Source organism: Spirosoma migulaei, assembly GCF_054776855.1.
Map to the genome: position 1 here is coordinate 216871 of NZ_BAAHBG010000033.1, position 109254 is coordinate 326124.

General features: G+C 47.1%; 87 protein-coding genes and 1 pseudogene. 34 read left to right on the forward strand and 54 right to left on the reverse strand.

Annotated features, from left to right (window positions below; translation table 11 throughout):
* Positions 1-203 (reverse strand): hypothetical protein (locus ACYVGO_RS30685; protein ID WP_460972576.1); only part of this gene is annotated, 203 nt, incomplete at its 3' end.
* Between the two features lie 99 nt (positions 204-302).
* Between ACYVGO_RS30685 and ACYVGO_RS30690 the strand changes: the two genes are divergently transcribed.
* A complete protein-coding gene (locus tag ACYVGO_RS30690; RefSeq protein ID WP_142774671.1) occupies positions 303-1100 on the forward strand; it encodes an alpha/beta fold hydrolase in 798 nt (265 codons plus the stop codon).
* Positions 1101-1128: 28 nt separating this feature from the next.
* Here ACYVGO_RS30690 and ACYVGO_RS30695 read toward each other — a convergent pair whose 3' ends face one another.
* From ACYVGO_RS30695 to ACYVGO_RS30710, 4 genes are all read right to left on the reverse strand, one after another.
* Positions 1129-1668, reverse strand: a complete 540-nt coding sequence (locus ACYVGO_RS30695; RefSeq protein ID WP_460972577.1) for a hypothetical protein — start codon at positions 1666-1668, stop codon at positions 1129-1131.
* Between the two features lie 76 nt (positions 1669-1744).
* A complete protein-coding gene (locus tag ACYVGO_RS30700; RefSeq protein ID WP_460972578.1) occupies positions 1745-2515 on the reverse strand; it encodes a thiol-disulfide oxidoreductase DCC family protein in 771 nt (256 codons plus the stop codon).
* 55 nt (positions 2516-2570) lie between these two features.
* Positions 2571-3071, reverse strand: coding sequence for a GbsR/MarR family transcriptional regulator (locus ACYVGO_RS30705; RefSeq protein WP_460972579.1), 501 nt, complete (start codon positions 3069-3071; stop codon positions 2571-2573).
* A gap of 249 nt (positions 3072-3320) precedes the next feature.
* Positions 3321-4010, reverse strand: coding sequence for a peptidoglycan DD-metalloendopeptidase family protein (locus tag ACYVGO_RS30710; RefSeq protein ID WP_460972580.1), 690 nt, complete (start codon positions 4008-4010; stop codon positions 3321-3323).
* A gap of 114 nt (positions 4011-4124) precedes the next feature.
* On the opposite strand from ACYVGO_RS30710, the gene ACYVGO_RS30715 reads away from it, so the two are divergent.
* Together ACYVGO_RS30715 and ACYVGO_RS30720 are read left to right on the forward strand one after the other, a co-directional pair.
* Positions 4125-5093: a Kelch repeat-containing protein gene (locus tag ACYVGO_RS30715; protein WP_460972581.1), complete on the forward strand. Its 969-nt coding sequence runs from the start codon at positions 4125-4127 to the stop codon at positions 5091-5093.
* A 102-nt stretch (positions 5094-5195) separates the two neighbouring features.
* Positions 5196-6695 (forward strand): peptide MFS transporter, encoded by a 1500-nt coding sequence (locus ACYVGO_RS30720; protein WP_142774665.1) that lies wholly within the window; start codon positions 5196-5198, stop codon positions 6693-6695.
* Between the two features lie 10 nt (positions 6696-6705).
* On the opposite strand, the gene ACYVGO_RS30725 is transcribed toward ACYVGO_RS30720, so the two are convergent.
* Complete coding sequence (locus ACYVGO_RS30725) at positions 6706-6969, reverse strand: hypothetical protein (RefSeq protein ID WP_460972582.1); 264 nt, start codon at positions 6967-6969, stop codon at positions 6706-6708.
* Positions 6970-7293: 324 nt separating this feature from the next.
* Positions 7294-7779, reverse strand: coding sequence for a response regulator (locus ACYVGO_RS30730; RefSeq protein ID WP_460972583.1), 486 nt, complete (start codon positions 7777-7779; stop codon positions 7294-7296).
* A 780-nt stretch (positions 7780-8559) separates the two neighbouring features.
* Between ACYVGO_RS30730 and ACYVGO_RS30735 the strand changes: the two genes are divergently transcribed.
* Complete coding sequence (locus ACYVGO_RS30735; RefSeq protein ID WP_460972584.1) at positions 8560-8859, forward strand: hypothetical protein; 300 nt, start codon at positions 8560-8562, stop codon at positions 8857-8859.
* A gap of 541 nt (positions 8860-9400) precedes the next feature.
* A complete protein-coding gene (locus tag ACYVGO_RS30740) occupies positions 9401-9676 on the forward strand; it encodes a DUF6965 family protein (protein WP_460972585.1) in 276 nt (91 codons plus the stop codon).
* Positions 9677-10331: 655 nt separating this feature from the next.
* On the opposite strand, the gene ACYVGO_RS30745 is transcribed toward ACYVGO_RS30740, so the two are convergent.
* Positions 10332-11264 (reverse strand): YihY/virulence factor BrkB family protein, encoded by a 933-nt coding sequence (locus tag ACYVGO_RS30745; protein WP_246859233.1) that lies wholly within the window; start codon positions 11262-11264, stop codon positions 10332-10334.
* A 107-nt stretch (positions 11265-11371) separates the two neighbouring features.
* Complete coding sequence (locus ACYVGO_RS30750) at positions 11372-11605, reverse strand: hypothetical protein (protein WP_460972587.1); 234 nt, start codon at positions 11603-11605, stop codon at positions 11372-11374.
* A gap of 320 nt (positions 11606-11925) precedes the next feature.
* Here ACYVGO_RS30750 and ACYVGO_RS30755 point away from each other — a divergent pair, with 320 nt between their 5' ends.
* Together ACYVGO_RS30755 and ACYVGO_RS30760 are read left to right on the forward strand one after the other, a co-directional pair.
* On the forward strand, positions 11926-12474 hold the full coding sequence (locus tag ACYVGO_RS30755) for an RNA polymerase sigma factor (RefSeq protein WP_142774658.1): 549 nt from the start codon (positions 11926-11928) through the stop codon (positions 12472-12474).
* Positions 12475-13009: 535 nt separating this feature from the next.
* Positions 13010-13369 carry a hypothetical protein gene (locus ACYVGO_RS30760; RefSeq protein ID WP_460972588.1) on the forward strand — a complete coding sequence of 120 codons (360 nt, stop codon included), beginning with the start codon at positions 13010-13012 and terminating at the stop codon, positions 13367-13369.
* 135 nt (positions 13370-13504) lie between these two features.
* Here the strand turns inward: ACYVGO_RS30760 and ACYVGO_RS30765 are convergent, their stop codons facing one another.
* The 26 genes from ACYVGO_RS30765 to ACYVGO_RS30890 form a co-directional block, all read right to left on the reverse strand.
* A complete protein-coding gene (locus ACYVGO_RS30765) occupies positions 13505-14293 on the reverse strand; it encodes a glucosamine-6-phosphate deaminase (RefSeq protein ID WP_460972589.1) in 789 nt (262 codons plus the stop codon).
* Positions 14294-14400: 107 nt separating this feature from the next.
* Entirely contained in the window at positions 14401-15588 is a 1188-nt protein-coding gene (gene nagA / locus ACYVGO_RS30770) for an N-acetylglucosamine-6-phosphate deacetylase (RefSeq protein WP_460972816.1), read from the reverse strand.
* Positions 15589-15590: 2 nt separating this feature from the next.
* Positions 15591-16913, reverse strand: a complete 1323-nt coding sequence (locus tag ACYVGO_RS30775) for a sugar MFS transporter (protein ID WP_460972590.1) — start codon at positions 16911-16913, stop codon at positions 15591-15593.
* Between the two features lie 145 nt (positions 16914-17058).
* On the reverse strand, positions 17059-18423 hold the full coding sequence (locus tag ACYVGO_RS30780) for a Gfo/Idh/MocA family protein (RefSeq protein WP_460972591.1): 1365 nt from the start codon (positions 18421-18423) through the stop codon (positions 17059-17061).
* 127 nt (positions 18424-18550) lie between these two features.
* Positions 18551-18922, reverse strand: coding sequence for a high-potential iron-sulfur protein (locus ACYVGO_RS30785; protein ID WP_460972592.1), 372 nt, complete (start codon positions 18920-18922; stop codon positions 18551-18553).
* 191 nt (positions 18923-19113) lie between these two features.
* The gene (locus ACYVGO_RS30790) at positions 19114-21180 is read right to left on the reverse strand and encodes a PVC-type heme-binding CxxCH protein (RefSeq protein WP_460972593.1); all 2067 of its coding nucleotides are present in this window, start codon (positions 21178-21180) and stop codon (positions 19114-19116) included.
* Positions 21181-21358: 178 nt separating this feature from the next.
* Positions 21359-22663, reverse strand: a complete 1305-nt coding sequence (locus tag ACYVGO_RS30795) for a Kelch repeat-containing protein (protein WP_460972594.1) — start codon at positions 22661-22663, stop codon at positions 21359-21361.
* Positions 22664-22851: 188 nt separating this feature from the next.
* Complete coding sequence (locus ACYVGO_RS30800; RefSeq protein WP_460972595.1) at positions 22852-24213, reverse strand: neutral/alkaline non-lysosomal ceramidase N-terminal domain-containing protein; 1362 nt, start codon at positions 24211-24213, stop codon at positions 22852-22854.
* Entirely contained in the window at positions 24210-25625 is a 1416-nt protein-coding gene (locus ACYVGO_RS30805; protein ID WP_460972596.1) for a DegT/DnrJ/EryC1/StrS family aminotransferase, read from the reverse strand. Before ACYVGO_RS30805 ends, ACYVGO_RS30800 begins: the two co-directional genes overlap by 4 nt.
* Positions 25626-25643: 18 nt before the next feature.
* Complete coding sequence (locus ACYVGO_RS30810; protein WP_460972597.1) at positions 25644-26645, reverse strand: Gfo/Idh/MocA family protein; 1002 nt, start codon at positions 26643-26645, stop codon at positions 25644-25646.
* 190 nt (positions 26646-26835) lie between these two features.
* Positions 26836-28257 (reverse strand): Gfo/Idh/MocA family protein, encoded by a 1422-nt coding sequence (locus tag ACYVGO_RS30815; RefSeq protein WP_460972599.1) that lies wholly within the window; start codon positions 28255-28257, stop codon positions 26836-26838.
* Between the two features lie 83 nt (positions 28258-28340).
* On the reverse strand, positions 28341-29417 hold the full coding sequence (locus ACYVGO_RS30820) for a hypothetical protein (RefSeq protein ID WP_460972600.1): 1077 nt from the start codon (positions 29415-29417) through the stop codon (positions 28341-28343).
* A gap of 268 nt (positions 29418-29685) precedes the next feature.
* A complete protein-coding gene (locus ACYVGO_RS30825) occupies positions 29686-31752 on the reverse strand; it encodes a beta-N-acetylhexosaminidase (RefSeq protein ID WP_460972601.1) in 2067 nt (688 codons plus the stop codon).
* 273 nt (positions 31753-32025) lie between these two features.
* Positions 32026-32769, reverse strand: a complete 744-nt coding sequence (locus ACYVGO_RS30830; protein ID WP_460972602.1) for an SDR family NAD(P)-dependent oxidoreductase — start codon at positions 32767-32769, stop codon at positions 32026-32028.
* Positions 32770-32808: 39 nt separating this feature from the next.
* A complete protein-coding gene (locus tag ACYVGO_RS30835; protein WP_142774643.1) occupies positions 32809-33762 on the reverse strand; it encodes a dihydrodipicolinate synthase family protein in 954 nt (317 codons plus the stop codon).
* Positions 33759-34700, reverse strand: a complete 942-nt coding sequence (locus ACYVGO_RS30840) for a DMT family transporter (RefSeq protein WP_460972603.1) — start codon at positions 34698-34700, stop codon at positions 33759-33761. Before ACYVGO_RS30840 ends, ACYVGO_RS30835 begins: the two co-directional genes overlap by 4 nt.
* Positions 34697-35830, reverse strand: a complete 1134-nt coding sequence (locus ACYVGO_RS30845) for a mandelate racemase/muconate lactonizing enzyme family protein (protein ID WP_460972604.1) — start codon at positions 35828-35830, stop codon at positions 34697-34699. Before ACYVGO_RS30845 ends, ACYVGO_RS30840 begins: the two co-directional genes overlap by 4 nt.
* Positions 35827-36789 carry a 3-hydroxyacyl-CoA dehydrogenase family protein gene (locus ACYVGO_RS30850; protein ID WP_460972605.1) on the reverse strand — a complete coding sequence of 321 codons (963 nt, stop codon included), beginning with the start codon at positions 36787-36789 and terminating at the stop codon, positions 35827-35829. The genes ACYVGO_RS30845 and ACYVGO_RS30850 overlap by 4 nt, the downstream gene beginning before the upstream one ends.
* 11 nt (positions 36790-36800) lie before the next feature.
* Complete coding sequence (locus ACYVGO_RS30855) at positions 36801-37193, reverse strand: RidA family protein (protein ID WP_460972606.1); 393 nt, start codon at positions 37191-37193, stop codon at positions 36801-36803.
* Complete coding sequence (locus ACYVGO_RS30860; RefSeq protein ID WP_460972607.1) at positions 37190-37987, reverse strand: creatininase family protein; 798 nt, start codon at positions 37985-37987, stop codon at positions 37190-37192. The genes ACYVGO_RS30855 and ACYVGO_RS30860 overlap by 4 nt, the downstream gene beginning before the upstream one ends.
* A gap of 255 nt (positions 37988-38242) precedes the next feature.
* On the reverse strand, positions 38243-40033 hold the full coding sequence (locus tag ACYVGO_RS30865) for a RagB/SusD family nutrient uptake outer membrane protein (protein ID WP_460972608.1): 1791 nt from the start codon (positions 40031-40033) through the stop codon (positions 38243-38245).
* A 119-nt stretch (positions 40034-40152) separates the two neighbouring features.
* Positions 40153-43314 carry a SusC/RagA family TonB-linked outer membrane protein gene (locus tag ACYVGO_RS30870; protein ID WP_460972609.1) on the reverse strand — a complete coding sequence of 1054 codons (3162 nt, stop codon included), beginning with the start codon at positions 43312-43314 and terminating at the stop codon, positions 40153-40155.
* Positions 43315-43986: 672 nt separating this feature from the next.
* On the reverse strand, positions 43987-44625 hold the full coding sequence (locus ACYVGO_RS30875; protein ID WP_142774636.1) for a GntR family transcriptional regulator: 639 nt from the start codon (positions 44623-44625) through the stop codon (positions 43987-43989).
* 604 nt (positions 44626-45229) lie between these two features.
* Positions 45230-47710 (reverse strand): hypothetical protein, encoded by a 2481-nt coding sequence (locus tag ACYVGO_RS30880; RefSeq protein WP_460972611.1) that lies wholly within the window; start codon positions 47708-47710, stop codon positions 45230-45232.
* A gap of 132 nt (positions 47711-47842) precedes the next feature.
* Positions 47843-49327, reverse strand: a complete 1485-nt coding sequence (locus ACYVGO_RS30885) for a RagB/SusD family nutrient uptake outer membrane protein (RefSeq protein WP_460972612.1) — start codon at positions 49325-49327, stop codon at positions 47843-47845.
* Positions 49328-49463: 136 nt separating this feature from the next.
* Positions 49464-52526, reverse strand: a complete 3063-nt coding sequence (locus ACYVGO_RS30890) for a SusC/RagA family TonB-linked outer membrane protein (RefSeq protein ID WP_460972613.1) — start codon at positions 52524-52526, stop codon at positions 49464-49466.
* A gap of 173 nt (positions 52527-52699) precedes the next feature.
* On the opposite strand from ACYVGO_RS30890, the gene ACYVGO_RS30895 reads away from it, so the two are divergent.
* Positions 52700-54037 (forward strand): hypothetical protein, encoded by a 1338-nt coding sequence (locus ACYVGO_RS30895; protein WP_460972614.1) that lies wholly within the window; start codon positions 52700-52702, stop codon positions 54035-54037.
* A 77-nt stretch (positions 54038-54114) separates the two neighbouring features.
* Here the strand turns inward: ACYVGO_RS30895 and ACYVGO_RS30900 are convergent, their stop codons facing one another.
* The 4 genes from ACYVGO_RS30900 to ACYVGO_RS30915 all read right to left on the reverse strand — a co-directional run bounded on the left by ACYVGO_RS30900 (position 54115) and on the right by ACYVGO_RS30915 (position 56113).
* Positions 54115-54486, reverse strand: coding sequence for a hypothetical protein (locus tag ACYVGO_RS30900; RefSeq protein ID WP_168207866.1), 372 nt, complete (start codon positions 54484-54486; stop codon positions 54115-54117).
* 314 nt (positions 54487-54800) lie between these two features.
* Positions 54801-55169, reverse strand: a complete 369-nt coding sequence (locus ACYVGO_RS30905) for a hypothetical protein (protein WP_460972615.1) — start codon at positions 55167-55169, stop codon at positions 54801-54803.
* Positions 55170-55213: 44 nt separating this feature from the next.
* Complete coding sequence (locus ACYVGO_RS30910) at positions 55214-55471, reverse strand: hypothetical protein (RefSeq protein ID WP_142774631.1); 258 nt, start codon at positions 55469-55471, stop codon at positions 55214-55216.
* A gap of 222 nt (positions 55472-55693) precedes the next feature.
* On the reverse strand, positions 55694-56113 hold the full coding sequence (locus tag ACYVGO_RS30915; RefSeq protein WP_142774630.1) for a response regulator: 420 nt from the start codon (positions 56111-56113) through the stop codon (positions 55694-55696).
* 902 nt (positions 56114-57015) lie between these two features.
* Between ACYVGO_RS30915 and ACYVGO_RS30920 the strand changes: the two genes are divergently transcribed.
* Positions 57016-57393: a hypothetical protein gene (locus ACYVGO_RS30920; protein ID WP_142774629.1), complete on the forward strand. Its 378-nt coding sequence runs from the start codon at positions 57016-57018 to the stop codon at positions 57391-57393.
* A gap of 174 nt (positions 57394-57567) precedes the next feature.
* On the opposite strand, the gene ACYVGO_RS30925 is transcribed toward ACYVGO_RS30920, so the two are convergent.
* Entirely contained in the window at positions 57568-60030 is a 2463-nt protein-coding gene (locus ACYVGO_RS30925) for a TonB-dependent receptor (RefSeq protein WP_460972617.1), read from the reverse strand.
* 47 nt (positions 60031-60077) lie between these two features.
* Positions 60078-60614, reverse strand: coding sequence for a hypothetical protein (locus ACYVGO_RS30930; RefSeq protein WP_460972618.1), 537 nt, complete (start codon positions 60612-60614; stop codon positions 60078-60080).
* 409 nt (positions 60615-61023) lie between these two features.
* Between ACYVGO_RS30930 and ACYVGO_RS30935 the strand changes: the two genes are divergently transcribed.
* On the forward strand, positions 61024-62685 hold the full coding sequence (locus tag ACYVGO_RS30935) for a 7TM diverse intracellular signaling domain-containing protein (protein ID WP_460972619.1): 1662 nt from the start codon (positions 61024-61026) through the stop codon (positions 62683-62685).
* A gap of 54 nt (positions 62686-62739) precedes the next feature.
* On the opposite strand, the gene ACYVGO_RS30940 is transcribed toward ACYVGO_RS30935, so the two are convergent.
* Both ACYVGO_RS30940 and ACYVGO_RS30945 read right to left on the reverse strand, forming a co-directional pair.
* Positions 62740-63675 (reverse strand): alpha/beta hydrolase, encoded by a 936-nt coding sequence (locus ACYVGO_RS30940; RefSeq protein ID WP_460972620.1) that lies wholly within the window; start codon positions 63673-63675, stop codon positions 62740-62742.
* A 1-nt stretch (position 63676) separates the two neighbouring features.
* A complete protein-coding gene (locus ACYVGO_RS30945; RefSeq protein ID WP_460972621.1) occupies positions 63677-64261 on the reverse strand; it encodes a hypothetical protein in 585 nt (194 codons plus the stop codon).
* Positions 64262-64539: 278 nt separating this feature from the next.
* On the opposite strand from ACYVGO_RS30945, the gene ACYVGO_RS30950 reads away from it, so the two are divergent.
* Positions 64540-65550, forward strand: coding sequence for an SDR family oxidoreductase (locus tag ACYVGO_RS30950; protein ID WP_142774624.1), 1011 nt, complete (start codon positions 64540-64542; stop codon positions 65548-65550).
* A gap of 156 nt (positions 65551-65706) precedes the next feature.
* Here ACYVGO_RS30950 and ACYVGO_RS30955 read toward each other — a convergent pair whose 3' ends face one another.
* Entirely contained in the window at positions 65707-66804 is a 1098-nt protein-coding gene (locus ACYVGO_RS30955; RefSeq protein ID WP_460972622.1) for a peroxiredoxin family protein, read from the reverse strand.
* Positions 66805-66895: 91 nt separating this feature from the next.
* A complete protein-coding gene (locus ACYVGO_RS30960) occupies positions 66896-67066 on the reverse strand; it encodes a hypothetical protein (RefSeq protein ID WP_460972623.1) in 171 nt (56 codons plus the stop codon).
* A gap of 1186 nt (positions 67067-68252) precedes the next feature.
* Here ACYVGO_RS30960 and ACYVGO_RS30965 point away from each other — a divergent pair.
* Positions 68253-68675, forward strand: coding sequence for a response regulator (locus ACYVGO_RS30965; protein ID WP_460972624.1), 423 nt, complete (start codon positions 68253-68255; stop codon positions 68673-68675).
* 179 nt (positions 68676-68854) lie between these two features.
* The gene (locus ACYVGO_RS30970) at positions 68855-72598 is read left to right on the forward strand and encodes a PAS domain S-box protein (protein ID WP_460972625.1); all 3744 of its coding nucleotides are present in this window, start codon (positions 68855-68857) and stop codon (positions 72596-72598) included.
* Positions 72599-72888: 290 nt separating this feature from the next.
* Here the strand turns inward: ACYVGO_RS30970 and ACYVGO_RS30975 are convergent, their stop codons facing one another.
* Positions 72889-73065 carry a hypothetical protein gene (locus ACYVGO_RS30975; protein ID WP_460972626.1) on the reverse strand — a complete coding sequence of 59 codons (177 nt, stop codon included), beginning with the start codon at positions 73063-73065 and terminating at the stop codon, positions 72889-72891.
* A 712-nt stretch (positions 73066-73777) separates the two neighbouring features.
* On the opposite strand from ACYVGO_RS30975, the gene ACYVGO_RS30980 reads away from it, so the two are divergent.
* The 9 genes and pseudogenes from ACYVGO_RS30980 to ACYVGO_RS31020 all read left to right on the forward strand — a co-directional run bounded on the left by ACYVGO_RS30980 (position 73778) and on the right by ACYVGO_RS31020 (position 89862).
* Positions 73778-77701: a sensor histidine kinase gene (locus ACYVGO_RS30980; RefSeq protein ID WP_460972627.1), complete on the forward strand. Its 3924-nt coding sequence runs from the start codon at positions 73778-73780 to the stop codon at positions 77699-77701.
* Between the two features lie 228 nt (positions 77702-77929).
* A complete protein-coding gene (locus tag ACYVGO_RS30985; protein ID WP_460972628.1) occupies positions 77930-79801 on the forward strand; it encodes a vWA domain-containing protein in 1872 nt (623 codons plus the stop codon).
* A 554-nt stretch (positions 79802-80355) separates the two neighbouring features.
* Positions 80356-81738, forward strand: coding sequence for a metallophosphoesterase family protein (locus tag ACYVGO_RS30990; RefSeq protein ID WP_142774618.1), 1383 nt, complete (start codon positions 80356-80358; stop codon positions 81736-81738).
* A 495-nt stretch (positions 81739-82233) separates the two neighbouring features.
* A complete protein-coding gene (locus tag ACYVGO_RS30995) occupies positions 82234-82881 on the forward strand; it encodes a hypothetical protein (RefSeq protein ID WP_142774617.1) in 648 nt (215 codons plus the stop codon).
* 79 nt (positions 82882-82960) lie between these two features.
* Complete coding sequence (locus tag ACYVGO_RS31000) at positions 82961-83191, forward strand: hypothetical protein (RefSeq protein WP_246859228.1); 231 nt, start codon at positions 82961-82963, stop codon at positions 83189-83191.
* A 60-nt stretch (positions 83192-83251) separates the two neighbouring features.
* Positions 83252-83692 (forward strand): annotated as a pseudogene (locus ACYVGO_RS31005) (DNA/RNA non-specific endonuclease).
* Between the two features lie 604 nt (positions 83693-84296).
* A complete protein-coding gene (locus ACYVGO_RS31010) occupies positions 84297-87593 on the forward strand; it encodes a PAS domain S-box protein (protein WP_460972630.1) in 3297 nt (1098 codons plus the stop codon).
* A gap of 45 nt (positions 87594-87638) precedes the next feature.
* A complete protein-coding gene (locus ACYVGO_RS31015; protein WP_460972631.1) occupies positions 87639-88730 on the forward strand; it encodes a hybrid sensor histidine kinase/response regulator in 1092 nt (363 codons plus the stop codon).
* 805 nt (positions 88731-89535) lie between these two features.
* On the forward strand, positions 89536-89862 hold the full coding sequence (locus ACYVGO_RS31020) for a hypothetical protein (RefSeq protein WP_460972632.1): 327 nt from the start codon (positions 89536-89538) through the stop codon (positions 89860-89862).
* A 638-nt stretch (positions 89863-90500) separates the two neighbouring features.
* Here the strand turns inward: ACYVGO_RS31020 and ACYVGO_RS31025 are convergent.
* Positions 90501-90938: a response regulator gene (locus ACYVGO_RS31025; protein ID WP_142774613.1), complete on the reverse strand. Its 438-nt coding sequence runs from the start codon at positions 90936-90938 to the stop codon at positions 90501-90503.
* 957 nt (positions 90939-91895) lie between these two features.
* Positions 91896-92438 (reverse strand): hypothetical protein, encoded by a 543-nt coding sequence (locus ACYVGO_RS31030; RefSeq protein ID WP_142774612.1) that lies wholly within the window; start codon positions 92436-92438, stop codon positions 91896-91898.
* A 233-nt stretch (positions 92439-92671) separates the two neighbouring features.
* On the opposite strand from ACYVGO_RS31030, the gene ACYVGO_RS31035 reads away from it, so the two are divergent.
* The 6 genes from ACYVGO_RS31035 to ACYVGO_RS31060 all read left to right on the forward strand — a co-directional run bounded on the left by ACYVGO_RS31035 (position 92672) and on the right by ACYVGO_RS31060 (position 96912).
* On the forward strand, positions 92672-92839 hold the full coding sequence (locus ACYVGO_RS31035; RefSeq protein ID WP_142774611.1) for a lmo0937 family membrane protein: 168 nt from the start codon (positions 92672-92674) through the stop codon (positions 92837-92839).
* A gap of 558 nt (positions 92840-93397) precedes the next feature.
* The gene (locus ACYVGO_RS31040) at positions 93398-93670 is read left to right on the forward strand and encodes a hypothetical protein (RefSeq protein WP_460972633.1); all 273 of its coding nucleotides are present in this window, start codon (positions 93398-93400) and stop codon (positions 93668-93670) included.
* A gap of 221 nt (positions 93671-93891) precedes the next feature.
* On the forward strand, positions 93892-94305 hold the full coding sequence (locus ACYVGO_RS31045; protein WP_142774609.1) for a LytTR family DNA-binding domain-containing protein: 414 nt from the start codon (positions 93892-93894) through the stop codon (positions 94303-94305).
* Positions 94302-94652 carry a hypothetical protein gene (locus ACYVGO_RS31050; protein WP_142774608.1) on the forward strand — a complete coding sequence of 117 codons (351 nt, stop codon included), beginning with the start codon at positions 94302-94304 and terminating at the stop codon, positions 94650-94652. The genes ACYVGO_RS31045 and ACYVGO_RS31050 overlap by 4 nt, the downstream gene beginning before the upstream one ends.
* 202 nt (positions 94653-94854) lie before the next feature.
* Positions 94855-96339 carry a capsule assembly Wzi family protein gene (locus tag ACYVGO_RS31055; protein WP_142774607.1) on the forward strand — a complete coding sequence of 495 codons (1485 nt, stop codon included), beginning with the start codon at positions 94855-94857 and terminating at the stop codon, positions 96337-96339.
* 366 nt (positions 96340-96705) lie between these two features.
* Positions 96706-96912 carry a hypothetical protein gene (locus ACYVGO_RS31060; protein WP_142774606.1) on the forward strand — a complete coding sequence of 69 codons (207 nt, stop codon included), beginning with the start codon at positions 96706-96708 and terminating at the stop codon, positions 96910-96912.
* Positions 96913-97489: 577 nt separating this feature from the next.
* Here ACYVGO_RS31060 and ACYVGO_RS31065 read toward each other — a convergent pair.
* On the reverse strand, positions 97490-97885 hold the full coding sequence (locus tag ACYVGO_RS31065; protein ID WP_460972634.1) for a CHRD domain-containing protein: 396 nt from the start codon (positions 97883-97885) through the stop codon (positions 97490-97492).
* A gap of 361 nt (positions 97886-98246) precedes the next feature.
* On the reverse strand, positions 98247-98651 hold the full coding sequence (locus tag ACYVGO_RS31070) for a response regulator (RefSeq protein WP_142774604.1): 405 nt from the start codon (positions 98649-98651) through the stop codon (positions 98247-98249).
* 212 nt (positions 98652-98863) lie between these two features.
* On the opposite strand from ACYVGO_RS31070, the gene ACYVGO_RS31075 reads away from it, so the two are divergent.
* From ACYVGO_RS31075 to ACYVGO_RS31085, 3 genes are all read left to right on the forward strand, one after another.
* Positions 98864-99169: a response regulator gene (locus ACYVGO_RS31075; RefSeq protein WP_460972636.1), complete on the forward strand. Its 306-nt coding sequence runs from the start codon at positions 98864-98866 to the stop codon at positions 99167-99169.
* A 490-nt stretch (positions 99170-99659) separates the two neighbouring features.
* Positions 99660-102506 carry a PAS domain S-box protein gene (locus ACYVGO_RS31080; RefSeq protein WP_460972637.1) on the forward strand — a complete coding sequence of 949 codons (2847 nt, stop codon included), beginning with the start codon at positions 99660-99662 and terminating at the stop codon, positions 102504-102506.
* A 1168-nt stretch (positions 102507-103674) separates the two neighbouring features.
* Positions 103675-104229: an RNA polymerase sigma factor gene (locus ACYVGO_RS31085; protein WP_460972638.1), complete on the forward strand. Its 555-nt coding sequence runs from the start codon at positions 103675-103677 to the stop codon at positions 104227-104229.
* A 115-nt stretch (positions 104230-104344) separates the two neighbouring features.
* Here ACYVGO_RS31085 and ACYVGO_RS31090 read toward each other — a convergent pair whose 3' ends face one another.
* Together ACYVGO_RS31090 and ACYVGO_RS31095 are read right to left on the reverse strand one after the other, a co-directional pair.
* Positions 104345-104866: a hypothetical protein gene (locus tag ACYVGO_RS31090; RefSeq protein WP_460972639.1), complete on the reverse strand. Its 522-nt coding sequence runs from the start codon at positions 104864-104866 to the stop codon at positions 104345-104347.
* A 79-nt stretch (positions 104867-104945) separates the two neighbouring features.
* Positions 104946-105113 carry a lmo0937 family membrane protein gene (locus ACYVGO_RS31095; protein ID WP_460972640.1) on the reverse strand — a complete coding sequence of 56 codons (168 nt, stop codon included), beginning with the start codon at positions 105111-105113 and terminating at the stop codon, positions 104946-104948.
* Between the two features lie 219 nt (positions 105114-105332).
* On the opposite strand from ACYVGO_RS31095, the gene ACYVGO_RS31100 reads away from it, so the two are divergent.
* Entirely contained in the window at positions 105333-105620 is a 288-nt protein-coding gene (locus ACYVGO_RS31100) for a hypothetical protein (RefSeq protein ID WP_460972642.1), read from the forward strand.
* Positions 105621-105632: 12 nt separating this feature from the next.
* On the opposite strand, the gene ACYVGO_RS31105 is transcribed toward ACYVGO_RS31100, so the two are convergent.
* Complete coding sequence (locus ACYVGO_RS31105; protein WP_460972643.1) at positions 105633-105839, reverse strand: hypothetical protein; 207 nt, start codon at positions 105837-105839, stop codon at positions 105633-105635.
* A 250-nt stretch (positions 105840-106089) separates the two neighbouring features.
* Here ACYVGO_RS31105 and ACYVGO_RS31110 point away from each other — a divergent pair, with 250 nt between their 5' ends.
* Complete coding sequence (locus ACYVGO_RS31110) at positions 106090-106272, forward strand: hypothetical protein (protein ID WP_460972644.1); 183 nt, start codon at positions 106090-106092, stop codon at positions 106270-106272.
* 187 nt (positions 106273-106459) lie between these two features.
* Here ACYVGO_RS31110 and ACYVGO_RS31115 read toward each other — a convergent pair whose 3' ends face one another.
* Positions 106460-106948 (reverse strand): low affinity iron permease family protein, encoded by a 489-nt coding sequence (locus ACYVGO_RS31115; RefSeq protein WP_460972645.1) that lies wholly within the window; start codon positions 106946-106948, stop codon positions 106460-106462.
* A gap of 1026 nt (positions 106949-107974) precedes the next feature.
* Here ACYVGO_RS31115 and ACYVGO_RS31120 point away from each other — a divergent pair.
* Positions 107975-108235 carry a hypothetical protein gene (locus tag ACYVGO_RS31120; RefSeq protein WP_460972646.1) on the forward strand — a complete coding sequence of 87 codons (261 nt, stop codon included), beginning with the start codon at positions 107975-107977 and terminating at the stop codon, positions 108233-108235.
* The last annotated feature ends 1019 nt before the right edge of the window (positions 108236-109254 follow it).

Here is a 109254-nt window from a genome sequence, read left to right on the forward strand (position 1 = left end):
TCGTGTTCACCCGTTGGGTCACCATCTTCGTCAAGTGGCTCATCGGCCAGTTCTTCCTCATCAGTAGTTTCTTCGTCTGTATCGTCGCCGTCTTCGATGGCCGCTCCACTCTGATTCTCAAAATTGTCGGGGTCAATACGGCCAATGCGGGAACCAATCAATTCGGCATCGGCGGGGGCTTCATGAGTCAATAGGGTTGTCATAGTCGTTGAGTGATTTGTTTATGAGGGAATAACTCATTAGAATAGCGAAAAGTTAGACTTGTCCAGTTGCCTGGCATCTTTAGATTGCTCACAAACGCTATGAAATCAGTTCTGTTTCTGCTCTGTCTGTCGACGGTTTTTGCTGTTCGCGCTCAATCCACTCGTGACCCGTTGTTTATATCGTTCGATGGGACGAAAATTCATTATGATATTATAGGAGAAGGCAAGCCGGTTGTGTTACTCCATGGCTTTATCTCGACCAGTGAAAGCTGGAAACGGGCACCTGTACGACAGTCGCTTGCCGATGCTGGATTCAAAGTCATAACCCTTGATTTACGCGGCAACGGCCTATCAGATAAGCCGCATGCTGCTGATGCCTACGATAATAATGCCGAGCTGAAAGATGTGATGGCCTTAGTGCAATACCTTGGCATAACCAGTTATGATGTGGTGGGTTATTCGCGGGGAGCCATTCTGGCAGCTAAACTACTGACCATGGACAAACTGGTGCGTCGGGCCGTGATGGGCGGCATTAGTGTCGATTTTTCGGATCCCAACTGGATTCGGCGCAAAAATTTCCACGAAGCCCTAACAAAACCCGGCAGCCATCCTGAGTTGCAACCAGCTGTAGATAATGCTAAAAAGGCTGGAGCCGATACGCTTGTGCTGGCCCGTCTACAGGAGTTTCAGCCTGTGACGAGTCGTGCCGATTTAGGGAAGATTAAGATTCCGGTGCTTGTTGTCAACGGGGATCAGGATAAGGACAATGGTGATCCGCAGACACTGGTAGATGCTATTCCGGGGTCCAGGCTGGTTATCGTACCGGGCAATCATGGTGGTGCCATGCGTACGCCTGAGTTTTCGAAAGCCGTCGTGGAGTTTTTGACGAAACCGTAGCTATAGATGTGTCAGTGTGATCTGGTTACTACTCCTTTAACAGGAAAAAGCCACTGGCACTGTTCGCAATCAAAGCGATTGCCGGATAAATCAGGAATATGGTAACGTTTCCTGGGATATTGACTTTGTTGCCCTGCATACCCGTTACAAACCAGTAGAGTACGACCCAGCCTAGGCCAGATGTTATAGTACACCCAATCCAGTTTAGTAAGAATTCTGGCCGTTCCGGTTTGATTATCAGGGGGATAAACAGTGCGATGACAAGCTGGCCTATATAATAAGCCGTTACTCCCTGTATGATGCCCCCTGACTGAGTGGAGGTAATAAATGGTCCCCATTTCACCCAACAAATAAACGTGATCGGTAAGGTTACGAACCAGAAGCCGGGTCGCGCAACAGCTGGATGAACTTTGAAAATAAGATACTGGGCAACCGTTATCAGAATCGGGAAGAGAAGTACACCACCAATACCAGTCATCCAACTGAACATGTGCGCTAAAACCGGTAGGGCTGTCCACCGAAAATACAGGTTGTTGTACCAGGTATAGGGGTCGAACGTATTTCGCATAGTTATAATCGGCTAGAAAAACGTTGCTTGAATTTGATTTTGCTACTTCCTACCTATGGATGTTTGCAACTCTGCTTTACGCTTGCAGAAGCAGTACGAAAACCAGCGTAGTAAACCAGATACTTAGCCACGGACTTAGGCCAAGCCGGTAGGTTCGAATAAAATGCTGACCAATCATTAGTGCGTAGCCAACCAGACCAAGGATCTGCCATCCTACAAGAGAACTGATGCTGATAATCAGTACTCCCAGGAAAAGGCTCATGCCCAGGTGACCTGTGTAATCCAGTATTGTTTCAGTGGTATTGGCCGATGGCTGTGTAAGTAAGTAGAGCTTAACAGCTGCTAATTGACCCACTGTTACTAGGAATAGAGCTGGTGGCCAGGCAGAGCTGTTTCCGGAAAACCAAAGGCTGGTTGTTAACCCAAAAATGAATAGGATGAAGGCAAGCCGCTGACCTGCATGAAAATCGGGTTGAAGGTCCAATAGTTGCCAGCGACCTGGTGGCGAGGTAATGATGATGCGTCGATTGTAGGAGATAAATGCATATATTTTTTGCAACATGAGTTTTAACCAATTGAATGATAGTAGCTTCTGTAGTTGTTGATTCATCTGGCCAACTGCATAAATCCAGGTATCAACTCCATAGAGGGTTTCCCCACCGTCGAGGTCAATCATGGGTATTTCATGACGTGCCCGTTGCTTATCCAAACGATTAATCACTAATTCAGGCGGCAACTTACTACTACTGACTCGCGTTAGGCAGCCGCTCGTGTCGGCAGCCACCATACCCTTTGTATAGAGTCGACACATTGGGCAGCTTTCGTCATAAACGATTAATTTTTTCATTAGTTTGTACTGTTTAAAATTTCAGAAACTATTGAAAGATAATGGTAAAAAAATATCACCGGAATACGTTTATAAATTGACCTATCAGCCAATTTTCTTCGGCTTTGATCACGGCGTTAAGTGTGCTATCGGCAAAGCTCACTACACTACTTAACCCTTCCATCACTCGTTGAAACTCCTTTGCCTCAGGCGTGTCGGTTGAAATAGCTTTCAGTTCGTTTAATACCTCAACGACCGGCGTAATTTCCCGGCGACGACGTTCTTTGGCTACTTGCCGGGCCACTTTCCAGATGTCTTTCTCGGCTATGAAAAACTCCCGGCGCTCACCTGGTTTCAATTGTTTATAAATCAGGCCCCAATCCATCAGGTCGCGCAGGTTCATGCTGGCGTTGCCACGCGAAATCTGCAGCTGTTCCATCACATCTTCTGTAGCCAACGGTTGAGGGGCAATTAGCAGCAGCGCATGCAGTTGCGCCATCGACCGATTGATACCCCATTGGGTGGCTAGTGTACCCCAGGTATGAATGAATTTATCCTTGGCTTCGTTGAATTCCATGCTCAAAGATAAGTAATTGTTTTTATACTTTCAAAATATTTTAAAAGAAATGGTTGTGCAAGACATTCGTTGGCTACAAAGCTGTTTAGGATTATTTTTCTAACCTGGTTTACCCCTAAATCCCCTGAAGGGGACTTTGCTCGTGTTCAAACAAAGTCCCCTTCAGGGGATTTAGGGGTAAAACTGACTGATAAAATTAAGTACTCATCCATTAAAAAGTAAAGCCTAAACAGCTTTGTAGCCAATGAATTAACCTAGTCCAGCAATGCCTAATAAATCATTTGGGTTGGGGCAAATACGGAGAAATTTTTCACGATCCGCCAGGGAGCATACACCCGGAAAATCCCCTTTTAGTCCGAGCATATCAGTCATGAGTTGAAAATGGAGGTGAGGAGGCCAGTCGCCGTTTTCGGGGTAGGGACCAATCTCTGCAATTTTCTGACCGGCATTAAATTCCATTCCTTCCTGCAACCCATCCAGCGATTGGCGGGTCAGATGCCCATACAGCGAGTAACGCGGCTGGAAAGCCGTTTGACCAAACGACTTTCCAGCCGCGTTGCCCGTATGTTCCAGAATGATTGTGGGGCCGTAGTCGCCGAAGTGAGCGTTGTCCTGAAAACTATGCACACGACCTGCCAGAAGGGCGAAAACGGGCGTTCCGGCTTCGGCCCAGAAGTCGATACCAAGGTGAATTTCACGCGGGCCGTTGTACGGGGAGGTTTCGTCAGATGTATTAAAATGCTTACTCCGCCGGTAAATAACCCGGTGTTCGTTGTAGCCACCCATACCCACCCTGGCACCGGCTGCCCGAAGTTTACCGTATACATATGCACTGAAAAGGGCCGTATCCGTCAGGTCGAGTGTTTCGAGATCAGGGTTGGAAGCTGAGAAGTCAAGAATCAGGTAAGGGTCTTTTTTGAAGTCGAAGGGGAGAAGCATTAGTCGTTCGAAGTAAACCTGGGAAACATTACCTTAAACTAAGTTAAGCATCGCTAATCACCATCTTTTTTATGCAGGAAAACGCGTTTTTGTTTAACTAAATCTCTTAATCCAATGAAAGTCAATTATATAGTCCTAAGCTTAAGCGTGGTTTTAATCTTCCTGCTCCAGCAGTGTACACAGCGTACAATAACGTTATCCCCCCTGTTGGGCGACTGGACGTTGAAGGCTGAATTGGAAGGGCCAGCCCGGGCTGCAGCCGTTTCCTTTACGATCGGGAATATGGCCTACCTTGGCACTGGGCTGGATGTTTCCAATAACGCGCTCAATGATTTTTGGAAATATGATCCTTCCCGAAATACCTGGACGCAGATAGCCAGTTTACCCGGAAAAGGACGTACTGAAGCTGTTGCTTTTGCTGTCGATTCAAAAGGCTATGTTGGGACTGGGGTAGATGCACAGAGCAATTTCTTCCGCGACTTCTACGAATACAACCCAACCGCAAATACCTGGATGCGTGTAGCTGATTTTGGGGGTAGTGCCCGGCGTTCGGCGGTTGCTTTTACTCTATATGATGCGGGGTTTGTTGGGCTAGGTTTCGATGGAAGTGAAAAAGCAGACCTCTGGAGATTTAATCCCTCTACGAATAGCTGGACACAGCGCAAGGATTTCGGAGATGGCACACGCGTTAGTGCGGCTACGTTTGTCATAAATAATCTCGCTTATGTTGGAGCGGGAAGCTCACTAAATAAGACCCATAACGATCTGTGGGTATATGATTCCGATCAAGATAGCTGGGCGCAACGTCGAAGTATTCCGGATGAAGTCTCTAATAGTTCATATAGTGTTGGTTTTGCCGTTAATGGTATTGGCTATCTGATAACCGGCACAACAGGTGCGGGCCTAAACGAGGTTTTAGCTTATAGACCAGAAATAGATTCATGGGTTCAAAAAGGATCTTTTGAAGGTGCAGCCCGGATAAAAGCGGTTGGTTTTGCGCTCGGATCGAAAGGCTATATAAGTACGGGTTCAACTGGTACTACACGGTTCGATGATTTGTGGGCGTTTGATCCGGGCTTCTGATACGTAGCCTTGCCGGATTCAGTTGCCAGCAGTATATTTACATCTATTTTTTTGTTACTTACGAATAGATTCTTCGGCAAACTGAACACTTAACCTAACTAAATGGAAGCCACTATTGAAAAGCCCATAGACAAGACTACTCTTTTCGGGCACCCGGCAGGTCTTTTCGTCCTGTTTTTTACCGAGATGTGGGAACGGTTCAGCTACTACGGCATGAGAGCCATTTTGTTGCTGTTCCTGATCGACAACGTTCGGGGTGGTTTGGGGTTGAATGAAACCGAGGGCGCGGCCATTTATGGAATCTATACGGCATCCGTTTACCTACTCTCACTGCCCGGCGGCTGGATTGCCGATACCATTCTGGGACAGCGTAAGTCCATCTGGTATGGCGGATTAATCATCATGCTCGGCCACATCATTCTGGCCATTCCATCCGGACCGGGGCTATTCTATGCGGGTCTATGCACGGTAGCTATGGGTACGGGGCTTCTCAAGCCGAACATCAGCAGCGTTGTGGGTGAACTATATCCTGAAGGGGGCGCTCGTAAAGATGCCGCTTTTTCTATTTTCTATATGGGGATCAACCTCGGTTCGCTGCTCGGTATTTTTACAGTTGGGTACCTGGGGCAGCGAGTTGGCTGGCATTATGGGTTTGGAGCCGCTGCCGTAGCGATGGCGCTGGGCCTTGTTACATTCCGACTGTTTGGGCAGCGGTTTCTGGGCGAACACGGCAACTACGTAGTACAACCCCCAACCGAGGCCTCATCGACCGGTAACCGCTCACTACTGGCATTCTTAGCGGTTATTATCGTGTTGTTAACGACACTCCAACTGACTGGTGTTTTAGACATGACCACTGCCCAGGGGCTGGCCCGCGCGATGGGTACCATCATTTCGCTGATCGCTGTGGGTTATTTTGTCTATATTCTGTTAGCGGGTGGGCTGGATACTGTCGAGAAAAAGCGGGTGGTCGTCTTGTTTGTTTTCTTTCTGGCCTCTGCCCTGTTCTGGGCGGGTAATGAACAGCAAGGCTCTTCACTGCAAATCTTTGCCGACCGGTATACCGACCTTAACCTATTTGGCTGGCAAATGCCATCGAGCTGGTTTCAGAACCTTAATCCGGCCTTTATCCTGACTTTCTCGCCCGTTCTTGCCATGTTGTGGGTTTTTCTGGCAAACCGGAAGATTAGCTATTCCGTGCCTGCCAAGTTTGCAACCAGCCTCATTTTGCTTGGTCTGGCCTACGTAATAATGGTAATTGCCTCTAAACTGGCGTTAGAAGGAACACGCATATCGCCTTTCTATCTGTCATCTACCTACCTGTTTTTCACACTTGGCGAGTTATTCCTGAGTCCGGTGGGCTTAAGTGCTTTTTCTAAATTGGCGCCGAAACGATACACCAGCCAATTGATGGGTGTATGGTTCGTTGGTACATCACTGGGGAACCTGATTGCCGGGTTATTTGCAGGGGGCTTCGATGAAAAAAATGTGAGCCAGATGCCCAGCATGTTTCAAAGCGTCGCGTATTTCAGCTTAGGTTTTGGTTTTCTGCTATTGCTGTTGGCAAAACCGCTTAGGAAGTGGATGGGCGGGATTCAGTAAGAGTTTACGACTAGTTACTAGCCTGTTTAATAATCAGGGCCGGATTGGCCCGTTCATACTCTTCAATCGAATTCTCGCCCTCATTGGTTAGTTTATAGAACGTAGTTTCGCTACCTTCTTTAGTACTCGCTTGTATCAAACCAATCGTTAATAACCCACTGATATAATATGTAATCATCAGGTAATCAAAATTGGTTTCCTGTTCTAGTTGTCCATAGGTCACCCCTTTATAAGTGGCCTTGAGAATACTGTATTGGGCAAATGTAAGAGTCATGTTGAGGTAAGCGGTCAGTACAGGTATAAGCTTTCGTAGAGCTATAGCGAAATCCATGCCTTTTGTTAACTTCTGTGCATCGAAAAGGGCTTATATGTGAACTAACGAAGATAAGTGGCTAAAGTATTTCGGATCGTGTATTTTTTTAGGCAAAGGGAAAATGATGCCAAAAAAATACGGAAGCAGGCAGAAACTTTAAAAAGACAGTAGAATCATTGACTACAAAAGCCATTTACGAGTCGGGTTAGTGAATGCCCGGCGAGGTGTTATGATGCCTAATTGACTAGATGGACTTGGTCCTACTTGTGAGTGGAAGTATTGGTATTAACTGGCATTACTGTCTGGTAGCGTGACCGTTCGACCCCAGTACTCAAATATTGCCTGAAAATAGGCTGTCCACTCCTGTGGGAAGGTGGGTTTCGTGAAGTATGAAGAAGCTCCTGATTCATATGCCTGGCCAATATCATCCAGGTGATCGGAGCTACTCAAAATAACAATAGGTAACCGTCTAAGGGTTGAGATTGGCGTGAAGGTTTTGATAGCGTTGAGAAATGCGAATCCAGCTTCCCGTGTAGGCAGATATAAATCCAGCAGAATCAATCGTGGTAATGATAATTGCCTGGTTACACAATCCTGAAGATAGTCAGTAGCTTCCTGGGCAGTGGCTACCCGAGTTAGTCTCACTTCCGGTAAAATGGTTTGTAAGCCATGCTGAATTAATAGCCAGTGGTCGGCATTATCTTCAATAACCAATAGACTACCCCCTTGAAAGTTATTTCTAACCAGTTTTGATGTTGAATCAGTATGCATAGTTTTCTTCTGGTCAGTTGAGTAATGAATGGTGATGAAATTTTCCCGTGCTAAGGATGAGGGATTACTTTATGATAAACTAAAAAAACGTAACTGATTAAGAGCAAAAAGTTGCTAATATACTTTTATTGTAAATTTAAAATGCAGCTACAAACACCCAGTTTGTGGTAAACTCAGTGTTTGTAGTTGATCCGATGGAATTAAGCTTATTACTTGGATTGTACTTCTGGTGAAACTCCCAGAATTAAATCAAATGCACGTTTTATCATGATCGTGATTTGGCTCGGGTTTTCATCGCAAAAAAATTCCCCTGCCAGTGTAAAGACCTGACTTCCAGTAACTGACTTGGTAATTCGTACAATGTGATTGACATTGACTACGTATTCCTCTACTCCTCCGTATTGCGACGATCTTTTTAAATTGATAAATGGATTCATTGGCTTTAAGTGATGATTTATAGACTATGCAGATTGGTTCTTTTTGAGATTGATGTTTCGTTATGACAAGTTGTGGAACAAGATGATCACTGCCTAACGAAAGACTGTTGTTGCCGATAATTAACTTAGAGATACCTACCGCAGCAGCCTCAGATTTTTGCACTTAACAGATAAAACAATAACTGCAAGCTACTAAATTCAGGCCATAGCTGACTATAGATTTACTAAATGCAGGGCAACTGTTTGATAAAGGGAGGCTGCTTCCTGGCTTACTCACAGAGTTTTACTGGAAAATTAAAAGATAATTACCACCACAGACCGATCTGGATAGTTATGTATACGTATGGATAGTGAACGAGAAAAAAGCGAACAGCGTATTGAGTTGAATCGTCAGCATCTTAAGGAATGGAATGCCAATTTAGCTCTTGAAATAGAGGTTCGATTTGCCTTGATAAAAAAACATGAACAGGAAAATATTCGCTTATATCTGGAGGAAATTAACTTTCATGAGCGAGCAACGTTAGCTATACGACAAGCACGGGAACTTGATGAACTAAAGCATCAGGATCGGGAAGGGCGGATAGTCACCCAGAAGCGACAGGCTCAGGAGAAAGTAGCCCTGGATCAGAAACTCAGTTACTAATCCAGCCCAAAAGTGTTACCTGCCTTCTGGCAATTGGTTTATATAAAAAAGCCCCATCAGGTATGAAGGGGCTTTTACTAATAGTGGCACTCCCAAATAAAGCGTCATTAGGAAGACAGCCTCGAAAATTATAGTTCAAAATCGCCGACTCCAGGGGAGTCAGCGATTAATGAACTATCCAACTACAAACCAAAGTATAGCTTGGCTTGTAAATTCTCAGGAAAAAAACCTCAATAATTGAGCCAAGGCGCATTAGTTAGGCCATATCAGTTAGCCTTTAGGTATACATCTATTATATAAAAAGGCTACCATTCTCAGAATCAGCATCCTTTCAGGAAAATTTTATTTGGTTGGGGAAAGCTGTTAGAATGGCAAAAGCCTAAATGAAAAATGGCTGAACTATTCATGATTCATAAGTTATCTGCAACGCATTGAGTTACTGCATACAACCAAGTCCTGTAACCATTTTCTTTCGACCTGTGGAAATTTATTTTCACTTGAGCTGTGTGCAACTAAGATGCTGGCTACCTACTTTCGCATTATGAATCTTAGTCATGAACACCAGGAATTAGTTGATTTTTTTTCGGACCGTGAGTTGCCCACCGGCCCCCAGCATATTAACGAATACAGTGTTATGCTCAACTTGGCAGGAGCTGTTGATACACGGCTTCAACAGCTTTATAGTGAGGTTGATGCTACCAGAAAGTCGGCGGCCCTTATGCTTAGCGAAGTGAGAACCTGGTTGCTTAAGCATGCTCAGTCGGATGGCTTAGCGCAAACATATAACCACACTATACGGGTAGAGGAGCATACGTAGCAATACGATTGCCCAGGGAGGTACTTGCTAGAGTAAACAAAGCGAAGTGCCAACATTTCATTGCAACAGAACTTAACGGTTGATCTGTATACGATAGAAACTAACTCCTAGAAGTAAGAAAAGCATACTTTGCTACTACAAAAAGAAAATGGATACTGGCTACTTAGAATAGTAGCTGACAAAGCCATTTAACAGTCAGCCAAAATAAGTAGGCTGATATAGCAAACACTAGTGTCCAGGGGCCTGGTAGTGGGAAGTTTTTCTTGGTGGACATAGAGTTCCCAGAGAAGAATAAACGGTAGCAAAATAAATAAAATTGTAAAAATTGCACTTACCGTTGAGTAAATAGAACTTATCAAGTTCAGGTTCTCTGCCAAACTAGCGTAATTTACAGAACTTACAATCTGAAGTTGACGCTTACTTGTTGAAATTCCTTATAAATATAGTCTCTATAATTTAAATATAGTCACAACGTGCCGAAGTAATTTCATTGCACTGTAAAAATAGAAAGTAATTGTTGTACGTATATGTATGAACGCTTAGGGCAAACTGGTTAAAAATACCACTGTTCTGTACCAGCTGTTAGGCAGATAATATCATAAATGAGCACCCAATGCCCATCTGGTCATCAATAAGTAAATCGTAGAGAACCAACTTATACACCCGGGTTTGATGGGTCCACTTCCGTAATCGTGTAGGCTATGGCCCGGCTGTTAGGCTTGGCTGCCAGATGAATCCATTCACTATACTGACGGGTGAAAGCTGCCCCATAGTAGAAAATTAGTGAGGCATAGAAAACAAACAACAAAAGTAAAATGATCGCTCCCGATCTGCCATATAAAGGACCTACCTGGCTATTAATCAGTAGGTTGTTTAGTATGGCTTCCCCTACTTTAAAAAGAATACTAGTGAACAAGGCACCTGTCCAGACAGCTCGCCAGGAGATTTTAACATCGGGCAAAAACTTAAACAGAATACCAAACCAAATCATGCGGATGAGGATAGAGACCAATATATGCCCAAGATTGGCTATATCCTGATAATGGGTAAGTGAAGAAAGAGACCACTTCGTACTAAGCTGAACTAACAATTGCTCCAAGGCTAACGAGAGGCTGAATAAGAAACCTGAGCCTAGTATAATAGCTAAAGCAACTGACTTGTCGATCAGAATAAGAAGGAGATTACGCCCAGATTTCTTTTTGATATTCCAAAGTTGATTGAGGGAGCTTTTAATAATGGCAAATAAGGTGGTGGATGCTACCAGCACTAATACAGAGCTGAGTACCGTTAATGGGAAACTAGGTTTAGCCAGTTGAAGACGGTGCGAAATCGCTTCCAGTTGATTCGCACTTTTAGGCCCAAACAAGTCAGCTAATTCATCAAATAGCTGGCCACTAATACGCTGGTAATGATCATTAAAGAGCTGACTAAGGACCCTACTGAGTATAATGACAATAGGTGGTAAAGCAAAAAAGGAAAAAAAAGCAGTTGCACCAGCCATCCTAATGGGATCATTAGCCTGCAAATTCGTAAACGCTTGTTTTAAGAGCAGAAAAAAGGGCGCTACTTTCTTCACCGGATAAGCCATTTAAGGTAATCAGGTAACTACCGGTTTAGCCATAGGGTTTTATACTATCTACTTTGACCGGCTATATGTTCTTCACAAAGCTTAATGGGAAGAGTTGAAGAGACAGATTATTCAGGCTGGCCAACGGTTGTCCGCCAGTTGGTGTTGCGTAGCTGATAGAGCTCAAGCTGGAGTCGGGTAACTTGATTCCGACAGTAAGCTAATTGGTCGGTTGGGGCATGGGCATCCTGCAAATGGTCCAGCAGATGGAGCCACTCATTAAGGTGGTGCTCAGTGATAGTGATGAAGTCGGGGGCAGGTATGTGTTGGGGCAGGAGAATGTCCGTCCGTTTCGTTTTCATGTCCGTTGAGCGAGTTTGTTTGTTATTTGTCTATAACGCAAACGGGTGAATTTGTTCACTCAAAACAGGCAACTAATTCGGTAAGTTAATGCGATTGACAGGGAAGTGGAGTTTCTCGAATTGATTTTGGTAAGCTACCTTTTAATGCTATATATATGATAATTTATTATAGTCACTCTAGTTCGTGATTTATTTTGAAAAATATATACCGTCTAATATATTTAATGTATCTTAATTTACTGTATTGAGTCTAAAGTATATTGAAGTTGATGTTTGTTTATGTATATGAAATATTTTTAACTTGTACGTTATAGTTATTTATGCTCGCTTCATTAACTGACGAAGAAATGATTCGTCAATGTCTGCCTACCCAACCTAATCAATGCTTTGAGACTCTCTACAATCGCTATGTAAGCAAGGTTTACCAGCGATGCTTATCAATGACTAAAGACGCTGAGAAGGCGGAAGACTTTACACACGATATTTTCCTAAAAGTATTCGATAAACTAGATGCGTTTCAACAGCGATCAAGTTTTTCGACCTGGCTCTATTCAATTGCTTATAACTACTGTGCTGATCAACTTCGAGTGGCCAAGCGTTTTAATACAACGGGTACGGAAGGCCTGGAACAGCATGTGGATGAGTCGTACGAAGCACAACTGCATGAAGAATCGATTTTGATGGTTAAGCAGGCTATGGAAACACTTTCACTCAAAGAGCGATCGTTGTTACGCTTAAAATATGAAGATGGCATGACTATTGACGAAATAGCCCAACTATATGGTATTAAACCCAGCGCAGTTAAGATGCGACTGAAGCGAAGCCGAGAGAAGGTTCAACATCTATATGCCCGACAAGCGCTGAGTTGAATAAATTAGCTATTTAATTCAGTTTATTTTTTATACTATCCAGTGGATGATCTGTACATGCAATCTATGCCTGTATGTAGGTAAATAGGCCAATAGTCTTGTTTTTGACAGATAGCAAAAGTCCCGCCAGTTAGGACGGGGCTTTTGCTATCTATGGGTTTATGTGAAGAAAGGCCAGGCTGGTCTGGTAACTTATGAATGAATAACTGATATAAAAGTGATAACTTGATTTATATCAGTAGATTTTTCAAGAGTTTATGTTATGATTGCCAGTAAATCTGATAGTTTATGCAATTCACGAAAATATAGTGGGCAATAATCAGGCCAATTAGTATCTTGCCAAAGACTGCCGTTCACTCAATATATAACCAGTGAAGCAACTACCCCGTATAATTTGGGGTCTTACCCTATAGGATAAGGTTTTTTTTACAACGTGTAGGTAAACAAGGTGACTCTGATAGGGTTGCTGCTGTTTTGCCAGATTCAACCTACCATCTATCTTTGTAAGAATGAATGATCATACTAAATCTACATCATGCAATACGTTCTACGCTTTCAACTTTATGACAATCCATCCCGCCAGAGCTTCAGCCAATTGGGCACCGACAAGTTAGTGACAAAATACCCCTTGTTTCGTTATGGATTAGTTTACCGGGTCGACGATGATAATCTAATTGATAATAAACTGCCGGTTTATGTAGTTGCCAATATTACACGAATCAAACATATTCCTGATCCAACCAATCCAGGTATAAATGCTTTGTTGTTTGAAGTCTTTTTAGCCCGGCTTGAGGAGTGGGGGCAATTTGACGAAGCTGATGAGGTAAAACAGGTAAGGGAGAGTTATTGGCCGACCTATAATAGGAAGCTGGTTAGGAAGAGGCCCTTGGTCTGATATAGACAATCAGATGCTTAAGGTGTCTTACTTTTTTCAGCATCGCAGATGTGCTTAGCCTAAAAAGTCCAGCTTCTCTACTAGTCGGGTAGATTCGGTTTTAGTGTACAGTGGCCATAACGTGATGAAAGCGAATTAACCAGTTATCTGTAGCAGCGCCCCACTATCCTGATCAATGAACAATGTTGCGTTGTCGTGTTGCCGTAGTATAGTTGAGGGATAGTCTTCTGAAATAGCATCCGTCAGGGTATGGTGAATCGCTTCTGCTTTGTGAGCGGCTGGCACCATACAAAAAATGGCGGGTGCTTTTACCAGAGCCGGAATAGTGAGCGTGAGAGCGTATTCGGGTACCTGCTCCAGGCTGGCAAAACAGCCGTCATGAACCTGCTGCCAACGACTGGTCAGGTCCAAGGCCACTTTTTTTACGAGCACCGGGTCGTCAAAGCGAGCCACGTGGGGATCGTTGAACGCGATATGGCAATTTTCACCAATGCCCATGCAAACCATATCGGTGGGGTACGCATGAAGTAGCGCTTCGTAGCGTGTACATTCAACGTCAGGGTCATTATTGCCGTCGATGTAATAGACCGTGTTCAGCGGTACCTTATCGAACAGGCCATTTTTCAGGAAGTTGCCAAACCGTTGTGGAGCGTCGTCGGGCAAGCCGATGTATTCATCCATATGAAAGGCATTGACGCGCTCCCAGGCAATGCCAGGTTGGTTGGCCAGGGCATCCAGAAATTCGTTTTGCGAGGGCGCAGCCGCGAATATAATGTTGACAATAGCCTGGTTTGCCTGTAAACTCCGAATGGCAGCAGCGGCCTGTTCGGCAGCATTTTCGCCCAGACTCTGGCGATTGGCAAAGAGTTTAACCTTGAGTTTATCAACGCTGAATTCGCTGATTGGAGAAAAATTGGGGTTCATCGAGCAATCTTGTAAGTTTTATGAGTGGTGTCGGTTTCTCAAAACCGACGCAAGTAGTGGCACTGAGTGTCGGTTTTGAGAAACCGACACCACATTAAGCGCTAGATCTATGTCAAGTCTTCGGTCATGTAAATAATTTTGCCCTGCACCATGGTCATGCCAACCGTAAAATCCTGATCGAAGAGCACGATATCGGCATCTTTACCCTTGGCGAGCGATCCTTTTCGGTGATCGACACCCATGATGCGGGCGGGCGTTGTGCTGGCTATTCGAACCGCTTCCAGTAAGGGGACATCGGCTAGCTGCACCATATTCCGGACAAGGCGATTCATGGTGGCCACGCTGCCCGCAAAGGCGGTTCGGTCGGGTAGTTTAGCAACCCCATCTTCCACAATGACTTTCAACCCGTTTTTCAACGAGCCTAAGGTGCTTTCACCTTCGGGCATGCCAGCCGCTCGCATGGCATCGGTGATCAATGCGGTGCGATCGGCTCCTTTAATTTTGTAAACCAGTTTGAGCAATGGGGGCGGCAAATGGATGCCATCGCCAATGATTTCAACATCCAGATCCAGCAAAAAAGCACTTTCAATCACGCCCGCATACCGAAACGCATTCCGGCGGGTTACTCCCGACATGGCCGAATACAAGTGGGTTACCAGCGAGTAGCCGTTTTCGTAAGCCATAAGCACATCATCATAAAGCGCATCGGTATGGGCAATAGCCGCCAGAATTCCTTTCTGCCGAAGTCGTTGCCCGAACGGAATCGCTCCTTCCAGTTCCGGGGCTGCACTCCAGCGCACAATTGAAGAGGAGTGATTCAGAATTTCTTCGTACTCATCTGGATCGGGGTTTCGGATGTAGCGAGGGTCCTGAGCGCCCCGCTGACTAAGCGCAAAATAAGGCCCTTCCAGATGCATCCCCAGAAACGCAGCTCCCTGCGCGTTGCTCCGGTTTGCCTGTTCGTACACGTCCAGGGTTTGCAGGAGGTCTTCTTTTTCGGCTGTTAGGGTAGTGGGAACCAGCGCCGTAGTGCCGTAGCGAGCATGCAGTTCGGCAATTTTTAGAAAGGCTTCTTCGGTACTATCCATAAAGTCGAAACCTCCGCCACCGTGTACGTGAATGTCGATGAAACCGGGGGCAACAAACTGGCCTTGTGCATCTATTTCAACAGCATCAGGAACATCGACTGGTCCTTCGTGGATACCCATAATCTGACCGTTGTCAATGACTACTGTTCCATTCCTGATCGTTCGGAAGGGCGTCAACACGGTGCCGTTTACTATTTTTTGCCGCATAATCAGAGACTCCATCGTTTTACTTTATGCCCGTATACGGCGTAGTAGACCAGATACAGGTAGCAGGGAAAAAGTACCCAGTAAGCCGTATGAACCGTGTACAGGTCAGCAAAATAGCCGTAAAAAAGCGGCATGATGGCGTTGCCGCACAAGCCCATAATCAGAATAGAAGCCCCGAGTTTGGTAAAGCGGCCCAGTCCATCCAAGGCCAGCGGCCATAAACCGGCCCATACCAGCGAATTAGCCAGGCCCAGCAATACCACAAACCAGATGGATATATCGGCGGTATGTCCCAGAAACGTTACCGTTCCATTGGTGAAAATGATGAGTAAGGTGAAGGCTGTTCCCAGTAACGTACAGATGCGTAAGGCATTCACCTGGCTAATGAATCGGGGAATAGTAATAATGCCGATAATATAACCGCAGATAGTGCAGAACAGCGTATACGACGGGAATGTCTTTGCCTTCAGCAGGTCGATCCCCATTGAATTGGCATAGCCAATAATCGTGTCGATGGCGATGACCTGCGTGCCCACATGCAGGAAAATAGCGAACGCGCCCAGAATCAGATGTGGAAACTGGAGGATGCTGGTCTTCCCGGCATTCGCGGTTGCTACATCCGGTGTTTCGTGCTCTGTGTCGATTTCGGGTAGGGGAGACCGGTACACCAGATAACCCAGCACAAACAGAAACGTACCCAACACTGCATAGGGCGGAATAACGCGCCGAACCAGTTCGTCAAGGGCCGCTCCACGCTGGTCGGCGCTCATGGTACTTAACTGGGCGAACAGATCGGTATCGGTTGGACGCAGAATGACGGCGGCAAAAATCAACGGAGACAAAATTCCCGCGGCTTTGTTGCAGATACCCATCATGCTGATGCGTTGAGCGGCCCGCTCTTTGGGTCCCAGAATGGTGATGTACGGGTTTGTAGCCGTCTGCAAAATGGCCAGGCCAATCCCAATCGTAAATAAGCCCATCAGAAACACCGCGTAGGTTCGGGTCATGGCGGCTGGGATGAAAATAAACGCACCCAGCGCCATCGCCCAGAATCCAAACATCATCCCTTTTTTGAACCCAACTGCTTTCAACAGATAAGAAGCCGGAACGGACATGATGAAATAGGCAATATAGAACGCAAACGCCACCAGATAGGCCTGAAAACTGGTCAACTCGCAGGCGATCTTGAAGTAGGGAATCAGGATGGAGTTTACCCACGAAATGAAACCGAAGATAAAGAACATGAGCCCGATCAGGAAAATCGAAATCGTGGTTTCCCGCTTGTTTAAGCTGTTGACGTCAATAGCTAGTGTGTTTGTTTCCATCCTGTTTTGATTTTTTGAGTGGAGTCGGGTACTTATACCCGACTCGGGAAGGTTTTGAGAAACCTCCTTAAAAAAACGTACATAAAGGTTTCTTAAAACCTTTATGTGTCAGGTATTAGTACCTGACATCACCGGAAATGACTAATTACAGCGTTGGTTCCCAACCTTTTTCGTACTCGCGTTGCCAGAATTTAGCGGCTGCTTTATTATTCAGGATATGCCCGTTGGCTGGGTCAATATCCAGGGCATCGCCGGAACGGAGGGCGATGTTCCCCAACTGGCAAAGCAGCGTGCTCTGGTGCCCACCCACAATGCCCGATGCCAGGGGTGCACCTGTCTTGATCGCTTCTACGAAGTTTTGTAAGTGCGTGGCATCCAGCGCCTGCGACGGGTTCATTTTATTGCGCGGGTCGATGGGCATGTCATTCTTGACCTCTTTAATCAGTTTATTGTCGAGGTCGAAGATTTTGTAGGCATTGCCGCCCCCGTATTGGAGGGAACCCGTTTCGCCATAGAACGTAACGCCCACATCACTGCCTTCAACGGTTCGGCCATTGCAGCTTCGGCCTTCCCAGGTCATGGCTGTATTGTTGGTAAACGTCAGGTTGATGACTTGGGTGTCAGGGGCTTCCCAGTCGTCTTTGTATCGATAGCGACCACCCAGCGACGTCACTTTGTTAGGGTATTCGACATCGAGTCCCCAACGCATCAGGTCGAGCATGTGGGTGCCGTTGTTGAGGGCTTCGCCCGTTCCCCAGTGCCAGAACCAGTGCCAGTTGTAATGGATGACGTTGTCTTTGTAGGCGCGACGGGGAGCGGGCCCCTGCCACAAGTCATAGTTCAGCCAGGTGGGTACGGGGGCTGTTTTGCCGATGCCAATGGTTGCCCGGTTGTTCGTGTACCAGCCTTTGGCGAAATAGGGTCGGCCGATGGCTCCGTTTTTGATATCCTGAATGGCCAGCTTCACATTGGGCCACGAACGCCGTTGGTTGCCCATCTGGATCACATTCTTGTGCTTTGCCGCTACAGCCACCAACAGTTCACCTTCGTGCGGGTTGTGGCTGCATGGTTTTTCGAGATACACATGCTTGCCTGCTTTCGAGGCCAGAATAGCCGCTGGCGCGTGCCAATGGTCGGGGGCGGCAATGACGAGGGCATCCATGTCCTTATCTTCGAGCGCCTTTCTGAAATCGGGCTGATTTTTGGGCTTCGACTTCTGAATGCCTTCTACGGTTGTGATACATTTTTCAGCCGCCCGCGTGTCAACATCGCAGATCGTCATCACGTCACAGTTGGGTTGTAACGCAAAGTTGCTCGACAGGGCCAGTCCACGGCTGTTGACGCCCATGACACCAACCTTTACTTTTTCATTGGCCCCCAAAATTCGCCCGTAACTTTTTGGGCTAAAGCCCGGCAAAATACCCCCAACCGACAAAGCTGCGGTACCGATAATCGTCTTTTTGACAAAATCCCGCCGGGAGTCGGTGTTGCTTTCTGTGTTTTTTGTCATTGATAGAACGCTGATTTTTAGGATCGATATGATTGAAGAATGAGTTTAGAAAGTAAAGACATCAGGCCTTTGATGAATCATAACCGATCTTTATAAGTAGGGTGGTTAGCCGGTTCGGTGCTAGTATTTATTTGCCTTGAGGAGCCCAATACGTACAATAACCCGTTGTGTAAACCGGTCCTTTAAACAGCATACACGAACCACAGGTTTGACCCTCTTTGGGCGGAAGCCACAGATTACAGTTGCCACACTTCGATTCCGGTCGGGGGGATTGATTCACGTAACCCAGCTTTTTTCGTGTTTTCAGGTCGGCTTCACTGACGCCCGAAAAGGCAGTGCAGGGGTCAACGGCCGTCTTTTTCTCCTCATGCTCTGAAGTCGTTTTTGATTGGCACCTACTCAGCACCAGCGATAGCCCTAAAGCCGCCGATCCCGAAAAAATGGATTTACCAATGAATTGCCGTCGGGAATAGTGTTGCTGTTTGTTGTCTGGGTTCATTTGTTTGTTCTAGTTTTTAGTCTCGCATGTTCTCGCTTGGCTTCGCCGAGTGAGGGCTATTCCTTCAAGGGCCTCTGGCCCGTTTTGGACATTATGCCTAATCACACCGGCCAGAGGCCGTTAAAAAAATAGCCCTCACTCGGCGAAGCCAAGCGAGAACGTGCGGAGCCTGTATCTCTTTCTTAATCCCCCTACTTCACGGCAACCGATTTAGCGTCTACCATACGTTTCAACCGGGCGTCAACAGGCACACCGGCGGCTTTTAACCCATTAGTCAAACCCGTTAACGCGATCTGCTGCCAATGCGGTTGATTGTCGAATAAGGTTGCGAATTGAACCGCTTCGTCCTTGCGATTCCGGGAGCCAATCACGAAGGCTAAATCTGTCAGGAGTGTGTCTTTTTCGGGCGTTATTGATTTGAAATAGCCGCTATTGCCCACCAGTTGGCGCACCAATTCCAGCGAGGAACCCGCTTCTGAACTTAAGACGGCTGTTCGAAACCAGCTGTCTTTTCCATACTTTCCCAAAATACCCGCCAACGCAGGAGCGACTTGCTGGGCTGGGAATTGTCCCAGACTTAATCCTGCCTGAAATGCTACCGGAGCCGATGGATCGCTGGCTTTTTCGATAATCTGGGGCAGGGAGGTCGGGAAACGCTCGGCCATCATCAGTCCATAAGCGCGAATATCAGGCTGAGCATCCTGCATCGCCTGGTTTACCAGACTGACATCCAGGGCATCCAGGCCTTCCAGTACAAAAAACGCGTGCAGGCGGGCTCGTGCGTCGGTGTCTTTGGTGAATAGGTCTTTTAACGCTGGAATGACGGATTTATCCTGTTTTTCGAGGAGAAGCCGTTGGGCCTGTAATCGCCACCATTGGTTCGGGTGGGCCAGTAAGGCCACGAGTTCTGCGCTGGTTTTGCTTCTTAGTTTAGGCTGTACTACGGCTGATTTGCTGGTTTTCGCGGCAATCCGATAGATACGTCCCAATTTGCTGCCGTTCATAAAATCCATATCCTCCTTTAAATCTTCCGGGATGGCGGTAGGTGTTTCGATGTGTTGCCGATACATGTCGATCACATACAAGGACCCATCGGGACCGACGGTAAAATTGGCGGGGCGGAACCAGGGGTCGGTTGAGGCCAGAAACTCGTGTTCTTTCTCTCCGTTGCTGCGTTGTGCAGTAAATTTTGGGCTATTGGGCAATCGTTTCAGTACATCGCGGTGGATGAGATTACCCGCGACCTCGCCCGTAAAGATCGATCCATAATAGTCCTTAGGTAAAGCGTCTCCACCGTAAAACGTACCGCCCGATGCGCCGGTGAAATGGTCGTCGGCGTATTCGTGTCGGTCAGTGAGTTTAGCTTCCTCAAATTGCTGATTCCGGCGTTTTGTGCGCTCCTGTCGCCAGTAGGGCGCAGGCGTTTCCTGAAACATAATCGGGTCGTGGTCAGAAATGTTGAGGGTTGGCTCGACGGAGGGCAGGTGTTTGTGCCGATACAGGTAGCGCGCTGCAATGGGGGCCTGCTGAATATGCATACTGTTTTCGGTGAAGAACCGATTGCCCCAATCGTCGATAGCCAGCCCAAACTGCCCCGAACTTGACTCAACTTCAAACAGCCCTCGATCCAGCCGAAACCGGAAGTCGCCCCCTTTTACCGAAACGGGCTTTGCGTTAGGGGTTCGGGTGAATCGGATTTCGCCCTCCCGGCCCGTGTTGGACGCGTAAATCCAGTTATCGACGCTGAACCGGAGATTGGTGATCTGCGCTTCGGAGTTGTCCGCAAAAAAACCAGTAAACAGGATTTCCTTTATATCCGCCCGATGGTCGCCCGTGGTGTCTTTGAGAAACAGTATGTTGGGGGCCGCCGTCACCAGCAAGCCGCCCTGCCAGGGTAAAATACTGGTGGCTTCGGAAAGGTGATCGGCAAAGACCGTTGCCGAATCCATCCGGCCATCGCCATTGGTATCCGTCAGCATTCGGATGGCCCCACCCAGCGAGCCGTCTTCGGGCTTGGATGGGTAATCGGGCATCTCGACCACGAATACGTTACCGTCTTCGTCAAACACCATTTCGACCGGGTCCAGTACCTGTGGTTCAGCGGCAAAGACCGAAACGGCCAGCCTGTCGTCACTTAGCTTAAAACTCTGAAGTGCTTCTTCGGGCGTGAGGGCATCTTTATAATGCGAGCAGGAAGCGCATAACCCTGTAGCCAGAATAAATGCGGTAATCCTAAATCGGTTGTTGATCGAAGTCATGTTGACAGTTTCCTAGGTATTGGACAAGCTTAATCTAAATGATTATCGACACAGATTGTGCCTCTTTTTTCGACAGGATTACAGGATTAACAGGATTAACAGGATTTTACAATTGATAATCATCGTGTTAATCCTGTAATCCTGTCGAAAAACAAACTTGTCCTGTGTCTGTTGATTGCTAAAACACAGCCGGAATTTTGACCAAATCCTGGATTTCGTGGCCGTTGTAGTCAAAACGGGCGAGCGTATACACCGAGCCATCCGCGCCGATCGCAATCGAATTGACGTAGGTAGGACGAGAGCCATCGGCGTAAAAAATAGGCCCGTGATCGGTATAGGTCTGGCTCGGCATATGGAAGGTGATGAGATGAAGGTTTTCGAGCCCTTTAGCCGCTCCCTTCGCAATCTGATCGGCACCTTTTACGCGTTTGCCATCCTGATAAATTGGGCCACCCGTGAGGTAATAAATCGTCTCCTGATCCGGGCCCGGCTGAAAGCCCAGGTACCCATAACTGAACTGATCGAACATTCCACTCTTCCGCGACGGCTCCGAGGTTAACCGCTCCACCAACTCAATCCGTTGCCGACTGGGATCGAATCTGAACAGATACCCCGAATTGCCATGAATGCCATAGGCCACTTCGTCGGGGGCGTACCAGAAAATTTTGCGCCAGTTATAACCCATGCTGCCGGGATGCGTTGGGTCATATTGTCCAAAATAATCGAGTCTCAAGTCGACATCAGCAAGTTTTTGAAGGCTTTCCTGACCGGGACTATAGCTGAAAATATCCCCTTCGGAGGTTGAGAAATAAACCGCCCCATCGCGCGGGTCAACGAACATGGATCGGCATAACACCCGGTAGTCATCGCCCGGAATACCCGCTTCGCCCTTCGCCGAAACAAGCCCGATTGTGTTGAGGGTATTGGCCTTGATGTCGTACTGAATGAAGTAGCCCAGCGGCCAGGTAATGCCGTACAGATACCCGCGCTCTTTGTCGATGGTCATCGTTAAAATGCCTTCGCCTTCGGGTGCCAGGGCCAGATTTTCAAACGTGCCGGTGGTCAGGTTGTAGGAAACGAAATGGCCGCCGGGGTAGAGGTTCTTTCCATCGGGTGCGTTTTGGGGTAATCGCTCCATACCGTCGATCATCTCATACACGCCAATGTGTGTGGCGAAATACAGCTTGCCATTGCTTTCATAAAACCGGACGTGACTTTTGCCCTGCGGAATGGCATTGGCGTTGGTTTCGCCACAGATTTCCGTTAAGTCGGCCAGCCACTCGGTGCTGTCGGTTGCGGGATCATACACGTAGAACTGGCCCCCTTGCTCGTAGGATTCTGAGCAAAGCACGTAGTAGATTTTGCCGTTACTGGCGGCCGTAATGGCATTGTAGGTATCATGCGCCAACGCAAAACCTGAATAATAAGGCGTTGCGATTAGCGACGGGGATTCGAGTACGTCGGTTTCGTTGACTGGGTTCATTGTTAGTTTTTTGTTAGTGGTGTCGAATTCCCGTGGTTCCCGTGGTGTCGGATTCTTAAATCCGACACACAGAGGTTTTGAGAAACCTCGTGTTAGCATGTCAGTAGGTTTTGAGAAACCTAACAGGTCAGGTTTGAGAACCTGACCTCACGTCAGTAGCTGATTTTTCGACAAGGCTTCCATAAATATTACTTCAGCTTCTGCATGCCAATCTGATTGGCCAGCCGGTTTATTTCCTGGTCAATCAGGTTCGGTACGTTTGGTGCCCAGATACTTGGTAGGCAGTAGACCATCTGCGAGGAAGCTCCCTCGTAACCACCTTCCTGTAAAATGGTGGCTGAGGGGATATAACCCATTACATCGTTGGAGTAGCCCATCACGAAACTATCCTGCCCGAAGCGTTTCTTACAGTCGAGGGCGTACTGGATAACAAGTTCGCCACCAAAACTCAGGATGGACTGGTTGCCCAATTGCCAGATCTGCATGGGGTAAGGGTAACTCCTGACAAACGGTTTGCCCTGCTTCGTTTCGGCCAGCATCCGCGTTGCCCAGCGTTTCAGGTATCCTTCGTTTTCCTGGATGGTCTTTGTCAATTCCGCTTCGGAGGGTGGAGCCGAAAGCGGTAGGTCAATTTCTGAATAGACCGTACGAAGCTGCGCGCTCAGGTTGCGCATGGGTTCATCGAGAACCCGGTCAACGGCTGCGGCCAGCTCCCGCCCATACTGCCGGGCGAGGGGTATGGTACGTCGGGGTAGCGGATTCTGATCGCCAGCGGCACCCTGAAAAAACAATGCCGTTACACCGGGATGCGCTTTCTCCAACTCCAGTTGCGCAAAGCCCGCGTAATCGCCCGACCATTGGTACAAATCCAGCACCGTAGGGTGGCAGGCGTACCCAAATACAATGGTTTTGAGCTTACCCCTGGCATCAACAACCTTGATGACCGGAACGGCATAGTCGTTCGGGCCTTTCAGTTCGGTTTGTTCCAGCAGGGCACCTTCTTTGTTGTTTCGCCGATTCACCTGAAAGCGCGTAACCCCGTTTTGGGAAAATAGCGCAACGGGTTCCAGCTTCTGGAACGCCTGACCAACCAGAGTCACGATCTGTGCTTCCAGCCAACGGGAGTACCGGTTAATTTTAGCCTGCTCGGTCGCATCGAGGGGGTAAATGTCCTGTAGCGCGTTATCCAGCACGGGCCCCGAATGGGTATGGGAACTGTTGAGAATGATCTGGGCTTTGGACAGACCAAACTGACTGTTCAGGCGTTCGCGAATACGATCCGACATGGCTTTGGGAAAACCCAGCATATCAGTGGTAACCAGAACGGCCCGCTTGCCCGTTTCATCTTCCAATGCCAGCGCTTTGGCCCATAAATCGTGGATTTTACCGTCGGCAGCGTGGGTGCGGGAGGCATAACCCGCCTGCCATTGCGGTTCTTTGGGCGTGATGACCATGCTGGCAGTCCCCGCTTTCCAGCCCGTAGCCGAGGCAGGAAAATTGATCAAAGCCCCAAGCCATGCCATCCAGACAAGCCCCAATACGTATCTCATTTCTGACTCAGGAGTTTATCGGCGTGGGTGTGAATTTTCTCGATGGCGTTGGCAATTTCATCCATGTCGGCCTGCGTACCCAGCAGCATATTCTGCGTGAACCAGACGGCCTCTTCATTACAAAGCCGGTCGTTTTGCGGGCAGTGGTTCCGCTCAACGTAGCTGTTGAAATTCAGCATCGCCTTGGGATACATCTTCTGAAAATTTTTCGATTGGAACGCGTCGTTGAGGTAGGGCATGTTATTCAGCGTAGCGTATCCTTTCGAGCAGGGAACTCCCTCCGCCGTAAGCGCCTTCATAAACACCTCGCGGGATAAACCTTTGAAGGCTTCTTTTTTGTACCGAAAGGGGAAGAGGTGGAAAGCCGCCCGGGTTACATCGTCGTACAGCTTATAGGGGACAATGCCCGGAATGTTCTTAATCCTGGTTTTCAGATAAGCCGCATTCGTGTTTCGGGTGGTTGTTTCGGCATCGAGCCGCTTTAACTGCGCCAGTCCAATAGCCGCCTGATACTCGGTTAACCGAAGCTTTGTGCCCTGAATGAGCGTGCCAGCCCCAATCACGCCCGACACCATGCCGTAGGGATTTCCGTAGTTATGATACGAGAAACAGCGATCCATAAAGGCATCATCATTGCTCACAATAGCTCCGCCTTCACCAATGGCTAAGTTCTTGGAATTCTGGAAGCTAAAGCATCCGGCATGCCCGAAGGTGCCCACTTTCTGGTGACTGATCTCCGCCAGATGCGCCTGGCAGGCATCCTCGATCACGACTAGATTGTGTTTTTTCGCAATGGCCAGAATCTGGGGCATATTGGCCGGTAAGCCCAGAATATGCACTGGAATAATCGCCTTTGTCCGAGGGGTGATCTTCGCTTCAATCCTGGCCGGGTCGATCTGGAACGTTTCGGGGTCAACATCCACGAATATGGGCATGGCCCCCGTCGCCAAAACGGGGGCTACCGTTCCAATAAATGTATAGGGCGGTACCAGCACTTCATCGCCCCCGCGAATATCCAGTTGCGCCAATGCCGCCATGATAGCGTTGGTTCCATTCACAACCGCTAGTGAGCGTTTTACACCCAGAGCCGCGGCCCATTTGGCTTCAAACTCACTCACCACGTTGCCCCTTGACCAGATGCCACTACGAATCACTTCCAGCAACTGTTTCTCGTCCTGTTCGGGTTTCCAGAGGGGCCAGGTTGGCCATTGGGCGGTTCGAACGGGTTTGCCGCCCAATAAGGCCGGGGGCTCTGCTACCGAAAACGGACTCGGTTTTATATCCGTTTTCGGTACCGTTTCGGGGGTGAGGGCTGGAATATTTGTGAGTGCTGAAGGCGTCAGGAGGGCACCCAGACCCGTTAACGAGTTTCGCTTTAAAAACTCCCTTCTTGAAACATTGGAATGCGACATGATCTTGAGTTTTTGAGGTTATTTCTTCGCTTTAGCCAGGACACTTTCGAGGGTAACGGCAACACCCCCGCGACGTTTGCTTTCATCCGCAGCTTCCATAAAGGCAAAAATCTCGATGGTTTCTTCGGGCGTAACGGGCACCTCTCCTGTCTCGTAATAGGTGATAATGTCCTGCAAAAGCGGTTCATAACCACCGTAGGGGCCTAGTACAAGATTGCCCGTTTGGGTAAACACCGTACCGCCGTAATCGTGCTTGCCCGTGCGGGTACCGCGAACGGTGCCGACGCGCCCATCGGCCCAGGTGCCTACAATGATGTCGGTGCCGTCGGTATGCACGCGAACCACCTGTTTGCAGCCCGTGCCCATAACGGTGTACAGCGTTTCAACCCCATGAATGCCGTACCAGTAAAAATCGGGGTGGGTCTTTTCGAGAACGGCGGGACTAAACGTATCGGCCCCCACGACCTTGCTTTTGTCTACTTTTTCAATGCCTTTGATGTGTCGCAGCGACGAGGCCGAAAACAGGGGAGTATTGTATTTTTTAGAAGCTTCGAAAATGGCGATGGCATCGGCTAACGAAGCCGCAACGGGTTTGTCGATAAACACGCGTTTGCCTGCCTTCAATACCTGCAAGGCCTGTTCCAGATGCAGCCGACCATCGTTGGTTTCCAGCAACACCACGTCAACTTTTTTGAGAAGATCGCTAATGGAGCTGACGATTTCGACGTTCTGCTTTTTTACTTCTTCCGTGTAGGCCGGAACGCGCGAGGTACTGCTCTCGATATCTTTACTGCCCTGTGGATAAGCCGCCACGACTTTATAGCCCAGGAAACTGGCATTGGCATCCGGGCCGTTGAGGGCTTTGACAAAGGCTGTACTGTGCGAGGTATCCAGCCCAATAATACCCACCCGTTTGCCGGTTGCCACCGTTGGTCTGGCCCGGAGCAGCGTAGGGGCCAGCAGCAAAGCCGCGCAGCTTTGAGATGTCTGTTTTAGAAATGTTCGTCGACTGGTAGTCATGGATTTAGGATATTAAAACTTAAGAAGCTGTCTAAAACCCCTAAATCCCCTGAAGGGGACTTTATCTAAGCACGAGCAAAGTCCCCTTCAGGGGATTTAGGGGTTTTCGTGTCTTAATGGTTTGACTTTCAAGTAGTTTATAGAGGCTTTGTGCCTCAATCACCACCGGTTCGACACCACACAAGGAAACCTACACTTTTGCCTGTGTATTTCCACCCTTGGTCATCGAAATGTCGACGGGTTTGTTCTTTTGCCAGGAACCGCCGGTAAAATCGGGGACATCAATCGAATTGGACCGATGGGCTACCGACCAGGCACTTAAGGGCCCAACCGAACTCCACAAGGCCGCGTCATACACATCCTGATCGAGCGGTAGCCCGTTTCGCAGGCAGTCGATGGTACGCCAGTCCATCAGGAAATCCATGCCGCCATGACCGCCCACGTTCTTGGCCACTTCGCCCATTTTCTTCACGATGGGGGGCATGTATTTTTCTTCAAGAGCCTTGATCTCCTTCTCGCTCATCCACTCGTGACCTGTGGAATAGCGGGCGGGTTCGGGGTATTTTAACGCTACCCCTTTGGTGCCGCTAACCAGTTGAATACGTGAATACGGCCGGGGGGACGATACGTCGTACTGCACCATGATCGTCTTCCCCTTTTTGGTTCGGATGGTGGTCGTACTCATGTTGCCGTTGTAGGGCTTTCCGGCGTAGGGTTTGTAGAAATCGTCTTTGGCGGCCAATTCTTTAGCCATGTTACCTAGTACAAAATCATTACTCGACATCGAGACCAGATAATCCATCTGATCGCCCCGGTTGATGTTCAGCACCTGACAGATGGGCCCCAGTCCGTGGGTAGGGTAGAGGTTACCGGTACGTTTGTACATTTCATCCAACTCCCACATCTGGTAGAAGTGCTCTTTTGAGAAGACCAGTTCCTGTAGATTGTGAATATACGCCCCTTCGCAATGGGCTATTTCGCCGAAGAAACCGTGCCGCGCCATGTTCAGCGTTAGCAACTCCGTGAAGTCGTAGCAGCAGTTTTCGGTCATCATGCAGTGCTTTTTGGTGCGCTCCGATGTTTCGACCAGTTGCCAGCACTCTTCGAGGGTTTTAGCCGCTGGGACTTCCACACAAACGTGCTTGCCATGATTCATGGAAAACACCGCAATGGGCGTGTGCAAGGCCCAGGGCGTCACGATGTAAATGAGGTCGAGGTCGGTTCGTTCGCAGAGTTTTTTCCAGGCATCGGGACTACCCGAATAGAGCTGTGGGCGGTGGCCATTGGCTTCTATTTTCTTGAGCGCCAGGTTCACCCGCTCTGGCCGAAGATCGCACAGGGCTTTAATTTCAACACCTTCGATTTTATTCATCCGCTCCACGGCCCCCATGCCCCGGTTCCCGATCCCCACAAATCCAATGCGAACAACATCGAGCTTCGGGGCCGCATACCCACTCATGTTAAAAACCTGCGGAGGGGTTCTATTGGCCTGTTCGCCAATGGCTTCCAGTTCTTCAGGTGTTGTTGCGTAGGCGGCAAAGGGGCTGGCGGCTACCAGGCTCAAACCGCTGAGGCCTGCCGTTTTTAAGAAATTTCTTCGCGTGTTTTCCATAAAACATAATTTATAATGGATAATGTAAAATGGATAATTGGGGATAAACAGACTGCTTGTACTCCATTACTCATTATCCATTATTAATTAAATAATGCCTCACCCAAAAAGGCGGGCGTATATCCCTTATCGGTAGCCCAGTTGACCGCTGTTAGAATGCGATCCCGGAAGTCGGGTTGATAGGCTTCGTAAAAGGGGTAGAAATATTGTTCGTGAACGAGTAAATCGACAAAAGGCGGCAGGCCCGATGGCTGGTTTGCGTAATTGTCCAGGGATGGAATAATGTCGGGTAACTCTGTTTTGTCGATGACGATGCTGCTTCGGATGAAGATGATGTCTTCCTGGTTATCGTGCCAGACAAACCGTTTTTTCATGTGCCGTCGTTGCTCCACGTTGAGGTAGTACGAAACGGGGGGCAACTCATCATCGACGTTGAAATAGCCTAATTGCCCGATGTAGCCCGCGTCGCGCAGGGCCCGCGAGCCTTCAACCGTAGCTTCTCCCCAGTGAAGGGTAGTTACGGGACCCATCACGGCCTCGCCCGCAAATCGTAGAATCTGCTCTTTTACGATGGCGCAATCGTGCTTCACCTGCTCATAGCCGGCCTGTTGGTAGGGTCGGTCGGGGAATTCACCCCAGGCATGGAAACTCAGTCGAAGCCAATCGGCATTCGCCTGCCATTCTACCTTGAAACGGTCGGGAAACTGCGATAGGTTGAAGCCCTCCGTCTGGTAAAAAAGGTTGAGGTGAATTTTGGTGCCGTAGGTGGTATGAACCTGCTTCAAAAAGCCCAGATAGGGATTATCGAACAGCGACTGATAGTTGTCTTTCTGCTGATAAATATCCCGCAGAAACCAGATGTTATCGTCGATCGACAGGCGATAGTGGCCCGCAAAGTTCGGTAGCCAGTACACCTGAATCGACTTGCTTTCAGCGGTGGTGCAGTCGTGAACGGTAATCGTATTGGCATACTGATTCAACCGCACTTTCCCCGAAAAGACACCCTGCTTATAACTCGCTCCGATTCCATTGATGGTTAAATAATGAGACGAGGGCGCGGACACCTGTATATCAATTTCCAAGCCATCAGCTGTTGTCACACCATCACGGGCATGCAGCATATCGCCATCAATAGGGTTTAAGAACTGGATATTGTTCATGGTGGTTGATTAGAACGCAGATTTTTATGATCGTTATGGTTTAGAAGCTGTTTAAACTTTCTGAATTTTGTTAAAACCGAATCGCTTTTTGTCATCCCGACGTCAGGAGGGATCTCAAGCTTACCTATTATGAAACTTGAGATCCCTCCTGACGTCGGGATGACAAAAAATCATCCTAATTCTAGCTAGAAAATGAAAGTTTAAACAGCTTCTTAAAAATGATTTTAGAAAGCATAGTAACTCATAAAAATCAGCGTTCCATTTTTTGTTAAAAGTCGGGGGTAAATAGCAACTCAAAGGATTTCAGGGGTTCAGTCTTCTTCTGAATCTTATAGTCCAGTAGTTTCAGATGCAGCTTTCGCCAGAGCCCAAAGTCTACGTCGAAGCGTCCCAGCATGGTATTTAGTCGATACGGCATATTCTCCGAGAGCCAGGCCTGCGCATAGGCTTGCTTGAGTTCGCCCGTTTCGTCCATGGCATCGACCAGCAGGCTGTGGCAGGGATACGTCAGATCATAGAATACGTAATCATCCTTCTTTTGGGCCATCATCCCATCGTTCCAGCGATCCGTAATGGCTTTGGCCCACAAAAACCGACTGGCCGAATAGTTGATCAGCCGGGCCGATACCAGCATCGACTGAATGAAACTGGTGTCGGCTGGACTTGCCGCCTGAAGCGCACTGATAAGCCGTGCCTGTGCTTCCTCCGTGTGCGTACGAACCTGCTCAAAATCGGCCTTGTGTTCGTTGGTGTTGGCCAGATAATAGGCCGAAAATGGATTCGACCAGCTTTCCACGAGGGTACCACGGGGTAGGCTTTGGGTGTTCTTGCCCAGGCACTTTTCGAGGTACTGACCGGCCGTTGCGATATGGTCGAAAGCGGCCTGCATATCCTGCGCTAGGGCCGGGTAAACGACCGTGCTATAGTGTCCGGTAAACGTGGTCTTATCGGGCACAGTGCCCTGCCAGGCCGCAATACAGCCATAGGCCATAAACAGCCAGGAAGCCCGAACAAAGGGTTCGACAGAATCGGTCCAGACGGAAGTGATAAAGCCGAGCGTGTTGTGCTGAATGCCCGCTTTCAGGCAGAGGTTTATGTTCTCGTAGGTATAATCGGCAGATGGATAAATATGCCCCCAGCCCGAAACGGCGGGTTGAATAAAAAACGGTTTCTTTTCCTTCAGAACTGGATTTAAGTAGTTGTTGATAGCGGTTGTATCGGGCGAATATTCCCAGATAACCGGGATGACATCTTTGGGAAATTTGGCCAGAATATTCGGGTAAAACGCGTTCATATCCGTCCAGGCCAACAGCGTTTTACCGTACTGTTTGAACTCGTTGCTCACGAAACTAAGCTGTTGAATATACAGGGATTCGGGGTCCAGTTTGGCTGGAGCTGCATTGGCTAGCCGCTTTGTTTCCCAGGTTTCGTCGAAGCCGACATGAATGAATAGGCTCTGGAACAGCGTTGTGTATTGCTTGATCCAGTTTTTCAGCAGGGTTTGAACAGCGGGGTTTCGCGGGTCGAGTTCATGGCCGTAATGCCCGATAGCCAGCGACGCGTATTTCTCGTTGCGGATCAGCTCGTGCAGGTGTCCGTAGAAATTGACGAACGGAATCACATCCATGTGCCGCTCGCGGGCGTAGGCAATGATCGTCCTGATCTGCGCCTGCGAATAACTCGCCTTATAATTCAGCGTTGAATAGCCCTCCAGTTGAATGCTGACTTCGTTGTAGAAGTAATATTGATTGGTTTTCCAGAGGGCTAAGAAGTCGATCTGCTTTTTGATTTCATCGACCGTCAGCAATCCGCCATGCGCAAAATCCATCATTACGCCCCGGTAAGCCAGTTTGGGTTGGTCGCTGATCGTGACGAAGGGCAGAGATGCCTTCGCGCCCTGGCCCTGCATCAACTGCCGAATCGTTTGTACGGCGTAGTACAGGCCCGTTGAGGTTTGGGCGGTAATGTCGATGCCCTTTTGGGTAATGGTCAATGTATAGCGCTCACGGGTATTTCCGTTGGTAGCCTCGTTGGTGCCCGGTAATTCCTGACCGGCTGATTTAACCGAATACCGAATAGTTGATGCCGTTGCCGATGGGCTCACCAGTACGGGTTTTCCGCTGCGTTCAGCAAGTAATTTCCTAAGCTGACTCAGCGCAAAGACGACGTCGGCTGTTGCGTTGGCCGGTACATACACCGTCAGGTTCTGGACAGGCAATTCCCCCTGCCCGTAGTAAATGGACTGCGGTGCCGGTAATAGCGTAGGGTGCAGTTGTGCCAACGCCGTGACGCGCCAGCAACAAACAATTAGACAACTGATCCAGAGGGTTTTCATGTTAAATAAATGGGTAATGGGTAATGGACAATGGGTAATGAATAATGGATAATGGACAATGGGTAATGAATAATGAATAATGAATAATGAATAATGTAAAAATGTAGGATGTTAGGTTTTGGGTAATCAAGGTTTTGCTTCATTATTCATTGTCCATTACTCATTGTCCATTACTCATTGTCCATTACTCATTATCCATTTTACATTATTAGTTATCCATTATTAGCTAGATAATATGGGCACGAGCAATTGCCCGTGCCATATTGAACCAACCTAATATGTGGCCCGTCCCCCCGATAAATCGAAGGTGAAACCAGTAGTGAAACTGTTCTTGGGCGATACGATGTAAGCGGCCAGGTTAGCGGCTTCATCGAGTGTACCACAACGTTTCATTGGAATTTTATCGGTCATGTACTTAACCTGTACCTCGGGCATGGCATCGACCAGGGGCGTTTGAATCACCGCCGGGGCCAGCGCATTGACCGTGATCCCTTTCTCGGCGTATTCTTTTCCCTGCACCTTCGCCATGCAGATCACGGCGGCTTTCGAGGCTGAGTACGCCAGCATACCGGCGTTTCCTTCTTTGCCCGCAATAGAGGCAATGTGCAGGATGCGCCCGTAACTCCGGGACAGCATGAACGGCAATACGGCCTTCGAGGTGTAGAAACTGCTCATGAAGTTGACCTCAAACACCTTGTGCAGATTTTCGCTGCTCACCTCATGGCTTTGTACATTTGTGACGCCCGTAATGCCGACGCAATTGATGAGGGCGTCAATCTTGCCAAACTGTTCATGCACCTGCGAAACCGCCTGTGCTACCCGAGCTTCATCGGTGATGTCGATGCCGATAAGCAAGGCATCCGGGCCATATTGCTCAAATGCCTGCTGTAAAGCCGCTTCGTTAAAATCGAGCAAGCCAACCTGAGCCCCTTCGGTCAGTAATTTGTGTGCGATGGACAACCCAATGCCGGATGCGGCTCCGGTAATCAGTACAACCTGTCCACTAAATTCTCCCATGATACGTTTTCGTTTTTGTCTAAATCGATGGGGATAAGCTTAATAAAGGCTGTTCTCTACCGGCCGGATGGCGTACTTTTCGTCGTTGACGATGTCGAGGATGCGCTGGTTTAGCTCCTTGATGTAGCTGATCGACGAGGGATCGGGAATATAGGCTGCTTTTCGGGCGATACTGTTGCTCAAAACGCCACGGGCAACCAACAGTTCTTTTTCGGCATAATGGAACAATTCCATGTTTTGCAGCGAGAAGAATATCTGCGGCATCACCCGCTCAAACAGCTCGAACGCTTTGGTATCTTCTCCGCTGGAACGCAGGCTGAAAATCTTTTGCAGAATATCGGCGACGGCCAGCCCCGGCATAACGCCCCGGATACCAATGGGTACCAGTTCGAGCATGTACAAGCCGCCCCAGCCTTCGAACAGGCCGATTTTGTCGTTTGTGGCCTGAATAATCTGCTCGAACTTGGGCGCACACAGGGGTTCTTCCAGCTTCAGGTATTTGAAGTTCGGATTCTCGTCCATCAGCTCTTTTATGAACCCCACGCTGATCGACGAACCGCCGGGGTTGAAGTCCTGAATCAGAACGGGCGTGTTCGGAATCGACTGTAAAAACTCCGACAGATAGGCTTTCAGAGAGTTTTCGGGTAAGCTGAAAATTCGGGGAACCGCCAGCGAAATAACGTCGGCACCGGCCTGCACGTTAGCCTGCGCCAGTTTGATGGCAACTTTCAGTGAGGGGTGGTTCGACTGAGCGACGATTTTCAACCGACCCGCAGCCCGTTCTACCGCCACCCGAACAACCTGTAATTTTTCGTCGTCGGTGAGTTTGTAAAATTCGCTGGCGTAGGCGGGCAGGCAAACGGCCTTGATACCACCGTCGATGGCAAAGTCAATTAAACTACGGAGCGCGTCTTCGTCGATCTCCTCATTTTCGGTGAATGGTGTTGGAATGATGGGTACTACGCCAAACAGTTCGTTGTCTGTGTTAGTCATAACTTTGCCGGTTCTTGATTGATATTAGCTACTTTTTTTTGTTGTACTTTACTATCGATCGTCGATAAAATAAGGGTTGAGACGAGCACTAGCACACCGCCAATGATGGCCTGTTGGTTCAGGGTTTCGCCGAGCCAGATGGCGGCAATGGGTAAGCCCATGAACGTAATGAGGTAGTTGGATAAAGCAACCTGTGTGGCATCCAGATTCTTCAAAGCTTTGAAAAACAGGAGCATCGACAGGAAATTATGAAAGAGTGTGAGCGAGATCATCCCGATCCAGGTGTTGGTGGTAAAGGAGGGGATTTTAGAAAACATCTCGGGTTCGTAGTACAGCACCAAGGGCGTCAGCAGAATGGACATGACCAGATAGGTGTAAAAAACCATCTCCATTTCGGTGTACTGGCCCGACACTTTTTTGCAGCCCACGTTGTAGTACGCATTGCCCAGAATGGCCAGGAAAATGAGCCCATTGCCCAGGGCATAGCGTGAGCTTAAGTCTACCCGTTTAATGTCGTCGGTTGAGCAGAGGGCCACCCCAATGATGGCAATGGCGAAGCTGATCCAGCGGGCGGTGTTCATCTTCTCTTTCAGAATCAGGAAGGCGAAAACAGCCGTAATCACGGGCAGTGTCATGACCAGAATAGCCGCGTTGCTGGCCAGTGAGTACTGCGTTCCCCAGGTCATGAGCACCTGCGACGGGAACGCGCCCAGAGCTGCCAACTGCACGAAAATCAGAATATCCTTCAGCTTCTTGCCACCCTTTCGAAAGTCCCGGATCACAAACGGAGCTAGAAAAATAGTGGCCAGGAGCATGGGTGCCCACACCGTAAAATATGGCCCTACCTGATCCTGTGTCAGCTTGATACTGGTGAAATGAAAGGCCCAGATCAGGTTGCAGAAAAACAGGATGGCCCACGACTGAATCGACTTATTCATAAGCTGCTGAGTAAAAATTGATTCGTTTTGTAGGTATCCAGGGCGGTGTAATCCAGTTCGATACCCAAACCCGCGCCGGTTGGAACCAAAGCTGCTCCCTTCTCGAATCGGATAGGTTCCACGAGCAGGTCGTCGGTGCGGACCAGTTCGCCGAACAAATCAGAAGGGATTGTGCAGTTGATGCTGGCTGCGGCAATGTGCAGGCCCATCGTTTCCGAAATACCTAAATCCACTTCCGAGCCGCGCCAGCAGGCTTTGCCTTCCAGGTGGGCGATTTCGGCCAGTAGCACCGAGTTGTAGGCCGACCCATTAAAGTTGTATCCATCGACCGCATCGGCCCGGACAAAGGCGATCATGTCGCGGATGTCCTGCGTGTAGGGCAGTGAAATATGCCGATACATGGGCATGCCGAGCGTCTCGCGCAGGTACTTGAACCCGGTCACATCGGCGTGCAAAATGGGATCTTCCAGTCCCAGCATGATGGTTTTGTCGACGCCCTCCATTAACCGGAGGGTTGTCTCGACATCGGTCCAGCGCTGGTTCGGGTCGAGCAGGATTTTGATACCGTCCCCGCATTTGTCCCGGATGGCTTCCGTCCAAAGCCGAACGGGATCTTCGTCGGAACACTTGAATTTGAATGCCTTGTGTCCTTTTTGCATGGCATCGAAAGCTTTCTGGGCGGCATCTTCGGGGGTGCGTCGCCCGGTCCAGCCGAAGCAGTCGATCCGGTCGCGGTATGCTCCACCCAGGAGTTGGGATACGGGTACGTTCAGCAGCTTGCCCACCACGTCCAGTATCGCCGACTCAAAGGCTTCATAAATCCGCTGGTCGGTAACGGGCAGTCGGCGCCAGTTCAGTTTCAGTACATCCTGTCCGACCAATTCCTGCATGGCCCGGTGGAGTATCGCGCTGGAGGCACTGCGGTAGGTTTCCCCAATACCGGTCAGACCATTGGCGAGTGTGAGTTCAATGATCCATTTGGGCTGGTTGGCAAACTCGGTCCACCGCTCGCCCGTCAGGAATTTTTTGGCAAAGGCCGAATCTTTGTCGATCACCTCATCGGAGTTCAGGCTGCCCGGTTTGGCCGGTACAATCACTTCAGTGGCCTTTATGGATTGAATGCGTGTCATTTGGCGTCCTCGGAGGAAGTGGGTGTATGTTTTTGGGCGAGTTTCCGAATGTCATAGCTGAAGTCGATGAATTTCTCTTCCCATTCTTTGGCCGATTCGGGTGTGTAGGGGTAAAACCCTTGTGCATTCTGTACACCTTTCGCACCCGATGCAACCAGATCTTCCATCAGTTTCGGCGTTTCGGTGCTATTGCTGAGTTCAGGAAAGAGGTCTTTCATGACGGTTAGGTAAGCGGGAATGCCGGTGAGATCCATGAACCGAAACGGCCCGGCGAAGGTGATCCAGTAACCCAGGTCGTTCCGAAGCGAGCGGTCTACATCCTCAATAGTGGCGTACCCATTCTCGACCAGATTGAAGGACTCTCGGAGCATGGCGTACATAATCCGGTTGGTAATAAATCCCCGAATGTCTTTCTTCAGCAACGAGGGTTCCTTGCCCCAGCTTTCGGCCAGCGCAACGATCTCGTAGGCGTATGTCAGGTCGGAATCTTTTCCGCAGATGACCTCCATGAATCGCGTAATGTGTGCCGGTTCGGCCCAGTGAATGCCCAACAGCCGCTCGGGATGTTGGAGTCCGCTTTGTAACACCGATACCGGAATGGCCGATGTGTTACTCCCGATGATAGCGGTAGGCGAGAGGACGGTTTCCAAGCGCTGATACAGGCTTTTCTTCTCGTCGATGTTTTCGGTAATCGACTCAATCACAACGGTATGGTTACTTAACAACGAGACATCGTCGGTGATGGTCAGGCGCTCAATAATCGTTTCGGGTGTGTCGATTAGCAACCCTTCCTGTTCCAGTTGGCGCAGATAACCCAGGATACGCTCCCGCGCTTCATCGGCGGTCTCGATCTCTTTAATCAGCGACGTAACCGCGTGACCAGCCGCCAGAATACAGGTAGCGATGCTGCTTCCCATCAAGCCAAGCCCTACGGTGCCGATGCGTATTTTCGATGTCATAAACTTATGGGTTAGGCTTGTTTGGGCGTAATTCGGGCAATAGCGTCAATTTCGATCTTGATCCCATCCGACAATACCGATTGAACGGTGGTTCGGGCTGGGCGTATGCCGGTGAAGAATGACCCATAGGCGGTATCGTAGCGGTCAAATTCGCGAATGTCTTCCAGATGGACGGTGCATTTTACAATGTCGTCGATGGTGCCACCCGCGGTTTCCACAATCTTTTGAATGTGCGACAGCGTCAGCAGGGTTTCTTCTTCAATCGTCCCGTGCTGCACCTCTCCCGTTACTAAATCCAAAGGACCTTGTCCGCTCACGAACAACAAATCGCCCACTAGTATGCCTGATGAATAGGCTCCTGTGTTGACGGCTTTGTCGGGGTGTTTGATTTCCAGTTTACTCATGGTTTTGTTGTTAGATTTTCGGATAACGGCCAGCTCTTGAATGACTCCAGAAAGCTAACCAGCGCCTGTAGCGCATGCTTGAACAAATGCTTTCCCTTTTGGGCAGTGCCCAGTTGAGGTTCACCGCTGCTGCCGTTGCTCGAAATAAATTCGGTTTGCTTGAATACCGTTACGCCCCGATACGGCTCGTCGTCTTCCCAGCCGATATACCCATTTCGTTCGGGTCGTTGCGCCCGTTCTACGCGATCCATCCAGACTTTTTCGGGAAAAAGATGGAGCATCAGACTCGTTTCATATTCGCAGGCATGACTCAGCGCCGGGCTTTCCATAGGTGCCTCTCCGCCAAACACGCCACCGGCTAATTCCCAATAAGTGGCCAGGGCAATGGTGGGCTGATGACTCGCATCGAAGCGTTTGCTCAACACGGCCAGCGCCTGTTTTACGGGAGTACTATTGCCGCCATGTCCGTTAAGCAGCACGATCCGCTGGTGTCCAGACAGCACCAGCGACTGCACCAGGTCGATAATCACCTGCGTGTATAATTCCGGGGCCAGACTCATAGTACCGCCAAATGCCAGGTGATGGTGACTGGAGCCATAGGGCAAGGTCGGGCAGAGCAGCACTGTGTCGGGTAGCGCTTTTTCGGCCTGTAGCGCCAGCTGGGTAACAATATCCGTATCCGTCGAGACCGACAGGTGCGGGCCGTGTTGTTCAATGGCACCCAGTGGTAGCAGGATAACCTGGTCTTTGCCTGCCTGCTTGATATCGCTATAAGTCGATGCGTAAAACAGCATAGTCAGAAGTTGGACGATTTAGATTATATTATTTTGAAAGCCAATAAGTTAAGTAGGTTTTTTTTGAGCTTTCTCAACTAAAGTCGTAATCGTTTTTTTTTCTGTCATTCCGACGTCAGGAGGAATCTCAAGCTTGACTGATATGGGAGTTTGAGATTCCTCCTGACGTCGGAATGACAGAAAGGCTGGCTTCTTCTACAGATGGAATAGTTTAATGAATAGATTCAAGATCAATAGAATCTAACCTTATCTGCCTTAATATCCAGGATTTTGTTTCAATACCGGTGCGCCACCCGTTACGCTTAAATCGATCTGGGCCTGCGGAATCGGGTAGAGTTCGTTCTTGCCTTTTGTGAACGTTGCCCCTTTCATATAGGTAAAGTCGTAGCCCGGAATCGACGTTTCGTGCTGGACGTAGTTGTTCAGCGTCGTGGCCATATAGCCCGTACCATTATCCCAGCGACGCAGATCGAAGAACCGGTGGCCTTCCATGGCAAACTCCAGTTTCCGCTCGAACCGGACGGCTTCACGAGCGAAATCTTTCCCATTGGCCGTGAATTCAGTCGTATATAAACCCACCTTGTAGTTGGCTGCCGGTTCGGACGTAAAGCCTTTCAACGGAGCGCTGTTGTCGACGTACTTCTTCACCCAGCCGTTTGGATTAGCAGCCCGTGCCCGAACCAGGTTGACATACGTCTGCGCCTGGGCCAGTGAGCCAATCTCAACTTCGACCTCAGCCGCCCACAGCAGCACATCGGCAAAGCGAATCATGGTGTAATTGTTGGATGTCCAGCGCGAAAATAAGGACGTTGTGGCCTGAGCTGCCTGATAATAAATCGTTTTGATCGGGCTGTAAGGACCCGCTACGGACTGCACGCGAATCCAGGCTTTACCAGGGTGAACGCCCCAGTCCAGATACGGAATGCCCCGGCGACCAACCGTGTAATCCAGACGCGCATCGAGCGTTCCGGTATAGGGCGTAAAGGGCGCGCTGCTTTCAATACCCTGATCATTAGTTATGTCGGAGTCATTGAAGGTTGTCAGCAACGGCAGGCCGGTGTTGGGGTCGGTTTTATACGAATTGACCAGGGTAAATGAGGGCTGATAGGCCCCACAGCAGGTAGCCGGGCCACCCATCGGGAAGTTCAGCGCATCGCCATAATTGCCATTCTGGTAGGTTTGGTCGATGGACATCTGCACGGCAAAGACCGACTCCGCACTGTTCTTTTTCGAGGGGTTAAAATTGTCGGAGAAATTGACCAGCGCATATTTTAAGCCAGAGGCCGTTACGCCATTTGCAATTACATCGGCCAGAACAGGCTTTGCTTCAGTGTATTTATCCTGGAACATGTACACCTTGGCCAGAAAGGCTTTCGCTGCCCAGCTATTAGCCCGGCCCGGATCGGGTTTGGTGGCGCTTAGGTTATCGGCCGCAAATTTGAAATCGGCTTCCAGTTTCGACCAGATCGAAGCTGTGTTGGCTACGTTGTAGTTGCCGTTGGCATAGCTCACTGTTTCGTCCAGATACGGTACGTTCTCCCACAGTTTAGCCGCTTCGAAATGATAGACCGCCCGCAGGAACATGGCTTCGGCCTTCACCTGCTTGATTTCCTCCGCCGTCATCGAGTTATCAGTTACTTTCGCCAGCAACCGGAGTACATCATTTGCCCGTTGCAAACCGGCATACAATACAATCCACTTGTTGTTGAACGGAGCCATCGTCGCATCGTATTTATAACTCTCGACCGATTCCATCGGCGGCAGCGCGGATGCCTGTGTACCGGTATGGGCGTCATCGGAGGTTACGCCCCCGTAAATCCAGTTGCTGACCCCAATGAAGTAATAGGTCGTATTGGGTACACCCCAGCCGTCGAGCAGGGAGTACGCGCCCACCAGCAAGCCATTCACACCGGCTTTGTTGGCTAAGGTTGTTTCGCTGGTGGCACCGATGGCCCCAACTTCCAGGTATTCTTTGGTGCAGGAATTGGTTGCGGTTAAAAATACCAGGCAACACGATAAGCCGACAACAAACTTGGTATAGTTCATGATTGAAACAGTTTACGTTTAAATAGGCCGCTGATATTTATGATTAGTATGATTAAGGATGATGATATTACTCTGGTCAAATCCGATGGATCATAAAAATCAGCGTTCTATTGGTATTTTTAGAAAGAGACGTTAAGGCCGAAGATGAAATTTTTCTGATTGCTGGGGTAGTTGCCGTAATCGACACCAAACGACGAGCTAAGTCCGCTTACTTCAGGGTCCAGGCCGCTGTATTTCGTAATCGTGAAGAGGTTGGCACCCTGGGCATAGACCCGTAATTTATTCAGGCCGTACTTCCGTAGCAGCAGTGGGCTTACCGTATACCCAATCACCAGCGAGCGCATTTTCAGGAACGAGCCATTCTCGACATAGAACGAGTTAGGTACGCCCGATGAACTGAACGACCCGGTCGATTCGATCTTCGGGATGTTCGAATTCGGATTTTCGGGTGTCCAGGCGTTTAACAGATCGTTGCTTTTGGCACCCACATACGTACTGAAGAAGTGGGTAAACGATTTCACCGTATTGAAAATCTCGTTCCCCTGCGATCCATAGAGCGTTGTCGAAAAATCGAAGCGCTTGTAGGTCAGGCCCAGGTTCAGGCCATAGGTGAAGTCGGGGTTGGGGCTGCCCAGGAACGTACGGTCGCTGGCGTCAATTTTGCCGTCGCCGTTCACATCCTGGTATTTAAAGCGACCCGGAGCGGCACCGCTTTGCGTAGGCGACGCGCTTACCTCAGCATCACTTTTGAACAGGCCAATCACATTATACCCAAAGAACGAACTCACTGCCTGGCCAACCTGGTTTCGGACTACATTGCCCAGATTCTGGGTATTGGCGGTTTCGAAATAGGTGGGCGAGGGGATATTGATCACCTTGTTGTTGTAGGTGGTAATGTTGGCACCGACGCTGAATTGAAGATCGTTACTAACGGTTCCTCTATACGTTAGTCCAATGTCAACCCCCTTATTCTGAATATCGCCAACGTTCACGGTAGGTGCGGTGGCACCACCAGCCGTTGCGGGCAGGGTCTGGGCAAACAGTAGCCCATTGATCGACTTCTTGTAATACTCAACCGACAGGTCCAGCTTGTTGAACACCGTAGCGTCGAGACCCACGTTAGTGACTACGTTTTGTTCCCAGCCGGTGTTTGGGTTGCCGATGTTCGTCTGCGCGAAACCCTGGGCCAGTTTACCACTACCGCTAATGTCGTAATACGCATCGTAGAACGAGCCACCAAATAGGGTGAAGGCATTTTGGGGACTAACGTTGTTCTGAGAACCCAGAACGCCATAGCTGCCACGCAGTTTCAGGTCATTGAGCCAGGTCACGTTTTTCATGAATTCCTCGCCCGTTACGCGCCAACCCGCCGATACCGATGGGAAGGTACCGTACCGACGCTCGGACCCAAACCGCGACGAACCATCGCGCCGAACTGTTACGCCTAACAGGTATTTTTCATTGAACGAGTAATCCAGTCGGCCAAAGAGCGAGAACAAGGTGTTTTCGTAGGCGCTGCTGATATTGGTTACGTTCGAGGTACCGTTATTGAGTGTCAGGTAATCGTAGTTGGTGGAAAAGAACCCACTGCTGGAGGCCGTTACCGCCCGACCATAATTCCGAATGGCTTCCGAACCGGCAATCACTTTCACGTTATGCTTCCCGAACGCATTGGCATACGTCAGGGTGTTCGTCCACATGGTATTCGTGTTGTACAAGGCTACCTCAGCAAACGAATTGGGGTTCGTATTGCCTTCTGAATTGTTGTAGGGTGTAAACGTAAAGTTCGTAGTATACTGGTTATCAATGCTTCCGCCGAAACTGGTACGGGCCGTAAAGTGTTTTAGGAAGTCAACTTCAGCAAATACGTTACCAACCACATCCCAGGCGTTGGTCTTGTTATTGGACGTATTCATCTGAACGGCCACCGGGTTCGAGGAGCTGCCTAATTCGGGTCCCGCAAAGGTTCCGCCATAGTTGCCTTTGATATCGTAGACCGGGATAATCGGCATGGCCCGGTAGGTCCAGGCAATGGGGTTCCCGCTGCTCAGGTTATCGAAACCGGGGTTTTGCTTGTAGAAGAAATACGCGTTCTCGCCAATCCGGATGTTGTTTTTGACTTTAAACTGCGTGTTTACGCGTCCCGAATACCGCTTGAGGTAGGTCTTCAGCATGGTGCCCTGTTGATTGAAATAATTGAGCGAAACCATATAGTTCGACTTATCGGTGCCGCCACTGGCCGTGAGGTTGTGGCTGGTCATCGGCGCGTTTTTGAACAGTTCGTGAAACCAGTCGGTACCAGTTTTGTTGACCGCCTGAATCAGGTAATTCCTGCCTGGATTGGTGGCGTCGAAGTTATATTTCGCGGGATCAACAGCGGCATCACCCGTATTACCAACACCCGTTGCGCCCGGTCCCCGGAAGGTATATTCGGGTAAACCATTCTGAAACAGACCCGTAGTGGGATAGGCCACTTTGGTCAGGCGGGCAAAGTCCGATGAGTTCATCAGGTTAAAGACATTGCCTTGTAGTGGTCGCTGCGAACCATAATAGGCATCATACGCGATGGTTGGCTGACCTGATCGGCCTTTTTTGGTGGTCACGATGATGACTCCATTTGAGCCCCGAACCCCATAAATGGCGGCAGCGCCTGCATCTTTCAGCACCTGAACTGACTCGATATCCGTAGCGCTTACATCATTCAGTTCGGCCTGAATACCATCGATCAGGACCAGCGGTTGGGTATTGCCAAAGGAGCTGATCCCCCGAATAAAGATATTGCTCGGACTTCCCGGAGCACCTGAGTTCAGAATGGTTACCCCCGGCACCTGGCCCTGAAGTGCCTGTACGGCCGATCCTGAAGGGATTGACTTTAAGGCTTTTACGTCGACAATAGACACGGAACCGGTTATGTCTTTTTTCTTTTCGGACGAGTAACCCGTTACCACCACTTCGCTGAGCGAGGTAATGGAGGGGACTAATACAACTGAAAAATTGGTTTGTGAACCAACGGTAACTTCCTGCGCCTGATAGCCGATGTAGGAAATAATCAGGCTGGTGTTGGTTGGGACGGAGAGGGTGAAGCCCCCATCGGCACCCGTAAATGTGCCACTCGTTGTCGACCCTTTTACTAATACATTGGCACCCGCAATGGGTTGCTGATCCTCAGCACTGGTGACTTTCCCTGAAATCAGTGTTTGCGCATTTGCCCAAACCGTTGCCAGCATGCAGAAGAGCAGCATGCACACCGTTTCTTTTCTAAGACGTAGTGAGTCGTTCATAATCTGTTTAAAAAATGAGTTACGCGTTTGAAGAGTGTTGCCATTGGGTACTCCATCGTAGTCACGTACGATCCCTTCGAAAAGAGCCGTTTACCAGTTACGTCGAGCGAATCAATTCCAGTAAAATTTTATAAAATGGTGGGTTGTACAAACACCATTAACGAACCTTCATCTATCTAAACTGGTAGGGCCCTGCCTATTTAGATAATACAAAATGTCCAGTCGGCCTGATCAGGGCGCGGCTGTAATTACGTATTCTATTGCGTGGGGTGTGTTACAGAATTACTCACTGTATTTGATTACAAATAAAGCACAATTTTGTAAACAAAAAAAATTCAGAATAATTTTTAAGTTATCTGACGATGGCCAGTCAGGAAATAGGGTAGATGAGGCTAATTAGTGTAGAAATGATCGTTTCAGGCCGGAACTGGCGAATAACCGTCAGGTTAAGGTGAGGCCTGGCTGTTGTCGTGATGTTAGCGGGGCCGCCCGCGCGGTTCTTAAAGCTGACACTATAGGTTACTTGAAACCTACTGGATAGGCTGTCTACTTAACGAGGTTTTGAGAAACCTCCCCTGTCAGGTTCTGAACCTGACATCACTGGCCGCACTAAAAGGCAGGAAATGGCTGATTAGAGCCTGCTGAGGGGTGAAGCCAAACGGGAAATGGCTCCTATTCGATCTCTAAAGAAGCGGTTTCGCCCCGGAGTAAGTGCTTGGTGAGGGCTTCTTGTGCGAGTGGTAAGTCTTTCTCTTTCAGTCCTTTTAGGATCTGGCGGTGCTCCTGGTCGGTTAGCTCATAGTCGTCCATGTGGATCTGCGTCTTCCCGATTTTTTGGTGAAACAGGGGAATATTGCTGATCTGGTAGATATCCATCAGCTTGGAATTACCCGCACAGTCGATTAAGGTTTCGTGGAATTTAACATCGGCTTCCAGGGCACCGCTCAGATAACCGCGCTCCACCATGGATGAAAAGTCGTTACAGATTTCTTCCAGCTTAGCAATCTGCTGATCATCAATTTTTTGGATCGCTAATCGGAGCGCCCCTAATTCCAGTAGTTCACGGATTTCGCGGATTTCCCGGATGTCGCTGGCGGTCATGGATTTCACGAAATAGCCCCCTTTTTCGCCAAAGACAATTAATTGCTCACCCTGCAACCGGGTAAGTGCTTCGCGAACCGCCATCCGATTCACGTCCATCTTTTTAGCCCAGAGATCTTCTTTTAAGCGCGTGCCCGCCACTAACTGGTTGGATAATATTTTTCGCCTGATTTCGATATAGGCTTTGTTGGCAAGCGAATCGACTTTCATATTTTGTAAACAAAAATAGAGCTATTAAGGAAACAAATATAAGTTTTTTTGTAATCAATGAAGTAGATTATCTGTAAACAGGAAGCTTCTGCTAGGGCGTCGACGAATCGTCCATCACCTTTGGCTTCCGGTGCCTGAAAATAGAGCAATTTTATTGGTTTGGAAAAATTGGACCGTATACTCGTGCATCAGACTACAAGCCAAAGTAGCGCTATATGAATAAGACGTAAAGACTAAAGGCATTAATGATTAATGTGAAGATATAGCGCTTTTTATAGAATCAAGCATGAAAATTACGGTATGCCCTGAGCTGAAAGCCGATCAAGTGTAAACCTGTCAGGTAATTCAACACGCCTTCGGGCAGGAAGATGAAAGTAGACTGATCGGTCGATTACGTCATACCGCCGGATTTATTCCATAATTATCACAAGTAGCACTCGATACGAATCGATTTGATGGGACAAGCCCTGTTTGTATGGCGTTAGAAGTACAGGAAAATGCTTTTTGCGAAGCGCAGGGAAAGGACGCTACACAAAAACAGTTATACAAAAATAGGTCTACTCGCAAGACAGTAGACCTATTTTTGTACAACTCTAACGAACGCTTAATTATACTGAAGCAGGGTTGAGGCTTCGCAAGCTTTATCCGTTTTAAAGCGGACCCAGCGCGCCTGGAAATCTTTCGGGAACTCATAGTTGAGGGGTTGCCCCGCTGACACCGTAACAGTCTTGTAAACCATCCAGCTGCCATTTCCCACCGGATCAGCCTCAATGGTAAACGTTACGGGCGAACTGGCTTTGTGGGAGAGCTGCAAGCTCCGACGGTCGTAAAACCCGATCAGGTAGGGATCAGAGGCCTCATTTGCGTTGACGGTTGTGTTTTTCCAGGGTCCGCCGTGCCCGATTGGCTTGCCCAGTTTCCAGAGATCATCAATGGCACCCGCCCAAACGGCTGCTTTTTTATCATCCGATACGATAATGTGCTCATTTTTAGACGCGGATGGTAGGTTGATGCCCGTCATGATCAGCAAACCGCGATAGGAGCCATAATCGTTGATACGAAGATTGTGGGAGGCAATCGGTCTGATTTTAGCGTACCCGTCGGCATTTTCGGCGGGTAGTTCGTAAAAGGTACCGTGGCAATTGAACAGGTCCCGTTCCGTGGCCACTTCCCGGCAGATGCGCAACGCGGCCTGATTGGTGAGGTCGGTATAGGCCGCGTTCCCCAGCGGTAACCGCCACCGCCGACCTTTGTCATCGACCACTAAAACGCTCGATTCCTCAATCGTCACGGCTTTCTGCGGAATGGCGAATTTGTCTTTAATGAACGACTCGGTTCCGGCATCGTTTTTTCGAACCAACTGCATGCTGCCATTGAGTTCATAGTAGCCTACATCGGATACCTGCTTACCTGAATACGTCTGTGCAGCCACGGCCAACGCCCGCCGATTTTTGCCTAATCCATAAATCAGACCGCCAGTCGTATTGGCCGCTGCTACGGTACTCAACCCCGTAAATAGCGGATTGGCTTTGGTAGTGCGGGCATCCGTTGCACTATAAAAGAAGTGTGCCGATAAAGTAGCCGCTTTGCTCGATTTTACCCGAATCCATTCGCCGGGCGTGTCTGCCGAAAAGGCTACATGAACGGCATTGTGGGCACCAACGGTAGTCGTTTGCAAAGTAGTCCAATTTCCAGTTCCGGTTTTATCCACTTCAAACGTAAGCACAACATCGGCATCACCGGTGTTCTGTACCCAGGACGAGCGGTTCGACCAGCCCGCGAATAAAAAAGGCTCCGAGGCTTCATTGGCTTTCACGGCTTCATGCTGCCAGACGGCCCCTTCGGCTGTGTTTGGACCAAGTTGATCGGGTGTGTTTAGCGAAGTAAACCACAGGTTTGAGTTGGATTGCCCCGGCCCTTCGAGGTTGCCTTTGGCTTTTCGTTTATTCAGAAACTCCTTTTGTGCCGAATCATCGCAACCAAATACCAATTGGTCATTCCAGCGCGTGTAGTCGCCAATTACTTTCAGATACGCGGTTCGGGGGCGGATGCCTGCGGTGTTAGCTGCGGTGAACGTTTCGGGGAATCGCCAGAATAATCCGTGCATCGTCATGAGGTAATCGGCTTTTTGAGTTGTTCCTACATCCCGGATACGCGGCCATTCGGTATTCCAGCCGTGGGCACCATCGTAGGTATGACTGGCTTTGGGCAGCCGGAAGAAACGCCAGCCTGTTTCCTTATTCCGAACGCCCAGCAGCACGGATTTATGATCCCAGCCCGTCGCCCAGATTGGATCGGTATCTGGATTTTTGTTGCCGTAAATGCCACCTGGCCCGGTTACCTCAACGAATTGATTCCGACGCACAACCGTCCAGTTTTTACCATTCCACTCCGATAAGGAACCCGCTGGAATATCGAACTGAGCGAGTGCTTTGGGGCCGGGCTCGCCATTGTTGGAATACACCATAACCCCCTGACCCGAATACACGCCTTTGCCGTGCGCACCCGGCAGTAGCGTATTTTGCAGGTTATTGGATTCATCGGCCGCTTTCTGATGGTGTACGTTACCATCCTCGTAGAGCATGGTGGGCGTCAGGGTGTTTACATCCACTTCGTAAAAGCCTTCTTCCATTGTTCCGTAATAAATCTTGTTTTTGGGGTCGGTTAGATGGCGGGCGTTTCCGGTGTGGCGTCCCGGCATGATTGTGTAAGGTATCACGCGGACATTAGCCTTGTTATCAATGGCATACGGCCCAATAAACAGCTGATTACTTTCCGGGTGAATCATCCGGTTGGCGGGTGTTCCCCCAATGCTTTCCGGCCGTACAATCTGCTTCAGATCCGAGCTTATTTCGTACAGCTTGTCCGACGAGCCCAGGGGCAAATGCGGGCCATAGGTAACTACCCACAGCTTGTTGGCCCAGGGGACAACCGCGCCAGTACCGCATTCGCCTTCATTGTTATACATGGCCAGATGCGGGTAAATGCCACTGTAGGAGGGGAACGATGTAGACTGGGCAACTGATAACTGACTCTGTGTAATGAGCCATCCAAGAAGGCAGGCCGTAATAATGTATTTTTTCATTGGTTGACGGATAACGAAATAGGTCTATGCGGGAAAAAATGAGGTAGAACGCAGATTTTTAAGATCATTAAGATGATTTATGATTGATCCTAATTAACCATATAGATCATAATAATCTGTGTTCTATTTTATTTACTCCCAACCTGGGCTGGGTGTTAATTTAGGGTTAGCCTGTAGTTCTTCGAGCGGAATAGGGTAGTATCGGTGTTTGGCCTGTGGCGTTCGGACGGGATACACATCGTTGACGGCTTTGGGGATAACGGTCATGAACGTGTTGGTTCGGGTAAGATCGAACCAGCGGTCGGCTTCGGCAAACAGTTCCCAGGAGCGTTCCTGCAGAACGGCCGCAATAAAGGCGTCTTTGCTCAGGCCTGGCGTCAGATCGCTCAGACCCGCCCGCTTGCGAATGGTGTTGATATACCCATAAGCCGTAGCGGTAGCACCATTCTGACGCGCTTCGGCTTCGGCGGCAACCAGGTAAACATCAGCCAACCGGATGATCGGGAAATTGCAGTTGTTGGCTTCGCCGATGGAATTGGGGTCGCGGTATTTGCGAATGAGTACCCCTTTCGGTGTTACGGGCGTGACGTCTTTCTGGAGAACGATCTTCCCCGACACATCGCGATAGGTCGTGTCCAGTAACTGGCGTCGCTTGTCTTTTGGATCGAACGAGTCAAAGAAAGCCTGATAGGCAAACCACGACCCGAACGATACTTTGGCGTAATCGGGTCCGCTACTGTTTTTGGGCCCTGCAATGCCCATAACCGTCAACCAGCGGCTAGGCGTAACCCGGTCGGCTTCAACCGCCCACATATTTTCGACCCGGGCCGCATCTTCCTTATCGACATCAAATACGTCCAGTACATTCGGCATCAGCGAGTATTTGCCCGAACTGATAACGGCCTGCGCCAACTGCAACGATTTGGCCCAGTCCTCATTATACAAGGCAACTTTAGCGTAGAGGCCCTGAATGGCTTCTTTCGATGGGCGTCCCTTTACCAGACTGCCAGAATAGGACGGTAAACCGGCAATGGCCTGATCTAAATCGCTGTAAATCTGCTTGTAGATGTCGGCACGCGAACTTTTGGGAATGAGCGCTTCGGTTTCGCTGGTGCTGGCTTTTGTTTTCACCGGAATCTCGTTGAACGTTTTGGTGAGAAGCCAGTGGTATAAGCCCCGGAGTGCATAGGCTTCGGCCACAATCTCGGTCCGGCGCTGGGCGTCCATCTGAATCGTAGGGACTTTCTCGATCACCCAGTTCGCGTTTTCAATACCCTTGTAGCTAAATCGCCAGACGCCCTGTGGCCCTTCGGTTTCATGACGTCCTGAGTTACGCTGAGCCGTGAAGTAAGGGTCGTAGGTAAATAGCGTCAGCGTATTTCGACCCACTACGGCACGAGGATAGGCCTGATCGGCAGCGAAATCGGAAGCGGCCACTAGCGGAAATCCGTAGACATTGATGAGTGAACCGGACGATGCGGTGATTCCCGCTTCGGCATCGGAAGCGGTTTTGTAAAAGTTAGTCGTAAAAATGGAGGAATATACCGATTCGCCCAGTTTGCTGCACGAACACGTGAGGCCCGACAAAGCCAGTAGCAGCAGAAGTTGTTTTTTCATGAGTTTAGAGAGATTGTCTGAACCAGGATTTATATGATTTAGCTGACCGACTATGATTTTATAAACTAGCTTTCTTTGAAAGCAATATCAGATTGCTAAAATCATAGTCGGTCAGTTAAATCATATAAATCCCGGTTTAGAATGTTACCTGTAGACCACCTAAATACGAGCGGGCAATGGGATACGTACCGTTATCAATGAACTGCGTGGTTGCATTGCCGAAGTTGTTCACTTCGGGATCGAAGCCGGAATACTTCGTGAGCGTGAGGGCATTGTTGGCGCTGACATACAGACGAATCTGGCTAATTCCTTTGATTTTAGGCAGGGTGTAGCCCAGCGAAATGTTCTTCAAACGAATAAACGAAGCATCCTCAATGTACCGATCCGAAAGCGGTAACCGACCGCCCTGAAATCCGCTGGCATACTCGTTACTCGGATTCGTAGGCGACCAGCGATTGGCCAGCGTGGCCAGTACATTCTGCTGCCCCAGCGCCGTTTCGAACGTATAGCGGAACAGGTTCATGAGTTTATTGCCCTGTACACCCTGAACAAACAGACTCAGATCGAAACCCCGGTAGCGGAGGGAGGTTGAAAAACCGAAGATAAAATTGGGTTGTGCGTTACCTGCTAACACCTGATCGGCGGCTGTAATAGTCCCGTCGCCGTTTATATCCTTTACTTTCTGGCCACCCAGTCGTCCGTCATAGCCGGATAGAATAGTCTCGCCCGTCTGGCTGATGCCGTCAAAGACGTAGGTTCGATACAGGCCCATCGGGTAGCCGACTTTAAGCAAGGCATACGCCGAGCGGGGGAGTTCATCCAGAATGCCATCGAGGGCCAGTACCTTGTTCTGATTGAAGGTGATATTGGCCGAGGCATCCCACTGAAGAGACCGGCCACCACCCGGTATAATCCGCCCGTTCACCGCTAATTCAAGCCCGCGATTCTGAATTGAACCGAAATTGCCGGTCAGGGCCGTATAGCCCGACGACATCGGTAACACTTTCTGAAACAGGAGATTATCCGTCCGTTTGTTATAGTAATCAGCCACCAATGACAGGCGGCTGTTGAACAGACTCACATCCAGACCAATATCTACCTGTGTTGATCGTTCCCATTTCAAATCCGGGTTTGGAATCGCAGCGGGATTGATACCCGTTACGGGGTTATGGTTGTAATTGTAATTCAGGCCCGAAGCACTCACCGTGGCCAGCGATTGATAGGGATCAATGGCTCCGGCGTTCCCGGTGATACCCCAGCTTCCGCGCAGTTTTAAATCAGAAATAACCGGTACCGACTTCATAAACGATTCCTCCACAATTCGCCAGGCACCCGCTACCGCTGGAAAAAAACCGTATTTATTGTTCTCTCCAAACTTACTGGAGCCATCGGCACGAGCTGTTAAATCCAGGAAATACTTGTCCTTGTACCCATAGTTAATCCTGCCCAGGTACGAGTCAAGCCGGGATTTGCTTTTATCACTGCTGATGCGCTGGTTCACGGCTAACCCAACGGAATTGTTCTCGGTTACATCGTTCGGGAAATTAGAAGCCGTTTGCGTATAGCCCTGATTAACATTGGCTTGTGTGGCTAGTACTGCCGTTGCCGTAAGGGTATGGTTGGTAGCAAGTCGGGTTCGGTAGGTGAATATGCTTTCGTGTAGCAACGTCCGGCCGTACGAACTGGTATTGGTGGCGTTACCCCCGCCCGAGGCTAATTGAGATACACTCAACAAGGACAAGGGTGAATAGTACTCATTCAGTGTAGTACCCAGATCGGCGTTGAAACTAGGACGGTAGGTAAAGCCTTTGAACAGCGCAAACTCAACGTATACGTTGGCCAGAATCCGCTGGGTTGTCTGCCGGTTGATGGGCGTGATAAAATTCAGTGGATTGGATACTTCCTGGTACTGACCGTTCATCTGGTCCTGAAACGGAAACACGCTGCCATCTGCCCGGTAAGGGACCAGCGTTGGCGGAGCAGCCACAGCGGCACCTAAAACACCACCCCGGCTGCTGGTCACGTCCGATCCGGTACCACCGGCACTTACACCGTTATTCACCGAATAGCCATAATATAAGCTAGTCCCAATTCGAACTTTGTCAGTAAGGCGATGGTCGATGTTGGAGCGGAAGGAGTAGCGGGTAAAGTTGGAGTTTTTAATGATGCCGTCCTGATTGAAATAGTTCAGTGAGAGCGCCAGTTGGGTTTTCTGGTTCCCGCCTGAAACGGAAAGCTGGTGGCTTTGGATGGGAGCTTTTCGGAAAATCAGATTCTGCCAGTTCGTGCCCTGGCCCAGGGTGGTTGGGTCAGCGTAAATTGCCCGTTTGTAGACCTCATTTTCGAGTTGCGCAAATTGCGAGGCATTCAGCACATCCAGCGTTTTATTCACCTGCTGCACTCCGCCGTAGCCATCGTAACTAACCCGCGTGTTCCCATCTTTGCCGCGTTTTGTGGTGATGAGTACAACCCCATTGGCAGCCCGCGCTCCATAAATGGCGGTGGATGAAGCATCTTTCAGGACTTCGATCGACTCGATATCATTGGGGTTAATTTGCGAAAGCGGACTCACGTCGTTGATGCCACCACTGTTGGAAATCTGAATGCCGTCGATTACATAGAGCGGTTCTGAACTGCCATTAATGGAGTTCGTTCCCCGGATTCGGACGCTGACGTTACCACCAGGCGCACCGGAGTTTTGCGTGATTTGTACACCCGCCACCCGCGCCTGTAACCCTTGCGCTACGTTCGCTACGGGGGTTTGCAGAAGGTCGGCCGCTTTTACGGAGGCAATGGCACCGGTGGTTTCAATTTTTCGTTGCGTACCATAGCCCACAACAATGACCTCTTCCAGGGCTTTTAAGTCGGGAGAAAGCTGAATGTCGATACTCGTCCGATTGCCAACGGCTACTTCCTGACTGAGATACCCGACGAAACTAATCACGACGACAGCCCCTTTATCAGGGACAGACAGACTGAATTGTCCCTTCCCATCCGTAACGGTTCCACGTTGCCGACCCGTTGGGCCGGTGCCTTTCAGCAGGATGCTGACGCCTGGTAACGTAGTCCCTTTTTCGTCGGTGATGGTACCCGTAATAACCCGATCGTCGATCCTGTCGTTCAGTGGCCCCGCCTGCGCCAACAGGGGAGATAACCACCCTAAAAAAACAACGAAACCCAGTAAAAGTTTTTGTCGCATAATATTCAGATATTTATAGTTTTTATACCAATTGTTCCCGCGACTGGATTTAGGTAAATGCGAGAATACAAAGGTAGTTTTGGACTATAGGGAGATGATGGAATGGCCTTAGCCATTTTGTTATCCGAAATTATGGACAAGATAACGGTCTAATAGGCAGTGTTTTACGGTGTATGATCACGGAAAATGGACAACATGGCAAGGCTGAACTTCTCTATCATGTAGACGTTTGTTGTCAGCGTGTCAGCGAAACGTACGGAAAGCCTGACTGGGAAAAGTGGATAAACAGCGACTACGTTAGTTTAAGCCAGATCCTTTTCAGGAAAACCCGTGTACGCATTAGTCCGAATACGCTGAAGCGAATTTTTGGCAAGATCAAAACGGACTCCCGCTACTATCCGCAAAAAGCGACCCGGGATGCGCTGGCGATTTACATAGGGTATACGGATTGGGAGTCGTTCGTTCAACTGCAGGAATTGATCGAGCGAACTGCGGTTAGCAAAATCGAACCACCGATCGAGAAGCCAGTTGCCCTTGTTCTGAATAGTCCAATCCCAGAATCGACTGGTAAACGAACGTGGTTGTTGCCCACATTGATTAGCGTTGCTGCGCTGGCCGTAGGGCTTTTGTTTTTTCTGAACCGAGCCACGAAAGCCAGCGAACCCGTGCACTTCATTTGTCGGAATCCATTCGGCGAAAATCCCCATTCGGCCGTGTTTGCCGTTCGACGACCGACTCTCGGTACGGATGAGTCTGATACCTATATGATTCAATACGGGGATGGTAAAAAAGAACGTATAAACTCGTCGGATAGCCTGTATACCCATTACTATGAGCGGCCGGGTCGCTATTTCGCTGTCCTGCAACGAAATGGCAAGAACATGGATACCGCTATGATTTACTTACAGACAAAAGGGTGGACAGTGACCGCCAATATGATGCACGATACCACGCGGGTATATCCCATTGAGGTTCGACATCTGTTTGGCAATGGGCAGCGGAGTGTTAGCGCCCGGGAGGCAGCGCATGCCGGTGTTGATACCAACCGGACCTTTTTTATGGAGTTCATCAATAGCCATCCGTCTGCCATCGACGGAGATAATTTTGAACTGATAACCCAGGTACAAACATCCCCTGACCGGGCGGGCGTTCGCTGTTCGCAGGTGGGGCTTACGGTGTGGGGCGAGTCGTCGCAGCATTTATTCGATATCATAAAGCCCGGCTGTGTTCACTGGACCAACTTACAGACGTCTGATCTGTTAAAAAATGGCCAGCGTGACGATCTGAGTTTCCTGGGGGCCGATCTTCGTTCGGGTGGGGCGCTAAAACTGGAAGTCGTGAATAAGCGGGTTCGAATTTTTATTAACAAGCGGATGGTTTACGAAACGCACTACACAACGCCACTTCAGCGCGTGTACGGCGTCCGGATTCGCTTTTCAGGCATCGGTACGGTCAACTCATTTTTGTTGAAGGACCTGAAAACGAATAAGGTATTCGATGGTAGTTTCTAAAGGGTGGCAGGTGTCTTGATCCAATTGACTTCTTTGATTTTTCAGCTACGGGGAGAGCCGAAAATACGGTTATAAACTTAGTTAGCCAGTTGACTAACAAGCAGTAAGACCGCTCGCTGGTTTAACTGGTTCAGGTGCTTTGTGTGAATAGACAGCTCTTTCGTGAATTGTTTCCGAGCCGTAGGTGTGCAGGCATCAAGGCGATCCGCATGTTGAACGAGTGTTTCCAGTTCCACCTGCATTGTCATCAAAAGTACTCGTAGCGGTTCCTGGGTGCATAGGCCAGAAGGCAGGCTTACATGCCTATGTTTATTTTCGTTAAGATGAGCTACTACTTTGTAATAACAGTCATGAAAAGTCGCCATCGATTTGCACCATTCAGTTACCACATTGGTACATTCCCATTGATTGGAGTAGGAGCGATTGTTCATTAAGGTGTAAGTATCCATATGTGAATAGCCAGTAAGCGGTCGAACCTGAAAAGGTAACTACGGGTTCTGCATTTTCGCGATGAAAAGCATCCGCCAATGATATTGCTAATACGGAGAGATACTGAGTAAGGTTGCGTTTAGGGTCAAGTATGTATAAATAAAAAAGCGCTTACTTCATCAGAGTAAGCGCTTTAGTAGCTATGGCGTATAGAGAATTCACGCTATGGTGTGTTTAGCCCATTCGGTTGATTTTGTTGTGTAGACTTAGATTGGCCATAAGGCGCTTAACCTGTGGGCTACCGTTTGTAGCCCAATAGCAAATCAACCGTAAATTACCTGGGAGGAAAACTAACGGAACCCGCATTGCTAACCGGTTCCAGAATACCAATGTGAATGTGCGCTGACGCTGAATCAGCTGTTAAGTCGATAGTTTTACCTTCTGATAAATAGGTAATTACCTGGCCTGGCTCTCCAAAGAAATAATCTTCTTTCGGTGTTCTTCCCTTCCCCTCATCCGATACTGAATCCTGCTTTATTGTGGGTTGAATAAACAGGTTAATCACCTTGAAGTCTTTGGTACGAGCCATTACATCGAGTCCGTCCAGTTCGTTATTCGCTAATTGGCGCTGAACATTCAGAATGGTTAGGTAATTGCCCTCATTGCCTATATTGTGGAGGAGCCAGTCGTAGATAGTTTCCATGGAATATTAAGCGAACAATCTGAATAGTAATCAGGTAAGCTGATTTATAAATAACCTTTTCTGGCTTCATCTAGATCCGTTTCGGTCAAAAGCCCCATTTGACCAAGCGTTGTTAACCCTTCAACGGTTTGGGCTCGCTCTGTATCAGTGGGCATGTTCGCCTGAAGTTCGCCATAGACGGCCTGATCGACGGCCTGTCGTAGCTGGGTAACGTTATCAAGCGCAAATACCTGATTGGACTGAATCTCCTGAGCGGCTAGCTCATTTCGGGTCGGCGGAAGTATCATTTTACGTTTTGCCATTGCCGTAGCGAGTTATGTTTCTCTAGCTTATTAACCACAAAAGGGCAATTAGGTTAGAATGAGGGATTGATTTAGTGTTTTAGTGACTTATTGTAGACTTTCTTGTCTTGGTAATCTGTTGTTCTGATCTCAGTCGGGATGCTCTTTAGCAGGAAAAACGGTTGTTGGGTACAGCAGAAACAGCAAGCTGAGATTGACGAGCTGAAGCAGGTGGTTAGAGACTTACATATACCTGGCTACCAGATTGAGTTCCAGCCAATACTGGCATAGTACGGTTAGGTTTTGTTTGAGTGAGTGTATATCCAGACTTTTCAGTAGAAACGAATTAACCCCTGCCTGGTAACAACCGTTAATCTCTTCGGTTGTAGCCTGGGCGCTCATCATCACTACTGGAATTAGTTGGAAGGCTGGATGTTGTTTTAAGGCAAGTAAGGTCTGGTGGCCATCTGGTTCAGGCATATGCCGATCCAATAGAATTAAGTCTGGCTGCTCGGACAAACGATGAAGCTCGTTTAATAAAGCCTTGCCACTAGTAAAGAAGCGAACCGTATAGGTTGGGTAAAATCGGGCAAACAGCGCTTGGAGTAAGAACAGATAATCAGTTTCATCATCAACAATGAAGATAAGTCGAGACGTTTCCATTAAACAAGTTGCATAACGTTGATTCGGTATAACTCGCTTGCTTTTACTGTTTAACCAAATTGTTGGCTGTATCTATTAAGTGGTACGAAATGATGATAGTATGGGGCAGATCACCAGATTTGTAGAGATTATCAATAGACTATATATCTCTGACTTTGCCATTAAGGTAGGACTACTTGTGATTTGCCGATCTGGCACTTTGCGAGCTCTTATGGGCTAGATGGAACGTTGGCACAAATAGTATCAACGTTTTTGTGTCCCAATTGAATTTTTTACGTCTTAAGGGAAGAACTATCAATCTAACCCATAGGTGTAGCTCAACTTTAACGTTATTAGCCCCGTCATAATTGACGGGGCTTTTTTGTTAAAAAAAATACTGACTTAAAAAAAAGTCAGTATTTCAGTATGTAATTACTTTAACCTAAACCCATAATTTATCACGAATATGATAACAATATGGAGGTATAAATTAATATATGGTAACTTATTTATTGGGCGGCACAATGTCTTTATGAATCGCCAGACTAAATCATCTAGTCAATTTGCAGCAAATCTAGGGCAGCGAATTGTGATTACTGTGTTTTTAGGGCAGAGATTGTGTTACACTGATTATACAACTGCTTAGCTAATACCTTCGGCTTTAAGTGGTTTTGATCAGATGTTGCCTTAAATGGATAACTTTTTGTTGTTTAATAATAGGAGTCAGTATACAGATATGTGTCATATTAGTGAGGAGTTAAATGTAGTTGATAATGTTTAAAAGGTTAATAATAGTTTATTATTGATTAAGAGGAGTAAATAACAGATTTATAGTTTTTTAGTGCACAAAAAAAATATAATAATAATTCGCTTGTTCATGCTAAAAAAATGTACGTTGGCAAGGTTTTAGCACTGTTTCATGTATGAAAACATTCACTATATCCTCCCCTAAAAACATACATTTATTGAAAGAATATATCAAGACGTTCATTGCAACGGAGGTAGTCTTTCCAGGGGTTCTGCCCCGACAGTGGGGCGTAGCGTTTAGTCCTTCTGAACTGAATGCGATGTATGCTGGATTAAAGTTTGTCATTCGAAAGGCTCATCCACTTCAGGATAAGGCCATGATTGCAGCCTTCGAGCAAATCCAAGAAGCGAAAGCGCTGGATTTACACTGGTTTCTCTACGACTATTGGCATGAAGTGGTAGCCATTTTAGGATTCTATCCCAATTTGGGGACCAACTACCTATTCATTATGAAGGAAAGAAATGAGTACATGCGAACGCATAGAAACCCCTGAATTCGATTGTGATCATTTCAGCCTATGCTTATTCGTGTTGCCTTTATATAGGTACCGTGTTTCGTGAACGATTCTGAATCAATAACATAGTAGCGAGCTCCTAAATTTAGCCCATTCTCCAACGTTGCATTGGTCTTCCCGACTGAGTAGGTATACCTGGATTCTTCTATTATTCTAAAAGTCAATTCGATATAGAAAAACAGGCAGGAAGCCCAACTGGTATTCTTTCTTGACAACTGTTCCATCGGGTTGTGGCGCATAGCTCAGCGATAGAATATTTTGAACCCCCAGCACATTGACGAAATCTACCGAAATCGTGTGCGTCAGCCCCTTGTTGTTCTGTGTTTTTCGATTTAATTTATAATCGACTTTGAGATCAAAACGCCGGTACGGTGCGAACTGAGCCGTATTCCGGCCTTCACTCTGGTAAACAATCTCCTGATTTAGCCGGGATGCCTGCTCATCAACGGGGCCATACCAGCGCCCTCCGGTGGTTATAAACTTAAACCCAAGGGTAAGTGATGACCGACGAAAGGTAATTTCTCGGGCAACGAGCGCATTGAATGCGTAACGGCCATTAAAGTCGGTATTTCGCAATATCCCGTCCGAGCCTTTGTATTGGGCATCGAAAAGTGAACCCGTCAGCAGAAAGTAATAGTGGTTACTAAAAAACCTCTCCACCGTTAACTCAACGCCGTAATTTCGACCTGTACCCGTGTTGACGAGGGGGCCAGGCAAGATTCGGGAGAAGGCCGCTCCGGTATTTACCATTGAAAACGATGACCGCCCCTGCTCAACCGGGATGGCAAATAGTCGCTGGAAATATCCCTCAATCAGTAACCGAATGTTACGACCTATAAGCCGCTGATAACTGGCCATATAATGCCAGCTTTTGGTCAGGCCCATAGTCCGATTAGCCAATTGCCCGGATGCCGATTGACTGTTGAGGTCTGCGCCATAGAAATAGGAATAAACAGGCTGAATCTGACTGTGCAACCCAGCGGCCAGACTCAGTTTCTGACGATTGGGCAACGCCCAGCTTACGCCAATGCGCGGTTCAACGGGCGATAAACTGTAGCGGTTAAGGGTGAACCAGAGTGCATTCAGGCCAACTGTCAGCGACAGATTCTCGGTCAACTGGTTGCGATAACTGACGTAGGGTTGCACAAGCGTGAAGCCAATATTCGTATTCCAGCGCGTGCGCCAGGGACCGAACGTAGTGGCGTTGATATCCGTAAGCGTTCGTACACTGTCGAAGGCCCGAAAGTGGTACAAATCGGTGTTCATTCCCGCTTTAACCGTCGACCGGTTACTGAGTTTATGCGTAAGGAAAGTCGATAACGAATACTTGACTTCCGAGAAGCGGTAATCCAGAATGGGTCTGAGTGAGTCGATTACATACCGACTATTCTGAACGAGTGGATTGCCACGCTTATCTTTTTCCAGAAACAAATAGTTATGGTTAGCAATCTGGGCGTTGCCGGATACGGCCAGCGTAGCTTTCCAGAACGTGTTTCGATTGAGTGGCTTCGTATAGGTTAGCCCGGCCACGCCCATCCGTGAGGTATAATACTGATCGCGGTCGTTATTGCCGAAGATATTACGATCGTTTACTTCCTGCTGACTAATGAGGATATTGACCGTGCTGGTTCCACCCAATGCCCAAAGTGACAGGTTTCCGCCATCTTTCTGCGGAAAGTTAACTCGAAAAAACCCATCCTGATAGGCCGGTACAGCCTGCGTGCCAATGTCGATACCCAGTTTATTAAATAACCACAGATTGGCATACCGATAGGTTGCCAGATAAGACGACTTCGATTTTTTTGATAGGGGGCCTTCCGCCATGGCTTCAGTACCCAGAAAGCCAAACTGAATCATCTTTTCGTGTCGCTCGTTATTTCCGTTTCGTAGTTTCAGGTCAAACACGCCTGCTACTGTATTCCCAAATTCAGCGGGAAACGCACCCGTAAAAAAGTCGGAATTAGCCAGGTACCGATTGTTGATAATACTGACGGGCCCGCCCGATGTACCGGCAATGGCAAAGTGGTTTGGGTTGGGGATGTTGATACCGTCAACGCGCCAAAGTACGCCCTGTGGCGAATTCCCCCGGATTACAATGTCGTTCCGAGCGTCGTCAGCGCCCTGAACCCCGGCAAAGTTGGACGCCATACGAGCGGGTTCACCCCGGCTACCGGCATAGCGGTTTGTTTCATCCACCGAAAACTGACGGGCCGATACAACGGCCATTTCATTACGGGCTTCGCCAGTCCGTTGGGCGGCTACGGTAACAGTAGCTAACTGGCGGATGTCCTCGTCCAACTCAATATCCAGGATCTTCTCCCGGCCAGCATCAATGAGGATATCATTCAGCAACATATCCTTGTAGCCAAGCAGGGAAACCTTCACCGTATGACGTCCAAGGGGCACGCCTGTCAGGCGAAATGCCCCTGTTGTATCGCTCAAAATGCCCTTTCCAGTAGTTATTATCTGAACCGTAGCACCAGCCAATGGAAATTTGGACTCCTTGTCGACAACATGCCCCCGTAACGTCTGGGTTAGTTGAGCATTGGCCGAAAAACAACTACTAAATGGGATGAGGAAGCGGAAAGCAAATTTTGCCAGGTAGCGGGTTTTCATGTGAATGTGGAGATCAAAAGTGTGAAATATAGTCAAAGGGGAAAAAGCTACTTACCCGACGCTTTACGAATAAAGAATACGATTGTTCCAGCAATAAGAGACAGCAGACCAGGTATAATGTGATCCTGTAGGTTAGGTATTTTAAAGGTTCCACTCGTAACGGCAACCACTGCTAGTCCGACAGCTAACAGCGTAGAAATGCCCTGCTGTTTTGTTGAATTGTACATCGGTTTTTGGGCAACCTTCGTATCCAGATCCGTTTCAATAGGGGCTAGCTGGTGTCCGGAAGCAACAACCGTATCTTGCCGGAATCCCTTTCGTAGTTGAACATCGGGCTTAGTGGATGGTTGAGGCTGCACCTGCAGGCTACTGTTGGTGGCAACTGAGTCGTAGGGCTGTTCGCCAATTTTCGGAATTATAGCTAACGTATACAGAGATGCGTTTTTTGTCTCAGCCTGAATTTCAGTAGCAGATGCATAATCGTATGGCCTTGAGCGCGGAACCAACGCTTGTTGCCGCTGGCAGGCTAGTACTGATACTAAACTGACCAGGAAAGTAAGGTAGGTGACAATTGGGCGTGCCATAGTAATTTGAAAAATTTGACTTATTTTCAGGAAGGAACAAGCCAAACGTAGCGGGTAGTAGCAGGCTATCAAGTTGCCGGTTTACCTTCGGCAGGTCTGAGTTTATCTTCGGCAGGAAACTACGAATGGCATTTTTAGGACTCTGGGCCATTTTCTTCAGAAAAATAACCTGAGGTGCAACTGGCTACATCCACGCCGGAAGTCCTTACAAACCAAGCCTGTCTAAAAACAGCTTGACATCAAGTTTATGCTTCTGCCTGGCCGGAAGCGTAGTTAATAGAGGATTATCCGGAAAAAACTGGGAATCGAGTGGCGAAATCGGCGAAAGGCACCCGATTCCTGAAATTTAGACTTATATTACCCAAACAAAGAAACTGAATATATTTAAGGTACTATTTTGTCCAAAATAATGCAGAACCGTATACTTGCCCTGTTTTGCGTTTACCTGCTTACCTCAGTCTGTTTACAGGCTCAACAAATTATCCGTTACGACCGCGCCACTGAGTTGCTTGAGATGGGCTCTTTTGCTCGCTATTTTGAGGATACAACGAATCAACTCTCCCACGTTCAGATTAGTAAGATGCCGGATGCCCAGTTTACCAACAGCCTGGATAAGGTCATCAACCTGGGATTTACTTCCTCCCGAATCTGGCTTAAGTGGGATATTGGCAATCAAACCAACGAACCCGTCTATGCCATCCTGGAAGCTCAGGATGTTGACTTTGTCGATGCCTACGTTGTCAGCGAGGATACCACTTACTTTTTGGAGACGGGGGTCTTGCGTCCATTTTCAAATCGGTATTTTGGCATTAATAGTATCACACTTTATCTGGGTCGGCACCCCAGGCAGTTGTATATCGCGCTCAAGGATATGAATGGGCTGGTGTTACCCATTAAACTGGGCACTATTCGGCCGGTGGTTCAAAAAGTATACCGCGAAACAATGATCAACGCCTTCGTGGTGGGTGTCATGGCGTTGATTGCCCTGTTTAGCTTTTTCATGTTTGTGTCACTACATGATCGAACCTACCTCCTGTATACCCTGCATGTGATCTTCTCAGCACTCACGCTGTTGACATTTGAGGGGTACCTGTTCGATCTTCTCTGGCGGGATATGCCCTACATGAACAACGGGATCAACTCCAGTCTCATTCGGCTCTTTACGTTGCTAACCAGTATTGCGTTCTCGGTTTCTTTCCTGAACATCAGCGCCGTTCACCCCCATATTAATCGAGCTTATCAGGGGGTTAGTATCCTGGCCATTGGGGTCGTTTTGGCTAAAATAATGGGTATTCAGTCGGCCGAGATGGCCTTCAACGTAATTGTTCTGGTTACCTTCCTGTCGTTTCTGGCCACGGGATTTTGGCTGTATCGCCGGGGCTTTCGGCCTGCCCGGTTCTATCTGCTGGGGTGGGGTATTTATATTGTTGAAGTTTTATTATTAGTGCTTACCCTATTTAATATTATCTCCTTCGATCACACAGTAACCTACTATGGGTATCAGATTGGGGCCGTTTGCCAGGCGACTCTGCTTACGTTTGCGTTGATTGACCGAATCAACTTACTGCGTAACAGTATCAGCCAGGCGCAGGAACTGGCACTTAAACGACTTGACGAAAACCAGCAGTTGGTTGAACGACATAATCTGGTACTGGAAAATCAATTGCAGCAGACACAACCCACCGCCAGCGACGAACTTCAGCAAGTGCTCAAAATGATCCGAGAAGAGCGCGAGCGGGTCAGGAAAATACCTATTCCAACCCTGGAAAGTGTTCTGCTGTTTACTTCCGACGACATCATCAGAATTGAGGCCATGGGTAGCTACACGACGGTTCATTTTATTAACCGAAAGGAGTTGGTGGCTTCGCGCTCAATGGCCGAGTTTGAACAGGTGCTGATTGACCATGACCATTTCTTTAAGGTGCATAAATCCCACTTGGTTAACCTGAACTACATCACTAAGTATCGACGGGGCGATGGAGGCACCCTAATGATGACAGACGGTAGCGAGGTGGATGTAGCCCGACGGGTAAAGCCCGAGTTTCTAAAAAAGATGGGGCTGGATAACTGAATATTGGTTAGTAGTTATTGGCTATTTGTTTGATAGTCAGATGATAGTCGATAGCTAATGACCAATAACAAGACGGCTAATGTCTGTAAAGGTAGCCGTCTGGTTTTGCTGGTCTTTGGCCGTAACCGAATCCCGAAGTTTCAGGCGTGTGTACACATGTAGTTCAGAGTCGATCAACTCAACGGTTACCGGCTTTCCGTCGGCGGTTTGGCTGCCCTGATAGATCAGTACTGCGCTGACCGGATCGGCTGATGGGTCTTTTTTCGACTTGTAGACCTTCAGACTGCAGCCCGAAGGCAACGTTATTCCTTTCTCCAAATCCTGACGAACCACGGTCAGCAGACTTTGGAGTTGTTGCAGGGTTTCCTGGGGCCGAAAGTGGTAATAGACTTTATCCTCATCAGCCGACTGTTTCGTTTCAATATAACCCAGCATAGGCCCAAGCGCCCCAATTAGCGATAAGGATTTGTCGGAGGGAATTACGATGGGATCAACCAGCAGCAGATTCCGGGGTTTAATGTGGTTGGCAAAGTAGCCAGAAGCAACCAGTTCCAGTAGTAAAGCGCCACTCGTGGAGGAGGTGAGTAAGCTGATATTTTGATAGCCAGCCTTTTCCAACTGACTATATTCATCCATAATGGCCGCCTGCCAGTCGTGCCAGGTTGACGTTTTGAAGTCGTTGTAACTTCGCCCATGTCCGCCCAGCAGCACCTGCGACAGGTAAAAATCAGTCCGGCCAGTTGACCAGCTTCGAAATTCATCCCACTCGAATGTAGTGGCCGAATAGCCATGACAGGCAATAATAACGGGTTTCCTGGCCTGCTCAGGCGTCGGGTTTGGCATTGCTTTCGATACCAGGTAGTTCGCTGGCTTGTAGAGCGATGGATCGAACAAGGTTCCCCCATCCAGCATGTCTTTTGTGATGGTGGGTTCGGGTGAACAGGCCAGGGTAATCACAAGTAGAACCAAGAGACTAAGGATTGTTTTCATATTAGTTTTTGGGCGTTTTAAGAATGTTCCAGCTGATACTGGTCTGGACAAAAACGGGATACAACGTACCTGGCCCTGAAAGACCGTTGCCGGTAAGCAGGTTATAGCCGACAGACGCGTTGATTTTGAGCGGAAAGTTGGGGCAGTAACACAGGCCAACTTCAGGAGACGCCAGCAGCGAGGTTCGGGCTAATTCGTCGAATAGGGGGCTTCCATAATGGGCGGCAAAGTAGCCCACATTCGCCTTGACAACGGGTTGAATCAACCATGTAGGCCTGAAATAATAGGAAGCCGAGACCAGGTAGTTGTCCTGCTTAATGGCATTCGAGTGAAAGGCTGTTCCCAGTCGCGAACTAACGTAGCTGAGCCCGATATACAATCGGCTGGACGCCAGTTTAGGATGAGTATACTGCACCGTAAGGCCATTTTCGGCATACAGGTTAATTGATTTCTGAAGTCGGATTCCGATGTCCAGCACAGCTCCGCCAGGCCGCGCCTGGGTGTATTGAGTCGAGTGCTCCTGTCCAAATGTGGGCGAAAGAGCGATTCCGAAAAGCATAGGAATCAACAGGTAACCTGGTTTCATAAAGAAGGTGGGGGTGATATACTGATTCAGTTTGAATACGGGTGAGGGCAACACTGCAATCGAATAGACGTTTAAAGGTGGTATGAATTAGTAGAGAAGCGTAGTAACAGTTGCCTGCCGGGGCACTTGAGTTTACTGCCGGTGCTTTCAAAAAGCCCTACCTCATTAAATAGCAAGAAAAATCTAACCTTACCCTACTACGACTCGTTGAGGCATATAACCTACGGGCTAACTATAATATCAAATAGTAATCACTTACTCAACTTACGAAAACAACCATGATCAATGAAAATCAACTCAGCCGACGCCAGCTCATTGGTGGCATTGGCAGTGGTCTGGCGGCTACCGTACTGGCACCGGCAGTGTTGGCCAATTCGGAGTCTCAGGTAGTAGGGTCATTGGCTCCGGCACCGCTTGTCGATCCGACCACGAAATATCCCAAACCTCCATTTAAACCCCAGCCGCAGCCCTGGCCAGGGTTAGCCAGCAAAATGGACCCGCGTCCCGACCATGGCGAGACCAGTTATAAAGGATCCGGGCGCTTACTTGGCCGAAAAGCGTTGATTACCGGAGGAGATTCAGGCATGGGGCGAGCCGCTGCAATTGCCTATGCCCGCGAAGGAGCCGATGTGGCCATTAACTATCTGCCGGCCGAGGAATCCGACGCCAGGGAGGTAGTGGATTTAATCAAGAAAGAAGGCCGGAAAGCGATTGCTATTCCTGGCGATATCCGCACCGAAGCGTTCTGTAAGCAACTGGTGGAGGAAGCCGTAAAAGGATTGGGTGGATTAGATATTCTGGTGAGTAATGCGGCCCGGCAGCAAAGTCGGGAGTCTATACTGGATGTCTCTTCGGAAGATTTTGACGCGACGATGAAAACCAACATTTATGCACCCTTCTGGATTATTAAAGCCGCTTTACCGCACATGCCGCCCGGATCGTCCATTATCGGAACAACATCCGAGCAGGCTTATGACCCTTCGCCCAATTTATACGACTATGCGCAGACCAAAGCGGCTACGATGAATTTTGTCAAGTCGCTGGCTAAACAGCTTGGCCCCAAGGGTATTCGGGTAAATGGTGTAGCGCCGGGCCCTATATGGACACCATTACAACCCAGCGGTGGAGCCACGCAGGAAAAGCTAAAAACCTTCGGCGGAAATACCCCGCTGGGCCGCCCTGGCCAACCCGCCGAGCTGGCATCTATTTACGTTCAACTGGCGGCTAATGATGGCAGTTATGCTACAGGCCAGGTATACGGAGCGGCTGGTGGGGGAGGACAGCCCTAATCTAGTCCAGTTCATTCGTTATTACTAGAAAAGCCGCGCTCAGCCTATGCTGACGCGGCTTTTCTAGTAATTGCCCAAATTAAGCCGCTAACTACGAAAGCCCCAATAGGTATATTCCCTGACCTTCTCTTTACCAGTTACCTCCATTCTCCCTGGTTACTGGCCCATGAGCGTAATTAATTTGTCCTCCAGGTTTTTACCCCTCAGATTTTTGGCGATAATTTTTCCGTCTTTATCAAGCAAAAAACTATTAGGTATGGCGGTAACCGTGTACAACGCGGCCGTTGAACCCGAATAGCCATCCAACTCAGATACATTCTCCCAGGTATAGCCATCTTTTTTGATAGCATTCGCCCATCTGGATTTATCGGTGTCGATCGACACGCTTAAAATAGCAAACCCTTTGTCTTTGTACGTTTTGTAAAGTCTCACCAGCGTTGGGCTTTCCTGTCGGCAGGGGCCGCACCAGGAAGCCCAGAAATCGACCAGCGTATATTTACCTCGATAATTTTTCAAATCGACGGTATGGTTAGCCGTGTCCTTTGCCATGAATTCCGGGGCTATAGCGCCTAATGCAATACGTTTGGTAGCTGCCACTTTGCTAACAAGCTGTCGTGTTAATTCAGAACCAGGGTATTTTTTCTGAAAGATGGCCACCATCTGGTCCATCAGGTTGATGTCATTATCCGAATGCCAGCGCATGCTGTGATGAACCGCAGCGAGTGAGTTGATAAAGAAAGGCTGTTCAACCCAGGTGGCCAGCTCAGCTTTATAATTTTCAGACGCTTTCTCGTGCTCAACGTTCCAGTACTCAATCTGGGCCTTGTTACCACTTTTTACCGCTACTGCCGATGAATCATAGGTGCGCTTCAGGTATTTAGCAAAAACATCCCGGCGATTACGCTCGTAGTCGATCAGGTATTGTGTGTCCTGAGAACCGGAGCATACGATTTCATCTTTTTTGAATTCCAACTTGAGCGCATCACCTGGCTTGGCTACCACCTGCACCAGTCCCGAATCCGCCACGCTGATTGTATAAATGAGCGGTTCTTTCAGCGGTATCGTAAATTGAAATGACCCTTTAGCGTCGGCAACTACTTCCTGGACTTTCCTGTCCTTGCGTGTTTCATAATTCATGAGGGTTAATTGCACCGGCTTACCGGAAAATTTTGCCGGGAGTAACCCTTTCACCATAGCCGATTGGGAGAAGGCTACATGGGCCCAGAAGCTAGACAAGAAAAGAAAAAAACGCATGGACTCGTTGTTGATGGATGATTGATGGTCAGTAAAACTGATAAGTAGACGTCATCCACTTCACAAAGGTTCAGCACAGGAAATTCGGCGATCAGGGTGGCCAGGATGCAACGATTTGTTTTCCAATCCACCCCACATCCAGGCCACCATCTGTGTCGGCCGTAGTTTCTGTACTTACACCTTGTTTGGCAGAATAGCTTTCAGCTTCAATTTTGCCGGGAAGCGCTTTTTGCGCCAGGCCGGGTAAGCTATTAGCTAGCAATAGGCTCAGAAGTAAATGGTTTATTATTACAAAGTACGGTTTAGGTTTTATTTTCGAATAACTGATTTTCGCGTAAATAGAGATTTTTATTTATAAATCAATCCAAAAGTGAATATTGATTTACCTTCTTTCGTTTGTAGGGCTTATATGCGGAAGTAGGTATTATGATTTAGTCAGTTATAAAGTTCAAGCATGATCAACCACGAAGATTTGGAAATATGATTGTATAACAGTAAAAATAAAAAATGGCGCTGTCTGTTTTTGCTACTTACTATTATTTGTAATCCTACCTTTATTATCAATGGAAAAGTCAATGATTTGTACTGTTTATATTCTGAAATTTATTTTAATTATACAGTCTTTGATTACGTAAATTCGAATTGTTAGCTTTAGGTGAATGGCAACAGCTCTAATAAAAAGAGTTAAAAGTAATTATATAGAACTTAACAATGATAGATTAAAAAACATTTACTAAAAAGAAGGCTCAAATTGGCTTGGTTGGGTAATTAATACTGAATGGTATCTGAAACTTAAGCTGGCTATAATTCAGTGTACTACGCTTTATGTCTATTATAGAGGCCACTAATTTAAGGTAAAATTATATGTATAGTTATGTAAAAATAGATATTATTATAATTTACTCCCTGTTTATGTATTTTATGATATAAAACACATATGACATATCGTTTGCGGCTATTTAGGTCATTTCGACCAGGAAATTGGCGATTTCACGCAAAACCTGAGTATGGCTGTTAGGTCCTTATATCTACATATACTAGGTTTACATAGAGTTAATAATCAGCCGGAATAAACAAGGAAAATAATTTTAGCTGTTCATTGCTTTTTATTGGCAAGTAAATTATTGTTTGGCACTTCCTGACTTACTAATGGCTTGATTTATGCTAATACGTTAGTCGTAAAAGTTGATTGCCTACTCTAATTTGTTATGGAAAAATCGCCTTTTTTTTGGGAATACATTAAATTTTATACATAGTACTTAAAAAAATACAGATGCTTTATGGTGGTAAATAAAACAGTTAACTAGCTAAAAAAATAAGCATTTTTGTGTACTATTTTTTAACTAGCTAGCTACCAAATTTTATGAACTTGTAGCGCATATAGGTTGATTTAGTTAAAAAATTTTTTGTGGAGAATTAAATTTAACGGAATAATTACTATCTGCCGTATGAATAATTATCAAAACTCTCTGATTTATGTGGTTGATGATGGACAGCAGGAACACTATCTGCTTAAGCTTATTCTTGCTGATCAACCGGAAAATTGTAACGTGCGATTTTTTAACGATGGCACTCAACTGCTCACTCAACTTACCCACCGCCTGGACAACCGACTTCCTGACTTGATTTTATTGAACTTACAACTGTCCATCCTGACAGGCTATGAAGTACTGCTTTTGCTCAAAAGAGATACAGCCTGGAAGTCAATCCCAATTATTGCCTACAATGCATCAGCCAAAACCGTAGATAGTACCCAGTATACCGATCTGGATTGTACAGCTTTCCTTGACAAATATAATGGTCACCGAAAAAGTGCTAGACGTTTGTCAGCTAATTATTTAAATGTCAACCTTACATATAGTGACAATTAAATCTGTTGGTTTCCTATGTATTCTATCCTGTTTATCAACGGCCTGATCAGCCAGGAAAAATGCTCCTTTTTAGTTTTTCAAGCCGCTTATCCAGCTAGTCACTGTCGATTTTTTTTTTTTGTTGAAAAAATACTGATAATCAGGATATTAATTGCTGGGCGATACCCTTCTCGTTAGAAATGGATAAGCTACTACAAAGATGGTTTTACACATCTTTACAAGGGGTTGCCTTTGTGAAGCCTATCTGCAATAGCCTGGGAGAAGTAACCGATTTTCGGTATCAGATGGTTAATGATGCATTCGCCCACATGTTCCGGCGAACACAGGAAGAATTAATTGATAAGCCGGTTAAATGGGTCTTTCAACCCGGTCAGGAGAACAGTTTTTTTGACCCTGCCGTAACGGTTATCCAGACAGGAGAAGCCCAACAATTGCTTACATGCCATGCTATAGAAGGGGAAGATATGTGGCTCAAGGTTAGCCTAAGCCGGATAGACGACCAGCTTCTGGTGAACATTCAGGATGTAAGCGCACAAAAAAGAACGGAGATTACCTTACAGCGACGGCTGGCGATGGAATCTATTATATCACGGGTGTCAAGTAAGCTACTGACTATTAAGGCTACTGACGTTGATGGATATATCGAAGAAGCGCTGGAACAGATCAGTACCCACATAAACGCCGAGCGGGCGTCTATTTTCATGTATTCGGATGGCTATACACGAGGGAGCTGTGTCCATGAGTGGTGTGCGCCTGGTATTTTGTCCTTGAAAGATAAACTAAAAAATGCGCCTATTACCAGTTTCGAATGGGCACATCAGGAGTTAGAGCAAGGGAAAACAATTCGCCTGGAAGTCAACAAGCTTCCCCAACATGCAATAGAGGAGGAGGCCCTGTTTAAGGCCATGTCGATTTATTCGGTCATTAATCTTCCGCTAATTCAGGACAGAAAAACGTTTGGGTTTATCGCTTTTTACACAATCGGGCATCCGCAGCAATGGGATCAGAATGACATTTTGTTGCTGGAGACATTCAGTACGTTGATTGCCAGTGTGCTTCAACGTATACAGCAGGAAGCCATGATCCAGCGTACCAGCCAGCGTCTGGAAAGCTTACATGCAATTGACCAGACATTATTAAGTTATCGTTTAGCGGATCAATCGCCTGTGGTCACCTCCATGAAATATATAAATTTCATGGTCCCTTGTGATCGAATAACGTTATTCCAAATCGATGAAAACACGGGACTGTCAACCGCCAAATTCCGGATTGTTGAAGGAGAGCTGGATATGAACCCCCAGTTTATTATGCCGGCACAGTATTTCTATGAGCAGTTTCAGGGAACTCAGGTTCCCTATCAATCAAAATATTATCCTGATTTACGGGCCTATAATTTAGGGATTGTGCCTGGGTTGCTTATCTATGAAGCGGGGGCGCACTCATTAGTTACCATACCGTTATACAGCCAGAAAGAATGTATTGGCGTTTTAACTCTGGTCTCAGTTAATCCTTATTTCTTTACAGATGACTATCGTCAAATTGCTGAGGAACTGGCTGGTCCATTCGCTATTGTTCTTCAGCAGCAAAAGTTGGATGAACAGCTTGCTCAATACACCGAGGAACTGGAACAACGGGTAGAGGAGCGTACCAGCGAAATCAGGCGTTTGTCGACCTTGCACCAGGCCATTTTGCGGCATGCTGGCCAGGCTATTATCTCGACAGATATCCATGGGGTAATCCAAACGGCCAACCAGGCTAGTGAAAACTTACTAGGCTACCGGGTCGATGAACTAATTGGTCAGTGTATTCACCTTGAACTTCCCTCCCCCGAGGATTCGGTCCCGTGTATTGTTTATCAGTCTAGTGTGCAGTTTCCTCCACCTCCCAATAGGTTCATGGAGGCACTCGCTACGCAAGGTTATTTGTATACTGAATGTTGTGCCCTCACGAAAACAGGACGGAAGATCCCAATCCTATTAGCGGCCAGCGCATTAGAAAATGGTCAGGGTGTTGTTATTGGTTATGTTGGAATCTCGACGGACATCTCGGCGCTAAAAACAGCCGAAGTGAAACTCAGCCAAAAAAATCAGGAATTAAATACCTTTTTTGAAGGGGCTCTGGATATGCATTGCATCTCCGACAGTCAGGGAAATATATCGAAGGTCAATCGGGCTTTTCAGGTAACGCTGGGCTATTCGGCCGCCGAACTCACGGCTATCCCGTTTCTGAATCTGATTCATCCTGATGAGCAGAAAGATGTCTACAAGAATTTACTCGTAGATATTCTTCAGCGTCCGGTTCGCAACCAGATCAGCCGGATGCGTAGAAAGGATGGTAACTACCGAATCATTGAGTGGAATGCCATCGGTATTAACAACGTTGTGTATGGGTCGGCCAGGGATATTACCGATCGGCAAGAGGCTGAAAATCAGTTGCGAAATTTAAACCAGCGGCTTCAACTGGCTACTCAGGCGGCTGGTCAGGGAATTTGGGAGGAGGATGTAGAGAAGGGAAGCCTGATTTGGGATGAGCGCTTATGGGAATTACATGGGCTGGAACCGCGCCAGGATAACTGGAACTTTCAGGAATTTTCAAAATTGATCCATCCCGAAGATCTACCCGCGTTTGCGGAACGCTTTAACCGAGATCTATCCGGAGGGAAGATCTCGGATGTTATTCGGGTTATACGACAGACTGATGAAACGATTCGCTACTTTGAAACCAATGGGCTATTAATCAGGGATGAACAAGGTAAATTAGTTAGGGGCGTGGGGGTTGTCTGGGATGTGACGGAACGAAAATTGGCCGAAGCGGCCCTTCGGGAAAGTGAACAGCGGTTTCGGGAGTTTGCCGAAAATGTAGATGAAGTTTTCTGGATTCATTCGGCCGACCCTTTCAAGTTAATTTATATCAACCCGGCCTGCCAGCGCGTGTGGAACATAACTTTTCAGGAATTACAACAGGATCCATTGGCGTTTATGGTTACTGTGTTACCAGAAGACAAACCTGCTGTATTGACCTTCATTGATCACTATAAAGCCGGTATAGAAAGTGAATTATACTATAGGATACAGCCAAAAGGCGAAGCCCTGCGCTGGTTACTAGCCCGCAGTTTTATCATTCGCGATGAAGCGGGGAAAGTACTCCGCCACATCGGTATTGTTAGTGAGGTGACCAGCCAGAAAGAAAAAGAGTTTGTTCTTCAGCAATCGCTAATTCGGGAGCAGGAGCTGAACGAACTCAAATCACAGTTTGTCGCCACAGCCTCCCACGAGTTTCGTACCCCGCTGACAACAATCCAGTCCAGCGTCGAATTGATAAAGCTATATCTGGCCATGCCGGCTGCTAAATCACGGGGCTCCATTCAAAAGCACCTGGCTGTAATTGAAAAAGAAATAGACAAATTTAGTCGACTGCTTACCGACATTTTGACAATTGGCAAAATCGAGTCGGGGAAAGTCAGCTTTACTCCTCAATGGGTTAATGTTGTGTTGCTTTGCGAAGAGATTATTACCGCTCATTTTAGTCAACCGGGGAGTTCACGTTGTGTTCGATTAGTATGGGAGGGAATGCCCCACGAGGTTTATCTGGATGATAAATTGATTAGTCATGCTATTGTCAATCTACTGTCAAATGCCTTTAAGTTTTCAACCGAAGACCCCTGTCTGAGCATCTCGTTTACGGATAAAAGCCTTGTTTTACAGATAATTGACAAAGGGATTGGTATACCAGAACGAGCGCTTTCTACGCTGTTTCAACCGTTCTTCCGGGCTAGTAATACAATTGGTATACCGGGTACAGGCCTGGGACTGGTTATTGCCCGTCAATTTGTGGAACTCCACGGTGGCAATCTCAACGTACAGAGTCAGGAAAAAGTAGGAACTATCTGTACAATCAACTTACCAAGTAAGCAAGGTTTTTAAAGCCGGGTATTTCGATCAGGTAACTCCCTACAAACAATTTGGTCGCAATCAGTATGAACAGCAGGGGTTTTGCCTGGGATTATCGATTGTAAAAAAGATTTTAACGTTAAATCAGGGTCGGCGGGCAATGGGAAGTCTATCGGAAAGCGAGACCAGCGTGTCCATCGATCATTGATTAAGACTAGTTTGTCATCCTCAGTTAAAATAACCCGTTATAATCCTACCCATTTAGCACCAAGCGGGGGTATAGGCTCAATAAAGCTGGATGCTGCTCTTGCGTAGACCTTTCCTCAAAGGTTGATCAGGTCAGGGTTAGCCGCTTGTCGACTGGCGGTGGACGTTTCGCGGATAAACTTCATAAAGCCATTCAGGATGGCAAGTGGCAGGTTTCCACACTGATCTAGCGAATTGAGGGTAGCTTCTGTGTTTTCGTTATCACCTGTTTTGTAATTAGGTATAGCTGTCATATAGCTAGTTGTCCTATTGTCAGTTGACTTTACTTGGCAATACATATAAAGCCCTCCATTTGGCCTGGATTAAATCATATGTTAACTATATTGCTATTTGTTTAACATATGATTTGCATATATCTTTAGTGGCCTAACTCAGTTCTTGTCCTCCGACCTGATTGCCCCTAAATCAGCACAAATTAATTTTCCATGGCTAGGTTGTCTTGGTGAAAAAATATGGATTAAGGAGTGAGTAGTTGTTATTCTCGACTTCTGTTGCCGCAACCTGTATTAATTTTTCCTTCAGGCACAAGCAAATAAATTATCAATTATAACTAGCGGATTGGGAAACAAAACAAATTTCCTGATCAAATAAATTTAACTACATATATGATTTTCATTTATACGATTGGAATACAAATGTGAGTAGAATTGAGAAACCGCCATGCCTAAAAAGAATTCGATGCATAAATCCACACACAAAAACGCAAAGGTAAAGAAGGGGTTGGTAGTATCTACATTGTCCATAACGGATTTTGAGAATTTGCCAGTTGGCATTATCGTATGTACTCCCCTGATAGATGATAACAATGCTATTGTAAATTTAATTATTACCTATTGTAATCCATTTGCCTCAGCCTTACTTTCTATTGATTCGTCCAGAAAAAAAGCTCTTTTCTTGGACGAATCGCCTTACTTGAAATCACTTTTGAATCCAGCCTGTACTGTAATGGAAACGGGTATACCTTTTTCTGTAGAATCCTACGAGCCAAAAAACGGAAACTGGATAACGAGTTCAATTAATCGAATTAATGAACGCTGTATTATCTATTTACAGGATAATACAGCCAAAAAGAAGAATGAAAATAATTTACAGCGCAGACTACAGCTTGAATCTATTATTTCAGAAATATCCAGCCGTTTAATTAATATCAAACCTGCTAAGCTAGATGCCTATATTACTAAGTCATTGGGCCTGATCGGTGTATATACTGGTGCAGATCGAGCCTATCTCTTTAATTACTCGATAGATGGTTATTTTATGAATTGTGCCTACGAATGGTGTGCTGAAGGCATCGAGCCATTCCAGAAACAATTTCAACATGTACCCACGAATCGCTTCCCCTGGTGGCATCAGAAAATTGCAAACGAGGAAATTATTCTGATAACATCACTTGATGATTTACCGACCAGTGCCGCTCCTGAGAAAGAGAGTCTGAGGGCACAGGACATTCAATCATTACTGGTCGTGCCTATGATGTTCGACAATAAACTCGTTGGCTATATTGGGTTTGATACGGTTCGAAAACAGCGGCACTGGGATAAAAATGACATTGACTTATTGACTACTTTTTCTGGCTTGATTGTAACGACTACGGAGCGGGTTAGCCGTGAACAACTCCTGCAACGCACGAACGATCGGCTTGAGGGGATAAACCGAATTAGTAAAGCTCTGAAGAGAAGTAGTTTATTGGATGAACAGCCTGATCAGATTGCATTGAAATACATGCATGAAATGATTCCCTGTGAAATGGGAATTGTTTTTCGTATTGATCAGGATGGCCAGTTTGCATACGCAGAAAATAGAATGCGGAAAGGGAAATGGGAGTCATTGCCAAGAATCCGTGTTCTGGCTAAATATCTTTACTATGATACACTGTCAAACGGCCAGGAGGTTCTGTTAAATAAGTTACAACCTACTGGCTTTCCCGCCGATTTTAACCCTTACAAATGGGGTCATCGTTCTTTTTTGGCAATTCCGCTGTTTGCTCAACATCAATACGTTGGGATACTGGTGTTGCTTGACAAATCGCCTGATTTTTTTACCCAGGAATCTGTATTTATAGCCCGTGAGGTTGCCGATCAGTTATCCATATTATTATTCCAGGAAGAGGTAAATCTACAGCTAACCAGGCAGGCCGATAAACTAAACGAAAATAACCAGTTTTTACAGGCTGTAATCGATAATATTCCTGCTGGATTAGCCCTGTGGCAGCCAATCCGCAGAAATGGATCCATTGTCGATTTTACATATTTATTAATCAATCCGGTAAGTGCAGCCATTACGGGGTTAAGCCAGGAAGAACTAGTTGGGCAATCCTATATTAGTCTGTTCCCGCATGTTCTCAAAAATGGGCTATTCGATAAATTAGTCAGACGGGCAGAATCGGGAAAAACCCAACGTTTCCAATTTATGGACAAACTGCCTGCTGGCGACTTCTGGGGTGATTTCTCACTGGTTTGGGTTGGAGACAACCTGTTACTGACCATAAATGATATCACGCACCTTAAACAGATTGAGGAACAGCTTCGACAAACAAACATTGGTTTAGAAAAGCGGGTAGCCGATCGAACTGCCGAAATTCAACAGCTTTCTGCCATGCAGCGGGCTATTCTGAAGTACGCCGGTCTGGCCATTGCGGTGAGTGATACAACTGGCGTCATCCAGCTTGTTAATCCGGCTCTTGAAGCCCTCATCGGCTACAAAGCCGATGAATTGATCGGGAAAGTAACCCTTGGCGCGCTTAGGGACCCCGAAATCCATCAACAGCAAATCGATCAGTTGAAGCCCGGAATGGACAACTCATCCCTGAATGGGGAAGAGCTAATTGCGGCTTATTTACGAGAGAATGATTTTCTACAGCGAGAGAATACCCTTTTAACTAAAGAGGGTAAACGTATACGGGTACTGTCAACTTCCAGCGGGCTCTATAATGACCAGGGTAAGCTGATCGGCTTTGTTGATTTAGCCACAGATATATCTACGCTAAAAGCTATTGAACAGGAGCTGAAACAGGCCAATCAGCGTATTCAACTGGCAACTTTAGCTGGTAAACTGGGCATTTGGGAGTGGAATTTAGGTACGAACGAGCTTGTACTTGATACGAATTTTTTCACCCTGTTCGGCATGGCCAAAAAGCTTGAAGGCAATCGAATGAGTGATTTTGAGCGCCTGGTTCACCCCGACGATTTACCATTGCTTTATCAACATATACAACAAGCCATTAAAGAACAAACCCCGCTAGATGTTGAATTTAGAGTTATTTTACCTAAAAGTAAGTCGATCCATTATGTAAAAGCGGACGGTTTAGTTCTTCAAAATGAACCAGGAAGAACGGACCGTATAATTGGGGTAATTCGCGATCAAACAGCCACGAAACGAGCGGATCAGGCCCTGAAAGAAAGCGAAACACAATATCGCTCGTTGGTTAATCACCTTAAAGAGGTTGTCTTTCAAATCGACACAGAAGGCCATTGGATTTATTTAAACCCTGCCTGGCAGGAGGTAATGGGCTTCGGTGTCAGTGAATCACTGGGTAAACCGTTTCTGGATTTCGTATTTCCAGATGATCGGGCGCATAATCAGGAATTATGTGAGCTGCTGCTGGCTCGTAAAAAAAAGTATTGCGAGCATGTTATTCGATATATTCATAAAGATGGGGGGTATCGGTGGATCGAAGTGTTTGCTCAGGTAACACAGGATCAGGACAATCAAATTACGGGAATAGCCGGAACGCTGACAGATATTACAGGCCGTAAAGAAGCAGAGGTAGCTCTTTTAGAAAGTGAGCAGCGGTTTCGTGATATTGCAGAAAATGTGGACGAGATATTTTGGATCCGAGACATTAATGAGCCCAGATTTATTTATATGAATCTGGCTTACGAAAAATTCAGCGGGCAAAATCGCCAGCTCTTGTACGAAAACCCATTTCTGTTTTTACATTTTATCCTGGAAGAAGACCGGCAGAAAGTGATGGATTTCTTTCTGCATAAAGATCCAGACTTGGACTTTCAGTTCCGGGCCAGGCATCAGGACGGAAGTATTCGTCATTTAGGTGTTCGACTATTTACTGTCAAAAATGAAAATAACATCGTAACTCGCCGAATCGGAGTTGCTACAGATATTACTACGACTATTGAAAAAGAATTAATTCTGAACGAATCATTAAAAAAAGAACGAAATTTAAATGTACTTAAATCTCAATTTATAACAACCGCATCGCATGAGTTCAGAACGCCATTAGCCACCATTAGTTCAAGTGTAGAATTGGTAAAACATTATATTGATAAAATAGACGAACTATCTTCGAAACCCGTAATTAATAAACATATTGAAAATATTTATCAAAAAGTTTTTCTACTCAACGATCTAATAGCGGATACACTAACAATCAGCAAGATAGATGAAGGTAAAATAGCATTTCATCCGGAATTGACAAATTTGGTGAGCCTTTGTGAAACTATTGTAAAATCTTACTTTGGCGATCGGCTGGATAATCGTTTTGTAGACTTTATAGTCAATGGCAATCCGGTAGACATCCTGATCGATAAAAAACTGATGGAGCATATTCTTACTAATCTTCTGGCTAATGCCTTTAAATTTTCGACAAAAAATCCGACCCTAAACCTTTCTTTTCAAAAGAAACTAGTCTGCATTTTTATTAAAGATGAAGGAATTGGCATACCTAAAAAAGACATGCCTAACTTATTTGGTAAATTCTTCAGGGCTAGTAATGCCAATACCTTCCAGGGAACAGGACTTGGTTTGGCTATCTGTCAGGAATATATAGCCTTGCAGAATGGCCGTATTGAGGTGGACAGTACAGAAGGAATAGGAACAACCTTCAAGGTTACCTTTTCACTCGTACCCTGATTTTAGCTTGTCGTATCGGTAAATTTCACCTGACCAGGACTTCCTTCTTTAAAAGCTTAGCGCTTTTAATGGCCTGTTTCCAATGCCTTTGTATTCGATTGAACAAGTTCGCTCGTGCGGCTGTGATGAATCAATAGGAAATGGTAAATTTATCACAGCCAAAACGTATCCAGGTAGATAGTGGCAGTGCGTTTTCGGAGAAGTAAGCTATCCTAAATTCCATAGATCATGAAAAATTTCGTTGTATGCTGGCTACTACTGGGGTTAATCACCAGTACTAAGGCCCAATCCACTCAGGTACGAACTATTACGGGAATCGTAACCGAACAAACCTCGCACAGCCCATTACCAGGCGTGGCCGTAGGGATTAAAGGCATGAACAAAGGAACTACTACGGACGTAAAAGGCAATTACTCCATAGAAGTCCCTACAGGCGCTACGCAGTTGGTATTCAGTTTTGTTGGCTACCGAACGCAGGAGGTTGCCATTGGTAATCGGCAAACGATTGACGTAGCACTGGCTCCCGATGCTCAGGCCTTAAGCGAAGTCGTTGTGACCGGGTATAAGACACAAGCCAAACGAAGTATCACGGGTAGCGTTGCCACGATTGGTTCTCAACCCAGATTATACCGCCCCCAGTCTACTCCCTCAACAGAAAGCTACAAAGCCACTGAGGAAACGGGTTTTCAGGAGGTTCGTCAACAGCCCGTTACAACCTTCTCGGCCGATGTAGATCGTGCTTCGTACAGTAACATCCGCCGGCTGCTTAACAACGGCCAACGCCCTCCTAAAGATGCCGTTCGGCTGGAGGAGATGATCAACTACTTCAGCTACCAATATCCACAACCGGCCGGTGAAGCGCCGGTGTCTATAATAACCGAACTGACCGAATCCCCGTGGAATTCAGGGCTGCAACTACTTCGGGTTGGGCTACAGGCCCGTCGTGTTAAAAATGACCAGCTTCCCCCATCAAATCTGGTATTCCTGCTTGATGTATCAGGTTCGATGGATGCCCCCAATAAACTACCTCTGGTACAAGCTTCCCTCAATCTACTCGTCGATCAACTTCGTCCTGTAGATCGAGTGGCTATTGTTGTTTATGCCGGAGCGGCTGGGTTAGTGTTGCCACCAACGCCTGGCAATCAACCCCAGCGCATTAAAGATGCCATCAACCAATTACAGGCAGGTGGCTCTACGGCGGGCGGGGCGGGTATTCAACTCGCTTATAAAGTGGCTATGGATAATTTGATAAGCAACGGCAATAACCGGGTTATTCTGGCTACCGATGGCGATTTCAACGTAGGCATTTCGGGGCAAGGTGAGCTACAGCGACTCATCGAACAGGAGCGGGAAAAAGGTATTTTTCTAAGCGTTTTGGGCTTTGGAATGGGGAATCTAAAAGATGCTAATCTGGAAACGCTGGCCGATAAAGGAAACGGTAACTATGCCTACATTGATAATCTTCCTGAGGCACGAAAAGTATTCATTCATGAATTTGGGGGTACTCTTTTTACGGTAGCCAAAGATGTAAAACTACAACTGGAGTTTAATCCAACCTATGTGAAAGCCTATCGTTTGTTGGGGTATGAAAATCGACGGTTAGCTAACGAAGATTTTAAAAACGATCAAAAAGACGCGGGTGACCTGGGGGCGGGCCACAGTGTTACAGCCCTCTACGAACTGATTCCAGCCGGTGCTAAAAGCAAATATCTTCCGAAAACAGACTCGTTAAAATACCAGACATTTGTTGATACCAAAGCGTCTACACAATCGGGCGAATTGCTAACGCTTAAAGTCCGGTATAAACAACCTGCCGATTCTGTTAGTCAGCAACTTCAACACGTAGTTAAAACGCAGACTGTTTCATTTGACCGGGCTACGGCTGATTTCCGATTTGCGGCTGCCGTCGCCGAATTTGGCTTACTATTGAGCGAATCCGCTTACAAAGGATCAGCGCGCTATGGGCAGGTGGTTAAACTGGCAAAGGGAGCCCTTACTGACGATTCAGAAGGGTACCGGAGCGAATTTGTGCGATTAGTCAAGACGGCCTCCGGGTTAACGTCATCAGGCGAGGTAGTCGACGAAGAGAAAAACGACTAGTACTTGACAAAAAATAGAAACTAAAATTGGAAGACTATCCGTCATAACGACCCGTTAACCTAATCGGTGGTCGGGTCGTTTTTGTGTTTTATACACATCTGTATGTCATCCAGGCGGCTTGCTACCTACAGGGGTGAGCAGTTCAAATAGGCCCCTCGTATTCTGTATCGTTCTTTTCTGAGCGCTGATTTTTATATAGGTAAAACCATACTTTGCTGATCCATTAACAATACCGCTGAAGCCGGTTTTATAGACCAGTACTTGTAATTTTTAGCATATCTGGTTAAAGGAAATAGGGATTTCCTGAGTGATTTAAACGTACCACTAGACTAGTGGTAACTGACTGATTTACCGTAGTATGTGTGCTGAATAAACGGCAGGGATAAGTCGTTGCCCAGCGGATAAGGCCATATACAGTCGGGTACATGCGTAAGGTATCCGTTGGCTATATAGTAAATTATTGCCGAATGGCAGCGTCTCAAAATTTCACGTACACGATTGTTTCTCGCTAAATCCGATTTGTCCAGTTCGCTCCTTAACCTTCGTATCGTATCATGGTATTTACAGAAAAATTCGCCATTAATTTAGAAGATCAGCGTAACCAGCTCAATCTTGCCCAGGCTCTGGGCCTGAATTTAGGGCTGGGATTCGACCCCTCAATCTGGTCGTTCCTGAAAGATAGTGAACGCCAGCTTATTCAATTGATGGATGGCCCAACACCGCCTGAACCCGATGCCTCCGGAAATATAGAGTTTGGGTGGTGCCTTTATTTCCTAAATGGAATGATGCCTAATGTTCCACCTCTGATTCAATCTAGTCTCCAGGGCATTAAGTTGATTTTGACTAGTATAGGGGGTATGCCCACCAGCAGGATAACCTCAGCTCAATGGAAGCGTTGGTTAATCCAGTTAGACAGCGCGGGCGTACTAAAGGGCGATGGTACGTTGGTGTCAACGGCCCGCTACGCACTTATCGATCCAGGCTGGGCGCTTTCTCTGCTCAATTTTTTATCGCTTAAACTAGGTATACGAAAGATCGTACCGTTTAATCCAGTCGGGAAAACAATTCAGGTCACTCGCCCAACTCCCTTACGGATGGCGCTGTTTGGCGATTGGGGAACCGGGCCTTATCTGGATGGGAATTTAGCCGCCAGTCCTTCGCAACTGGTAATGCAGCAGATTCAAAAAAAGGCTCCGGATATGGCCGTTCACCTTGGCGATGTGTATTACTCCGGAATGGATGTTGAAGAGCATCTTAGGCTGGTAGATAGCTGGACGTATAAAGCACCCCTGGGAAATTTTACCCTAAATTCAAATCATGAAATGTATTATGGAGGACATGGTCTGTTCAACATTGCCCTCAATCCAGCCAGTACACCCTTATTTCAGGCGCAGGGTAGCTCGACGTTTTTCAGCGTTAGCTTTGGGAACTGGCTGATTCTGGGACTCGACTCTGCTTATAATGCCCCTCAACGTAATATGTACCTGGACGGGGCAATAACCGATCCGGCCCAGAAAAAACTGTTGAAGGACGCGGGGACTAGTGGAAAAAAAATCATGATTTTCACTCACCATAATCCAATAAACGAAACCGGAACGATCCAGAATAACCTGTGGAATAATGTAGTATCAGCCCTGGGGAAAAACCCAGACTACTGGTACTGGGGGCATGTGCATAATGGTATTGTGTATTCAGAAAAGTCAGCGGCTGGGTCCGTGAAGTGCAGGTGCCAGGGTAATTCCGCTATTCCAATTGGGCATGCCTCCTGGTACGATACGAATGCGAATATCTCCTTTTATACGAATTCGCCCCTTGGCGATACAGATCCTCGTAATGCATTGCGGATCAAGAATGGGTTTGCGCTATTGGAATTTGGCCAGGATACCGTTAAGGAGACGTGGTATTATCAGGATGGCACGCTTGCCTGGTCGTCTTAATCGACTGGCCAGCAAGTGCCAATAGCTCATTTGTAGGTTAGACACTAGCAACTGGAACCAGCTAAACCAATAGCGGCTAATGACTATTATCGGACCAGTAGGGCGGATCGGTTGGTTTATAAAGAAATTCCAACCGCTATGATAAACTAAACTGGCAGTGTAATATATGCCTAAAGCCCTGAAAAGGGCTTTAGGTGCTGTTGTTTGATTAGATCCAGAGGCTTGTTCAGGACACTTACTTTCCAATACAGAAAGTAATTATAGTTAATAGCCTATTGATAATCAATGAATTATTAATTGAAAATATAGATTAGGGTACAAATAGTGCACAAAATCTGCAAAACTAACTCTCAGTCTTACATTTAAACCTTATCCTAAACCAGATAGCAATTAACCGCTTATCAGAACGGTTAAGTACTTTTTTAATTGGTGAGCAGCGCATTGTGTTCAGGCAAATTCATTAAAACAGTTTGCCACACCATTCCGAACACATTGATGGACTACACAGAAAAGCTAGCTGCTAAGGTGATTGCTGAGCATGGGCTTGGCCGTACCACTAAGTACCGTTGGAAGAAGGAAGGAGAGATTCCAGATTTCTATTTTAAGGCCGGTTACAAAAAACCTGAATCATTAACTAAAAAGCAGCGTGAACAACAGGAGTTGATTTTGAAGATCATCAACGATCCGTTAATCAAACATACTGCCTTTGATGAAGACACTGCCTTTCTTGGTAAACTCGACGAGATGTACACATTACGCCGAGGGCAGAATGATACCAATCGTAGCCGCCAAGGCCGCCCCAACATACCAAACCTGAATTTTTCGTCTACCGAGCTACGCAAGATTATTATTCACTTGCAAAAAATGGCTACGGTGTTGAGTGAGCAGCTCGCGCTTGCCAATGGACAGCCTTACGAACGGCGGCAGGATACCCTAAAAGAACTGCTGCGAAGTCAGAAAGAGTTAACTGTTCGACAGACGGTGAGTGATATTGGGTCTCAGGCTGCAAACCGATGGCTTAACTTCGTAAAGAATGTACGTAGCCCGCTGCCTGATACAGATCGGCATATCATTGCCCATGTTTTTAGTAAGTTGCAGGATTTATTAGCCCTTATTAATTCGGCTATTAATCCAATCCAATAGCTGTTTGTTGACTTATTACATCTACTTTATCACGAACCTCTCCTCCGCTGTGTTGCTAAAAATTAATTATACCAGGTCGATGACATCGTATTCTCGATTCTGCGTTGGTCTGCTATTGTTCCTTTCATTAGACCAGTGTAAGCAAGCTTGTGTTCCGATTCCGGCCAATACAACGCCTACTCGTGACGATAATATGGCGATGGGTCATCCTGACGAAGCAAAAGCCTCAGAGTCCAGCCCGAACGCATATCTGATTACCCGTTCAACATACTCACTTTCTTATAACCAATCGACCGGTATAGCCCACTAGTGAAGCTGGCATCTGAGTTCAGCCTGGAAGGGAGTAGCTTCTCACTAAGTCGGTAACTTCATACCAGACCAATCACTACCTACTGGGTGGTATCAGGATCACCATGCGGATTATAAGAATACCGGCTTTGACCGTGGCCACCTCTGCCACTCGGGTGATCGGGATAGTACGGCATAGGAAAACAAGACGACTTTCATTCTAACCAACATCGTGCCCCAGGCACCTCAACTGAATCGGCAATCCTGGCTGCGACTGGAGGACTACTGCCGTAATCTAGTGGTTCAGGGTAATGAGCTATATATTATTGCTGGAACAGCGGGCAAAGGTGGTGAGTGCGACAGCGGAAAGGCTACAACTATTGCCAGTGGCAAGCTAACCGTCCCTGCTGCTCTCTGGAAGGTGATTGTGGTACTACCTGTGGGTTCGGATGATGTGAACAGGATAAACGCACAGACGCGAGTTATTGCAGTCTGGATGCCGAACACGAATGCAACCGGCTAAGGAGCCTGGGAAAGCTATCGCGTTAGCATGGATGAGACGGTCAGCCGTTGCTGTGGAGAAGCAAACGGGGTATGATTTACTGTCAAATGTATTGGACAGTGTGCAACAAGTAGCTGAGTTAGGTATTGATAGAATTAATATTAAAACATAAAAATGCCCGGCGATTGACCGGCTTATTTTTAGTGAGCAATATGTGCCTACTTGACTCATGCCTCCTTCTAGTATGAGGCAAAAGGTGACAAAGGAACAACTCCAGCAGTCGAACACGCCTAATGATATATTTCTACTTTATTTTATAACTCACATTGTTACCAAAATATATATTTTACTAATATTTACGAGCCTTTAATGGTAGATTGGTAAAAATATTCATCTTTTTTTGTCTTACTGGTTCGATTAGAGTAGGTTTTCAAGCCCACTTTAGGCTTAAAAATCAATCAACCTGATTAAACTGGCGAAGACATTTGTGTCAGCCGGACACTTCTTTTTTGAAATGCTTTTCATTCAACTTGTAAAATCGATTATGGGACATCTGGCTAGTTATCCAAGCAAAAATCAACACTTGTCAGGTATCTTTTAGCACTGGTATTAACGAATGATTATCATGGATAAGACTGATTTTGACGCTACGCTCCAAGCTCAACAATTGGAGACCTTTCAAGACGTAATCCCGGTGGCGGTCCTGCATTGTCAGCCCATTCTTCAGCATGATCAGGTTCTGGACTTTCGATACGTATGGGGGAATCGAATGGCGCATCAGATGTCCGCATTGAGCCCAGATGAGTTTGGCCAGATGACCATGCTTCAACTTTTTCCCAGCTTTGTAGATTCAGGTATCTTTAATCGGTATGTCCAGGTATGGGAAACAGGCGAACCACAACGATTCGAACGACAGCATCCCATTGGTGAGCTTATGCAATGGGTCGATGTATCGGTTAATAAAAAATATGAGGGACTCATTATTACCGCGATCGACATTACCCAGTCCAAACGAGCTCAGCAGACGTTGGAGCAACAAACTAAATTGCTGCAAAACATTGTCGAGCAGCTACCCGCTGGCCTTGTCCTATTTCATCCAATTCGCACTCCAGAAAAGGGTATTATTGACTTTTGTTATGGCTTAACCAACCCGGCTAATGATCGCTTGCTGGGCTATCCCACGGGACAACTAATCAACCGACATTTATTGGAGGTATATCCTTCTGCTCAGCAGCAAGGTACCTTTGGGCGATTGATTGACGCGTTTCAAACGGACGTTTCTAAGCATTACCAGACTCACTATCAGGCGGATGGGGTGGATTTGTGGCTGGATAGCCATATGGTTCGGGTTGATGACGGAGTATTGTTGATCTATACGGACCATTCGTCCCTTAAACAACAGCAACAAGTCTTACTGGAGCAGGCCGACCTGTTGCAATACAAAAATGAGCAGCTGCATCAGGCCAATAGGGCTTTGGAGCGAACTAATCAGCGGCTTCAAGGACTACAGGCCATTGAGCGGACACTACTCAATCAGAGTCTGACCGAGCAAGCACCCCAGGCAACTGCTTTGATACACGCCCGACAACTCATTCCATGTGAACGGCTGGTCGTTTATCAGTTTGACCTGACAACCGGTATGGCTCAGGCTAAAAGTTGGTTAGTTAATGGAGAAAGGATCGTCAGGGCGGGATCCCAACTGCCTATCCATCTCTTTGAGATTGAGCCACTCCTAAGTGGACAACCTCTTGTCATTGATCAGCTACAGTCCACGACGGCTGGTATCCCACCTGAACTGGCTCTATATGAACGTGGGTTTCGATCAATGATCATTATTCCCCTATTCAGCCAGCAACAGTATATCGGGGCTTTTGTGCTGATGGCCTATTCCTCTCATTTTTTTACAGCTGATCATTTGGAGATTGCTCAGGAAGTGGGGAGCCAGTTAGCCATTGTTTTACGCCAGCAGCAACTCAATCAACAGCTCCAGCAGTATACAGAACAACTTGAATTACGTGTTTTAGAGCGCACTCAGGAGATCCAGCAACTGTCGGCCCTCCAAAATGCCATTCTTAAATACGCGGGTCAGGCCATTATCTCAACCGATACCAATGGCGTTGTCATATCCGCTAATCCTGCCGTTGAGCAGGTATTAGGGTATCAGGCGGATGAATTGATCGGCAGGCATCCTTCGGCTCGGTTTGAGCCTTCTGAAACATCGCTGCCAATCCTGACTTACCAGGCTAAGGAAACAGATTTTAGGCCTTCGTTTTTATTGGAGCCGATCTTGCTCAAGCAAGGCTATTTTCAATCCGAATGCCTGATTGAAGGCAAACAGGGACAACGGGTGCCTGTCTTATTGACAACTAGTACACTACAAGATGAAGCCGGCGCAGTTACGGGCTTCGTAGGCATGGCCACCGATATTTCCTTATTAAAAGCAGCTGAACAGGCCTTGCAGCAAAAGAGTCGGGAGCTAACGATCTTCTTTGAAGGAGCTCTCGATATGTATTGTATTACCACCATGGAGGGCACTTTAACGAAGGTAAACCAGGCCTGGACTCAGACATTGGGTTATCGAATAGACGAATTGGAAGGGCATCGGTTTATCGAGTGGGTCCACCCAGACGATCAGGTTGCGTCCTGGCAAGTCTTCCAGCAACCGGTTATTGATGGATACGTGAACAGGTATCGACACAAAGATGGTCAGTATCGACTACTCCAATGGCGCGCGTATCGATATGAGGAGATCGTTTATTCGTCAGCCCGTGATATTACCGAGTACGAGAAGGCTCAGGAAGCATTGCGGGAAAGTGAACAACGGTTTCGCGAAATTGCCGAAAATGTGGATGAGGTCTTTTGGATTCACTCAGCGGACTCATTCCAGCTATTATACATCAATCCGGCCTATGAACGGGTATTTGGTATTGTGCCGGGTGGAGATACCAACGGTTCCAACTCGTTTCTGGATACCATACTGGAGGAAGATCGCCATCGGGTGATGGTCGAGTTTGACAAATACCGACAAGGACAAGAGGTGAGAGTGCAATGTCGGGTGCAGGGGGCTCACCAAACAATCCGGTGGCTGCAAATTCGCACCTTCATCATGAATGATTTACACGGAGTTCCACTTCGCTATATCGGCATTGCCAATGATATTACCAGCCAGAAAGAAAAAGAATTGGTTTTACAGCAGTCACTAGAGCGGGAACAGGAGTTAAATCTCCTCAAATCACAATTTGTCTCCACGGCCTCCCACGAGTTCAGAACCCCCCTAACGACCATCCAAACCAGCGCTGATTTGATTGGGATGTACCTGGAACAACCGCCAGCGGTTGCTACCCCCTTCATTCAAAAATACCTGGGGATAATTGCCAGTCAAATCCAGACTATGAATGGACTGCTCTCGGACATACTCAGCATCGAAAAGATTGAAGCCGGGAAAATTATATTTCATCCTGACTGGGGCGACGTTCTGACCCTTTGTCAACAGGTTGTTGCCAGTCATTTTAGTCACCAACCCGATCAACGAAGAGTTCATATTTCGGTGGAGGAAACACCTTACCGTACTTGTTTTGATAAAAAACTACTTAGTTATGTATTGATCAATTTGCTATCAAACGCCTTTAAATTCTCGAAAGATGATCCCAGCTTAACGATTCGTTTTCTGAAGAAGGAGTTGATTATTAACGTCATCGATACGGGAATAGGCATACCGGTTAGCGATTTGCCCGCTTTGTTTCAGACGTTTTTTCGGGCCCGTAACTCCGCCACTATTCCCGGAACGGGGTTAGGGCTGGTTATTGCCCGGCAGTATGTGGAGCTCCACGGCGGTAAACTTTTGGTTCAGAGTGAAGAGAACAAAGGCACCACGTTTACCATCATACTACCCATTGAACCAGGCCCTCAAGCACTTATTTAGGCGTATTAATAGTCCGCACCATTTCTATCTAATGAATCAACGCCTATGGCTACGAAAATATTAATTATTGAAGATGAAATCCTGATCCGGGAAAATGTAGCCGAGTTAGTAAGGTTGAATGGTTACCACGTTGTAACCGCTTCTACAGGCCGGGAAGGCCTCATTCAGGCAATGCTGCACCGCCCTGATCTGATCTTGTGTGACATTCGCATGCCGGAGATGGATGGGTATCAAGTGCTAGAAGCCGTTCGCGATTACCGATCCTTAAAAACGGTTCCCTTTATTTTTCTAACGGCCAAAGCAGAAGAATCAGATATTCGCCGAGGAATGGTTCTAGGGGCAGATGATTATCTGACCAAACCATTCACCCTGAGTGGCTTGTTGACGGCCATCGCCGGCCGCCTTCAGCGGGAGGCTCTGCGGGAAACCGATTTGCAAGGACGCCTAGCTGAACTTCGCCGTTCGATCAATAGTGTGTCAAGTCATGAATACAACACGCCCCTAAGCTGCATTATTGGATTTACTACCTTATTGCTAGATAGTTACGACGAATTTAGTCGGGAAGATAGCCTTGAGATGCTGACCATGATCAAAGCGTCCAGCCTACGCTTAAAGCGATCAATAGATAACCCTCGGTTACTGGAGGAGTTGCAACAAATAGATAGGGTACCCTCTTCTTATACGACTGGTAGTACTATGTTTGATAAAGAGCTGGTAAACAAAGCTATAGGCCGTATAAACGATCGACAGGAGCTAGACGTAACTTGTCAGCTTGATCTGGAAAGCGCTCAGATTAGCCTTTCGGAGACTAGCCTGGGAGTCATCCTGGAAGAGCTTCTTGACAATGCCTTCAAGTTTTCAGATGGATCTCATCCGGTTAAGCTAAGTGGTCGCCGGGGAGAAATAAACTATCAGTTGACGATTTCGAACCATGGGCGGGTATTTAAACCCGAGGATATTACCCAGATTGCTCCTTATAGGCAATTCGACCGTGACATTTATGAACAGCAAGGATTGGGTCTGGGCTTGGCAATCGTCCAAAAACTGTTGACTTTAACAAAGGGCTCAATGGTAATAGAAAGTCAGCCAACTGGCGAAACGTCCATACTGGTCATTTTTCGGGGCGAATTGTTGTAATTAATATCTAAACGGGTTGGATATGTAGCATGCCTGTGATCAATGCCCACTCAGATACCAGGCTTACCATTACCTGACTCTCCAAGCCACGGGCCTCATTGTTGGGGTTACAGGCAAGTATTCAGCTATTGAAAGGTTTTCTATTCAGGCCGCTCCGATTTCGTGGTGGCCTTGATTTTGCATGTTGCCTAACTCCAAGGAGTTATGGAAGCAAGTTTACGATACGGTGTGTTTTGTATTCAAGCCACTTCGAATCGAGGTGGTGCTGATTTGTTCTAGCTGAATAGTAAGGTTTAGAGTAGATTGAAAGCAAGCCTTATCCTCTCGCTAGGAAGGACCGCCACCGATCTTTTTAATTTAATAGGCTTGTGGCTACAAAGAGGCCTGACTGGATTATTAGGTAAACGTGGATGAGACGGTCGGCCGTTGCCGTGGAGAAACTGTCGGGATATGATTAGCGGTCGAATGTGTCGCAGAATGTGCAGACGATGATTGAAGCCAAAGCTGTCATAACGAGCAGTTGATTTTATATACCTAAAACTTTAGCGGCTTATGACTTACTTAAAACGCCAGTCACAAAGCCAGCGTTTTATATTCAGAACGAAACTGGCATAAATAGTGGTAGCGTGTATGAATCAGCGTTACTTTGATCTCCTTAGTTTACCGCTGATCCAAAGGTGTAAATAACAGACAAACAGTGCCTTACCGTTTAAAAAATTTATGCCATTTTCTCTGGAGAGGGGCATTCACATACCATCCATTGGCAAGGTTTTAGCTCCTTTTTTAGGTAAAAAACCACCATACCATGTACTTAACCAAAAACATCCATCTCCTTCAGGAGTACATCAAGACATTTTTTGCAACCCAAGTCGTCTTCCCCGGTATTCTGCCTCGCCAATGGGGGACACCCTTTAGTCAATCGGAGTTGAGTGCCATCCATTTTGGGCTAAAATTTATCCTCGATAAAGCCCATCCTCTTCAGGATCGGTCAATGATTTTAGCTTACGATCAAATCCAGGAAACAGAATCGCTTGACTTGCATTGGTTTCTTAGCGACTACTGGCGTGAACTGTCTATCCTCTTAAAGCTTTATCCTTCCTTGGGTGAAAGCTATCTAGCCAATAATAATTAATATCAATATGCCACAAAAAAACGCTGACCCCAAATGAATCAACGTTTCTAATGTTCACCCTCCCTACGAGTGAAGTATTACAAATGACCCCTATCGGTCAGACTTTTAGCACTTACGGGTAACTTTTTGGAGAAAGTACCTTTTTGACGTGGAGTTTCAAAAAAGTAACGGCAGGGTTGAATACTTTACACTTACTGCCTGTTGACTTACAATCGGTGGCGGATCAGTTGTAGCCGCCGAATGCTTGAGTTGTTGCTATCCTGAGCAGTGGCCACGGCCAGCTTCACACAGTTGAGCAGGTTGGAGGTACGCGCCCGGGGGAATTAACAAACGGTGGGACAGGCAGGTGTCGAAACAATAAATAAGTCACCAGTTCGCGAAAGCTCAGGTGCAACCTGATACAAAAGAAGACTGTCAAAGTAAGCAGTCTTTTAGGTAATACCCTAAGAATTAACCCTCGATGACCTAAGGGTCTCGGTGACAAACATGCCTCTTCGCCTTTATATAGGGCCATTAAAGGTAGCTGAATACCCAAATCCAATATGTGAAAGCCCTCATTTAATGAACAAAAACCTTTAAACCTCTATTGCTGGTATTTGCACGTTTGAAAGTCAAGTACCCAGAAAGTAGGCTGACGATCAAGAAATGGGGTTATCAAAACTGTTAGGGGCTGCGCATCGAAGCCAATACTCCATGATGACGGTGATGGTTTTTTCCAGTTCCTGCATGCTAGTCTGTTTAATAAAAAAGCCTTGGACCGATAAACTGTAGGCCTCAATGACCATTTGTTGGGTGGCTGCCGTGGAAAAAAACAGATACGGGATGCATCGGAGTTGGAGTTGCGCATCGACATGGATTTTTTGCCGTAAAGCAAACCCATCCAACTTGGGCATGTTGATGTCAGACAAGATTAGAAAGGGCGTCTCAAGGCTCGTTTCTAAAAAATCTAAGGCTTGCTGGCCGTCTGGGAAGTAAATGACTTTATTAGGATAGGCCAATTTTTGGAAAACTAAGTCTATCAACATCTGGTCATCGTCATCATCTTCGATGACCAGAATCGGTCCTTTTTTATTCATAAACCCACACTTGCCCAATCAATTGAGTGTAAAGCTCACTGATCGGATAACAACAACCGGTTGTCACGGCTTCGTCAACGAGTTGTAGTCCCACCTTGAGCAACTGGGCGAATAAGCTGAACGCTTTCAGGAAGTGGTAAGCCTATCTAACCAACTATACAATATCTTATTTGTTGCAAGTCAAGTCTAGTAGGTCGTCAATTACCCACAATTCGATCCTGATGTATGCCTTTCTCGTAAAAGTTAATACGTACTTTAATTAGTAAAGTACGTATTAATTTTTACGAGAAAGGCATACCAACGTTGTATTTTTCCAAAGCGGCCTATGCTATTGCATTAGATATACTCTTCATTATCTTCTCATCTCATTATCTTCTCGTCATTTACCCGATAACCAGAAAAAATAACTGAACTCATGCCAAAAGTCTTTAGGGAAATTGCTATAAAAAAACACTGACCTCAAGAGAAGTCAGCGTTAAGATCTACCGTAAGGATTGCATATATATTGTGCAATCGCACAACTTAGACGACAACTCAGGGAATACATCACAAAAAACGCTGATTCTGATGGGGTCAGCGTTAAAGCATTCTATCCACACCATACATATACCCTAGAGCATATGTTAATGAAGAAGCAACCTAGCCTTTTAAGGAAGAATATACAAGTCACATTACTTACCGGTTGTTATTGATAGGACAAGTACGTTCTGAGAGTCTAACTTTACTGGAAACCAAACCAGGACGCACATTATTGCAAAGCAAGATAATACCCAACACGGGCAGTGGAGCAATAGGCCTACAAGATGCAAACCAGTCTTTTGGATGTTATAAAAAAGGCTTGCCCAGGAATAGCAAACAGAGTCAAAGCAACCTACTTAAAGTTGCTTTGACTCTGTTGAAAAACCATTTATTTAGCTTACAATGAAGTCGAACCTCTACTCATTTTCAAGCTTGGGATCAATGAAAACCCTGCTGGGTTAAATATACTCTATCCGCTTCATCCCGAGGATGCACCCCAACAACAATACCCCCACTTTTTAGGCCCGATTCATACGCTTTGGCCGTTTCTTCTGGAATACCTGAATTGACTAAAGCCCCGATTAAGCCACCCGCTAAACCACCTGCACCTGCACCCGCCAGCCCAGCTGCCAGCGGCCCCGCAATCAGTAAACCCAAGCCTGGCAAAGCCAATGTCGTCCCGATGGCGGCAATGGCGGCTGCCACGGCACCCACTGTCCCCCCAATCGCCGACCCTTTGCCGACCCCTTCCAGCGCTTTATCGGTTAAAGCTGAATCGTCCGAATCGCTTGCATCAAAATGCTGTTTTCGGGTTTCATCCGTCATGACAATATTGACATCATCTGTCGAAAAACCATGTGACAAAAGCGAGTCATAAGCCGTTTCGGCCGCTTCACGATTGGTGAAAATAGCCGTCATCAGGGTTGATGATCCGGTAGTCGATGTGCTGTTTAGGCTGGTGTTGTCTGGTTGACTGATCATGAGATTTCTTGGTTTTGTTGTGTAAACCCGCTAAAAAAGCCTAGCCGGTTACAAACAAACCTAAGCTAGATCGCTATGTTCAAACAATCTGAGGTAACGGTAAGGGCTAGGAAAATGGGGAGCTATTTTCGGAGACTATGAGCTTTTACCGTTGGATTAGATTTCGTAACATACTCATAACTACAAGGTTTTACTTGAAAATCAATTAAGTTTCACCCCTAAACGCTAAACGAATGGGCAATCTTCTGTATACAATCGCCGTGGTATTGATCATCATCTGGCTCTTAGGTTTTTTAGGGGTTTTGGGCGCAGGCATTGCAGCTAGTGGCCTTATTCACATTCTATTAGTGATTGCCGTAATTGCCATTATCTTTCGATTGATTCAAGGCCGAAGTGTCTAATTAGTTCCCCTAATTTTTACGTCAAAAGAGCAAATTTGTTTTTAAAATGGGTTTGCTCTTTTGGCCTAACTTCTTACTGTAAAAGACCTGGTTGTTGACTGGTAATTACGGGCAAATTGGCCATCCCATTCCGTCAACGTCAGATCAGTCGATTTCGCAGATGATTCACCACCCTATTTCTCTTTAGCACGTTAGCCTCTGCTTGATGAACTAGATACACTGGTCAATTGGTGACAAAATCAGGTGATCTATGTCCGTGAAATCTCCATGGGAAAACGAACGGATTAGCTCCCCTAGAACGGTCGATAGTTACTGTAAAGAAACAGACGAAGTATAAATATTATCGAATGTGCCACAGCGTGCGCAACAAGTGATTGAGGTAGGTATTTATCTTATGTAGGTGCACTAGATCCTTTCTGCATATTGTATACTTTAAACATTTTTTAGACTAGCCCGTTTAACATCTTATCAACCAGAAATGGCTTTTAGTCCTTCCCTGGCTTCAATCCTTCACCACGTGTAAACTAGGTATAATTGTCAAATTTAAACTCAACTCCAATGAATCGTTTTAGTGGTGCTTTAAACAGGTCTGCTCTCGCTTTGGGACAGACCTCTCCCTCGATCCAGGATCGACAGAAAAGCGCTCAGCCATTGGCTTTCTCCGGACAGCCTACCCTCGCACTAACCTCAATTGGCAACCTGCCACGCGCCCAGGCGCATTCCTCTCCCCAGCATGCGCACAGCGGCTCGTTTTCTCAGGCTTCTACTAGTCTGACTCTCTATTCTCCACGTCGGCTTAAACGCTTGATCGATTACCCCACCTCGTCGTAGGGATTACTCCTTTTCGTTTATAACCTGTTACCAGGAAAAATCATCCGTCAACCGACGCGTTGATCGTCTCTCCGTGCGTCAATCTCGGTCAACTGGTTTTTCCGGCCGATAGGTTACCTTCCCTTTCTTGCCCCAACGGTAGTCAATCGACTCGTTTGAGGCTAGCTAGGGCTATATGTGCGGCTTTTCCAATTCCAAGATCACTACCTAATAATAAGTTCATGAATCAGTCTGTCAATTCATCAGCGGGCTCCATCAAGCTCCCTGGCCAGGACCGACCTCTAGCCCTAAAAGCCATTGTTCGCCTGCAAGGGTTTGGTAATTATACCTGGGTATACCTTAGTACACAACCCAGGCCCATGCTGGTCGCGCTGACCCTTAAATGGTTTGAGGCTCAACTGCCCGGCTTTGTGCGGGTGCATAAATCCGAGCTAATTAATCCTGCTTTCATTCGGGCTCTGGTATTTGATGATGCCCTGCAATCAACCGTTTGTCTGCTCGGCGAGTATAAAGCAAAGGTGTCCCGTAGACGCCTGGAACAAGTGGTGGCTAAACTCAATCGGCTCGCTAGCCCCAAGAGGAAGGGGCCAGCTTACACGCTTCCTAAATCAACTCTTATTCCCGAATTAGTATGAGACAGCCCATCGTAAAGCGAAGCCTGATTCTGGTGGCCCTGGTAGGTGGGGCGGCCTATGGCTGGGTAGTACTGGACTGGTTTTGGGATATGAAAACCGGCCGCTATGATAGCGATCCGTTAGAGGCCGTTTGTCAGATAGTTGTTGTTGTGGCCTACTGCTATCTGGCTTATCAGTTTATTACGAGCCGGTTAAAGCGAAGTATCCCCTTACTGAACCAACCAGGTGTCGCCAAGGCGAAGGGTAAATCCTTTCCTATTCATTGGACCAAAAAGGAGGCAACTGGATCGACTGTATCCCAGTGGCCAACGGGTAATCCAGCCCCTGTACAGCCCCGCAAGGCCTAAAAACATATTGAAGCTGGTCGCTTCCCTATACCGGGATGGGTAGCGATCAGCTCGGGGCATTGATGTTGTCTATATCAACCGTATGGGATTCCCCGAATGAGGTTTTCCACATCCTCCTATGGCGGGCCTCTATTCAGGCACTTTCCTTCCTCAACAATAAAGCGCACACGAACTTATTTGTATCCCGGCGATAGCCGATAGTATGACCAACGTTAAGCTTTGTATTCCGTTCGCGAGTAGCCTGTTGGCGGTTTATTCGGCCCTTGCACAGCCTACCCACCCAGTCCAATATCAAACCGAAGTGGGCTTTTACGGAACGAGCATTCCGTTCTGGCTACGCGCCAATCAGTATGGTATTGTACCCAGCCAGGGACCCTCCGTGACCTTGCGTCAAGGCTTCAGTAGGGCATATCGTAGTGTAACCAGAAACAACGACAGTCTTCCAGCCCACAAGCGACGGATTGACTGGGGCTGGGGAGTGGAAGGCGTTTTGAATGCGGGCGCTAGCTATAAACTACTCCTTCCCGTTGCCTACGTAAAGGTCAAGTTTGGCAAAAACCTGGAAGTGTGGGCGGGCCGACGACGGGAAATCATTGGATTGGTGGACTCAACCCTTTCGTCGGGCTCCTACGCCTGGTCGGGCAACGCCTTGCCCATGACTAAGCTCCAGATTGGCTTGCCAGACTACGTACCCGGAAATGCCCTGTTTGGCATTAAAGGATTCTATGCCCATGGCTGGTTTGAAAATGATCGATTAGTCAATCATGTACTGCTCCATCAAAAAGCGCTCTATGGCCGATTGGGAAAGCCAAACTGGCGGTTTAAGCTCTACACCGGCATGAATCATGAAGTCATGTGGAGCGGTACGACGAACCAGTTAGCGGGTAAGTCGGTGATCAAGAATGATCAATTGCCCAACCAATTCAGTGACTATATCAATGTCGTATTGGCCCGGCCATTGGGCGACCGGACGGATCTGGACACCAGTCGGATCAGTACGTTTGATCATGAGAATCGGATTGGCAATCATCTGGGAACCGTTGATCTGGCGCTTGAATACACAGCCCGCTCGTTTTCGGTGTTTGCCTACCGGCAAAATATATACGAAGATGGCTCTCTATTTCACCTGACCAATCTGGCGGATGGACTAAATGGGCTGCGGATTCGCAACCGTCGCCCCCGCAATCCCAACGGCTTACAGATTCAGGATGTTCTGCTGGAATATGTATATACCCAAAGCCAGGGCGGCAGCTTATTTCTGGAAAATGACGCACAGCGGGGCCGGGATAATTACTTCAATCATTCGCAATATCAGGACGGCTGGTCGCGCTACGGCTTAACGCTTGGCACCCCGTTTATTAGCCCAACCACTGACAGCCGTGCTGAATTACCCCGGTACGGTTTTACTAACAACAACCGGGTGGCGGTAATGCATCTGGGGCTATCGGGGCTGATCATGGATTATTTTCGGTTCTATCTGAAGGCTTCCTATAGTGAGAATATAGGTACCTATGAAGTGCCGTTTTTAAATCCTGTTTATCAATTTTCTGGTCTACTATCGATCTCCTCACCAGTCCGACACTTAAAAGGAACCACGGCCACGGCTTCTCTAGCGACCGACCAGGGTGAGCTGTACGAGAATCGAATGGGCTTTTATGTGGGCTTTCGCAAAGAAGGCCTGTTTTGACCTCCTAGTCCTTGAAACAGTCCTTGCAAAGCCAGGCAAGATACTCCCTACGGCTTAGGTTTTTGCCTGGTTTTTAGGTGTGCTAAAACACTAAAAAAGGCTACCCACAATGCGGATAGCCTTTCTGAATCAAATAACTATTTTACTCAATGGTGGATAAGCAACCAAACTGGCCGGTGGCCTTAGGTCAAGTTTCCATATTGAATAAGACAAAATAAGAAAACGTTGATCAACCTACCAATAGCTACCTGGATTAACGCACGGCTTGGCAAAGCCCCCTTTAACTTTCTACTGGATTGACGGTCTATATCGCAGTCACACCATAATGTTAATAATTCACATAAAACCTCACCCACTAGGGGCACTATGAAATATTCATTCGTTCTATTTCTGTTAGGGTTAGGCGCTTTGCTTGGCTTCGCTGGCTACTGCTATGCCCTGATTGATTGGGTGCAGGATTATCGAACAGGAGTTTATCATCGGGAGCCTTTTGAAGCCTGTTGTGAAACCTCAGCCCTGGTTGTTTATACCGTTCTTGGCCTTCGTTTTACGAGCAGAAAACTTAATAGCTGATGTAGAAACTGATCAGATAGGTTTCCAGTCATCTCTTATGTAAAGGAGCAACTTCATCCAATCAAACTAATTTTGTAGACTATACAACAAACCCTGTTCATGTGTAAGCCTAAGCCGCCAGCCGATTCGCCTATTGCGCAACTGATGCTGGCAGCAGATAAATAAATACGCTTGCCCCCTGGATCAGGAGCCGAAGTGATTACCCAGCAGTTCGAAGAGTTCCGTGAATTACTCTGGACTGTAATTGAAGTGTCTCCTGATCCTGATCCCTTTACCCAAGCCTGAAACCTGATCAACCTCTACGCAAAGGTCGACCTTCTGGATTTTCAGCAAGGTAATGACAGCAGGCTTTTCAGAATAAAGTAAGAGAAGCAATTCGGTTGCTACCCTGATGGTTTATACAGGCAATACTTTGAGATACCAAATTCATCCTTTCTCACTTTCCCGCTTTTTTACTAAGTCGGTACAGCTCGTGGGAAGGATAAATAATGGCCTAAAAGCAACCTAAAAAGGATATAGCTAAGCCATTAAGTAGTACAGATGACAAATAACAAGTCTTCTTGACACCAATAACACCCTATTGCTTTATGACCTCTCCGCGAATTTCGCCAGCTGGATAAGATAGCGTGTGCACATCAACATAGTAAAAGCCTGCTACCAGACTGTCAACCTGATTCTGACTCAGCGGAAATGTGGTTCTATTGACACTACCCGATGTGTTATTCGGCGTTGGAATAATAATATCAACCAGACCCGTACCGGTTACGCCCGTAGCTTTATGCAGGTGAGCCACTACGGATGGCGTAGACAAATCTGAAAAGGAAAGGGTGTAGGCTAACTCCCTGGTTGTCAAATCAAGGTTAGCCGTAAATAAACCAGTCGCCGTCGAAGTGGTCGGTAATGGCTTTGCCGATTTGCCATCGAGCGTGGCTTTCAGGGTAACGGATAGATCTCGGTGATCCTGACAGGACAAAAGAGGTAGGGCTAAAGCGAGTGTAGCGGATAGAATCGTGTATTTATAGAATCGTGTATTTAAGGATCATATAGGATGAAATTAAGCTTATGTATTCCTTGAAAATCCTGAGCTTTACAAATTAACCTACTGTCTTTTGAATCATCAAGCAAAGAGAATTATTTATTTGCCCTTAAAAACAGTATAAAGTAATAGAAGTTAGGCATTTGGGTCGCTTTGCTGTTTCAAACGGTAGCAGCCGACCGGAGAATTTATCACCTGTATTATAGTTTACAGTCCCGCTCCAGCGTACCAGCCGTTGCGCCAGGCCGCTGGAGCGGTTAGATCAAAACTTTAAGCAATCGCAAACGACAAAGCCGAGTTAGATTAACTCCCAGTTGCTGCTCAATTCCTGCGCCATTTCACGTAACTGCTCATACGTAAGAGGCTTAGTCAAAAACTGATTTGCCCCCAGGGATAAACAACGCTGACGATCATCTTCATCGGATGAAGTTGTTAACATGACCACAGGTAGTTGGGCATAAGCAGGTATACTCCTCAATTCCTTCAGCGTTTCAAAACCGTTTTTCAGCGGCATATTAATGTCTAGTAGCAGTAAGCGGGGTAACTCAACACATTCAGCCAGCCTAGGTAGCAGATCGACCCCATCACTTAACGACAGGACACTAATCGAAGGCTCCCCATCCAGGAAAGCATAGCGAATGAAAAGTTGATCATCTTCGTCGTCGTCAATAATCCAAACGGTGGGTGGTATTGATAAGGCCATGATGTGATAAGGTACGGATAGATACAATGTTACCGGATTGACAATCAATAAACAAGCACTGACATAGGGGTAAGTTAGTGTTTAACTCCATTATAATCAGTTTAAAACTAATCTTAATAATAGCTGTTAATAAGTTCATGCCTAACTAGTGTTTTTACGAGTTTGGCTTTTGGGCGAGTCCTATCTTTTGTCAGTTTCCTACTCAACTACTTATGCAGTATACTATTTTAGTAGTCGATGATGACGACGATGACTTTATGCTATTATCCAGTTTAATCAAGCAGTGCCATCAAGATGTAACCCTACACTATGCTCAGAATGGACTGGAGGCAACCCAAAAGCTGCTAAATGGCTTACACCCTAACTTAATTCTAGTTGATGTACAGATGCCTTTAATGGATGGGTATGAACTAGTCGTTTGGTTAATGGATTCTGCCTCCTGGAGGCATATACCGATTGTGATCTGGACCGGTGAAATCGCAGAGCGTGAAGTGACGCGATATTATCGGGGGGGTTAATTCGCTACTTTTAAAACAAACGGCTTTAGAGGATATAGATGCTTTCTGTACCTATTGGTTAAAACTAGTTCAGCTCCCCCAACTTATCTGGCAAGATAATCTACACGAATAATCCTCCTTTTACGGCTGTTTGTTACTCTAAAAATAGGCTCTAATCACAAGGATATGCTATTTTGATTAGGTTGGTTAAGAAAGCATTGGCGTCATAGCAGTATACGAAGGAAAGGCTTGATTGGTTTTTATCCAGTTAAAATTTTCCTCTTATTCTACTCTCTCACTATCCGCCAAACCGTAGTCCTCAATCCCAAACCTCCGCATAACTGCCTAATCCACGGTATTTTCATTAACAAATAAAGCCCAGAATCAACCGGGTCTTATTATTACGTTGAAGTAGTACTGAGTTATTTGGCGACCGAGTAGATTTACCTGTATACTCCGTTAGTATCCAGACAAACTATCAATTAGTACTTCTCCCTTGACGTAAAGACGTGTGGCAAACGACAAGAACCTGGTTAAGAAACAAACTACTTTAGGAAGAGTCGGGAAGCGTAAGCTGCGGCCAATAGAAAAACACCTCGCTACGGCCTTTAGCCAGGCACCCCTAGGCCTGGTAATTTCTCAGATAAACGGAACAGTTATCCACGTTAACAACGCATACGGGCATCTAACGGGTTACTCACTAAATGAGCTGATCAACAACCGGTTTGAGTTCGTGATTCACCCGGATGATCAGAGGTACTATGAGCATCACCTGAGTGAATTAATAAGGAGTAGACCGGGTTCACCAGTTATCCACCTACGTTGCCTCCATAAACAAGGCCATCAGATATGGGTCAAACTTCATACAACGATCCTTGGGCCCGAAACAGACCAAATCCAAAGCCTATTTTCGATCGTTGAGGAAGTTACCCAAGAGGTAACCCAACGAGATGAACTGCAAAAATTAGTAGCGCTGGTTGACAATGGACTCGACTTTATGACCATCGCTGATTGGGAGGGACGGGTCACCTATATGAATGAGGCTGGTCGGAGGCTGGTCGGCTTGGATAACGCTAGGCTGGTTGATAAAAAGATAGCGGATTTCTATACTCCCGAACACTACCGCCAGATCCAGGAACTGGCCCTGCCAACCCTGCTGAGTCAGGGAAGCTGGACAGGCCGGGTAGAGGTAAGGCATTTTAAAACCGGCGAAACAATTCCCTGTCAGGCAAGCGCTATTCGGATCGATGATCCTCATTCGGGAAAGCCAATCGGAAGAGGGTTCACCCTACGGGACTTACGCGCCGAGCTAGCGGCCCAGGAAATGCAACGAAAATTGCTGACGCTGGTCGATAACAGCATTGAGCTGATGTCTATTTTGGAAATGGATGGCAAAAATTCCTATATCAACAAGGCAGGAATAGCCATGCTGGGTTTTGATAATGCCCAGCAAGTTCAACAAACTCCTATATCCCAGCTTCATGCGCCTGAACATTTTGACCTGGTTGAACGACAGGTGCTGCCGTCGGTAATGAATACTGGGCGCTGGTCGGGGGAAATGCTGGTTCGCCATCTAAAAACGGGCGAGATCTTCCCCGTGTTTAATAATACCATTCGCATCGACGATCCCCAGAGTGGGCATCCCATAGCCGTAGGTGCTGTCATGCGGGATAGAAGGCCGGAACTGCTTGCTCAACGGGCGCTGGAAGAAAGTGAGTTGTTCTCCCGGAATGTGTTTCATCATTCACCGGTGGCTAAGGTGGTTTTTGTGGGCGAGGAGATGGTCGTCCGCACCGTCAATGAAAAGATGCTGACTTTGCTGGGAACAGCTACCTCGATCATTGGAAAGCCTTTCAAGGAAGCGATGCCTACCTTACTGGCTAGTTCTTTTGCCCAGCCACTAGATCAAGTATTTACCACCGGAGAAACTAATTACCAACCCGAAGTTAGAATCCAGCTGGGCGGGTCAGCCCAAGCGGAATGGGGGTATTATGATTGCATTTACAAAGCGTTACGCAATACCGCCGGTGAAACCTATGGGGTAATTGTGACGGCCTCCGAAGTAACGGGGCAAGTACTGGCCCGCCAAAAAGTGGAAGAAACCGAAGCGGCCCTACAGGAAGCCATTGAACTGGCTCAGTTAGGGACTTGGCAAATTGAGCTGGCAACGGGTTCCATTGAGTATTCCCCCCGGCTCAGGGCCTGGTATGGGTTGGATTCGGATGAACCGTTAACCCAACCGAAATCAGTAGCAGCTATTCGCCCAACGGACTTACCTCGGATTCAACAAGCACTTTCCAAAGCCATGATACCGGGTTCTTCAGGCCTCTATGATATCGAATATACGGTGGACGCTGATCTGACAGGCCAGGAGCGGATCTTACGGGCCAAGGGCAAAGCCTACTTTACTGCGGAAGGCATTGCCTATCGACTCAGTGGGACCGTACAGGATATTACCGAGCAACGCAATGTCCAATTAGCCTTAGAGCAGCAGGTGCAACAACGCACGGAGGAACTGGAAGCGATCAATGAAGAACTGGCCGCCAATAATGAGGAACTTATCGCTGCCAGTGAAGACGTCATGCGGGCCAATCAACGGCTTGAAGAAGCCAATCACCTGTTGATCCGTTCCAATCAAAACCTCGAACAGTTTGCCTACATTGCTTCCCATGATTTACAGGAACCCTTACGCAAGGTTCAACAGTTTGGTGATTTGTTAATCAACCGGTACGGTAGTGAGTTAGGAGAGGGGCGATCTCATCTGGAACGGATGCAGGTGGCGGCCAGCCGGATGTCCCGCTTAATCAAAGATCTGTTGGCCTTTTCCCGTATTTCAACCCAACCCGCCCCTACCGATCCGGTCGCTCTTAGTCAGGTTATTCTTAACGCACTCGATAATTTAGCGGTAGCCATCAAGGAAGCTAAGGCGGAAATTATAGTGGCTGAATTACCGATGGTGCCGGGTGATGCTCTACAACTAGAGCAATTGTTTCAAAATCTGATCAGTAATGCGCTCAAATTTAGCCGTACCGATAACTTGGACCGTAACCAGCCTCCTCGCATCATCGTGCGGACTCATCAGGTATTGGCTTCGGACTTACCGGCTTTACTGAAGCCGACAAGATTGGCCCGAATTTACCAGTGTATTGAGGTTATGGATAACGGCATCGGTTTTGACGAGAAATACAGGGATCGCATTTTTCAAGTGTTCCAGCGGCTACATGGCAAGAATGAATTTGCCGGGACGGGAATTGGGCTAGCCATTTGTCAAAAAGTGGTAACAAATCATGGCGGAGCTATCACGGCCACCAGTAAGCCAGGACAAGGGGCTACCTTCAGTGTCTACTTGCCGATATAGCCTATTTTTGCAACCTTCTGGAAGCAGTAGTGAGAAAATAAGCTGAGCCACAGGCTTGTATATAGAAAGCCTAGAGTTCCTGCCAAGCTGGGTAAGATGATGGTGGTATTGCCAGTAGGAACGGATAATATAACCTGAATAACCCGATATGCTGTGGTGGCATAGACGCAGGGTATTGCGACCGGGTCGCCATTGGGATGCCGATTGCGAATGTCACGGTCGAAGCTTGAGCAGCTGAGCAAGCGTAAAACACCTAATTGGGGGACTGATCAACCAGTAGCAGAAAAGCACGCTGATTCAATCGAGTTAGGTATCTAGTGTGAGTGGCTAGCTTTTTGTGAAAGCACTGATTAGGCTCAGCTGTAAAGGGGTCAAAATTATCTATGTCTTGATTGAGTAGTTGTACCTCTGTCTGCATTTTCATCAGCAACGCCTCTAATGTCTCTTGGGAGTATTTCGAGGGGCACTCTCCGACGCTGGGCTGGTGGTGCAGACAGGCTAACACTTTATGATAGTTGCTAGTAAATGTGGTTAGCGATTCGGCCCAATGGGCGATAAGCATCTGGCTTTTTACTGGCTTGGCGTGGAGTCGGTGGCTCTGGAAGGAGTTAGTATCCATAGATGGTAAAGGGTAAAAATTAGTATAGGGTAGTCCTCAACTGGTAAAATGGGGCTTGACGTTTGCTACCAATAGGAGCTTTTCAAGCCTATCCCTGGATACGGAAGTATTAGCAGAAAGGTTGCGTCGAAGAACAATGGAGTCACTGACAGCAACTATCGACCAGAAGATTAGCTAGTTGAAGGATGATTGTACTGACGGCCCCTCAATAGGTAGTAGCTGTGGTTGACCGCTATTAACCAGAAATGTAGTGGAAATGGAAGTATGGAAATACATATTCCTTAGACGGTAAGAATCTCAAAAAGTAACGATAAGCAGGGGTTATATGCCCGGCGCGCACCTTCAGTGGACTGGATTGGCCAGGGCTTCTTGTGATTAAGTAATTCTACGGATCGAGCTAAAACTCGCCCTGACTCGTAATCCTAACTTAGTATACCGCCTAGTAGATTAATTGTGTCTTAAGTACTCGATTATTGTCTAAAGTATATTATAAATATCTCTTTAGTTAACCATACATGAAAGTTTAAACTTATAACGTTTCATTTATTCATGTACGCTTCCTTATCCGACGAAGAAACCATTCGTCAATTATTGCCTAGTCAACCCAATCAATGTTTCGAAGCCCTCTATTCCCGATATGTAAAAAAGGTCTATCAGCGGTGCCTATCAATGACCAAAGATGCTGAACAGGCTGAGGATTTTACACAGGATATTTTCCTGAAAGTATTCAACAAACTGGATGCCTTTCAAGAACGGTCTAGTTTTTCGACCTGGCTCTATTCAATTTCGTATAATTACTGTGCTGATCAACTCCGTATGGCCAAGCGATTGCCGACCACTACCTGGGAAGAAGCCGGCATTGGCCACAATACGGCTGATGAGGAGGAAACTCAGTTGCATGAGGAAGCCCTTCAAGTCGTTCAGCAAGCCATGACTACTCTTTCGGTCGAGGAGCGGACGTTCCTGCGCCTGAAGTACGAGGATGGCATGAGTATTGACGAACTTGCTCAGTTGTATAACCTCAAACCTAGTGCGGTCAAGATGCGGCTCAAGCGGAGCCGGGAAAAGGTAAAAAGCCTGTGTGTTCAGCAGTGTGTAAGTTGACCCGCTTACTGGTTTTATTGCCAGCGAGAAAGATTTGAAAGCCCATTTCTCCTGCTTTTTTTATACAATCACATTTGATGTTTCCCTTACTTGAAGCCGGGAGTCGAGGTGACATTTAAGGAGCCAATGCCTGAAGCCGCTGCCGGTTTTTGCTGTGCTTCTCCTTAGTTTGTTGGAACATCCGCCGGTTACTAATCAGTAGTGAATCATACTGCACCCATAAACGATGCCCTAACTCCTGGTCTCGTATCAGGCTGACCTTAACCTGCTTCATTTCCAGCCATAGGATCATCTGCCCTAAGTAAAGGAGCATCTTATCATAATAAGCCTCCACTTGCCTATACCACTCTTCAGGTGATAATTCCGTGCCGTTACGAAAGGAAGCCGGTGAGTTAGCCAACAGTTGTTGCCACTGCTGCTCTAAGGCCCGCATAGGCACTTGAACCGGCTGACCATCAAATGCGGCAACGGGTAGTTCAATGCGCTCTATGTTATCAATAATAACCGCTTGGTGTAAATTCCACTGCTCAACGACCAATTGGGTCAACAGATCAAAAGCCGATTCATAGTCGATGATGGAGAAACACATTTCCTCATAGTAAATCCCTTCAGAAGTTGCCGTTATAAATAGAAGCATCGCTACAAGGAGTTAATACCCAGCTCTTGTCATAAAAGAGCTAGGCATTCTACCAGTGAATTGAATCTGAGTGAACCACCTAAACACTTCGGCCTTGAATTAACCGGAAAATAATGGCGATCACCGCAATCACAAGGAGAATGTGAATGAGCCCGCTAGCTGCCAGGCCAGCGCCCAAAACGCCAAGGAAGCCTAATAGCCAAATGATAATTAGTATGACAGCAATTATATACAACAGATTGCCCATGTGTATAGAGGTTATATGTTTAATTAGTGAATATTCATATATAACTGTAAGCGTAGGCGTATGTTACGAAATACGATGATAGGCAATTGGTTGACTCTTTCCATCGCCTGCCACACACTCAACACCTACTGGTGATTGACAAACAGGTGTTGATATGTCTCCATACTACAAATATTGATACTTATTGATCTTTGCGAGCCATAGGTAGTTAAATACGCTATGAAGGAAGAACTAACGAGTCAACTTACAGCCGAACTACGGGCCTTTAATGGGCTTGCCCCAACGAGTAGCATAAACGCAGTGACGGAGGCTTATGATCGAATCTTGACAATCGTTCAGGCACTGATGCTCAGTAGCGATGACCCCGACTCACACGCACGAGCCTGGAGTTTGTTGAATGACGATGCCTACAAATACCTAGCGGAAATTCAGGGAGGCAATACCAATGCCCTGGATGATTTAAAATATAAAATGGTTCAGATTGGAGAAACCCTGTTTAGCCCATAAGGGTCCGGGGCTTTAAAGAGATGAGATGGCTGGCCCATCGGCTATTTTCCTAACCCGCCCGAGCAACACATTCTTCACTACCCCGCTTCCATCGAGTTTGACTGTAAGCCGTCCATGGGTCGTCCACTTCAGGACCGTAGCTTCGCAGCGGCTTCGGAAGAAGCCTTTCACCGAATTTTCAACGCTCACCTTATCACCCGGCGAAATGATTGGATTCACATAGGTAGTTTTATAAACGTGAATATAGAAAAAATGCCTGACTGCTCGTGAGCCAGGCTTCAGATTACTGAAGTATCGATATGCTTTCTTGATCTTTATCACTAACCAGACTCAACTAAAAAGGTTAACAGGTGGATAAAAACTGCATGAGTTGGCCCTCAGAGGCAGGGAGACAGTAGCTGAGCGCACAACTAGCTGTCTAAAAAGGTAACTTGACAGGTGAAACGTTTTCATACCCCTTCGCGCGCTCATGGCTACTGAATTTAATCCCGGCGACCGAGTCGTAATTACCCACACCGCTAAAGGAGGCTACTTCAAGGGACGCTACCTGGCAACGGTAGTTTGCTACCTAGGTAAGGCAAGGATCAAGGTTCGAGATGATGGAGGCAACCCGAGAACACCTTTTTCCATTCAGGCCAAGAAGCTTCCCTAAATTCATGAACTTCTACTAGGCTAACAGCAAAAAATAGTCAGCAGGGATAAGATAGCCTATTAGGTGGGCCGGAATAGTTCCGCGTTGCCTCTGGCTTTTAAATGGCTCATAGCAGACCTTTAGTATTTCGAAACTATGATTAACCACCTTTCAGGCTACACAAAGCGATAGAGAGATACTAACGTAATCAAATCGTGTGACCGAGCCCTTGTTCGTCTTCCAATTTTTCGGAGGCATCTTTGATGGCTTCCTCCACCGAGTGGGATTGGCGCAAATCCGACGCTTTCTGAGTGATCTCGGCCATGGTTTGATAGTGCTGCTGCAAAACACATAGCTCATCCTCGGTCAGGTTTTCCACCGACACCAATCGATTACTAGCTCCCTTGGTGGCGGCAATGAGTTCATTAAGTTTCAGTTGAACTGACATCGAATCTTTGTTCTGAGCTTTCTGGATAAGAAATACCATCAAAAAGGTGACGATGGTCGTGCCCGTGTTGATGACCAGTTGCCAGGTTTCCGAGTAGTGAAACAAAGGTCCCGTTAGGGCCCAGATTATAACGGTTAACAAGGCAATGATAAAAGCGGCTGAGCTGCCCGTAGCTTTGGTGACGCTTGAAGCAAAGCGCTCAAAAATACTGGTAGCAGTAGCTGGTGTAGCATCGGTTTGTGGTTTCATGTCGATCGGGAGTTTTATAGTTGTTTGGGCAAACCTCGCCCAAATGGGGCAGATTTGACGATTCTCAGACCAGTTTAATGGTTTTTTAATAGATTCCAGTATGTAGCCATGGGACTACTTCCTTGGCTATACACCCAAAAACAGGGATCCAGTGGCCATTCAGAGCGAAGTTGGAGGGCTAGTTATCCTAACAGGAAAGCATTAGGGGCTGATAACCCATTTGTCCACTTTTGCTTGACGACGTACACTACCCCCACGTAGCTACGTTGCGTGGACCTAAAACTTAAGGGTTAGATGGGTTTCAAGGCAAATGGTATTTAGAGTGCTGATAGAAGCCGATATTGCAGCTCTAATCAGAACGAGTACGATGACAAAAAGCACTTGCAGGAGCTTCAAATGGCAGTACGAAGACTAAAAATAATTTGACAGGGCATCCTAGTTGGCGTCGGGCTATTAGATTGCCTCAATTAATTTTTGTACATACAGGTTTTAATAATAAAAAATGCTGATACTACCAGCACCAGCATTTACATCTAACCCACAAGAGCTCGCCTTATTAGACGATCAAGATTGTAAGTGGCTGTTAGGTTGAAATGTTAATTTATTTACTTCCCGGTAACATCAAGTTTTATTAGGGATGCGAACTCAGTCCCAACTAGACTGGCGTTTTCCACACGACAAACTAGTTTTTGAAGCCACATACGGAATTAGCTGCTTAGTTGAGGCATTGGTATTACGACGTAATAAAGCTACCCAAGCAGGAATATTATAAAGGTAGATCCTATTAGGAAAGCATGATCAATCCGATTGTGACGATCGATAGACCAATGAGAAGATAAACGATATAATTCAAGATGGCTGAATGGCGCTTTTGGGTTTCCATGACCAACAGGGTAGAAGTTTAGCGGTGGTTCATTTTTCTTTTAGACAAATAAAATCAGATTGGTCACTAAATATTTACTAAATGGTGGAAATGAAAACAAATCATCATCTTAACTTAGTTAACCTGTACAATCATTCTACAACATGATCTATCTCGCCATTCTCGTCTCCTTTTGGCTAGGCTACCTGGTTCACATTCTTCAGCATACCCTCCAGAACAAATACTATGACCGTCAGCTAGCCTTAAGGGACCAACACTCTACAACGCAGCTTTGCCAGCAAGCCCAGCAGTTAACCCAGACGCTCCTGCTGAACGCCGAACTGACCAGTGAGAAGCTACGGCTTCAACGACGGTTACGGGAGCTACAAAATCAACATGAAAGAACACTAGCGGCCTTAAACTGATGACAGGCGGCTTAATAGGTCAACTATCAATCCCTCAACTCAACTTAAAATAGCCTGATCAACAACTGAATGATAAAATTCACCAGATGAAGGCTTTACCTACAAAAGCCAGCAGGGTTTACGCTAGCGTAAAAAAAAACACCAGTCCCAAAGGGGCTGGTGTTAAACCTTCTATCCACACCACCATGTCCAAAAAGGAACATGGGTCACAAGGCATAGAAAAGTATATGAAAGGATGTTTATACTAATACAAAAAACGCCATCCCCAACGAGGCTGGCGTTTCCCATAGTATGATGACAATTTAATTCAAAAGCAATATACAGCCTTTAGCTGATCGGCTGGCGAATAACCCAGGAAGGCTTGTCAAAGGGTAATTTGCTATTGTGTATATCGTCAAATGAAAGTGGACAGATGCGGCCGGAGCGGTGAAAAGAGAAGAGAGGGTTTTAGCCACTTTGGGCTCGCTGAAAAATAGGATGGCCCAGGCTATCCTACTCAGCAGTGGGCTCCTTTTCTGACTAGGCAGCGCTATTAACTTGTCCGGAGTCTCTCACTAGGCCTTTATGTATATAGTTTAGATTATTCGTTTTATTAAAGTCTACTACTAACCAGTTTAGTAAAAAAGAACCTACATTTGATTCCATCAGCTTATAGTCTAATCGTCGGCACTAATACCTCCTATTTGATGTGCTTTTGTGGTCAAGCTGGGCCTATGGTTCGCAGGCCCAATTAGTGCAGGGACCCCTAAAAAGAGATTATCCCTTAAAAACTCTTCGAAGGGGGTAGGTGCTGGGTTTAGGTAAAGCAACTAGAAAAGGCTAAAAAATTAGCGACTACGCATAGGTCTACGTATATGGAAATTCCTATCCAAACCCACCGAATAACGGAGTTTGCTGAACTTACCCCCAGCCCACGTACCCTGCTATTTTTTACCCCCCTACTTAATGAACAAGGCCATTTAGTGGATCTACAGTTACACCCCAAAGGGCGAGCTCAACCGGAAATGCCACAACAAGTC

Excerpts from the sequence above, each read along its gene's own strand:
- ACYVGO_RS31110 (WP_460972644.1), top strand. The coding sequence starts at position 106,090 with ATGGCTACTGAATTTAATCCCGGCGACCGAGTCGTAATTACCCACACC.
- ACYVGO_RS30865 (WP_460972608.1), bottom strand. The coding sequence starts at position 40,033 with ATGAACTATACCAAGTTTGTTGTCGGCTTATCGTGTTGCCTGGTATTT.
- ACYVGO_RS31055 (WP_142774607.1), top strand. The coding sequence starts at position 94,855 with ATGACCAACGTTAAGCTTTGTATTCCGTTCGCGAGTAGCCTGTTGGCG.
- ACYVGO_RS30820 (WP_460972600.1), bottom strand. The coding sequence starts at position 29,417 with ATGAACAATATCCAGTTCTTAAACCCTATTGATGGCGATATGCTGCAT.
- ACYVGO_RS31060 (WP_142774606.1), top strand. The coding sequence starts at position 96,706 with ATGAAATATTCATTCGTTCTATTTCTGTTAGGGTTAGGCGCTTTGCTT.
- ACYVGO_RS30880 (WP_460972611.1), bottom strand. The coding sequence starts at position 47,710 with ATGAAAAAATACATTATTACGGCCTGCCTTCTTGGATGGCTCATTACA.
- ACYVGO_RS30930 (WP_460972618.1), bottom strand. The coding sequence starts at position 60,614 with ATGGCACGCCCAATTGTCACCTACCTTACTTTCCTGGTCAGTTTAGTA.
- ACYVGO_RS30775 (WP_460972590.1), bottom strand. The coding sequence starts at position 16,913 with ATGGAAACAAACACACTAGCTATTGACGTCAACAGCTTAAACAAGCGG.
- ACYVGO_RS30710 (WP_460972580.1), bottom strand. The coding sequence starts at position 4,010 with ATGCTTCTCCCCTTCGACTTCAAAAAAGACCCTTACCTGATTCTTGAC.
- ACYVGO_RS30885 (WP_460972612.1), bottom strand. The coding sequence starts at position 49,327 with ATGAAAAAACAACTTCTGCTGCTACTGGCTTTGTCGGGCCTCACGTGT.
- ACYVGO_RS30950 (WP_142774624.1), top strand. The coding sequence starts at position 64,540 with ATGATCAATGAAAATCAACTCAGCCGACGCCAGCTCATTGGTGGCATT.
- ACYVGO_RS30835 (WP_142774643.1), bottom strand. The coding sequence starts at position 33,762 with ATGACTAACACAGACAACGAACTGTTTGGCGTAGTACCCATCATTCCA.
- ACYVGO_RS30735 (WP_460972584.1), top strand. The coding sequence starts at position 8,560 with ATGGATAGTGAACGAGAAAAAAGCGAACAGCGTATTGAGTTGAATCGT.
- ACYVGO_RS31045 (WP_142774609.1), top strand. The coding sequence starts at position 93,892 with ATGAATCAGTCTGTCAATTCATCAGCGGGCTCCATCAAGCTCCCTGGC.
- ACYVGO_RS30765 (WP_460972589.1), bottom strand. The coding sequence starts at position 14,293 with ATGAACCCCAATTTTTCTCCAATCAGCGAATTCAGCGTTGATAAACTC.
- ACYVGO_RS30800 (WP_460972595.1), bottom strand. The coding sequence starts at position 24,213 with ATGAGATACGTATTGGGGCTTGTCTGGATGGCATGGCTTGGGGCTTTG.
- ACYVGO_RS31050 (WP_142774608.1), top strand. The coding sequence starts at position 94,302 with ATGAGACAGCCCATCGTAAAGCGAAGCCTGATTCTGGTGGCCCTGGTA.
- ACYVGO_RS30810 (WP_460972597.1), bottom strand. The coding sequence starts at position 26,645 with ATGACTACCAGTCGACGAACATTTCTAAAACAGACATCTCAAAGCTGC.
- ACYVGO_RS30745 (WP_246859233.1), bottom strand. The coding sequence starts at position 11,264 with ATGGCTTATCCGGTGAAGAAAGTAGCGCCCTTTTTTCTGCTCTTAAAA.
- ACYVGO_RS30965 (WP_460972624.1), top strand. The coding sequence starts at position 68,253 with ATGAATAATTATCAAAACTCTCTGATTTATGTGGTTGATGATGGACAG.
- ACYVGO_RS31090 (WP_460972639.1), bottom strand. The coding sequence starts at position 104,866 with ATGCTTCTATTTATAACGGCAACTTCTGAAGGGATTTACTATGAGGAA.
- ACYVGO_RS30915 (WP_142774630.1), bottom strand. The coding sequence starts at position 56,113 with ATGGAAACGTCTCGACTTATCTTCATTGTTGATGATGAAACTGATTAT.
- ACYVGO_RS30935 (WP_460972619.1), top strand. The coding sequence starts at position 61,024 with ATGCAGAACCGTATACTTGCCCTGTTTTGCGTTTACCTGCTTACCTCA.
- ACYVGO_RS30700 (WP_460972578.1), bottom strand. The coding sequence starts at position 2,515 with ATGAAAAAATTAATCGTTTATGACGAAAGCTGCCCAATGTGTCGACTC.
- ACYVGO_RS31075 (WP_460972636.1), top strand. The coding sequence starts at position 98,864 with ATGCAGTATACTATTTTAGTAGTCGATGATGACGACGATGACTTTATG.
- ACYVGO_RS30730 (WP_460972583.1), bottom strand. The coding sequence starts at position 7,779 with ATGCATACTGATTCAACATCAAAACTGGTTAGAAATAACTTTCAAGGG.
- ACYVGO_RS30870 (WP_460972609.1), bottom strand. The coding sequence starts at position 43,314 with ATGAACGACTCACTACGTCTTAGAAAAGAAACGGTGTGCATGCTGCTC.
- ACYVGO_RS30815 (WP_460972599.1), bottom strand. The coding sequence starts at position 28,257 with ATGGAAAACACGCGAAGAAATTTCTTAAAAACGGCAGGCCTCAGCGGT.
- ACYVGO_RS30905 (WP_460972615.1), bottom strand. The coding sequence starts at position 55,169 with ATGGAAACTATCTACGACTGGCTCCTCCACAATATAGGCAATGAGGGC.
- ACYVGO_RS31035 (WP_142774611.1), top strand. The coding sequence starts at position 92,672 with ATGGGCAATCTTCTGTATACAATCGCCGTGGTATTGATCATCATCTGG.
- ACYVGO_RS30705 (WP_460972579.1), bottom strand. The coding sequence starts at position 3,071 with ATGGAATTCAACGAAGCCAAGGATAAATTCATTCATACCTGGGGTACA.
- ACYVGO_RS30925 (WP_460972617.1), bottom strand. The coding sequence starts at position 60,030 with ATGAAAACCCGCTACCTGGCAAAATTTGCTTTCCGCTTCCTCATCCCA.
- ACYVGO_RS31085 (WP_460972638.1), top strand. The coding sequence starts at position 103,675 with ATGTACGCTTCCTTATCCGACGAAGAAACCATTCGTCAATTATTGCCT.
- ACYVGO_RS30790 (WP_460972593.1), bottom strand. The coding sequence starts at position 21,180 with ATGACTTCGATCAACAACCGATTTAGGATTACCGCATTTATTCTGGCT.
- ACYVGO_RS31100 (WP_460972642.1), top strand. The coding sequence starts at position 105,333 with ATGAAGGAAGAACTAACGAGTCAACTTACAGCCGAACTACGGGCCTTT.
- ACYVGO_RS30910 (WP_142774631.1), bottom strand. The coding sequence starts at position 55,471 with ATGGCAAAACGTAAAATGATACTTCCGCCGACCCGAAATGAGCTAGCC.
- ACYVGO_RS30850 (WP_460972605.1), bottom strand. The coding sequence starts at position 36,789 with ATGACATCGAAAATACGCATCGGCACCGTAGGGCTTGGCTTGATGGGA.
- ACYVGO_RS30755 (WP_142774658.1), top strand. The coding sequence starts at position 11,926 with ATGCTCGCTTCATTAACTGACGAAGAAATGATTCGTCAATGTCTGCCT.
- ACYVGO_RS30805 (WP_460972596.1), bottom strand. The coding sequence starts at position 25,625 with ATGTCGCATTCCAATGTTTCAAGAAGGGAGTTTTTAAAGCGAAACTCG.
- ACYVGO_RS30740 (WP_460972585.1), top strand. The coding sequence starts at position 9,401 with ATGAATCTTAGTCATGAACACCAGGAATTAGTTGATTTTTTTTCGGAC.
- ACYVGO_RS30825 (WP_460972601.1), bottom strand. The coding sequence starts at position 31,752 with ATGAAAACCCTCTGGATCAGTTGTCTAATTGTTTGTTGCTGGCGCGTC.
- ACYVGO_RS31025 (WP_142774613.1), bottom strand. The coding sequence starts at position 90,938 with ATGAATAAAAAAGGACCGATTCTGGTCATCGAAGATGATGACGATGAC.
- ACYVGO_RS31020 (WP_460972632.1), top strand. The coding sequence starts at position 89,536 with ATGTACTTAACCAAAAACATCCATCTCCTTCAGGAGTACATCAAGACA.
- ACYVGO_RS30980 (WP_460972627.1), top strand. The coding sequence starts at position 73,778 with ATGGAAACGGGTATACCTTTTTCTGTAGAATCCTACGAGCCAAAAAAC.
- ACYVGO_RS30970 (WP_460972625.1), top strand. The coding sequence starts at position 68,855 with ATGGATAAGCTACTACAAAGATGGTTTTACACATCTTTACAAGGGGTT.
- ACYVGO_RS30725 (WP_460972582.1), bottom strand. The coding sequence starts at position 6,969 with ATGACTCTTACATTTGCCCAATACAGTATTCTCAAGGCCACTTATAAA.
- ACYVGO_RS30855 (WP_460972606.1), bottom strand. The coding sequence starts at position 37,193 with ATGAGTAAACTGGAAATCAAACACCCCGACAAAGCCGTCAACACAGGA.
- ACYVGO_RS30955 (WP_460972622.1), bottom strand. The coding sequence starts at position 66,804 with ATGCGTTTTTTTCTTTTCTTGTCTAGCTTCTGGGCCCATGTAGCCTTC.
- ACYVGO_RS30875 (WP_142774636.1), bottom strand. The coding sequence starts at position 44,625 with ATGAAAGTCGATTCGCTTGCCAACAAAGCCTATATCGAAATCAGGCGA.
- ACYVGO_RS30845 (WP_460972604.1), bottom strand. The coding sequence starts at position 35,830 with ATGACACGCATTCAATCCATAAAGGCCACTGAAGTGATTGTACCGGCC.
- ACYVGO_RS31010 (WP_460972630.1), top strand. The coding sequence starts at position 84,297 with ATGGATAAGACTGATTTTGACGCTACGCTCCAAGCTCAACAATTGGAG.
- ACYVGO_RS30990 (WP_142774618.1), top strand. The coding sequence starts at position 80,356 with ATGGTATTTACAGAAAAATTCGCCATTAATTTAGAAGATCAGCGTAAC.
- ACYVGO_RS30750 (WP_460972587.1), bottom strand. The coding sequence starts at position 11,605 with ATGAAAACGAAACGGACGGACATTCTCCTGCCCCAACACATACCTGCC.
- ACYVGO_RS31040 (WP_460972633.1), top strand. The coding sequence starts at position 93,398 with ATGAATCGTTTTAGTGGTGCTTTAAACAGGTCTGCTCTCGCTTTGGGA.
- ACYVGO_RS30695 (WP_460972577.1), bottom strand. The coding sequence starts at position 1,668 with ATGCGAAATACGTTCGACCCCTATACCTGGTACAACAACCTGTATTTT.
- ACYVGO_RS30840 (WP_460972603.1), bottom strand. The coding sequence starts at position 34,700 with ATGAATAAGTCGATTCAGTCGTGGGCCATCCTGTTTTTCTGCAACCTG.
- ACYVGO_RS30690 (WP_142774671.1), top strand. The coding sequence starts at position 303 with ATGAAATCAGTTCTGTTTCTGCTCTGTCTGTCGACGGTTTTTGCTGTT.
- ACYVGO_RS30900 (WP_168207866.1), bottom strand. The coding sequence starts at position 54,486 with ATGGATACTTACACCTTAATGAACAATCGCTCCTACTCCAATCAATGG.
- ACYVGO_RS31000 (WP_246859228.1), top strand. The coding sequence starts at position 82,961 with ATGACATCGTATTCTCGATTCTGCGTTGGTCTGCTATTGTTCCTTTCA.
- ACYVGO_RS30890 (WP_460972613.1), bottom strand. The coding sequence starts at position 52,526 with ATGCGACAAAAACTTTTACTGGGTTTCGTTGTTTTTTTAGGGTGGTTA.
- ACYVGO_RS30795 (WP_460972594.1), bottom strand. The coding sequence starts at position 22,663 with ATGAACCCAGTCAACGAAACCGACGTACTCGAATCCCCGTCGCTAATC.
- ACYVGO_RS30995 (WP_142774617.1), top strand. The coding sequence starts at position 82,234 with ATGGACTACACAGAAAAGCTAGCTGCTAAGGTGATTGCTGAGCATGGG.
- ACYVGO_RS30715 (WP_460972581.1), top strand. The coding sequence starts at position 4,125 with ATGAAAGTCAATTATATAGTCCTAAGCTTAAGCGTGGTTTTAATCTTC.
- ACYVGO_RS30940 (WP_460972620.1), bottom strand. The coding sequence starts at position 63,675 with ATGAAAACAATCCTTAGTCTCTTGGTTCTACTTGTGATTACCCTGGCC.
- ACYVGO_RS30945 (WP_460972621.1), bottom strand. The coding sequence starts at position 64,261 with ATGAAACCAGGTTACCTGTTGATTCCTATGCTTTTCGGAATCGCTCTT.
- ACYVGO_RS31030 (WP_142774612.1), bottom strand. The coding sequence starts at position 92,438 with ATGATCAGTCAACCAGACAACACCAGCCTAAACAGCACATCGACTACC.
- nagA (WP_460972816.1), bottom strand. The coding sequence starts at position 15,588 with ATGCGGCAAAAAATAGTAAACGGCACCGTGTTGACGCCCTTCCGAACG.
- ACYVGO_RS30860 (WP_460972607.1), bottom strand. The coding sequence starts at position 37,987 with ATGCTGTTTTACGCATCGACTTATAGCGATATCAAGCAGGCAGGCAAA.
- ACYVGO_RS30985 (WP_460972628.1), top strand. The coding sequence starts at position 77,930 with ATGAAAAATTTCGTTGTATGCTGGCTACTACTGGGGTTAATCACCAGT.
- ACYVGO_RS31120 (WP_460972646.1), top strand. The coding sequence starts at position 107,975 with ATGATCTATCTCGCCATTCTCGTCTCCTTTTGGCTAGGCTACCTGGTT.
- ACYVGO_RS31095 (WP_460972640.1), bottom strand. The coding sequence starts at position 105,113 with ATGGGCAATCTGTTGTATATAATTGCTGTCATACTAATTATCATTTGG.
- ACYVGO_RS30780 (WP_460972591.1), bottom strand. The coding sequence starts at position 18,423 with ATGACAAAAAACACAGAAAGCAACACCGACTCCCGGCGGGATTTTGTC.
- ACYVGO_RS31070 (WP_142774604.1), bottom strand. The coding sequence starts at position 98,651 with ATGGCCTTATCAATACCACCCACCGTTTGGATTATTGACGACGACGAA.
- ACYVGO_RS30920 (WP_142774629.1), top strand. The coding sequence starts at position 57,016 with ATGAAAACATTCACTATATCCTCCCCTAAAAACATACATTTATTGAAA.
- ACYVGO_RS30720 (WP_142774665.1), top strand. The coding sequence starts at position 5,196 with ATGGAAGCCACTATTGAAAAGCCCATAGACAAGACTACTCTTTTCGGG.
- ACYVGO_RS30785 (WP_460972592.1), bottom strand. The coding sequence starts at position 18,922 with ATGAACCCAGACAACAAACAGCAACACTATTCCCGACGGCAATTCATT.
- ACYVGO_RS30975 (WP_460972626.1), bottom strand. The coding sequence starts at position 73,065 with ATGACAGCTATACCTAATTACAAAACAGGTGATAACGAAAACACAGAA.
- ACYVGO_RS31115 (WP_460972645.1), bottom strand. The coding sequence starts at position 106,948 with ATGAAACCACAAACCGATGCTACACCAGCTACTGCTACCAGTATTTTT.
- ACYVGO_RS31015 (WP_460972631.1), top strand. The coding sequence starts at position 87,639 with ATGGCTACGAAAATATTAATTATTGAAGATGAAATCCTGATCCGGGAA.
- ACYVGO_RS30830 (WP_460972602.1), bottom strand. The coding sequence starts at position 32,769 with ATGGGAGAATTTAGTGGACAGGTTGTACTGATTACCGGAGCCGCATCC.
- ACYVGO_RS30895 (WP_460972614.1), top strand. The coding sequence starts at position 52,700 with ATGATCACGGAAAATGGACAACATGGCAAGGCTGAACTTCTCTATCAT.
- ACYVGO_RS30760 (WP_460972588.1), top strand. The coding sequence starts at position 13,010 with ATGCAATACGTTCTACGCTTTCAACTTTATGACAATCCATCCCGCCAG.